At 73.3% G+C, this 115,343-nt stretch carries 89 protein-coding genes and 4 pseudogenes (1 of these 93 running past the window's edge); 56 read left to right on the forward strand and 37 right to left on the reverse strand.

Translation table 11 applies throughout. From position 1 onward, the window contains the following. Nucleotides 1–402: 402 nt before the first annotated feature. The 6 genes from ABZT03_RS09740 (at nt 403) to ABZT03_RS09765 (ending at nt 6,928) form a co-directional block, all read left to right on the forward strand. The gene (locus ABZT03_RS09740; RefSeq protein ID WP_356035980.1) at nt 403–1,410 is read left to right on the forward strand and encodes a substrate-binding domain-containing protein; all 1,008 of its coding nucleotides are present in this window, start codon (nt 403–405) and stop codon (nt 1,408–1,410) included. Between the two features lie 186 nt (nt 1,411–1,596). Continuing rightward, entirely contained in the window at nt 1,597–3,918 is a 2,322-nt protein-coding gene (locus tag ABZT03_RS09745) for a nitrate- and nitrite sensing domain-containing protein (RefSeq protein ID WP_356035982.1), read from the forward strand. A gap of 11 nt (nt 3,919–3,929) precedes the next feature. Next, nucleotides 3,930–4,361, forward strand: a complete 432-nt coding sequence (locus ABZT03_RS09750) for a roadblock/LC7 domain-containing protein (RefSeq protein ID WP_356035985.1) — start codon at nt 3,930–3,932, stop codon at nt 4,359–4,361. A gap of 1 nt (nt 4,362) precedes the next feature. Further along, entirely contained in the window at nt 4,363–4,725 is a 363-nt protein-coding gene (locus tag ABZT03_RS09755) for a DUF742 domain-containing protein (RefSeq protein WP_356035987.1), read from the forward strand. Beyond that, complete coding sequence (locus ABZT03_RS09760) at nt 4,712–5,329, forward strand: ATP/GTP-binding protein (RefSeq protein ID WP_356035989.1); 618 nt, start codon at nt 4,712–4,714, stop codon at nt 5,327–5,329. The genes ABZT03_RS09755 and ABZT03_RS09760 overlap by 14 nt, the downstream gene beginning before the upstream one ends. A gap of 198 nt (nt 5,330–5,527) precedes the next feature. Beyond that, nucleotides 5,528–6,928 carry a glycoside hydrolase family 43 protein gene (locus tag ABZT03_RS09765; RefSeq protein ID WP_356035992.1) on the forward strand — a complete coding sequence of 467 codons (1,401 nt, stop codon included), beginning with the start codon at nt 5,528–5,530 and terminating at the stop codon, nt 6,926–6,928. Nucleotides 6,929–6,956: 28 nt separating this feature from the next. On the opposite strand, the gene ABZT03_RS09770 is transcribed toward ABZT03_RS09765, so the two are convergent. Together ABZT03_RS09770 and ABZT03_RS09775 are read right to left on the reverse strand one after the other, a co-directional pair. After that, nucleotides 6,957–8,438: an aromatic amino acid ammonia-lyase gene (locus tag ABZT03_RS09770; RefSeq protein WP_356035995.1), complete on the reverse strand. Its 1,482-nt coding sequence runs from the start codon at nt 8,436–8,438 to the stop codon at nt 6,957–6,959. Nucleotides 8,439–8,483: 45 nt separating this feature from the next. Continuing rightward, on the reverse strand, nt 8,484–9,443 hold the full coding sequence (locus ABZT03_RS09775) for an ABC transporter substrate-binding protein (RefSeq protein WP_356035998.1): 960 nt from the start codon (nt 9,441–9,443) through the stop codon (nt 8,484–8,486). Between the two features lie 360 nt (nt 9,444–9,803). Here ABZT03_RS09775 and ABZT03_RS09780 point away from each other — a divergent pair, with 360 nt between their 5' ends. The 4 genes from ABZT03_RS09780 to ABZT03_RS09795 are packed head-to-tail and all read left to right on the forward strand — an operon-like array spanning nt 9,804 to nt 13,921. Continuing rightward, a complete protein-coding gene (locus ABZT03_RS09780; RefSeq protein WP_356036001.1) occupies nt 9,804–12,407 on the forward strand; it encodes an ATP-binding protein in 2,604 nt (867 codons plus the stop codon). Next, entirely contained in the window at nt 12,404–12,880 is a 477-nt protein-coding gene (locus ABZT03_RS09785) for a roadblock/LC7 domain-containing protein (protein WP_356036004.1), read from the forward strand. Before ABZT03_RS09780 ends, ABZT03_RS09785 begins: the two co-directional genes overlap by 4 nt. Before the next feature lie 32 nt (nt 12,881–12,912). Beyond that, nucleotides 12,913–13,329: a DUF742 domain-containing protein gene (locus tag ABZT03_RS09790; RefSeq protein ID WP_356036007.1), complete on the forward strand. Its 417-nt coding sequence runs from the start codon at nt 12,913–12,915 to the stop codon at nt 13,327–13,329. Continuing rightward, entirely contained in the window at nt 13,277–13,921 is a 645-nt protein-coding gene (locus tag ABZT03_RS09795; RefSeq protein ID WP_356036009.1) for an ATP/GTP-binding protein, read from the forward strand. The genes ABZT03_RS09790 and ABZT03_RS09795 overlap by 53 nt, the downstream gene beginning before the upstream one ends. Nucleotides 13,922–14,224: 303 nt before the next feature. Here the strand turns inward: ABZT03_RS09795 and ABZT03_RS09800 are convergent, their stop codons facing one another. Genes ABZT03_RS09800 through ABZT03_RS09810 form a run of 3 tightly spaced genes read right to left on the reverse strand, consistent with a single transcriptional unit; the run spans nt 14,225 to nt 16,733 of the window. Continuing rightward, nucleotides 14,225–14,893 carry an ABC transporter permease gene (locus ABZT03_RS09800; protein ID WP_356036012.1) on the reverse strand — a complete coding sequence of 223 codons (669 nt, stop codon included), beginning with the start codon at nt 14,891–14,893 and terminating at the stop codon, nt 14,225–14,227. Continuing rightward, nucleotides 14,890–15,606: an ABC transporter permease subunit gene (locus tag ABZT03_RS09805; RefSeq protein ID WP_356036014.1), complete on the reverse strand. Its 717-nt coding sequence runs from the start codon at nt 15,604–15,606 to the stop codon at nt 14,890–14,892. The genes ABZT03_RS09800 and ABZT03_RS09805 overlap by 4 nt, the downstream gene beginning before the upstream one ends. Continuing rightward, entirely contained in the window at nt 15,603–16,733 is a 1,131-nt protein-coding gene (locus tag ABZT03_RS09810; RefSeq protein ID WP_356036017.1) for an ABC transporter ATP-binding protein, read from the reverse strand. The genes ABZT03_RS09805 and ABZT03_RS09810 overlap by 4 nt, the downstream gene beginning before the upstream one ends. Before the next feature lie 272 nt (nt 16,734–17,005). Here ABZT03_RS09810 and ABZT03_RS09815 point away from each other — a divergent pair, with 272 nt between their 5' ends. After that, on the forward strand, nt 17,006–19,126 hold the full coding sequence (locus ABZT03_RS09815) for a glycosyltransferase family 39 protein (protein WP_356036020.1): 2,121 nt from the start codon (nt 17,006–17,008) through the stop codon (nt 19,124–19,126). An 84-nt stretch (nt 19,127–19,210) separates the two neighbouring features. Here ABZT03_RS09815 and ABZT03_RS09820 read toward each other — a convergent pair whose 3' ends face one another. The 3 genes from ABZT03_RS09820 to ABZT03_RS09830 are packed head-to-tail and all read right to left on the reverse strand — an operon-like array spanning nt 19,211 to nt 21,749. Then, the gene (locus tag ABZT03_RS09820; RefSeq protein ID WP_356036023.1) at nt 19,211–19,948 is read right to left on the reverse strand and encodes an FAD:protein FMN transferase; all 738 of its coding nucleotides are present in this window, start codon (nt 19,946–19,948) and stop codon (nt 19,211–19,213) included. A 1-nt stretch (nt 19,949) separates the two neighbouring features. Next, the gene (locus ABZT03_RS09825) at nt 19,950–20,393 is read right to left on the reverse strand and encodes an FMN-binding protein (RefSeq protein ID WP_356036026.1); all 444 of its coding nucleotides are present in this window, start codon (nt 20,391–20,393) and stop codon (nt 19,950–19,952) included. An 18-nt stretch (nt 20,394–20,411) separates the two neighbouring features. Further along, nucleotides 20,412–21,749, reverse strand: coding sequence for a ferredoxin reductase family protein (locus ABZT03_RS09830; protein WP_356036029.1), 1,338 nt, complete (start codon nt 21,747–21,749; stop codon nt 20,412–20,414). 90 nt (nt 21,750–21,839) lie between these two features. On the opposite strand from ABZT03_RS09830, the gene ABZT03_RS09835 reads away from it, so the two are divergent. The 3 genes from ABZT03_RS09835 to ABZT03_RS09845 all read left to right on the forward strand — a co-directional run bounded on the left by ABZT03_RS09835 (nt 21,840) and on the right by ABZT03_RS09845 (nt 25,141). Next, a complete protein-coding gene (locus ABZT03_RS09835) occupies nt 21,840–22,598 on the forward strand; it encodes a response regulator transcription factor (protein WP_356036032.1) in 759 nt (252 codons plus the stop codon). Then, complete coding sequence (locus ABZT03_RS09840) at nt 22,595–24,034, forward strand: HAMP domain-containing sensor histidine kinase (RefSeq protein WP_356036035.1); 1,440 nt, start codon at nt 22,595–22,597, stop codon at nt 24,032–24,034. The genes ABZT03_RS09835 and ABZT03_RS09840 overlap by 4 nt, the downstream gene beginning before the upstream one ends. Before the next feature lie 105 nt (nt 24,035–24,139). Further along, nucleotides 24,140–25,141 carry an NAD-dependent epimerase/dehydratase family protein gene (locus tag ABZT03_RS09845; protein WP_356036037.1) on the forward strand — a complete coding sequence of 334 codons (1,002 nt, stop codon included), beginning with the start codon at nt 24,140–24,142 and terminating at the stop codon, nt 25,139–25,141. 494 nt (nt 25,142–25,635) lie between these two features. Here ABZT03_RS09845 and ABZT03_RS09850 read toward each other — a convergent pair whose 3' ends face one another. Both ABZT03_RS09850 and ABZT03_RS09855 read right to left on the reverse strand, forming a co-directional pair. Then, nucleotides 25,636–26,763, reverse strand: a complete 1,128-nt coding sequence (locus tag ABZT03_RS09850; RefSeq protein WP_356036040.1) for a HAMP domain-containing sensor histidine kinase — start codon at nt 26,761–26,763, stop codon at nt 25,636–25,638. 3 nt (nt 26,764–26,766) lie between these two features. Further along, nucleotides 26,767–27,504, reverse strand: a complete 738-nt coding sequence (locus ABZT03_RS09855; RefSeq protein ID WP_356036043.1) for a response regulator transcription factor — start codon at nt 27,502–27,504, stop codon at nt 26,767–26,769. A gap of 112 nt (nt 27,505–27,616) precedes the next feature. On the opposite strand from ABZT03_RS09855, the pseudogene ABZT03_RS09860 reads away from it, so the two are divergent. The 3 genes and pseudogenes from ABZT03_RS09860 to ABZT03_RS09870 form a co-directional block, all read left to right on the forward strand. Next, nucleotides 27,617–28,303: pseudogene (locus ABZT03_RS09860) on the forward strand (glycosyltransferase family 2 protein); the annotation flags it as partial. A 542-nt stretch (nt 28,304–28,845) separates the two neighbouring features. Then, nucleotides 28,846–29,457: a DUF2064 domain-containing protein gene (locus tag ABZT03_RS09865; protein ID WP_356036045.1), complete on the forward strand. Its 612-nt coding sequence runs from the start codon at nt 28,846–28,848 to the stop codon at nt 29,455–29,457. Further along, entirely contained in the window at nt 29,454–30,377 is a 924-nt protein-coding gene (locus ABZT03_RS09870) for a class I SAM-dependent methyltransferase (RefSeq protein WP_356036047.1), read from the forward strand. Before ABZT03_RS09865 ends, ABZT03_RS09870 begins: the two co-directional genes overlap by 4 nt. A 307-nt stretch (nt 30,378–30,684) precedes the next feature. On the opposite strand, the gene ABZT03_RS09875 is transcribed toward ABZT03_RS09870, so the two are convergent. After that, nucleotides 30,685–31,905 (reverse strand): molybdopterin-dependent oxidoreductase, encoded by a 1,221-nt coding sequence (locus tag ABZT03_RS09875; RefSeq protein WP_356036049.1) that lies wholly within the window; start codon nt 31,903–31,905, stop codon nt 30,685–30,687. A 113-nt stretch (nt 31,906–32,018) separates the two neighbouring features. Between ABZT03_RS09875 and ABZT03_RS09880 the strand changes: the two genes are divergently transcribed. From ABZT03_RS09880 to ABZT03_RS09910, 7 genes are all read left to right on the forward strand, one after another. Beyond that, entirely contained in the window at nt 32,019–33,392 is a 1,374-nt protein-coding gene (locus ABZT03_RS09880; RefSeq protein WP_356036051.1) for a hypothetical protein, read from the forward strand. Nucleotides 33,393–33,859: 467 nt separating this feature from the next. Continuing rightward, nucleotides 33,860–40,867, forward strand: coding sequence for an SDR family oxidoreductase (locus tag ABZT03_RS09885; protein ID WP_356036053.1), 7,008 nt, complete (start codon nt 33,860–33,862; stop codon nt 40,865–40,867). Nucleotide 40,868: 1 nt separating this feature from the next. Beyond that, on the forward strand, nt 40,869–45,749 hold the full coding sequence (locus ABZT03_RS09890; RefSeq protein ID WP_356036055.1) for a beta-ketoacyl synthase N-terminal-like domain-containing protein: 4,881 nt from the start codon (nt 40,869–40,871) through the stop codon (nt 45,747–45,749). Next, entirely contained in the window at nt 45,746–46,084 is a 339-nt protein-coding gene (locus ABZT03_RS09895) for an acyl carrier protein (RefSeq protein WP_356036057.1), read from the forward strand. Before ABZT03_RS09890 ends, ABZT03_RS09895 begins: the two co-directional genes overlap by 4 nt. 9 nt (nt 46,085–46,093) lie before the next feature. Next, on the forward strand, nt 46,094–46,930 hold the full coding sequence (locus ABZT03_RS09900; protein WP_356036297.1) for an alpha/beta hydrolase: 837 nt from the start codon (nt 46,094–46,096) through the stop codon (nt 46,928–46,930). After that, nucleotides 46,927–48,150: a glycosyltransferase gene (locus ABZT03_RS09905; protein ID WP_356036059.1), complete on the forward strand. Its 1,224-nt coding sequence runs from the start codon at nt 46,927–46,929 to the stop codon at nt 48,148–48,150. The genes ABZT03_RS09900 and ABZT03_RS09905 overlap by 4 nt, the downstream gene beginning before the upstream one ends. Beyond that, nucleotides 48,147–49,235, forward strand: a complete 1,089-nt coding sequence (locus ABZT03_RS09910; RefSeq protein ID WP_356036061.1) for a class I SAM-dependent methyltransferase — start codon at nt 48,147–48,149, stop codon at nt 49,233–49,235. Before ABZT03_RS09905 ends, ABZT03_RS09910 begins: the two co-directional genes overlap by 4 nt. 119 nt (nt 49,236–49,354) lie before the next feature. On the opposite strand, the gene ABZT03_RS09915 is transcribed toward ABZT03_RS09910, so the two are convergent. From ABZT03_RS09915 to ABZT03_RS09930, 4 genes are all read right to left on the reverse strand, one after another. Beyond that, nucleotides 49,355–50,626 carry a hypothetical protein gene (locus ABZT03_RS09915; protein WP_356036063.1) on the reverse strand — a complete coding sequence of 424 codons (1,272 nt, stop codon included), beginning with the start codon at nt 50,624–50,626 and terminating at the stop codon, nt 49,355–49,357. Beyond that, on the reverse strand, nt 50,623–51,843 hold the full coding sequence (locus ABZT03_RS09920) for a bifunctional glycosyltransferase family 2/GtrA family protein (protein WP_356036065.1): 1,221 nt from the start codon (nt 51,841–51,843) through the stop codon (nt 50,623–50,625). The genes ABZT03_RS09915 and ABZT03_RS09920 overlap by 4 nt, the downstream gene beginning before the upstream one ends. Before the next feature lie 123 nt (nt 51,844–51,966). Continuing rightward, entirely contained in the window at nt 51,967–52,461 is a 495-nt protein-coding gene (locus ABZT03_RS09925; protein ID WP_356036067.1) for a hypothetical protein, read from the reverse strand. Nucleotides 52,462–52,471: 10 nt separating this feature from the next. Continuing rightward, nucleotides 52,472–52,978, reverse strand: coding sequence for a SigE family RNA polymerase sigma factor (locus ABZT03_RS09930; protein WP_356036069.1), 507 nt, complete (start codon nt 52,976–52,978; stop codon nt 52,472–52,474). Between the two features lie 204 nt (nt 52,979–53,182). Between ABZT03_RS09930 and ABZT03_RS09935 the strand changes: the two genes are divergently transcribed. Genes ABZT03_RS09935 through ABZT03_RS09950 form a run of 4 tightly spaced genes read left to right on the forward strand, consistent with a single transcriptional unit; the run spans nt 53,183 to nt 58,333 of the window. Beyond that, nucleotides 53,183–55,483, forward strand: a complete 2,301-nt coding sequence (locus ABZT03_RS09935; RefSeq protein ID WP_356036071.1) for a tetratricopeptide repeat protein — start codon at nt 53,183–53,185, stop codon at nt 55,481–55,483. Then, nucleotides 55,480–56,835 carry a hypothetical protein gene (locus tag ABZT03_RS09940; protein ID WP_356036073.1) on the forward strand — a complete coding sequence of 452 codons (1,356 nt, stop codon included), beginning with the start codon at nt 55,480–55,482 and terminating at the stop codon, nt 56,833–56,835. The genes ABZT03_RS09935 and ABZT03_RS09940 overlap by 4 nt, the downstream gene beginning before the upstream one ends. After that, a complete protein-coding gene (locus tag ABZT03_RS09945) occupies nt 56,832–57,032 on the forward strand; it encodes a hypothetical protein (RefSeq protein ID WP_356036076.1) in 201 nt (66 codons plus the stop codon). The genes ABZT03_RS09940 and ABZT03_RS09945 overlap by 4 nt, the downstream gene beginning before the upstream one ends. After that, nucleotides 57,029–58,333 (forward strand): alpha-glucoside ABC transporter substrate-binding protein, encoded by a 1,305-nt coding sequence (locus ABZT03_RS09950; protein ID WP_356036079.1) that lies wholly within the window; start codon nt 57,029–57,031, stop codon nt 58,331–58,333. The genes ABZT03_RS09945 and ABZT03_RS09950 overlap by 4 nt, the downstream gene beginning before the upstream one ends. Nucleotides 58,334–58,342: 9 nt before the next feature. On the opposite strand, the gene msrB is transcribed toward ABZT03_RS09950, so the two are convergent. The 4 genes from msrB to ABZT03_RS09970 all read right to left on the reverse strand — a co-directional run bounded on the left by msrB (nt 58,343) and on the right by ABZT03_RS09970 (nt 61,986). Then, the gene (gene msrB, locus ABZT03_RS09955) at nt 58,343–58,750 is read right to left on the reverse strand and encodes a peptide-methionine (R)-S-oxide reductase MsrB (RefSeq protein ID WP_356036082.1); all 408 of its coding nucleotides are present in this window, start codon (nt 58,748–58,750) and stop codon (nt 58,343–58,345) included. A 13-nt stretch (nt 58,751–58,763) separates the two neighbouring features. Further along, the gene (gene murC / locus ABZT03_RS09960) at nt 58,764–60,155 is read right to left on the reverse strand and encodes a UDP-N-acetylmuramate--L-alanine ligase (protein ID WP_356036085.1); all 1,392 of its coding nucleotides are present in this window, start codon (nt 60,153–60,155) and stop codon (nt 58,764–58,766) included. A gap of 348 nt (nt 60,156–60,503) precedes the next feature. Further along, complete coding sequence (locus ABZT03_RS09965; RefSeq protein ID WP_356036088.1) at nt 60,504–60,977, reverse strand: indole-3-glycerol phosphate synthase; 474 nt, start codon at nt 60,975–60,977, stop codon at nt 60,504–60,506. A gap of 193 nt (nt 60,978–61,170) precedes the next feature. Further along, nucleotides 61,171–61,986, reverse strand: coding sequence for a pyrimidine reductase family protein (locus tag ABZT03_RS09970; RefSeq protein ID WP_356036091.1), 816 nt, complete (start codon nt 61,984–61,986; stop codon nt 61,171–61,173). Between the two features lie 37 nt (nt 61,987–62,023). Here ABZT03_RS09970 and zapE point away from each other — a divergent pair, with 37 nt between their 5' ends. The 16 genes and pseudogenes from zapE (at nt 62,024) to ABZT03_RS10050 (ending at nt 77,875) form a co-directional block, all read left to right on the forward strand. Beyond that, nucleotides 62,024–63,142: a cell division protein ZapE gene (gene zapE / locus ABZT03_RS09975; protein WP_356036094.1), complete on the forward strand. Its 1,119-nt coding sequence runs from the start codon at nt 62,024–62,026 to the stop codon at nt 63,140–63,142. Nucleotides 63,143–63,335: 193 nt separating this feature from the next. Beyond that, nucleotides 63,336–63,728 (forward strand): hypothetical protein, encoded by a 393-nt coding sequence (locus tag ABZT03_RS09980; RefSeq protein WP_356036097.1) that lies wholly within the window; start codon nt 63,336–63,338, stop codon nt 63,726–63,728. Nucleotides 63,729–63,814: 86 nt separating this feature from the next. Further along, the gene (locus ABZT03_RS09985; protein WP_356036099.1) at nt 63,815–64,393 is read left to right on the forward strand and encodes a carbonic anhydrase; all 579 of its coding nucleotides are present in this window, start codon (nt 63,815–63,817) and stop codon (nt 64,391–64,393) included. An 8-nt stretch (nt 64,394–64,401) separates the two neighbouring features. After that, entirely contained in the window at nt 64,402–65,904 is a 1,503-nt protein-coding gene (locus tag ABZT03_RS09990) for a SulP family inorganic anion transporter (protein ID WP_356036102.1), read from the forward strand. Between the two features lie 111 nt (nt 65,905–66,015). Further along, nucleotides 66,016–66,792 carry a slipin family protein gene (locus tag ABZT03_RS09995; protein WP_356036105.1) on the forward strand — a complete coding sequence of 259 codons (777 nt, stop codon included), beginning with the start codon at nt 66,016–66,018 and terminating at the stop codon, nt 66,790–66,792. 113 nt (nt 66,793–66,905) lie between these two features. Further along, complete coding sequence (locus ABZT03_RS10000; protein ID WP_356036108.1) at nt 66,906–67,040, forward strand: hypothetical protein; 135 nt, start codon at nt 66,906–66,908, stop codon at nt 67,038–67,040. A gap of 199 nt (nt 67,041–67,239) precedes the next feature. Next, nucleotides 67,240–68,031 (forward strand): annotated as a pseudogene (locus tag ABZT03_RS10005) (polyphosphate kinase 2 family protein); the annotation flags it as partial. Beyond that, entirely contained in the window at nt 68,028–69,551 is a 1,524-nt protein-coding gene (locus ABZT03_RS10010) for an FAD-dependent oxidoreductase (RefSeq protein ID WP_356036110.1), read from the forward strand. The pseudogene ABZT03_RS10005 and the gene ABZT03_RS10010, both read left to right, overlap by 4 nt. A gap of 70 nt (nt 69,552–69,621) precedes the next feature. Next, a complete protein-coding gene (locus tag ABZT03_RS10015) occupies nt 69,622–70,461 on the forward strand; it encodes a polysaccharide deacetylase family protein (protein WP_356036113.1) in 840 nt (279 codons plus the stop codon). A gap of 18 nt (nt 70,462–70,479) precedes the next feature. Further along, nucleotides 70,480–70,668, forward strand: coding sequence for a hypothetical protein (locus ABZT03_RS10020; RefSeq protein ID WP_356036116.1), 189 nt, complete (start codon nt 70,480–70,482; stop codon nt 70,666–70,668). A gap of 47 nt (nt 70,669–70,715) precedes the next feature. After that, nucleotides 70,716–71,411, forward strand: coding sequence for a peptidyl-tRNA hydrolase (locus ABZT03_RS10025; protein WP_356036119.1), 696 nt, complete (start codon nt 70,716–70,718; stop codon nt 71,409–71,411). Nucleotides 71,412–71,619: 208 nt separating this feature from the next. After that, the gene (locus tag ABZT03_RS10030; protein WP_356036122.1) at nt 71,620–72,408 is read left to right on the forward strand and encodes a DUF4142 domain-containing protein; all 789 of its coding nucleotides are present in this window, start codon (nt 71,620–71,622) and stop codon (nt 72,406–72,408) included. A 216-nt stretch (nt 72,409–72,624) separates the two neighbouring features. After that, nucleotides 72,625–74,352 (forward strand): DUF692 family multinuclear iron-containing protein, encoded by a 1,728-nt coding sequence (locus ABZT03_RS10035; protein ID WP_356036125.1) that lies wholly within the window; start codon nt 72,625–72,627, stop codon nt 74,350–74,352. Between the two features lie 106 nt (nt 74,353–74,458). After that, nucleotides 74,459–75,211, forward strand: a complete 753-nt coding sequence (locus tag ABZT03_RS10040; protein WP_356036128.1) for a DUF4142 domain-containing protein — start codon at nt 74,459–74,461, stop codon at nt 75,209–75,211. A gap of 97 nt (nt 75,212–75,308) precedes the next feature. After that, nucleotides 75,309–76,097, forward strand: coding sequence for a TIGR04222 domain-containing membrane protein (locus ABZT03_RS10045; RefSeq protein ID WP_356036131.1), 789 nt, complete (start codon nt 75,309–75,311; stop codon nt 76,095–76,097). A gap of 113 nt (nt 76,098–76,210) precedes the next feature. Further along, entirely contained in the window at nt 76,211–77,875 is a 1,665-nt protein-coding gene (locus tag ABZT03_RS10050; RefSeq protein WP_356036134.1) for an alpha/beta hydrolase, read from the forward strand. On the opposite strand, the gene hemQ is transcribed toward ABZT03_RS10050, so the two are convergent. Both hemQ and hemG read right to left on the reverse strand, forming a co-directional pair. Further along, nucleotides 77,876–78,607: a hydrogen peroxide-dependent heme synthase gene (gene hemQ, locus ABZT03_RS10055; protein ID WP_356036137.1), complete on the reverse strand. Its 732-nt coding sequence runs from the start codon at nt 78,605–78,607 to the stop codon at nt 77,876–77,878. Between the two features lie 5 nt (nt 78,608–78,612). Further along, a complete protein-coding gene (gene hemG / locus ABZT03_RS10060; RefSeq protein ID WP_356036140.1) occupies nt 78,613–80,043 on the reverse strand; it encodes a protoporphyrinogen oxidase in 1,431 nt (476 codons plus the stop codon). A 172-nt stretch (nt 80,044–80,215) separates the two neighbouring features. Between hemG and ABZT03_RS10065 the strand changes: the two genes are divergently transcribed. Next, nucleotides 80,216–81,193: a DUF4349 domain-containing protein gene (locus ABZT03_RS10065; protein WP_356036143.1), complete on the forward strand. Its 978-nt coding sequence runs from the start codon at nt 80,216–80,218 to the stop codon at nt 81,191–81,193. 47 nt (nt 81,194–81,240) lie between these two features. After that, nucleotides 81,241–82,656 (forward strand): FAD-dependent oxidoreductase, encoded by a 1,416-nt coding sequence (locus ABZT03_RS10070; protein WP_356036146.1) that lies wholly within the window; start codon nt 81,241–81,243, stop codon nt 82,654–82,656. Here the strand turns inward: ABZT03_RS10070 and ABZT03_RS10075 are convergent. Then, nucleotides 82,653–82,994, reverse strand: a complete 342-nt coding sequence (locus ABZT03_RS10075; protein ID WP_356036149.1) for a hypothetical protein — start codon at nt 82,992–82,994, stop codon at nt 82,653–82,655. The two genes, ABZT03_RS10070 and ABZT03_RS10075, sit on opposite strands and share 4 nt — an antisense overlap. 125 nt (nt 82,995–83,119) lie before the next feature. On the opposite strand from ABZT03_RS10075, the gene ABZT03_RS10080 reads away from it, so the two are divergent. Beyond that, complete coding sequence (locus tag ABZT03_RS10080) at nt 83,120–83,947, forward strand: rhomboid family intramembrane serine protease (protein ID WP_356036151.1); 828 nt, start codon at nt 83,120–83,122, stop codon at nt 83,945–83,947. Nucleotides 83,948–83,959: 12 nt separating this feature from the next. Here the strand turns inward: ABZT03_RS10080 and hemE are convergent, their stop codons facing one another. After that, complete coding sequence (hemE, locus tag ABZT03_RS10085) at nt 83,960–85,027, reverse strand: uroporphyrinogen decarboxylase (protein WP_356036154.1); 1,068 nt, start codon at nt 85,025–85,027, stop codon at nt 83,960–83,962. A gap of 145 nt (nt 85,028–85,172) precedes the next feature. Here hemE and ABZT03_RS10090 point away from each other — a divergent pair, with 145 nt between their 5' ends. The 3 genes from ABZT03_RS10090 (at nt 85,173) to ABZT03_RS10100 (ending at nt 88,606) form a co-directional block, all read left to right on the forward strand. Next, entirely contained in the window at nt 85,173–85,838 is a 666-nt protein-coding gene (locus tag ABZT03_RS10090) for a DUF3000 domain-containing protein (protein WP_356036157.1), read from the forward strand. Nucleotides 85,839–86,416: 578 nt separating this feature from the next. Beyond that, complete coding sequence (locus ABZT03_RS10095) at nt 86,417–87,079, forward strand: response regulator transcription factor (protein WP_054234007.1); 663 nt, start codon at nt 86,417–86,419, stop codon at nt 87,077–87,079. Between the two features lie 201 nt (nt 87,080–87,280). After that, on the forward strand, nt 87,281–88,606 hold the full coding sequence (locus ABZT03_RS10100; protein WP_356036160.1) for a ribonuclease D: 1,326 nt from the start codon (nt 87,281–87,283) through the stop codon (nt 88,604–88,606). A gap of 50 nt (nt 88,607–88,656) precedes the next feature. Here the strand turns inward: ABZT03_RS10100 and ABZT03_RS10105 are convergent. After that, a pseudogene (locus tag ABZT03_RS10105) lies at nt 88,657–88,743 on the reverse strand (carbohydrate ABC transporter permease); the annotation flags it as partial. 5 nt (nt 88,744–88,748) lie between these two features. Between ABZT03_RS10105 and ABZT03_RS10110 the strand changes: the two are divergent. The 3 genes and pseudogenes from ABZT03_RS10110 to ABZT03_RS10120 all read left to right on the forward strand — a co-directional run. Then, a pseudogene (locus ABZT03_RS10110) lies at nt 88,749–88,894 on the forward strand (LacI family transcriptional regulator); the annotation flags it as partial. 170 nt (nt 88,895–89,064) lie between these two features. Continuing rightward, nucleotides 89,065–90,291 carry an acetyl-CoA C-acyltransferase gene (locus ABZT03_RS10115; protein ID WP_356036163.1) on the forward strand — a complete coding sequence of 409 codons (1,227 nt, stop codon included), beginning with the start codon at nt 89,065–89,067 and terminating at the stop codon, nt 90,289–90,291. Next, nucleotides 90,288–92,414 carry a 3-hydroxyacyl-CoA dehydrogenase NAD-binding domain-containing protein gene (locus tag ABZT03_RS10120; protein WP_356036165.1) on the forward strand — a complete coding sequence of 709 codons (2,127 nt, stop codon included), beginning with the start codon at nt 90,288–90,290 and terminating at the stop codon, nt 92,412–92,414. Before ABZT03_RS10115 ends, ABZT03_RS10120 begins: the two co-directional genes overlap by 4 nt. Nucleotides 92,415–92,492: 78 nt before the next feature. Here ABZT03_RS10120 and ABZT03_RS10125 read toward each other — a convergent pair whose 3' ends face one another. Next, entirely contained in the window at nt 92,493–93,998 is a 1,506-nt protein-coding gene (locus ABZT03_RS10125) for a hypothetical protein (RefSeq protein WP_356036168.1), read from the reverse strand. A 193-nt stretch (nt 93,999–94,191) separates the two neighbouring features. Between ABZT03_RS10125 and ABZT03_RS10130 the strand changes: the two genes are divergently transcribed. Further along, nucleotides 94,192–95,103 carry an endonuclease/exonuclease/phosphatase family protein gene (locus ABZT03_RS10130; RefSeq protein WP_356036171.1) on the forward strand — a complete coding sequence of 304 codons (912 nt, stop codon included), beginning with the start codon at nt 94,192–94,194 and terminating at the stop codon, nt 95,101–95,103. Nucleotides 95,104–95,245: 142 nt separating this feature from the next. On the opposite strand, the gene ABZT03_RS10135 is transcribed toward ABZT03_RS10130, so the two are convergent. Further along, on the reverse strand, nt 95,246–99,283 hold the full coding sequence (locus tag ABZT03_RS10135; RefSeq protein WP_356036174.1) for a bifunctional glycosyltransferase family 2 protein/CDP-glycerol:glycerophosphate glycerophosphotransferase: 4,038 nt from the start codon (nt 99,281–99,283) through the stop codon (nt 95,246–95,248). Between the two features lie 310 nt (nt 99,284–99,593). Beyond that, nucleotides 99,594–100,652, reverse strand: a complete 1,059-nt coding sequence (locus tag ABZT03_RS10140) for a hypothetical protein (protein WP_356036177.1) — start codon at nt 100,650–100,652, stop codon at nt 99,594–99,596. 399 nt (nt 100,653–101,051) lie between these two features. On the opposite strand from ABZT03_RS10140, the gene ABZT03_RS10145 reads away from it, so the two are divergent. Then, a complete protein-coding gene (locus tag ABZT03_RS10145; RefSeq protein ID WP_356036180.1) occupies nt 101,052–102,158 on the forward strand; it encodes an LCP family protein in 1,107 nt (368 codons plus the stop codon). A gap of 139 nt (nt 102,159–102,297) precedes the next feature. Here the strand turns inward: ABZT03_RS10145 and ABZT03_RS10150 are convergent, their stop codons facing one another. Then, entirely contained in the window at nt 102,298–103,314 is a 1,017-nt protein-coding gene (locus ABZT03_RS10150) for a hypothetical protein (protein WP_356036183.1), read from the reverse strand. 66 nt (nt 103,315–103,380) lie between these two features. On the opposite strand from ABZT03_RS10150, the gene ABZT03_RS10155 reads away from it, so the two are divergent. Continuing rightward, the gene (locus ABZT03_RS10155) at nt 103,381–103,764 is read left to right on the forward strand and encodes an NTP pyrophosphohydrolase (protein ID WP_356036186.1); all 384 of its coding nucleotides are present in this window, start codon (nt 103,381–103,383) and stop codon (nt 103,762–103,764) included. Nucleotides 103,765–103,945: 181 nt separating this feature from the next. Here the strand turns inward: ABZT03_RS10155 and ABZT03_RS10160 are convergent, their stop codons facing one another. From ABZT03_RS10160 to ngcE, 9 genes are all read right to left on the reverse strand, one after another. After that, nucleotides 103,946–105,448: an amino acid permease gene (locus ABZT03_RS10160; protein WP_356036190.1), complete on the reverse strand. Its 1,503-nt coding sequence runs from the start codon at nt 105,446–105,448 to the stop codon at nt 103,946–103,948. Nucleotides 105,449–105,596: 148 nt separating this feature from the next. Continuing rightward, entirely contained in the window at nt 105,597–107,525 is a 1,929-nt protein-coding gene (gene dxs / locus ABZT03_RS10165) for a 1-deoxy-D-xylulose-5-phosphate synthase (protein ID WP_356036193.1), read from the reverse strand. A gap of 273 nt (nt 107,526–107,798) precedes the next feature. Beyond that, nucleotides 107,799–109,115 (reverse strand): sugar ABC transporter permease, encoded by a 1,317-nt coding sequence (locus ABZT03_RS10170; protein WP_356036196.1) that lies wholly within the window; start codon nt 109,113–109,115, stop codon nt 107,799–107,801. Further along, complete coding sequence (locus tag ABZT03_RS10175) at nt 109,112–109,903, reverse strand: ATP-binding cassette domain-containing protein (RefSeq protein WP_356036199.1); 792 nt, start codon at nt 109,901–109,903, stop codon at nt 109,112–109,114. Before ABZT03_RS10175 ends, ABZT03_RS10170 begins: the two co-directional genes overlap by 4 nt. A 257-nt stretch (nt 109,904–110,160) precedes the next feature. Next, nucleotides 110,161–111,252, reverse strand: coding sequence for a substrate-binding domain-containing protein (locus ABZT03_RS10180; RefSeq protein ID WP_356036202.1), 1,092 nt, complete (start codon nt 111,250–111,252; stop codon nt 110,161–110,163). Between the two features lie 133 nt (nt 111,253–111,385). Beyond that, the gene (locus tag ABZT03_RS10185; protein ID WP_356036205.1) at nt 111,386–112,585 is read right to left on the reverse strand and encodes an ROK family transcriptional regulator; all 1,200 of its coding nucleotides are present in this window, start codon (nt 112,583–112,585) and stop codon (nt 111,386–111,388) included. A gap of 187 nt (nt 112,586–112,772) precedes the next feature. Further along, complete coding sequence (locus ABZT03_RS10190; protein ID WP_356036208.1) at nt 112,773–113,696, reverse strand: carbohydrate ABC transporter permease; 924 nt, start codon at nt 113,694–113,696, stop codon at nt 112,773–112,775. A gap of 18 nt (nt 113,697–113,714) precedes the next feature. Beyond that, complete coding sequence (locus tag ABZT03_RS10195; RefSeq protein ID WP_356036212.1) at nt 113,715–114,650, reverse strand: sugar ABC transporter permease; 936 nt, start codon at nt 114,648–114,650, stop codon at nt 113,715–113,717. Between the two features lie 75 nt (nt 114,651–114,725). Then, nucleotides 114,726–115,343: the final stretch of an N-acetylglucosamine/diacetylchitobiose ABC transporter substrate-binding protein gene (gene ngcE / locus ABZT03_RS10200; protein WP_356036215.1), read on the reverse strand. The gene runs 843 nt beyond the window's last position; the window shows 618 of its 1,461 coding nt (coding positions 844–1,461); its start codon lies off the right edge, out of view; it ends in the stop codon at nt 114,726–114,728.

Here is a 115,343-nt window from a genome sequence, read left to right on the forward strand (position 1 = left end):
AGGTCACCATGCTCGGCCACGACCGGCCACTGACGTGGACCGTGCGCAACGGGGCCCTGGTCATCGACGTACCCGAGGCGGCGCGGAAGGCGGGCGGCCGTACGCAGGGCGGCGCGCCCGTACGCCGTCGGGATCGGGGCCGGGGAGGACCCCGGGGCGCGCTCAGGTGGCGCTCCCAACCCGGCGAGCAGCGCGTAGGCCAGCCCTTCTCCCTCCCCCGTAGATCATCACAATGCGGCAGCGACGACTCACTCCAGGTGGCCGCTCACTTGACTACCAGCGGTCACACACGATTGGCTCCCAGCCATCGAGAGTCAACCGGTCGGCCCACATGCTCCCAGGGTTCGGCCGTGCCCTCCCCGTTCCTCCCGGCTCGGCCGCACAGCGAGGTGCCGCACCCTCATGAACACTCCTCCCCCACCTCACGCATCCCCCGGCCTCGCGCGCCTCGCCGCCCTCGCGGTCGCCTGCCTGCTGGTGACCGGCTGCTCCCTGTCGGTCGGTTCCTCCGGTTCCGACGCCGGCGCGGCGGGCAAGGCGGGCACCACCCGGATGAAGGTCGCCCTGGTCACGCACGGCGGGCGCGGCGACGCCTTCTGGGACCTGGTGCGCAAGGGCGCCGAGGCGGCGGCCGCCAAGGACGGCGTCGACCTGACCTACGCCAACGACTCCGACCCGGCCGGGCAGGCCGAACTGGTGCGGGACGCGGTCCGTGACAAGGTCGACGGCATCGCGGTGACCCTGGCCAAGCCGGAGGCGATGCGCGGCGCGGTCGCCGGGGCGAAGGCGGCGGGCATCCCGGTGGTCGGCCTCAACTCCGGTATCGACGCCTGGCAGTCCGCGGGACTCCTCGAGTACTTCGGCCAGGACGAGAGCGTCGCGGGCCGGGCCGTCGGCGACAAGCTGGACGACCTCAAGGCACGGCACGCCCTGTGCGTCATCCACGAGCGGGGCAACGTCGCCCTGGAGGCGCGCTGCGCCGGGGTGAAGAAGGCGTTCGGCGGCCAGACCGAGATGCTGTACGTGGAGGGCACCGACACCGACGCGGTGAACACCGCCCTCACGGCGAAACTGCGGCAGGACACGAGCATCGACGAAGTGGTCACGATGGGCGCCCAGTTCGCGCTCGGCGCCGTCGCGTCGGTGAAGGAGGCGGGCAGCAGGGCCCAGGTCGCCACCTTCGACCTCAACAAGGACCTGGTGAAGGCCGTGCGGAACGGCACCGTGCAGTTCGCGGTGGACCAGCAGCCGTACCTCCAGGGGTATCTCGCCGTGGACTCGCTGTGGCTGTACCGGACCAACGGCAACATCAGCGGCGGCGGTGTGGCCCCGGTACTCACCGGTCCCGCGTTCGTGACCAGGACCAACGTCGCCGCGGTGGCCCGGTTCGCGGCCGCCGGGACGCGCTGACCGGCCGCGGCGGCCTCGCCAACGATTCGGTCACTCGTCGCACGTACGGCCACTTGTACGGATAACATCCTGCGCACCCCTCGCGCCGTACCGCCGTACCGACGGGCAGTCACCCAGCGCCCGTCCGCCACGCCCCGCTCCCCCGCCGGGCCTCCCCCGCCCGCCGCTCCCCGCACTAGGACGACGATGTCTCCACGGACAGGCGCCCGCCGCCGTCTCGGCTCCATACGTCTCTCCCTGATCCTCCTCGCCCTCGTCCCCAGCGTCACCCTCGCCGCCATGTGGGGTGTGACGACGACACAGATGTTCGCGGAGGGACTGCGGCTGCGCGAGCAGACGGACCTGAGCCGGGCGACCGGGGCCATGGGCACCGACGCGACGCTCGCGCTGCAGCGGGAACGCAGCCTGTCGGCCGCGTGGCTGGCCTCCTCGCCGCGCGGCTCCCGGGCCGCGCTGGACGCCCAGCGGACGAGGACCGACGCGGCGGTCGCCAAGGTGGTGCGCCGCTCCGACGCGATCCAGCGGGCCCCCGGCCGCGTCGCCGACCGGCTGTACTCGGTCCTCGGGTCGGTGGGCAGCCTGGAGTACTACCGGGGCCAGGTGGACTCCCCCACCGACATCACCGCCCAGCAGGCACTGGACCAGTACACGTCGATCATCGACGACCAGATCCACGCCTTCCAGGGGCTGTCGCAGGTCGACGACGGCGACCTCACCTCGCAGGCCGGCCCGCTGGTCGCCCTGGAGCACGCGGCGGAGCTGGTCTCGCAGGAGGACGCGCAGCTCACCCTGGCCTGGCCGACGGGCCGGCTTGACGAGAAGTCCTGGACGCGGTTCACGCAACTGGTCGACACGCGGCGCTGGTTGGTGCAGGACCAGATCCTGCCGCAGTTGCGCGGCGGCGCGAAGACGCAGACCGAGCGCATCCTGCAGAGCCCGCAGTGGCAGACGATCCAGGAAGTGGAGGACCAGGTGCTGGCGGCCCGGGCGGCCGGCGACACGAAGGCGGTGATCCTGCCGGACCTGCGGCAGCGGTGGAACGCCGCGCTGGCGACGGTGTCCGCCCAGTACACGCGGCTGATCCAGGACCAGACCTCGCGACTGCTGACGGACAGCTCGGACCGGGCCCACAGCCTGCTGGTGACGGCCGGTTCCCTGAGCGCCGGCGGACTGGCCGCCCTGCTGCTGTGCGTGGGCATGTCCTGGCGGATCACCCGGTCCCTGTCCCGGCGGCTGCACGGGCTGCGGATGGCGACCCTCGGCCTCGCCCAGGAGCGGCTGCCCGACGTGGTGGCCCGCCTGGACCGGGGGGAGACGGTCGACGTGGAGGAGGCCACCCCGCCGCTGGACTACGGCCGGGACGAACTGGGCCAGGTGGCCCAGGCGTTCAACACCGCGCAGCGCACGGCGGTGCACACCGCGGTGGAACTCGCCGACACCCGGCGCGGGTTCCAGAAGGTGATCCTGGGCATCGCCCGGCAGAGCCAGAACCTGGTCAACCTCCAGCTCACCAAGCTCGACGCGCTGGAACGCGAGCACCAGGACCCCGACGTCCTCAAGGGGCTGTACGAACTGGACTCCACGGCAAGCCAGTTGCGCCGCTACGAGGAGAACCTCGTCATCATCAGCGGTGAGCAGCCGCGCCGCAGCTGGACCCAGCCGGTCGCGCTGATCGACATCCTGCGCAGCGCGGTCGGGGAGGTCGCCGAGTACCGGCGGGTGGAGGTGCAGACGGGCGAGGACCTGTATCTCGCCCCGCCGGCGGTGGCGGACGTGATCCATCTGCTGGCCGAGCTCATCGACAACGCGACCGTGTACTCCCCGGCGCCCAGCCCGGTCGGAGTGCGGGCCGCGGCGGTCGCCAGGGGTCTGGCCGTCGAGGTCGAGGACCGGGGCCTCGGGATGTCCGAGGAGGACTACGCGTCGCTCAACGCGCAGCTGGCCCAGCCGCCGCAGTTCGACGTGGTGGCGCTGGCCGACGACCTGCGGCTCGGCATGTTCGTGATCGCCCGGCTCGCGACCCGGCACGGCATCGACGTCACGCTGCGCCCGTCGCCGTACGGCGGGACCACCGCGATCGTGCTGCTCCCGCACGACATCGTGGTGCGCGAGGTGCCCGGAGGACCGGCCCCCGAGGCCGAACCCGCGCCGGAGGCCCGGCCGGCCGTGCCCGCGCGGACCTCCGACACCGCGGCCCCCGCGCCCGCCGCCGGGGACGAAGGCCCCGCTCCGCTCCCCCGCCGGGTGCCGCAGACCAGCCTGGCCGCCGAGCTGCGCGAGGAGGCCGCGCCGCCCGAACAGGACGACACCCTGGAGGACTTCACCGCGGAACGCGCCGCCTCCTCGCTCGCCGGGTTCCAGCGCGGCACGCTGCGGGCGCGTGACGACGACGCCCCGGAGCGCTACGACCTGGAGGAAACCACCGCGCCGCCGGACGACGGCGCGGTGGTCCCCGCCGACTCCGCCCCCACCGCAGTCCCCTCGACCCCGCCCGCCGACCGCTCGTGAAGGACACCGCCATGACACCTCCCGCCCCCGCCACGCACACCCAGCTCGACCAGTTGCTCACCGGCCTCGTCGAGCGGGTCGCCGACGTGAACCAGGCCGTCGTGCTCTCCGAGGACGGGCTGGTCGTCAGCAAGTCGACGGGGTTCCTGCGCGACGACGCCGAGCGGCTGGCGGCGACCGCGTCCGGGCTGATGAGCCTCAGCAAGGGCGTCAGCATGGACTTCCGCGGTGGTCCGGTGCGGCAGGCGCTCATCGAGATGGCGAACAGCTACCTGATCCTGACCTCGGCCGGGGCCGGCTCGCACCTGGTGGTGCTGACCGGGCCGGGCGCGGACGTCGGTGTGGTGGCGTACCAGATGAACATGCTGGTGAAGAAGATCGGCGAGCACCTCGCCGCGGCGCCGCGGGCGGGCATCGGCCCCGCGGCCGGTTCCGGCGCGTGAGGTGAGCGGAGGCGACCCGTCGGGCCGGCTGGTACGGCCGTTCACCCTGACCGGTGGCCGGACCCGGCCCAGCCGCGCCGACTTCACGCTCATCGCGACGGTGACCGCGGTGGATCCGCCGCCGCAGTGGGCCGTGCGGGCGCAGCCCGAGCACGCGCGCATCCTCCGGCAGTGCGCGCGGCCGGTGGCCGTCGCGGAGCTGGCCGCCCACCTCGACCTGCCGGTGAGCGTGGTCGTGATCATGCTGTGCGATCTGCTGGAGGCGGGCCGGATCACGGTGACCCCGCCGCATCCGGTGCACCGCGACCCCGAACGGGACCTGAACCTGCTGCAGAAAGTGAGGGACGGCCTTGACCGGCTCTGACCCCACCGCCGAGGCGGTCACGGCACCCGCCACGGTCAAGATCCTGATCGCCGGGGGCTTCGGTGTCGGCAAGACCACGATGGTCGGGTCGGTCAGCGAGATCGCCCCGCTGCGCACCGAGGAGTCGCTGACCGTCGCGAGCCTGGGCGTCGACGACCTCGACGGCATTGAGGGGAAGCGCTCCACCACCGTGGCCCTGGACTTCGGCCGGATCACCATCGCCGACGACCTGGTGCTGTACGTGTTCGGTACGCCCGGACAGCAGCGGTTCTGGTTCATGTGGAACGACCTGGCGATCGGGGCGCTGGGGGCGGTGGTCCTCATCGACGTCCGGCGGCCGGAGACCAGCTTCGCCGCGGTCGACTTCTTCGAACGCCGGGGCATCCCCTTCGTCGTCGCGGTGAACGGCTTCTTCGGACGCCACCCCTACCCGCCCGAGCAGATCCGGGACGCGCTGGCGCTGCCGGAGCACGTGCAGGTGCTGCTGTGCGACGCGCGGGAACGCGGGTCCTGCCGTGACGTACTGATCGCGCTGGTCGACCAGTTGATCGTGGCCGCGGGCCGGGCGGGCTCGGGCGACGACCTCACCCGCCGGCCCGGCTGATCCACACAGGGAACGCACGGTAAGCACCTCAGTGAACGGTGGATTCCGGCCAAGGCCGCCCGTGCGATTGACCCCTGTGCGACTCCTCCCTAGCTTCTGACCGACTTGTCGAACCCTGTTCGACATATCGACATCATCGGCGATCCCCGCCCGCCGCATCCCTCAAGAAGCGTGTCACCCGCACCCGTTGGAGAGCACATGAGCGCAACACCGCAGCCCGGCCCGCAGCCCTCGCGCCGTCTGTTCCTCGGTATGACCGCGACCGCGCCGCTGGCCCTGACGGGCGCGCTGGGTCTCGGCGCCACCCCCGCTCAGGCGGCCGACTCGGCTTACGTCATGGGCTACTTCACCGAATCCCCGAACGGACTGGGCGCCGACTACGGCCTGCACCTGGCCGTCAGCGCCGACGGTCTGCGGTGGACACCGCTGAACCAGAACAACCCGGTGGTGACCCCCACGCTCGGCGCCAAGGGGCTGCGGGACCCGTTCATCCTGCGCAGACAGGACGGCACCTTCGTGGTACTGGCGACCGACCTCAACGGCACCGACTGGACGTACGACAGCGTCTACGTCCACGTGTGGGACTCCGCCGACCTGCGTACCTTCACCGGCTACCGCCTGCTGAAACTGCACGACATGACCGGCACCCACAGCTGGGCCCCGGAGGCGTTCTGGGACGCCTCGCGCGGCCAGTACGGCATTCTCTACTCGTCGGTGAACAGCAGCGGGCACAACGTGATCATGGTCAGCTACACCACCGACTTCCGTACGGCGGTGAGTCCGCAGGTGTTCTTCGACCCGGGCTACGACGTCATCGACGGCGACCTGGCCGTCGGAGTGAACGGCGTCAACTACCTGTACTTCAAGAAGGACCAGACCCTGGTGGGCGCCCGGTCCAGCTCGCTGACCCCGGGCAGCTTCACCGTCTTCAGCACACCCGCCGCGCACGGCGGCACCGAGGCACCGACGCTGGTCAAGTCCGCGGCGGCGGGCACCTGGTACCTGTGGGGCGACACCTACACGCCCAACGGTGTCTTCTACGCCTGGCAGAGCGGCGACCTGGCGTCCGGCACCTGGACCGCGCTCGACCAGCGCCTCTACACCCAGCCGCTGAACTCCAAGCACTGCACGATCCAGCCGATCACCTCGGCCGAGTACACCGCCCTGGTCGCCAAGTGGGGCGCCCCGGCCTGGAACCGGCTCAAGTCCTACAACCACCCGGCCCGTTACATCCGCCACGCGGACTTCGCCGGACGCATCGACGAGTACCCCTTCGACCCCTACACCGACTCGCAGTGGAAACTCGTGCCGGGCCTCGCGGACTCCGCCGGCGTGTCCTTCCAGTCGGTCAACTACCCGACCCGCCACCTGCGGCACTACAGCTACAACCTGCGGCTGGACGAGAACGACGGCACGTCCGCCTTCGCCGGGGACGCCACGTTCTACCGGACCGCCGGGCTGGCCGACGCCTCCTGGTCGTCGTTCCGCTCGTACAACTTCCCGACCCGCTACATCCGGCACCTGAACTACGCCCTGCGCATCGACCCCGTCTCCACCGCCACCGAACAGCAGGACGCGACCTTCCAGATCGGGTACTAGCTAGGGCCTCTCGCTGGGAGCAGGCCGGCTACAACTGCGCCAGCACCGGCAGCAGTTCGGCCGCCGTCTGGACGTCCGCCGTCAGCGGGCGGTCCTCGGTACCGGCCGGCAGGGCCGCGGCCGCCGTCGTGAACGACGGCGTCCTCGGCGGTGTCGGCACCATGCGCAACGCCCGTACGGCGGTGACGAGTTCGCAGGCCAGGACGGTGCCGTAGGCGTCCACCGCGCGCAGCGCCTGCCGGGCGGCCTGCGAGGCGAAGCTGGCGGCCTCCTCCAGACCGTGCGACAGGACGGTGTGGCCGGCGGACGCGGGCTGGGCGCAGGAACGCAGCTCGGCGAGCGCGGAGGCGGCGGTGTACTCCAGGATCATCGCGCCCGAACTGCTCGCGGGGCCCACGGCGAGGAACGCGGGCAGGCCCGTGAGGTCGGACCGGCCGAGCGCGGTCAGGCGGGCGGCGGACAACTGGGCGCTCTGGAGCACGGCGAGGTCCAGACCGTCCAGGGCGAGGCCGAGGGGGGCGGCGAAGAAGCCGCCGTGATGGAAGGCCGCGCTGCCGTCGGGGGCCATGAGCGGGTTCTCCGAGGGGCAGTTGATCTCGACCTCGACGATCCGGCGCAGCCCCTCGGCGGCGTCCAGGGCGCAGCCGTGGACCTGCGGGAAGGCGCGGAAGCCGTACGGGTCCTGGAGCCGGCGGCCGGGCTCCGGGACGGGCCCGGCCAGCGGGCCCGGGTCGGACGCGCCCAGCAGCCGCCGGACCTCCGCCGCCGCGCGGGCCGCGCCCGGGTAGGGGCGCAGGGCGTGGACGGGCGCCGCGTACGCCTCCAGGGAGCCGGAGACGGCGGTCAGGGACAGGGCGGTGACGGCGTGCGAGGCCCGCAGCAGGGTGTCGAGGGCGTGGCCGGCGAGCGCGGCCTGGCCGAGGGCGAGGGCGTTGCTGCTGAGCAGGGCGAGCGCGTCGCCGGGCTCCAGGGCGACGGGGGCGGGCAGGCCGCTCGCGGGGTCGCCGAGCCACGGGCGTTCCCCGATGAGGGTCAGGCCGGTCTGGGCCAGGGCCGTCAGGTCGCCGGTGCCGACCGCGCCGTACTCGTTGACGGCGGGGTGCACACCGAGGCGCAGGGCGTCGGCGAGGGCGTCGACGAAGGCGGGCCGGACGCCGGATCCACCGGCCAGCAACTGGTTGGCACGCACGGCGAGCATGGCCCGTGCCTGGCGGGCCGGGAGCAGGGCGCCCGCACCACCCGCGTGACTGCGCAGGATCCTGAGGCCGTGTCCGGCCTCGTCCTGGGTGTCGACCGCCACCGAGCGGTGGGCGCCGACGCCGGTACCGCGCCCGTACAGGCGGCCGGCTGCGGCGAGCCGCTGGGCGGTGCGCCAGGAACGCTGCGCCCGTTCACGTGCCTCCGGGGCCACCTCGGGCTCGGCGGCGCCGTCGGCGAGCGCCACGAGGGCGCCGATCCCAAGAGTCGTGCCGTCCAGGACGACGCGGGTGCCCCCGGTGCGTGGGGGCACCCGCGTCGATCCGTCGGCGTCCGTCTCCACCGAGGTCGGTGGACGTCAGCCGAGGCCGACCGACTTCAGCCAGGCCTTGGCGACGTCGAGCGGGTCCTTGTTGTCGATCTGCACCTGGGAGTCCAGGTCCAGCAGGGCCTTCGTGTCGAGCTTGGCGGAGACCGCGTTGAGGGCGGTCACGCCGTCCTGGGAGAGACCGCTCTTGTAGACCAGCGGCTGCACGTTCTCGAATCCGAAGAGGTTCTCCGGGTCCTGGAGGACGACGTGCTTCTCCTTGACGATGGTCGGGTCGGTGGTGAAGAGGTCCGCGGCCTGCACGGTGTTCTTCTTCAGCGCCGTCTGGGTCAGCGCGCCGCCCGCGTCCAGCGCCTTGAAGGACTTGAACTCCAGGCCGTATACGTCCTTGAGGCCCACCAGACCCTGCTGCCGGGTCTGGAACTCCGGCGAGGCGCCGATGGACAGGTCCTTCGCGATGTTCTTGAGGTCCGCGATGCTGGACTGGGCCGTCAGGTTGTACTTCTTCGCGGTGGCCGCGTTGACGGTGACGGAGTCCTTGTCCTGCGCGGACGCCGGCTCCAGCAGGGTGAGCTTGGAGTCGAGCTTGGCCTCGATGGCGGCCGTCGTGGCGGCGACCGTCTTCGGGGTGGCCTTGGCGTCGAGGTAGGCCAGCAGCGCGCCGTTGTACTCGGGCAGCACGGTGATGGAGCCGTTCTTGAGCAGACCGTAGGTCGTCTCGCGGCTGCCGATGTTCGGCTTGTAGGTGACCTTGACACCCTTGGCCTTCAGGGCCTCGCCGTAGATGTCGGCGATGAGGGTGCTCTCGGCGAAGTTGTTGGAGCCGACGACGACGGTGTCACCGCTCGCCTTGTCGTTCGCGAGGGGGTCGTCGGAGTTGCCGTCGGAGGAGGAACATCCCGCCAGCAGGGCCGCCGTGGCGGCGAGCGCGAAGGCGGCCGCGCCGGGATGTTGCCTGATGTACCTGCTGCGAGGGCTGTTGGAAGTCACGATTCCCGTTCCGGGCTCGAGGGGGGGTTGACAAGCTCTTGCACTGATCCAATCCAGCCGGTTCCCGGGCAGTCAAGAGCAGCCTGGTCACCAATTGGCTTCAATGTGTGATCACATGTGAAGGAAGTGCGGACAAGCCGACACGCCGTGCAAGCGCCTTGTAACGGATTCTTGACGTAGGGCGACGCGCTTGATCGTTCGAAGAAGCGGTAGTCTCACCGCAGTTGGCGTCGGTCACAGCGGTGTGCGGGGGCCGCTCGGGTGCCATTGCGCACCATTGCGGACTTGATGCGAACTTCGATCAGAACCAGTCACGGTGGCCCGTTCGAGCGCCGTGCGGCACCTCATGAAGGAGGCCCGGTGTCCACGAACGGAGTGGACGCGTCCGCCCAGTCGGCCCCCACGCCACGCCGGGGCGGTCTGCGCGGCTTCGCCGACCGATGGCCCTTCCGCCGCAAGCTCAACCTATTGGTCGGCATTCCGCTGGCCGTGGTCGCCGCGCTGCTCGGCTATCTCATCGCGGACCAGGTCGGCCAGTCGGCCACCGCGGACGACGCGGCCCGGCTCGTCCGCGACAGCGCCCAGGTCGCGGAACTCGTCGACCGGGTGGAGGCCGAGCACCAGCAGGCCATCCTGCTGTCCGTGCGGTACGAGGCCACCCAGGACGGCGGCACCCCCTCGCAGGCCGCCTACCGCGCCGCGCAACTGTCCACCGACGCGCAGGTGCTCAAGGTGCGCGAGACCTTCGGCGGACGGCTGCCGGCCACCGAGGCGCAGGCCCTGAAGGAAGTCAGCGGCCTGGACAGCCTGCGGGACACGATCGAACAGGGCTATCTGCCCGCCGACAACATCGACCCGGCCTACACCAACGCCTCCGAGGGGCTGATCGACGGTCTGGGGCTCGACCGCAACTCCTCCCTCGCGGCCACCTTCACCGGCAACCTGCTGGACTCCCTGCTGCGCGCCGACGCGGCCCACAGCTCCTTCGAGACCAGCGTGTTCTCGGCGCGCACCGGCGACACCAACGCGCTGATCGAATACAACAACGCGGTCGCGTCGTACGAGCTGTACACCCACCAGGCCACCCGGTTCGGCCGGTTCGCCACCGAGGCCCAGACGGACCGGCTCGGCGGCATCGAGCACAACCTCGCGCAGGCGGCCATCGCCCAGCACTACGCGGAGCTCCAGCTCGACCCCAGCGGACTGCAGGCCACCTCGCCCGAGCAGGTCCGGCGGGCGTTCACCGAGGCCCTGGACGCCTACCCCACCTACCAGAAGCAGTCCGACACCCGGCTGACGATCACCACGTCGCTGATCGGCGCGATCGCCGACCGGGCCGACGACGCCTCCGAGGACGCCTCCTGGCGCGCGGGGCTGCTGCTGGCGGTCTCCCTGTTCGGCTTCGCCGTCTGGATCGCCTTCTCCGTGCTGGTGCGCCGCTCGGTGGTACGCCCCGTGCAGGCGCTCACCGGCGCCGCCCGGCAGGTCGCCGAGGTCGCCGGACGCGAGCTGGCGAGGGTGGCCGAGGAGGACGGCGAGGACGAGGGGCCGCCCAGGCTGCGCGAGGTCCCGGTCACCGCCGAGGACGAGATCGGCGACCTGGCCACGGCCTTCAACCACGTGCAGACCACCGCGGCCGCCCTGCTGGAACGCCAGGTGCTCAGCCGCCGCAACGTGGCCGAGATGTTCGGCAACGTGGGCCGCCGGGTCAGCAACCTCACTACCCGGCAGCTGGCGCTGATCGACGCGGTCGAGCGCGGGGAGACGGACCCGGCGCTGCTGGAACGCCTCTACTCCATCGACCACATCGCCGTCCGGCTGCGCCGCAACGCCGACAGTCTGATGCTGCTGGCCGGCATCCACGAGACGGTGCTCGACTCCGGTCCCACCGAACTCGCCAACGTGGTCCGGGCGGCGCTCGGCCAGATCGAGGGCTTCCAGCGGGTTCGGCTGCACGCCGCCACCGAGGTCATGGTGGAGCCCGACATCATCGGCGACCTCACCCTGATGGTGGCCGAACTCCTGGAGAACGCCGTGTCGTTCTCCCCGGCCGGCAGCCCCGTCGAGGTCACCGTCAAGGACAGTGCCGAGGGCGCGCTGATCCTGGTCTCCGACCACGGCCTGGGCATGAGCGCCGAGCGGCTGACCGAGGAGAACGCCCGGCTGGTGCGCCGCGAGCGCCTCGACCTGGTGCCGACGAAGGTGCTCGGTCTGTTCGTGGTGGGCACCCTGGCGCGCCGCTGGGAGGTCGAGGTCGTCCTCTCCCGCACCCCGGGCGGCGGTGTGACGGCCGAGGTGACCATCCCGTCCTCCCTGCTGCTGACGATGAGCCCGGTGGGCGTGTCCGCCGCGCCGGACAGCCGCAGGGCCGTACAGCCCGACCCGGCGGAGGTCTCCCCACCCGCCCGGCCGGTCCCCACCGGCGGACGTGTCCCGTCCTGGGCCACCGCCGACGACGACCCCGCGCCCGTCCACCACACCGAGGGGGGACCCGCGCCCGCCCTGCCGGCGAGCACGCCCGCCGCGGACGGGGACGACGTCCGGCCGCTCCCCCGCCGCGTCCCGCGCCGCGAGGAGGCCCCGTTCATCCCGCAGGCCCGCGCCGCCGAGCCGCCCACCACCGCCGCCGTCACGGCGTCCGCGACAGTGGACGCCGGGGCACCCGGTGACGGCGGCGAGGCACCCGGCTCGTCCCGGCCGCTGCGCCGGCGCGTCCGTGGCGCCACCCTCCGGACGGCCGCCGACGCGCCCGCCCAGCAGGTGGCCCGTCAGGCGCCGCGGCCCGCCGACGCGGACGCCGTCCGCGCCTCGCTCGACGAGTTCGAGGCGGCCGTCGAGCGCGCGCACCGCGACACCGGCACGAACGCCGTCCCGCCGCTCGGCGCCGGCGCCGCCGCACCCGCCCCCCGCACCATCCCCGAAGCGCACGACCAGAACCACCTCCCGGAAGGAGCGGAGCAGTGAGTACGTCGACAGGTGACACTCCCGAGGGAGGCACCACGCCGGCCGAACTCCAGGCCGCGGCAGCCGACTTCACCTGGCTGTTGAATCGTTTCGCCACCGAGACCGCAGGCGTCGTGGACGCCATCGCGGTGTCCTCCGACGGACTGCTCATCGCCGTCTCGGAGTTGCGCGAGCACGCCGATTCCGAGCGTCTGGCAGCGATCGTCTCCGGTATCACCAGCCTGGCCGCCGGAGCCTCCGGCAACTACGGCCTGGGCGGCCTCAACAAGGTCATCATCGATCTGGAGGGCGGCCATGTGCTGGTCTCCGCGATCGGCAGCGGCGCCGTGCTCGGCGTGGTCACCGACAAGGAGGCCAAACTGGGCAACATCGCCTACGAGATGACGCTGTTCGCCAACCGGGCCGGCAGCGCGCTCAACCCTCAGCTCGTGCTCCAGCTGAAGAACAGCGTCGGCGCCACGTCCGCGCGCTGAGCGCGCGGCAGGGTCGAGGAGGAAGACAACTCATGGCGGACGGCTCCCCACCACCGGGCCCCGACCCGGTGGGCCCCGCTTCCGCCGTACGGCCGTTCCTGGTCACCGCCGGCCGGGTGGCGCCCAGCGCGGCGGGCCGGCCGGTGCCCGTGGAGACCCAGGTGGTGGCCACCGCCGAGGGGCTCCTCGTGCTCGACCGGCTCTCCTTCGAACAGCACGACATCGTGGCCGCCTGCCGGCAGCCGCAGTCCATCGCGGAACTCGCGGCCCGGCTGCGGCTGCACCTGAACGTCGTGCGGGTCCTCGCCGAGGACCTGCGCGCGGCGGGACAGCTGACGGTGCACGTGCCCGACTCCGGCGTCACCCATGACGCGTCCGTCCTGCGCAGGGTCATCGATGGCCTCCGCGCCATCCCAGACTCCCGGGGGGTACTCCGTGACACCGATTGAACCGGCCCTCCTCCCCACCGCGGCCGCGCCCGTCTCCGCCGTACGACCGCCGCTGCCGGTCAAGATGGTGATCGCGGGCGGCTTCGGCGTGGGCAAGACCACCGCCGTCGGCTCGATCTCCGAGATCGAGCCGCTGACCACCGAGGCGGCCATCACCGAGGTCGCGGCGGGCGTCGACGACCTCAGCCACACGCCGACGAAGACGACGACGACGGTCGCGATGGACTTCGGCTGCATCACCATCGACCCGACCCTGAAGCTGTACCTGTTCGGCACGCCGGGCCAGGAGCGGTTCGGGTTCATGTGGGACGACATCGTCGAGGGCGCGGTGGGCGGCCTCGTCATCGTCGACACGCGGCGGCTGGACGACTGCTACGCGGCCGTGGACTACTTCGAGCACAAGCAGATCCCGTTCGCCGTGGCCGTCAACGCCTTCGACGGCCATGTCGAGCACGACCTGGACGAGGTCCGCTGGGCCCTCGACGTCGCCGACCGCGTCCCCCTCGTCGTCTTCGACGCCCGCGAGCGCGGGTCGGTACGCGACGCCCTCCTCGTCGTCCTGGAACAGGCCCTGGCCCGCACAGGCGCCTGACCCGACCGACCCCGGCCCGAAAGGGACGCGGGGAACCGCGCGACAAGCCAGGCCGCAAAGGGACGCGGGGAACTGCGCGACAAGCCACGACGGAGCCGCAGACAACACGCAGCGACCCCCGACGCCCTGAAGGGGCGCGGGGAACTGCGCACCCGGCCACGACGGCGCGGCACACGACTCACGGCTTGAAGGGGCGCGGGGAACTGCGCGACCAGCCACGACGGCGCGGCACACGACGACAGGCCCACAGGGGCGCGGGGAACTGCGCAACCCACCACGACAGCCCCGCGGACGCCCGCCCGCCTACCCGCTCCGCCGCACCCCCGGCGACACCGCGACCCGCGCAACGGCCCAGAAGAGCCCGAGCGTGGCCAGCGCCATCACGGCGACCAGCGTCGCGCCGCCCACGACCTTCTCGTAGTTGTGCTGGTAGAGACCGTCGACGATGTAGCGGCCGAGCCCGCCGAGACTGACGTACGCGGCGATGGTGGCCGTCGACACGATCTGGATGGCGGCGGACCGCACCCCGCTCAGGATCAGCGGCAGCGCGACCGGCAGTTCGACCTGGAAGAGGACCTTCGCCTCGTGCATGCCCATGCCGCGGGCCGCGTCCACCGGGGACGGGTCGACGGAGCGCATCGCCTCGTAGGTCGTCACCAGGATCGGCGGGACGGCGAGGACGACCAGCGGGATCATCACCGGCGTCATGCCGAACCCGAGCCAGATGAACATCAGCACCAGCAGACCGAAGCTGGGCAGCGCCCGCCCGGCGGTGGAGATCAGCGCGAGGGTGTTGCCGCCGCGCCCGTAGTGGCCGGTGACCAGGCCGATCGGCAGCCCGATCGCGGTGGCGATGGCCAGGGCCTCCAGGGTGTACTGGACGTGCTCCCACACCCGCGTGGGGATGCCGTCGTAGCCGTGCCAGTGGGCGCTGTCGCTGAAGAAGGCGTGGACGAAGTTGAGTACGTTCACCGGACGGCGTCCTCCAGGGCGGGCACGGCCGGTTCGGGCCGGGCCTGGGCGTCCTTGGCCTTCGGGCGGCGGACGCCGCTCGGCATCCAGGGGGTCAGCACGACACGGACGAGGACCAGCACCGCGTCCGCGAGCATCGCCAGGGCCGCCGTCGTGATGACGGAGTTCCAGGCGAGTTCGGGCCGGTGGTAGATCTGCGCGTCGTTGAGCAGGTTGCCGAGCGCGCCCTGGTTGCCGATCAGCATGCCGACGCTGACGAGGCTGATGCTGGACACGGTCGCCACCCGCAGGCCGGCGACGATCGCGGGCACGGCGATCGGCAACTGCACCTGGACGTACCGGCGTACGGGGCCGAAGCCCATCGCGGTGGCCGCGGCCAGCGTCTCCTGCGGCACCGAGCGGACACCGTCCACGATCGCCGGGACGAGCACCACCAGGCTGTACACGGCCAGCGGGATCATCACGGTGAGCTCGGTCTGGCCGGTGTAGTCGATGAGGACCACGAAGAAGGCGAGCGAGGGGATGGCGTAGAGCACGGTCGTCACCCACAGCACGGGCGGGTACAGCCAGCGGAACCGCACGCACAGCTGGGCGAGCGGCAGCGCCAGCACCAGCCCGGCCAGCACCGGCAGCAGCGCCTCGCGCAGATGCAGGCCGATCAGGCCGAACCAGCTGTGCTGGAGGTCGCTGGGGATGTCGAAGAAGCGGTTCATTTCAGGACCTTGGCCTCGCTGCGGCCCTCGGCGTGGGCGCCGCGGATCGCCTCGGCGATGGTCTGCTGGGAGACGACTCCGGCGACCCGGCCCTCGCCGTCCACGGCGACGGCCCAGCCGGTGGGCGAGAGGACGGCGCAGTCGAGCGCGGCCCGCAGGGAGTCCGTGCCGGCCACGAACGGGCGGCCGTACGGCAGCAGTCGCTCCGGCGCGATCCGTCCGGCGGTCAGGTCGCGCGGCTCGCTCCAGCCGAGCGGCTTGCCGTCGAGGCCGGTGACCAGCAGGTAGGGGGCGTCGGCCGTGCCCCGCGCGGCGATCTGCTCGGCGGTGGAGTCGATCGCGACGACCGGGGTGGTCAGCAGCTCCAGGCCGGCGGAGGGGAAGAAGGACAGCCGCCGGATGCCGCGGTCCGCGCCGAGGAAGTCCTCGACGAAGGCGTCCGCGGGGTTCGACAGCAGCTCCGAGGGCGGCGCGAACTGGGCGAGTTTGCCGCCGGTGCGCATCACGGCGACCATCGTGCCGATCTTGACGGCCTCGTCGATGTCGTGCGTGACGAAGACGATCGTCTTGCCCAACTCTTCCTGGATCCGCAGGAGTTCGTCCTGGAGACCCTTGCGGACGACGGGGTCGACGGCGGAGAACGGCTCGTCCATGAGCAGAACCGGCGGGTCCGCCGCGAGCGCGCGGGCCACGCCGACGCGCTGCTGCTGTCCGCCGGACAGCTGGTAGGGGTAGCGCCTGGCGAGCGCGGAGTCGAGGCCGACCCGCTCCATGAGTTCCGCGGCGCGGGCACGGGCCTTGTCCTTGCCCCAGCCGAGCATGCGGGGCACGGTCGCGATGTTGTCGACGATCGTGCGGTGCTGGAATAGGCCGGCGTTCTGGATGACGTATCCCATGGACCGGCGCAGCGTGTTGACGGGCTGCTGGAGGATGTCCTTGCCGTCGAGGAGGATCGTGCCCTCGCTCGGCTCGACCATCCGGTTGATCATCCGCAGGGTCGTCGTCTTGCCGCAGCCCGACGGCCCCACGAGGACGGTGATCGAACGGTCCGGTATCTCCAGGGAGAGCCGGTCGACCGCCACCGTGCCGTCCGGGTACCGCTTGGTGACTGAATCTATCCGTATCAAAACGCCGAATACCCTTCGGGTCTGGCAGAAGCTGCCCGCTCTTGGCCACGGTCACGCCGTTGCCGGGAGAGTCTAGACCGCTCGTGTTGCGGGGTTTGTTGCGGGAACTTGGCGGGCGGTCGCGCGGGGTCCACGCCGGTCGCGGCTGTGGGCGGCCTGTGAGTCCGCTGATTCTCATCCGGCCCTCAGTGAAGGCTCAGGGACCGCCCAGACGCGGCGCCCATCGTCTGGGCGCAGCCCTCTTCCCGTCCGGAGCACCTGGAGTACGCGTCATGACGACCCTCGCCCCGCCGCCCGCGCCCGCCCGGGACGGCTCCCGGCACCGCGCCGCGTCCTCCGCGGGCGGCGGCCTCGCCGCCCGCTCCCGGCGCCTGTTCACCGGCGCCCCCGAGGACCCGCGCTGGGCCCGCCCCGTCCTGTGGGCGGTGCTCGTCCTGGCCACCGCCCTGTACGCCTGGAACCTGACCTCCATCACCGGCAACTCCTTCTACGACGCCGCCGTGTACAGCGGCACCAGGAGCTGGAAGGCGTTCTTCTACGGCGCCCTGGACTCCGGCAGCTTCATCACGGTCGACAAACCGCCGTTCGCCCTGTGGGTGATGGGCCTGTCGGCACGCGTTCTCGGTTACGGCACCTGGCAGTTGGCGCTGCCGATGGTCGCGCTGGGCACGGGCTCGGTCGCCCTGCTGTACCGCATGGTGAAGCGGGACTTCGGGGCCGTCGCCGGCACGATCGCCGCGCTCGTGCTCACGCTCACCCCGATCACGGTCGCCATCAACCGCGACACGAACCCCGACCCCGTCCTCGTCTTCCTGATGCTGCTGGGCGCGGCGGCGCTGCTGAAGGCCGTGCGCACCGGCCGGCTGACGCCGCTGGTGTGGTCGGCGGTCGCGATCGGCTGCGCGTTCAACACGAAGATGATGCAGGCGTACGTCGTCCTGCCCGCGTTCTTCCTGGTGTACCTGTGGGCCGCCCCCGGCGGCCTGGGGCGGCGGCTTCGCCACCTCGCCGTCGGCACGGTCGCGCTGGTCGTCTCCAGCGCCTGGTGGATGGTGGTCGTCGACCTCGTCCCCGCCTCCTCCCGGCCCTACATCGGCGGCTCGACCGACAACACGGTGTGGGACCTGGTCATCGGCTACAACGGCTTCGGCCGCATCTTCGGCGCGAGTTCGCCGGTGGGCTCGCAGGGCAACGGGGCGAGCTTCGGCGGCTCGTCGGGCCTGTACCGGATGTTCAACGAGATCATGGGCGGCCAGATCTCCTGGCTGATCCCGTTCGCGGTGATCGCCCTGGTCGCCGGCCTGGTGCTGCGCGGCCGGGCGCCGCGCACCGACGGCAGGCGGGCGGCGCTGCTGCTGTGGGGCGGCTGGTTCGTCCTGCACTACCTGACCTTCGCCCTCGCCGAGGGCACCTTCCACCCGTACTACGTCACCGCCATGGCACCCGGCATCGCGGCCCTGGCCGGCGCGGGCGGGGTCATGCTGTACCGGGCCTTCCAGGAGGGTTCGGCGCTCAGGTGGGGGTGGGCGCTGCCTGTCGCGGTCGCGGCGAGCACGGTGTGGGCGGTCGTACTGCTCCAGCGGGTCGCCGGCTCGGGAACGCTGTACACGGTCGCCGAGACCGTGGTCGCCGTGGCCGGTGCGGTCGCCGTACCGGGGCTGCTGGCCGGGCGGTTCACGGGGCGGCGGCGGCTGACGGGCTTCGCCGCGCTGGTGGCGGTCGTCGCCCTGCTGGCCGGGCCCGCCGCGTACGCGGTGTCGGCGGCCACGTCGAGCACCGACGGCACCAACCCGACGGCCGGTCCGAGCACCGGTGGCGGAATGGGCGGTGGCATGGGCGGCGGTGAGCGGCCGAGCGGGGCGGCGGGCGGACCGGGCACCTCCGGCGGCACCGGCACCGGCACCGGGCGGAAGACGGGGACGCCCCCGTCCGGCGGCGGCTCTTCCTCCTCGTCGGACGCGGGGGACGCGACGGGCGGCGGCGGCGGAATGGGTGGTGACTCCCAGGTCTCCTCCGCGATGATCACGTATCTGAAGAAGCACCAGGACGGCGCCACCTGGCTGCTGGCGGTGGCCACCGACCAGACCGCGTCCTCGGTCATCCTGGAGTCCGGTGAGCCGGTCATCTCGATGGGCGGCTGGTCGGGCTCCGACAACGCCATGACCCTCGCGAAGCTCAAGAGCCTGGTGAAGTCCGGCTCGTTGCACTACGTCATGGCCGGCGACGGCGGGCAGGGCACGAACTCCGCGATCTCCACCTGGGTGAAGAAGCACGGCACGGAGGTCAAGTCCTCGGCGTACGAGTCGAGTTCCTCCACCTCGGGGTCCTCCGCCTCGGGGTCCTCGACGAGCAGTGGCGGCCTGTACCGCCTGGACGCCTCCGACGTCGGCTGAGCGGTCCGGCACGGCGGCGGCGGGCCGCCGGAGGCAGGTCTCCGGCGGCCCGCCGCCGCTCTCCGTGCCCGGCACGCCCGCGTCTCAGGCCGCCGTCCGCTCCGCGGCGACGGGCAGGCCCGGGGTGCGCCGCACGCGCCGGCCGGCGTCCACGGCGAACACCTCGCAGCCGTCGAGGCCGGCGGCCCAGGCGACGCCCTCGGCGCCCATCGCGAAGGCCGCCGTCGCGACCGCGTCCGCCTCGGTCAGGGTCGGTGCCACCACCGTCGGGCTGAGCAGCGCGGTCGCCGGGCGCCCGGTGCGGCCGTCGAGGATGTGGTCGCCGCGCTCGTAGCGGGCGGAGGTGGCGACCGCCCCGTCGGTGAGCGCCAGGACCGTGCACAGCCGGTCGGCGTGCTCGGGGTGCCGTACGCCCACCCGCCAGGGCCCGCCGGACGCGACCACGTCACCGCCGGCGTTGAGGCAGAACCTGCGCGCCCCGGCCGCCGTGAGCAGCTCCGCCGCCCGCTGCACCGACCAGCCCTTGACCACCGCGCAGGGGTCGAGGCCGCGCCCGGGCAGGCGCGCGTCGAAGGCGCCGCCGGTCGCGGCCCGGTAGTGCTCGCACAGGCCGAGGACCTCGGCGAGGTCCTCGCCGACGGCGTCGGCCGGCAGCTCGCCCCGGTCCAGCCGGGACACCTCGCTGTCGGCCCTGAACGGGCTGAACCGGGTGTCGGTCTCCCGCAGCCAGGCGAAGACCGCGTCGGCCGCCTCGCCGAACTCGCCCTCGTCGTCGATCCGGAGCGAGACCGGGAAGCCCATCACGTGCTCGACCCGCCGCATGTCAGCCGCTCCTGGCGTCGAGGGCGGCCTGGAGGGACTCGCGGTAGCCGTCGCTGGTGACGGTCGCGCCGGACACCGTGTCGATGTCGGCGCTCTGCGCCCGGAGCGTCTCCTCGACCAACTGCGGCACGGCCGCCGTCGTCTGCGGATGGTCGGGTTGCTGAAGCGTCCGTACGGCGGTGATCCTGTCGCCCTCGAAGGTCACCTCGACCTGCACGGGCCCCTTCTCGGTGTTGACCGTGGACCCCGCGACGACCTTCTTGGACGTGGCCGGGGAACCCGCGGAGGACGACGGCGAGGCGGAGCCGGACGCGGGCGACGAGGCCGCCGCGGAGGGGGCCGGGGTGGCGGCCTGGGTGGTGGAGGTCTGTGTGGACGGCTCGTAGCGCCACAGCGGGACCAGGCCGGCGACGCTCAGGACAAGGACGGGCAGTGCTCGCTTCACGGTGTGTTCCCGTCTCCCTCAGCCGGCCAGGCTGAAGCGTTCGAAGTGGATCTGCGGCTTGGGCACGCCCAGTTCGCGGAGACTGCCCAGCACGGCGTTCATCATCGGGGGCGGCCCGCACAGGAAGACGTCCCGGTCGGTGATGTCCGGTACTAGCCGCCCGAGTTCGGCGGGCGCCAGTTTGTCGGGGCTGACCGGCCCGGTCACCAGATGGAGTTCGGCGCCCTTGGCGTGGGCGAGTTCGCGGAGCTCGTCGTAGAGGACGGCGTCCCGGTCGGTGGCGACGCGGTAGAGGACCACCGCGTGGCCCTCCAGTTCCTCCAGCAGCGCGCGGATGGGGGTGACGCCGACGCCGCCGGCGATGAGCACGGCCTCCGGGCGGGTGCGGTGCAGGGCGGTGAAGGCGCCGTAGGGCCCCTCGGCGAAGACGCGGGTGCCGACCTTCACGTGCCGCAGGGCCGCGGTGCCCTCGCCGGCCGTCTTGGCGGTGAGCCGCAGTGTGCGGCCGTCGGGGGCGGCCGACAGGGAGAACGGGTTGGCCTGCCACCAGCGGTCCCGGGTCAGGAAGCGCCAGAGGAAGAACTGGCCGGCCCGGGCGGGCAGCCGGTCGAGGTCGCGGCCGGTCATGTGGATGGAGACGACGGTGTCGGACTCGGGGACGACGGCCGTGACGCGCAGCTGGTGGCGCCAGTTGCGCCACAGCGGCAGGGCGAGCCGGCCGAGGACCACCGAGCCGAGGGCGACGCCCCACACGGCGTACCAGTAGGTGGTGGCCGCGGAGGAGGAGGTGAAGGTCGTACCGACGGCGACCTGGTGGGTGAAGGCGAGGACCACCGCGGCGTAGGTGTACAGGTGGATGAAGTGCCAGGTCTCGTAGGCGAGACGGCGCCGGGCGTAGCGTCCGGAGACGGCGCCCACAACGAGGATGACGGCCAGCGCGACGACGGCGCGGAGCACGCCCTCGACGGTCTCGGCGAGGTCGACCAGCTGGTTCACCGGGTCCAGGGAGGAGGACTCGGCGTAGCCGAAGGTGATGAACACGGCGTGCGTGAGCAGCGTCCACAGGATGCCGAAGCCGGTCCAGCGGTGCCAGGAGGTCAGCCGGTCCATGCCGATGCGGCGGTCGAGCCAGGGCAGCCGGGCCACCAGCAGCAGCTGGAAGGCCATCAGGAGGGCGCCGTACAGGCCGGCCAGGCGGCCCAGCACGATAAGGGTGTTCGACGCGAATCCGGCCTGGGTGAAGAAGAAGGTCACCACTGCGGCGTTGGCGGCCAGCACGGCGTACAGGCCCGTGCGGGCCACCACCCTGGGCCGTATCGCCGTGGGGGGCGCGGAGGGCGACTGGACGGTCGTCACGGGACGGCAGCTCCTTGATCGGGTCCGGGGTACGAGCTTGGCTCGCCGAAGCTGTCGTTCCGCTGTCATTTATCTTTCAAGTGGTTATCGATGTGGGCGTGCCCGGTCAGCGGGCCTGGTGCCGGGAGGCTTGTGCAGCACTATGAGCGGGTGGACAAAGTACGCCTCCTCGTCGTGGACGACGACCCGCCGATCGCCGACCTCGTCGCCACGGTCGCCCGCTACGAGGGCTGGGAGGCGGCCACCGCGAACTCCGGCGAGGAGGCGCTGCGGCTGGCCGCCGAGTTCCGCCCGGACATCGTGGTGCTGGACCTGATGCTGCCGGACGTGGACGGCTTCGGCGTCCTCGACCGGCTGCGCGCCCTCGGCACGATGGTGCCCGTGGTGTTCCTCACCGCCCGGGACACGGTCGCCGACCGGGTCGCGGGCCTGACCCGCGGCGGCGACGACTACCTGGTCAAGCCGTTCGCGGTGGAGGAGCTCATGGCCCGGCTGCGGACCGTGCTGCGGCGCAGTGCCGGACCCGGCTTCCCGCGCTCCGTGCTGCGGGTCGCGGACCTGACGATGGACGAGGACACCCGCCAGGTGCGGCGCGGCGAGCGGCTGCTCACGCTCACCCCGACCGAGTACGAGGTGCTGCGCTACCTGATGCGCAGGTCCCCCACCGTGCTGACCAAGGCGCAGATCCTCGACCACGTGTGGGAGTACGGCTTCGGGGGCCGCTCCAACGTCGTCGAGCTGGTCGTCAGCCGGCTGCGCCGCAAGCTCGACGAGCCCGCCGAGGGCCGGACACCCCTGATCCACACCGTCCGGGGCTTCGGGTACGTGGTCAGGGAGGCGGCCGGGTGACCGGGCGGCCGGCCCGGCTGTGGCGGAGGTACCGGGGGCTGCGGCTGGGCACCCGGCTGGCCTTCGGCCTCGGCGTGCTGTCCCTCGCGGTGTTCGCCGTGGTCGGCACCGCGCTGACCATGTACATGCGCGACTACCTGGACCACCAGCTCGGGCAGCAGCTGAAGCTCGTCCAGGTCGTGCAGTCCAAGGACGCCGAGGCGCACGGCACCGTCCGACGGCAGCCCTACTACGGCTGGTACACCGCGGTCTACGACGTACGGGGCACCGCGGCCGCCCTCCGCACCCCCGCCGAAGTCCCCGCCGACACGGGCGCGTTCACGGCCCTCGCCGAGACGATGGCGCGCTCGGGCACCGAGCTCACCCGCGTGGCGACGATCGACGGGGAGGGCACCTACCGGCTGCGGGCCTGCGAGGTCGAACCCGGCGTGGTGCTGGTCAGCGCCGCGCCCACCGCGAACATCGACGCGACGGTGCGGCAGCTGATCACCGTGCAGGTCGTCGCGTTCGGTCTCGCGCTGCTGGTGCTCGTCGTACTCGGCCGGCGGATGCTGCGGCGCGGCCTCAAACCGCTCAGCGACATGGCGCACACCGCCCACGGCATCGCCTCCCACGACCTGTCCGAGTCCGCGGCCCGGCTCCCGCTGCGCGCCGACGGTCCCGGCGGCGGCCCGGAGGTGGAGGAGCTGCGCACCGCCTTCAACACCATGCTGGAGCACATCGACGACTCCCTCGCGGTCCGCGCCGCGGCCGAACAGCGGCTGCGCCGCTTCGTCGCCGACGCCTCGCACGAGCTGCGGACGCCGTTGATGTCCGTACGGGGGTACGCCGACCTCTTCCAGTACGCCGCCGCCAACGCCCCCGGGGAACGGGACCGGCACCTGGCCCGGCTGCGTGCCGAGGCCGCGCGGATGGGCGTCCTGCTGGACGACCTGCTGCTGCTCGCCCGCCTGGACGCCGCCGAGGTGGAGACCCCGCTGCGGCCGGAGGAGGCGGACCTGACGGACCTCGTCGAGCAGGCGGCCGACGCGTTCCGCGCGAGCCATCCGGAGCATCCGCTGACGGTCGCGGACGGCCCCGGCGCGCTGCGGCTGCGCCTCGACCCGCAGCGCGTCCGGCAGGTCCTGGACAACCTGCTGACCAACGCCGCCGTGCACACCCCGCCCGGCACGGCGGTGTCCGTGGCCGTCACGGCCGGGCCGGGCGCGGCCCTGGTGCGGGTCGCCGACGCGGGCCCCGGCATCCCGCCCGCCGAACGGGAGCGGGTCTTCGACCGCTTCTACCGCGTCGACAAGGCCCGCAGCCGCGACCGCGGGGGCAGCGGCCTGGGTCTCGCGGTCGCGACCGCCCTGGTCCGCGCGCACGGCGGCACGATAGCGCTGTCCGACGCCCCGGGCAGCACCGTGTTCACGGTGACCCTCCCCCTCACCGGCTGACCCGCCGACCGGGTGCCGGTGGGCGGGCGGGCCAGGTCTTACGGACCGGTGACGTGCCGGGCGCGGCCCGGGGTCCCCGGCCCCGTCCGGCCCTAGCGTGAGCGCATGCGTGTACTGGTCACCGGCGGTGCCGGGTTCATCGGAAGTCACATCGTCAGGGCCCTGGAGGCACACGGGCACGAGCCCGTCGTCTACGACGTCCGGGCCCGCCCCGGGTCCGACGTGCGCGACCCGGGCGCCGTCGGACGTGCCCTGGCCGGCGTGGACGCCGTCTGCCACCAGGCGGCGATGGTCGGCCTGGGCGCCGGCTTCGCCGACGCGGCGGAGTACGTGTCCCGCAACGACCTCGGCACCGCGGTCCTGCTCACCGCCATGGCCGGGACGGGCGTACGGCGGCTGGTGCTGGCCGGATCGATGGTGGTGTACGGCGAGGGGCGGTACACGTGCGGGCGGCACGGGGTGGTGCGGCCCGGGCCGCGGGCCGTGGCCGACCTGGACGCCGGACGCTTCGAGCCGACCTGCCCGCACTGCGGCGCCGACCTGTCCCCCGGGCTCGTGGCCGAGGACGCCCCGGTCGATCCGCGCAACGTGTACGCCACCACCAAGCTCGCCCAGGAGCACCTGGCGGCCGCGTGGGCGCGGGCCACGGGCGGCACGGCGGTGTCGCTGCGCTACCACAACGTGTACGGGCCCGGCATGCCGCGCGACACCCCGTACGCGGGCGTCGCCTCCTTCTTCCGCTCGGCGCTGGCCCGCGGGGAGGCCCCGCAGGTCTACGAGGACGGCGGCCAGCGGCGGGACTTCGTGCACGTCAGGGATGTGGCCGCCGCCAACGTGGCGGCGCTGGAGGCCGGTTCGCCCGACGGCACGCTCACCGCGTACAACACCGGCAGCGGCGAGCCGCACACGGTCGGCGAGATGGCCCGCGCGCTGGCCGCGGCGTACGGCGGCCCCGAGCCCGTCGTCACCGGCGGGTACCGCCTCGGGGACGTCCGGCACATCACGGCGGACTCGGCCCGCCTGCGGGCCGACCTCGGCTGGAAGGCGGGCATCGCGTTCGAGGAGGGAATGCGCGAGTTCGCCCACGCCTCGCTGGCCTCGAACTGACACGGGGGCCAGGGGAGTTGGGCCGGCGGCGCCACACGGGACGGGCGCCGGCGCCGACTGGGCGCGGCCTTCCGGCCGAAGCCGACGGCCCCACGGTCGGCGGGGCGCGACCCGTCCGGCCGAGCCGGCCGCACCGCGGTCGCCGGCCCCGGAACCGCTCACCCGGCGAACGCCGGCCCGCACCCCGACCGGCCGCGCACCGGCCCTCGGCCGGGCATCCGCACGCGGCCGGACAGGCACCCCTGCCCGGCTCCGGCAGGCAACGCCGACCGGCGAGCGCGCGCTCCGGGCCGGCGAGGGCGATCACGCCCCTCCCCCCGCGCGAGCCGGCGGCGCCACCCCCGGCGGTCGCCGACCGCACGCCCGACCCGGCGGCTTCGGGGTGTCCTACTCACGGCTGTGGCGCCCGGGCCGCATGGGCGGTGCGTGTCAACCGGCCGGGGTCGACGGGCTGGAGGACGGCCGCGGCGCCCGGGCCGTCGGGGCGGTGGGTGTCAACCGGCCGGGGTCGACGGGCTGGGGGTCGGGAGGGTCACCTCGAAGCGGCAGCCGCCCAGGACGTTGCGTACGGTGGCGCGGCCCTGGTGGGCCTCGACGATGCCGCGGACGATGGCGAGGCCGAGTCCCGCGCCGGCCGGCGGGGTCCGGGCGTGGGTGCCGCGCCAGCCGGTGTCGAAGACGCGGGGCAGGTCCTCCTCGGGGATGCCGCCGCAGCCGTCCGTCACGGACAGGACCACGCCCTCGGGCGAGCGCTCGGCGGCGATCGCGACCGTGCCGTCGGCCGGGGTGCGGCGGATGGCGTTGACGAGGAGGTTGCCGAGGACGCGGCTCATCTCCCGGCCGTCCACCTCGACCGGCACCGGTTCGACGCGTGCCCCGACCAGCCGTACCCCGTTCTGGCGGGCGAGCGCGTCCGCCCCCGAGAGGGCGTCGCCGACGAGGTCGTAGGACGACATCCGGGACAGGGTGAGGGTGAGGCTGCCCGCGTGGATGCGGGACAGTTCGAAGAGGTCGCCGACCATGCCGTTGAGGCGTTCGACCTCGGTGCGGATCTGCCGCAGGTAGCGGCCGGGGTCGCTGGCGACGCCGTCCTCCAGCGCCTCGGACATCGCGCGCAGCCCGGCCAGCGGCGTGCGCAGGTCGTGCGAGATCCAGGCGACGAGTTCACGCCGTGAGGACTCCAGGGCGCGCTCCCGTTGCCGGGAGGCGGCGAGCTTGGCGCTGGTCGCCTCCAACTCCCGGCTCAGCGCGTCGAGTTCCGCGGTCGCGGGACCCACGGGCGAGGTGAAGTCGCCGCCGTCGCCGAAGGAACGGGCGGCGAGCGCGAGGGCGCGGCTGCGGCCGACGACCCAGCGGCCGAGCAGCAACGCGCTGGCCAGGGAGACCACGGCGGCCATCGCGACGACCGTGGTGACGACCTTCAGGTCGTGCGCGGACAGGAACATGGCGTCCGCGACCACCAGCGTCCCGGCGAGCATGGCGGTGACGGCGACGGCGGCGACCACCGTGAGGTGCGCGATCAGCGAGCGCCGCCGGATCAGCATCAGCACGCACGCCCCCAGCAGGCCGGCCGCGGCGGCGCCGAGGAAGGCGTAGACGGCGATGAGCAGGGTGTCGTTCACCGTCTACGCCTCCTGGTCGCGGCCGGCGTCGAAGCGGTAGCCGACACCCCACACCGTCTGGACCAGGCGCGGGCGCGCCGGGTCGTCCTCGACCTTGCCGCGCAGCCGGCGGACATGGACGGTGACGGTCGACAGGTCGCCGAAGTCCCAGCCCCACACCTCCCGCATGAGGTCCTCCCGGCTGAAGACCCGCCCGGGATGCCGCAGGAAGAAAGCGAGGAGGTCGAACTCGCGGATGGTGAGGGCGAGTTCGGTCTCGCCCTTGACGGCTCGCCGGGCCGCGGGATCCAGCGCCAGCCCGGCGGCGCGCAGCAGCGCCGGCGGTTGCGCCGCGCGGCCCGCCGCCCGCGCCGGCCGGCTGCGGCGCAGCACCGACTCGACGCGCAGGACGAGTTCGCGGGGGCTGAAGGGCTTGGTGACGTAGTCGTCGGCGCCCACCTCGAGGCCGAGGATGCGGTCGTCCTCGTCGCCGCGCGCGGTGAGCATGATGACCGGCACGGGCCCGTGGCCGCGCATGCGCCGGCAGACCTCCAGGCCGTCCATGCCGGGCAGCATCAGGTCCAGCACGACCAGGTCGGGCCAGTGCGCGGCCGCCCGGGCGAGCGCGTCGGGTCCGTCACCGGCCCGGTCCACCACGTATCCGGCCCGGTCGAGGTACCCGGAGACGACCTCGGCCACGGTCGGGTCGTCGTCGACGACGAGGACCCGGGCGCCGCCGGGTGCGTAAGGCTGCTGCTCCATGCCGCCAGCCTCGCACCACGGAACCGCTCACGCCGCCCACGGCGGCCGACGTCCTGGTTTCGTAAGGAGCTGAAGTCCGGTATGCCCGTTTCGCGCTCGTAGGGTGAATGCCGTGACGACCTCTTTCCCCACGGATTCCCCGACGGCCTTCGAGACGGCGTCCGTCGACGTCGTGCTCCCCTGTCTCGACGAGGCCGAGGCCCTGCCCCGGGTGCTGGAGCGCATCCCGCCCGGCTGGCGCGCGCTCGTCGTGGACAACGGCTCCACGGACGGCTCGGCCCGCGTCGCGAGCGACCTCGGCGCGACGGTCGTACGGGAGGAACGGCGCGGCTTCGGCGCCGCCTGCCATGCCGGTCTGACCGCCGCCACGGCCGACATCGTCTGCTTCTGCGACTGCGACGCCTCCCTCGATCCGGCCGACCTGGTGGCGTTCGTCCGCCGGATCCGGGCCGGTGAGGCGGACCTGGTGCTCGGCCGGCGCCGCCCGCAGGGCGCGGGCGCCTGGCCCGCGCACGCCCGGGCCGGCAACCTCGCCCTCTCCCGGCTCCTGCGCCGCCGCACCGGACTGCGCCTGCGCGACCTCGGCCCGCTGCGCGCCGCCCGCCGGGAGCCGCTGCTGTCCCTCGGACTGACCGACCGGCGCAGCGGCTATCCGCTCCAGATGGTGGTGCGCGCCGCCGACGCGGGCTGGCGCATCGCCGAGTACGACGTCCCGTACCGCCCGCGCACCGGTACGTCCAAGGTGACGGGGACCTGGCGCGGCACCTGGCAGGCGGTACGGGACATGAGCCGCGTACTGGCCGAGGAACCCACGCCCGGCAACCCGCCCGGCGCGAACGACCCGACCGCCACCGCGACCGCCATCCGTACCGGCACGGGCACCCGCACCGCCACTGCCACCCGTACCGGCACCGCCACCGGCACCGGCACCGGCACCGGCACCGGCACCGAGGAACCCACGGCCGGTCACGGCCCGGCCTCCGGTGGCAGGGGCCGGCCCCTCGTCGCCGAAGCGCTCACCGGCTCCGGTGCCGCCGCCGGCGACGGCGACGGCCCGCCCTCCCCCGGCACGGGGCGGCCCGACAGCGGCCGGCCCCTCGCCGGCTCCGGTGGCCGGACCACCACCGGCGTCGAGGAGTCCGCCGCCGGTCGCGGTCCGGCCGCCGCCCGCGGGGGACTGCCCCACAGCGCCGAACCGCCCGTCGCCGGCGGCGACGGGCCCGCCGGCCACGGTGGGCCGGACTCCGTCGGCACCGAGTCGCCCGGCGGCCCCGGGAAACTCCCCGCCGCCGGCCGTCCGGCCGTTCACGCATCCCTCGCCCTTCAGGAAGGAACCCGCCGGTGACCACGCTCCTCGTCATCGCCAAGGAGCCGCGACCGGGGCGGGTGAAGACCCGGCTGACGCCGCCGTTCAGTCCGCGGGAGGCGGCCGGGCTCGCCGCGGCCGCCCTCGCCGACACCCTGGACGTCGTGGCGCGGACGCCCGCGCGGCGCCGGATCCTGGTCCTGGAGGGCGAGCCCGGCCCCTGGCTGCCGACCGGGTTCGAGGTCGTACGGCAGTGCGCGGGCGGTCTGGACGAGCGGCTGGCGTCGGCCTTCGCGGGCTGTACCGGCCCGGCGCTGCTCATCGGCATGGACACCCCGCAGGTGACGCCGGAACTGCTGACCGTCGACTTCGCGGACTGCGACGCGTACTTCGGCCCCGCCGAGGACGGCGGCTTCTGGGCGCTGGGCCTGGCGGAACCGGACCCCGCGCTGCTGCGCGGGGTCCCGATGTCGACGCCCGGCACGGGTGCCGCGCAGCGCGCCCGGCTCGCGGGCCTGCGGGTGCGGGACCTGCCGCGGCTGCGGGACGTGGACACGGCGTACGACGCCGACCTGGTCGCCAAGGAGGCGCCCGGCGGACGGTTCGCGGCCGAGCTGGCCCGGCTCGGCGCGGCGGGTGACCGATGACCACGGCACGGGCGACCCGCCCGGCGCGCACCGCACGGACCCCGCAGGCGGGCCCCCCGGCAACGACGACGGCGGCGACAGTGCCGGGACCGCAGACCGCGGCGACGGTGACGGCGACCGGCACCGTGCCGGCCGTCGCCGCGCACCTCGTGCGGCAGTCGTCGCGCGCCGGGGAGCGTTCCTGGTCGGCCGATCCCTACTCCGACGCCCTGCGGGCCGGCCGGGGCCCGCTGTTCCTCAGCCGGGCCGACGGCTGGCTGCTGCCCCTGGAGGTGGAGCGCTGGTGCGCGGCCGCCGACACGGCCGACCTGGAGGTGCTGCGCCGCTGCGAGGGCACCGTCCTCGACGTGGGCTGCGGGCCGGGCCGCCTGGTCGCCGCCCTCGGCACCGGGGGCCGCCGGGCGCTGGGCATCGACGTCAGCGAGGCGGCCGTCGCGCGCACGGTCCGCTCGGGCGGACAGGCGCTGCGGCGCTCTGTCTTCGAGCCGCTCCCGGGCGAGGGCCGCTGGGGCACCGCCCTGCTGGTCGACGGCAATGTCGGCATCGGCGGCGACCCTCGGGCCCTGCTCGCCCGCATGTCCCAACTCCTCGTGGCCGAGGGCCTGTTGATCGTGGAGACGGTGCCGGTGCCGGACCTCGACGAACGCGTCGTGGTCCATGTCACCGACGCCCGGGGGGCCGCGAGCACCCCCTTCCCGTGGGCCCGGCTCGGCACGCCGGCCCTGCTGCGGCACGCGGACCGCGCGGGCTGGCGTGCCGTCGATCAGTGGACGGCCGGGGGCCGCTGCTTCGCCGCCCTGCGCAACCGGGGCCGCGACCGCAGCAGGAACAGCAGCGCCGAGCCACCGAACAGCGCGGCCGTCAGCAGCAGCCAGCGGGCGGTGAAGCCGGTCGCGGACAGCGCGGTGGCCGAGGCGTAGCGCTTCGACACCTGCCCGCTGATCAGCGGGAACCACACCAGCAGGAGCAGCCCGGACAGGGCGGCGGGCACCCGGACGTACATCACGACCTCCGGGCGGCGGCCCGCCGCCCGGACGAGCGCGCGGTCGGCCACCGCGTACAGCGGCAGCAACACCAGGTCGTGGAGCAGAGCCGCCCCCACGACCCACAGCGCGACCCCGAACCAGTCCCCCGCGAGCAGCCGTACGCCCGCATAGCCGGCGAGCGCGAACGAGCAGGCCAGCAGCAGCAGTTGGAACGGGCTGCCGACCGGAAACGGCTTGCGCATCACAGGTCTCCGAACGTCATCCGGGCCACCCACTTGGTGTTGAGCACACCGGGTGCCGCGGGCACGATGATCCGCGCCGGGTGGCCGTGGTCGGGGGTCAGGTCCTCGCCGTTGACGAACAGGGCGAGCAGGGAGCGCGGGTCACCGGTCTGGTTGGCGCGCAGGGCGGCGTGGCGGAAGGCGCCGTGCCGTTGCAGGGACTCCACGAGGACGTCCGGCGGATCGTCGTACCCGACGAGGGCCGCCAGGTCCCGTAGCCGTACGCCGCGCCACCACTGGTCGGAGGTCGACCAGCCCTCGACGCAGGCGATGGGCAACGCCGAGCTGTGCAGGGGCAGGCGCAGCAGGTCCGCCCGGCTCAGCCGGACCGTGCCGGTGCGGCCGGTCAGCACCAGCCGCCAGGCGTCCTCGCTCGTCTCCGCCGCGCGGATCCCCGCGTACGCGGCCGTCTTGTTGATCTGGAAGCCGCCCGGTCCGCCGCCCGGCTCGGAGCCGCCGTGCGGGGCGAGGACGGCGGTCCTCCGCAGCGGCCCGTCGAAGCCGCGTCCGACGGACGTGGCGAACAGCAGCAGGGAGCCGCCGCCGACCAGCCAGAGCGCGCCACGCCGGGACACGGTCGGCGCGGCCGGCTCGGGGGACACCAACTCGCTGTCCTCCTCGTGCAGTCGGCGCAGGTTGCGCAGCGCCAGGGGCAGCTTCAGCACGGCGTGCGCGAGGAACGCGGCGAAGAACACCCAGGCGCCGTAGAAGTGCAGCGGGTAGAAGGAGCCGGGGAAGACGTAGTCGAGCTGGACGTTGAGCACGCCGGTGACGAACTCGAACAGGCCGCCCCCGACCAGCAGGAGCAGGGAGACCCGCTCCAGGGCGTGGGCGAGGGACCGGGCCGGGGGCAGCGCGAACAGCCGCGGCACCACGGACCACAGCTTGGCCAGCAGGACGGGGATCAGGGTGAGCCCGAGGGTGACGTGCACGCCCTGGGTGAGCCGGTACAGCCATACCGGGTGGGTCGGCCAGGCGAAGAGGTAGAAGCCGAGGACGCCCTTGTCGGGGGTCTTGTCGTTGACCGGCGACAGGCCCGGGTTGTAGGCGGCGTACGAGAGCAGCCCCGTCACGAAGAGCACCGTGATCCCGCCGAGCAGCACCACCCCGAGCACCGAGGTGAACCAGGGGCCGCGCAGTGGACTGCGCCAGAACGCGGGCGATGTGGGAGAGCGTCGCATGCCCCGACCGTAGGCCCGCGCCACCCCCTGAAAGGGGCCGCGAACCATGACGAAACTCTGACGTCCGCGCCTGTCAGCCGTCCGGTGCAGGCCCCGCGGCCTAGCGTTCGGGCGTGAACCGCGATCTCCTGCGTGACCTGTACGCGGCGGTGGCCGCCGCCCTGCTCGTCGTGACGGCCGCCGTCGTCGGTGGCGCCGTCCAGCACCGGGACGGCAGCCTGCGGGTCAACTGGCCGCCGCTGCTCGCGGACTGGGACCCGCACGTCGGCCCCGGCACCCCGGCCGCGATCGCCGTCGCGGCGGCGGTCGTGGCGTACGGCCCGTCGCTGGCCGCCCGGCTGTCCTGGCGCCGCCTGCTGCTCGCCGGCTGGGCGGCCGGCCTGGCCTGGACGTGGTCGCTGGCCCTGGTCGACGGCTGGTACCGGGGCATCGCCGAGCAGCTGACGACCCGGAGCGAGTACCTCCCGGTCGTCGGCCGGTTCCGGGACATCCCGGCCACGCTGCGGGACTTCACCGGGCACATCCTCATCGACTCCCCGGACAACTGGCCCGCGCATGTCGCCGGGCATCCGCCGGGCGCGACGCTCACCTTCGTCCTGCTCGACCGGATCGGCCTGGGCGGCGGGGGCTGGGCGGGCACCTGGTGCATCACGGCCGGCACGACCGCGGCGGTCGCGGTCCTCGTCGCCCTGCGGGCCCTCGCCGGGGAGGCGCTCGCCCGCCGCGCGGCGCCGTTCCTGGTCCTGGCGCCGGCCGCGGTGTGGGTCGGCACGTCCGCCGACGGCTACTTCGCGGCGGTCGCCGCCTGGGCGCTGGCCCTCCTCGCCCTCGCGGTGACCGGCCACCGCCCCGCCCTGACCGGCGCCGCCTCCGGTCTCCTCCTGGGCCTGACGGCGTACCTCTCCTACGGCCTCACCCTCATCGCCGTGATCGCCGCCGCCGTGCTCGTCCTCGGCACCCACCGCACCCGGCCCCTGCTGTTCGCGGCCGCCGGCTGCGTCGTGGTGCCGGCCGCGTTCACGCTGGTGGGCTTCGACTGGTGGGAGGCGTACCGCCTGCTGGTCCGCCGCTACCACCAGGGGGCGGGCGGCGTCCGGCCGTACGGCTACTGGGTGTGGGCGAACCTGGCCTGCGCGGCCGTGATCACGGGACCGGCGACGGCGGCGGGACTGCGCCGGACCGGCATCGCCCTCGCCGGCGCGCGCGGCGGGCGCGATTTCGCCGGCCCGCGCGGTGGGCCCGCCCTCGCCGGCCCGCGCGGTGGGCGGCCGGAGTTCCGGCTCGCCCTGCTGGTGGGGGCCGCCCTGGTCGCGCTGCTGGCCGCCGATCTGTCGGGCATGAGCAAGGCGGAGACGGAACGCATCTGGCTGCCGTTCGCGATGTGGCTGCTGCCGGCCTGCGCGTTCCTGACCCGGCCCCGGGCCTGGCTCCTCGCGCAGGCGGTCCTCGCCCTGCTCGTCAACCATGTGCTGCGCACGGGATGGTGACGGCGGCGGGGCCGGCGGAAGTCTGAATTCCGTCCGTGATCGGGCCGCATTGCCACTGCGGGTCGAATGGCACCAAGTCGGATTCTTCGTTCACTTCCGTGGACACGGGGAGTTCACCGGGCCCACTTCGCGCACCGTTCACGTTTCCGGGGTGTGAGCCGGGAGTGAATAGGCCGGTGGCTTTGATGGGCTTACGACGCTGTGGTCCGCCCGACGGAGCCTCTGAAGGAGATTGGCAGTATTTCTCGCCGTTTGTGACAACCGGTCCGCACTGGCCGGATCGATTCGGTCACCCAACGCACCGGGAAGGCACTGTTGACCCACGGGTAACTACGGGTCTAGCTTTCAAGCACCTTTTCACGCGAGTTTCTCGTGGCGCGCCACGGAAAAGACGCGCCGTGCGAGCCAATTCGTCTTCTGCAGGCCGTAACCCCCACCATGCAGTCTCACCGTTTATGCGGAGAATCATGACGTCTGCTGTGCGCGCCGAAGACCTGATCATTGGAATCACCCCTTTTCGCGAACCGGACGCCAGGCTCGCCGCCGCCGTCAGCCGGGCCGGCGGACTCGGGGTGCTCGACCTCGGAACCGGCGACCGAAGATCCAGGGAGGCGCTGGCCCGCCTCGGACGCTGGGCACCCGGCCCGTTCGGGGTGCGGATCGCGGGCGACTGCCTGCTGGAGCCCGCGGACCTGCCGGGGACACCGGCCGGCGGCGGCCCCCACACCGTGGTCCTCGGTGCCGACTCGCCCTGGTCGATCTCCCACGTTCCCTCTGGTTCACGGGTGTTGGTCGAGGTCACCGCACTGGACGAGGCCCTGGCCGCGGTCCGCTCCGGCGCGCACGGGCTGATCGCCCGGGGCCGGGAGAGCGGCGGCCGGGTCGGTGAACTGAGCACCTTCGTCCTGCTGCAGCACCTCCTCGCCGAGGACGGCGTCACCCTCCCGGTCTGGGCCTGCGGTGGTGTCGGGCCACGGACGGCGGCGGCCGCCCTGGCCGGCGGCGCGGCCGGGGTCGTGATCGACAGCCAGCTCGCACTGCTCGCCGAGTCGGGGCTCGCGGAGGCGGCGGCCGCCGCGCTGCGGTCCATGGACGGCTCCGAGACCACGGTCGTCGCAGGTCACCGCGTCCTGCGCCGCCGCGGCCCGGACGCCCCCGCTGCCGCGGCCGACGACCCGGCGGCGGTGGCGCGGCTGCTCGGCGCGCGCGATCCGCGTACCCAGTTGCTCCCGGTGGGCGAGGACGGCTTCCTCGCCGCCCGGTTCGCCGAGCACTGGAAGGACGCGGCCGGGGTGGTCCGCGCCCTGACGGCCGCCGTCCGGGACGCGGTACGGGACGAGGGGCCGGCCGGCGCGCTGCGCCCCGGTTCGCCGATGAGCAGGGCGCTCGGTACCGAACTGCCCGTCGCGCAGGGGCCGATGACCAGGGTGAGCGATCAAGCGCGGTTCGCCGCCGCCGTCGCCGGGGGCGGCGCGCTGCCGTTCGTCGCGCTGGCCCTCTCCGGCGGCGAACAGTCACGCGAGGTGCTGGCACGGACGCGGGACGCCGTGGCGGGGCGGCCCTGGGGGGTGGGAGTCCTCGGTTTCGCGCCCGAGGAGACCAGGAACGCCCAGCTCGAAGCCGTACGGGAGCTGCGGCCGAGCCACGCGATCATCGCGGGCGGACGGCCCTCCCAGGCCGAGGCGCTGGAACGGGCCGGCATCAGCACCTTCCTGCACGTGCCCTCGCCCGGTCTGCTGCGGCAGTTCCTGGAGTCGGGCGCGCGCCGGTTCGTCTTCGAGGGCTCCGAGTGCGGCGGGCATGTCGGACCGCGCGGCAGCTTCCCGCTGTGGGAGGCGCAACTCGGGGTGCTGGACGACTACTTGGACAGCGTCGGGCCCGAGGTGGCGGCGCGGGTCGAGGTGTTCTTCGCGGGCGGTGTGCACGACGAGCGGTCGGCCGCGATGGTCGCCGCGCTCGCCGCTCCGCTCACCGCGCGCGGTGCCGCCGTCGGCGTCCTGATGGGCACCGCCTACCTGTTCACGGAGGAAGCCGTCACCTCCGGGGCGATCCGGCCCCTGTTCCAGGAACAGGTCGTGCGGGCGACCCGGACCACCCTGCTGGAGACGGCCCCCGGACACGCCACCCGCTGCGTCCCGAGCCCCTTCAGCGACGGATACCGGCAGTTCGAGGCCGGGTTGCGGGACCGGGGCGTCCCCGACCGGCGGATCTGGGAGGAACTGGAGCGGCTCAACGTGGGCCGGCTGCGGATCGCCAGCAAGGGCGTCGAACGGGACGCCACCGGCGCGCTCATCCCGGTCGACGCCGAACGCGGGCTCGCCGAGGGCATGTTCATGGCCGGCGAGGTGTCGGTGCTGCGTTCGGCGACCACCACGATCGACGCCCTGCACCGCTCGGTGACCGAGGCCGCCGCCACCTTCCTCACCGGGCGGTCCGCCGTCCTGCGCCCACGTCTGGGCGGCGGCGAGGCCCCGGCCCAGGAGGCTCCCGCACCGCTCGACGTCGCCGTGATCGGCATGGCCTGCATGTTCCCCGACGCCCCCGACCTCGCCGCGTTCTGGGCGAACGTCCTCGGTGGCCACGACGCCGTCGGCGAGGTCCCGCCGGACCGCTGGGACCCGGCCGTGCACTACGCCCCGCCGTCCGCGGACACCCCGGGCGCCACCCCGTCGAAGTGGGGCGGCTTCCTGCCGCGCATCCCCTTCGACCCGCTGCGCTACGGCATCCCGCCCACCTCACTCGGCAGCATCGAGCCCGTCCAGCTGCTGGCTCTCGAAGCCGCCCGGCGGGCCCTCGACGACGCCGGATACGGCGAGCGGGGACGGGAGTTCGACCGGGCCCGCGCCTCCGTGGTGTTCGGGGCGGAGGCGGGCAGCGACCTGTCCAACGCCACCACCCTGCGGGCCGTACTGCCCTCGTACTTCGGCACCGTCCCCGAGGGCGTGGCCGAGCAGCTCCCGCGGCTGACCGAGGACTCCTTCCCCGGCATGCTCGCCAACGTCGTCTCGGGCCGGATCGCCAACCGCCTGGACCTCGGCGGCGCCAACTACACCGTCGACGCGGCCTGCGCGTCCTCGCTCGCCGCCGTCGACGTGGCCTGCAAGGAACTCGTAGGCGGCACCAGTGACCTCGTGCTCTGCGGGGGCGCCGACCTGCACAACGGCATCAACGACTACGTCCTCTTCTCCTCCGTCCACGCCCTCTCCCCCACCGGCCGGTCCCGCGCCTTCGACAGCTCCGCCGACGGCATCGCCCTCGGTGAGGGCGTCGCCTGCGTCGTCCTGAAACGGCTCGCGGACGCCGAACGCGACGGCGACCGGATCTACGGCGTGATCAGGGGCGTCGGCAGCTCCAGCGACGGCCGCTCGCTGGGCCTGACGGCGCCCCGCACCGAGGGACAGCGGGCCGCGCTCACCCGGGCGTACCGCAACGCGGGCGTCTCCCCCGCCGAGGTCGGCCTGGTGGAGGCGCACGGCACCGGCACGGTGGTCGGCGACCGCACCGAACTCACCGTCCTGAGCGAGGTGTTCACCGAGGCCGGCGCCACGGCGGGCGGGTGCGCCCTCGGGTCGGTGAAGTCGCAGATCGGGCACACCAAGTGCGCCGCCGGCCTGGCCGGCCTGATCAAGACCGTGCTGTCCCTCCACACCGGCGTGAAGCCGCCCACGCTGCACGTGGAGCGGCCCAACGCTGCCTGGGAGGAGGGCGGCAGCCCGTTCGTCTTCCACCGGCGGGCACTGCCCTGGGCGGCACCGGCCGGCGAACGCATCGCCGGGGTCAGCGCGTTCGGCTTCGGCGGCACCAACTTCCACCTCGTGGTGGGTGCCCACGCGGACGCCGTGCCGCCGGCCCAGGGCCTGGACGCCTGGCCCGCCGAACTGTTCACCTTCCGGGGCGTGGACCGTGCGGCGGCCGGACGGGCCGCCGGGGAACTCCTGCGGACGGCGGAGGCGGTCGAGGCGGGCGACCTGCCTTGGCGCCTGCGTGACCTCGCGCTCGCCGCCTCCCGCCGCGCGGACACCCGGCACGAGCCGGTCCGCATCGCCGTCGTCGCCACGACCGTCCCCGAACTGGCCGCCCACCTGCGCCGCGCGCTCGCCGGCGAACACGACCCGCGAGCGGGCGTCCACCTGTCGGCCGACGAACCGGCCCGGGCACGGGAGCCCGACGCGGACCGGGCGGAACCCGCCGCCGCGGCCGACGGGGTCCCCCGCTCCGCCGGGACCGGCAAGGTCGCCTTCCTTTTCCCCGGGCAGGGGAGTCAGCGGCCCGGGATGCTCGCCGACGTGTTCGTGGCGTTTCCCGAGTTGCAGCACTACCTGCTGCTGGGCCGGGCGCACGCCGGGGTGCTGTATCCGCCGGCGGCCTTCGACGAGACCGGGCGGGAGCGCCAGTCGGCCGCTCTCACCGACACCCGGGTGGCCCAGCCGGCCCTGGGCATCGCCGGGCTCGCCGCGCACGCCCTGCTCACCGAGGCGGGGGTGCGGCCCGACATGGCGGCCGGACACAGTTACGGCGAACTCGTCGCCCTGTGCGCGGCCGGCGCCATCGGGCCGCGGGACCTGCTGGAGCTGAGTGCCGAGCGGGCCTCGGCGATCCTCGCGGCCACCGGCGGAGGCGACCCCGGCGCGATGGCGGCGGTGGCGGCCGGCGCCGAGGACCTCGCCGGGGCCCTGCGCGCGGCGGACGCCCCCGGGTCCGTCGTCGTCGCCAACCACAACTCGCCCCGCCAGACGGTCGTCTCCGGCCCGACCGAGGCGGTCGAGACCACCGTCCGGCTGCTGCGCGAGGCCGGGATGGGGGCCCGGCGCATCCCCGTGGCCTGCGCCTTCCACAGCCCGCTGGTGGCCGGCGGCGCCGACCGCTTCGCCGGGGCCCTGCGCGGCCGTCCCGTGCGGGCACCCGAGTTCCCCGTGTGGTCCAACCGCACCGCCGCCCCCTACGGCGAGGACGCCGACGCGGTCCGCGCGGAGCTCGCCGCGCAGATCGGCGCGCCGGTCCGCTTCGTCGCGCAGATCGAGGCGATGTACGAGGCCGGGGCGAGGATCTTCGTCGAGGCCGGGCCCGGTTCCGTGCTCACCCGGCTGGTCGGGCAGATCCTGGGCGACCGCCCGCACCGCGCCGTCGCGTGCGAGCCGCGTCCCGACAGCGGTCTGCGCGGCTGGCTCGACGCCCTCGCCCAACTGGCCGTCGCGGGGCTCCCGGTGCGCACCGGCCGGCTGTTCCAGGGCCGCGACGCCGTCGACGCGAGCAAGGCCCCCGCGCCCGCACGGCCCGGCTGGACGGTCGACGGGCAGCTGGTCCGTACCGCCGCCGGAGCCCTCCTCCCCGGTGCCCTCGCACCGGCCCGACGCGTTGTGGAGACGACTGTGACGACGAACCACCCCGACGGCGTCCCAACCGGCCAGGACGCGCTGATCGCCGAGTTCCTGCGCACCAGCCGGGAGATGGTGGCCGCCCAGCGCGACGTGCTGCTGACCTACTTCGGCTCGTCGCCACAGGCGCGGACACCGGCCCCCGAGCCGGTCTCCGCCCCGGTCGCCGCCCTCCCCCAGGTCCCGCAGCCCGTGCCGGTCGTGGAACCCGTGGCCGCCCAACCAGTGCCCGCCGAGACCGAGTCGCCGCCCGCGGTGGTGACGGAGGCGGACGTGCTCCAGGTGGTGCTGGAGATCATCAGCGAGCGCACCGGCTACCCCGTCGACATGATCGAACCGGACCTCGATCTGGAGGCCGACCTCAGCATCGACTCCATCAAGCGGGCCGAGATCGCCGGTGAGCTGGCCAGGCGCCTGGGCACCGGGGGCGATGCGGACGCCGCCGCGCTCGACGACGCGGAGCTGGAGGAGCTGGCGAAGGCGCGTACGGCCGCGTCGGTGACCGGCTGGCTCGCGGCCCGCCTCAGCCCCCCGGAGGAACGGACGGCACCGCCCGCGTCACCGGTCGCGCCCGAACCGGGCCTGGCCGCGGCGGAGTCGGAGCGGCCGCTGCCCGCCGCCGTCACCGGTGAGGCGCCGAAACGGCTCCTGCTCCGGCCGGTGCTCCTGGCGCACCAGGACGCGGACGGCCCGGCCAACCCGGCTGTCCTGACCGGTGGCCGGTTCGTCCTGCTGGGTGGCGGCGCACACGCGGAGGCCGTCGCGGCCCGGCTGACGTCGTACGGCGCCGAGCCCTTGTCCCGGCCGGCCGGTCACCTGCTCACCGAGGCGGACGGCCGGGTGGACGGGGTGCTGCACCTGGAGTCCCTCACCGCCGGCCCGCCCGTGCTGCCCGACGCGTTCCCCGTGTTCCAGGCCGCCCTGCGGCGCGGCCCGCGCCGGCTGCTCGCCGCCCAGCCGGCGGACGCCAACCCGGCGGGCCTGCACGGCCTGTTCCGCACCGTCGCCCGCGAGTACCCCGGGACCGTCGCACGGGTCGTCGACCTGGCGGACACCGCGCCCGCCGCCGTGGCCGACGCGCTGCTCGCCGAACTGCTCGCCCCCGAGGCGGCGGAGGCCGTACCGGTCGTGGTGCGCACCGCCACCGGTCGGCACGGCCTCGAACTGGTCGAAACGCCGCTCGGCGCCCTCGCCACCGGCGGTGCGGGACCGGCCGGCGCCGGAGCCGCCGAGGCCGCCGCCATCGGGCTCGACCGGGACTCCGTGGTGCTGCTGGTCGGCGGCGCCCGGGGCATCACCGCACAGGTCGCCCTCGCGCTCGCCTCCGCGTCCCGGTGCCGTCTCGAACTGCTCGGCCGGACACCCGCGCCGGCCGGCCCCGAGGACCCGGCGACCGCCGCCGCGTACACCCCGGCCGCACTCCGGGCGGCACTCGCCGCCCGCGCGGACGGCAGCACTCCCGCGGAACTCAACCGCGCCGCCGAACTCCTGCTGGCCCAGCGGGAGATCACCGCCACCTTGGGCGAACTCGCGGCGCTCGGCAGCCCGGCCCGCTACCACCAGGTCGACGTCCGCGAGGGCGACGCGGTGCTCCAGGCGGTGAAGGAGATCCACGCCGAGCACGGCCGTCTCGACGGCGTCGTCCACGCGGCCGGGGTCATCGAGGACCGGCTGATCGCCGAGAAGACCGCCGAGTCCTTCCAGCGGGTCTACGGCACCAAGACCGACGGCGCCCACGCCCTGCTGACGGCGCTGGAGGACCTGCCGAGCGGGCCCGCGTTCACCGTGCTGTTCGGCAGCGTCTCCGCCGTGCTCGGCAACCGCGGACAGGTGGACTACGCCGCCGCCAACGACGCGCTGCAGAGCCTCGGTTCGGCCTGGCGGGCCCGCACCGGCCGCCGCGTGCTGACCGTGCACTGGGGACCGTGGGCGCCCACCGGCACGCACACCGGCATGGTGAGCCCCGAGCTGGGGCGCGAGTACGCGCGGCGCGGGATCCGGCTGATCGACCCGGAGGAGGGCACCGCGGCGCTGCTGCGCGAACTCGCCTGGGGCGAGGAGTCGGTCACGGCCGTAGTCCACACCGCTTCGGGCTGGTGACATGACGGACCGTCACAGTCCGGTCGCGATCGTGGGGATGGCGGTGCTGCTGCCGGGCGCCGCCGACCTCGACGCGTACTGGCGCAACCTCCTCGACGGCAGGGACGCCATCACCGACGTACCGGAGGGGCGCTGGGACGGCGACTACTACCGCCCCGGGTCCGCGACCGGCCCGGCCGCGGCGGACCGGGTGTACTGCCGGCGCGGCGGGTTCGTCGACGCCCTGGCCGAGGTGGAGGTCACCCGGTTCGGGATCATGCCGAGCTCGGTGGCGGGCACCGAACCCGACCAGCTCATCGCCCTGAACGTGGCCGCCGCCGCCCTCGCCGACGCGGGCGGCACCGACCGCCTGCCCGACCGGCACCGCGTCGGGGTCGTCCTCGGCCGGGGCGGCTACCTCACCCCCGGACTGGTACGGCTCGACCAGCGGGTCCGTACGGCAGGACAACTCGTGCGCACCCTGGGCGAGTTGCTGCCCGACCTCACGTCCGCCCAACTCGGCCGGGTGCGGGCGGCGTTCACCGAGCGGCTCGGCCCCGAGAGCCCCGAGTCGGCGATCGGGCTCGTCCCCAACCTCGCGGCCTCCCGCGTCGCCAACCGGCTCGACCTGCGCGGCCCCGCCTACACCGTGGACGCCGCCTGCGCCTCCTCCCTGGTCGCGGTCGACCAGGCGGTGACCGAACTCGCCGCCGGGCGCTGCGACCTGATGCTCGCCGGAGGGGTGCACCACTGCCACGACATCACCCTGTGGAGCGTCTTCTCCCAGTTGCGCGCCCTCTCCCCCAGCCAGCGCATCCGCCCCTTCCACCGCGACGCCGACGGCATCCTGATCGGTGAGGGCACGGGCGTGGTCGTCCTCAAGCGGCTGGCCGACGCGGAGCGCGACGGCGACCGGGTCTACGCCGTCGTCCGCGGCACCGGTGTCGCCAGCGACGGACGCGCCGCCTCCCTCGTCAACCCCGACTCCGCCGGCCAGTCGTACGCCGTACGGCAGGCCTGGCGGGCGGCCGGCCTCGACCCGGCGGCACCCGGCTCGATCGGCCTGCTGGAGGCGCACGGCACTGCCACTCCGGCCGGTGACGCCGCCGAACTGGCCACACTGGCGACGGTGTTCGGCCCCGGGGACGGGACGGATCGTGGGCGGGCGGTGATCGGGTCCGTGAAGTCTATGATCGGTCACACCATGCCGGCCGCCGGAGTGGCGGGACTGGTCAAGGCCGCGCTCGCCGTCCACCACGGGGTGCTCCTGCCGACGCTGCACTGCGACGACCCGCACCCCGCCCTCGCCGCCACCCGCTTCCGTCCCCTGGACCGGGCGACCGCCTGGGAGGAGGCACCCGGGCAGCCGGTGCGCCGGGCCGCCGTCAACGCGTTCGGCTTCGGCGGGATCAACGCCCACGTCGTCCTGGAGCAGGCACCCGGCGCACGGGCAGCACGCCGAGCGGACGGCGGCAACCCGGCCGCCGGCACCACCGCCCCGGCGGGCACCACCCCCACCGCCCCCGCCGGCAGCACCGCCTTCACCGCGAAGGGCGCGGCCCCCGCCGCTTCCTCGGACACGGCCACCACGAACCGCGCGCCCGTCACCGTCACCGAGCCCGAGCGCGTCCTGATGCTCGCCGCCGACAGCCCCGAGGGCCTCGCCGCTCTGCTTCAGGGGGACGACTCCGCGGTACGGGCCGCCGGTCTCGACCCCGCGGGCACGCATCCCTCGGCCGGCCGGTCCCGGCTCGCCGTCGTCGACCCCACCGCCAAGCGGCTCACGCTGGCCCGACGGGTGGTCGCCAAGGGGCGTGCCTGGACGGGCCGCAACGACGTCTGGTGCACGCCGGCCCCGCTGCTGTCCGGCGGGGAGGCCGGGGGCGAGGGCCCCGGAAAGCTGGCGTTCGTCTTCCCCGGTCTCGAAGGCGACTTCGACCCCAGGGTCGACGACGTCGCCGCCCACTTCGGCCTGCCCCCGCTGACGTCCGGCACCGCCGCGCGCGTCGGGGACGTGGGCCGGCACGGCTTCGGGGTCGTCGGCGTGGGCCGGCTCCTGGACGCGGCGCTGCGCCGCATGGGGCTCGTCCCGGACGCGGTCGCCGGGCACAGCGTGGGCGAGTGGACGGCGATGGCCGCGGCCGGGGTGTACTCCGCGGACGAGGTGAGCGGCTTCATGGAGTCGTTCGACCCCGACACGGTGACCGTCCCGGGGCTGGCCTTCGCGGCCGTCGGGGCGTCCGCCGAGCGGGTGCTGGCCACGCTGGAGGACGACGGCTGGGCCAGGGCCGGAGTGGTGCTCTCGCACGACAACGCGCCCGGCCAGTCGATGGTGTGCGGGCCGGACGCGGCCGTGCGGCAGGTCGTACGGTCCTTCCGCGCCGAGGGAGTGCTGAGTCAGGTCCTGCCGTTCCGCTCCGGGTTCCACACCCCGATGCTGAAGCCCTACCTGGCGCCCATCGAGGCCGCCGCCAACCGCTTCCGGCTGCACCCGCCGACGGTGCCCCTGTGGTCGGGGACGACCGCGCTGCCGTACCCCGAACGGGACGCCGACGTCCGCGCGTTGTTCGTCCGGCACCTGCTGGAACCGGTCCGTTTCCGGCAGCTCGTGGAGGGACTGTACGCGGCGGGCCACCGCGTGTTCGTGCAGGTCGGCACCGGACAGCTCGGCTCGCTCGTCGGTGACACCCTGCACGGCCGGGACCACCTGGTGGTGGCCGCCAACTCGCCGCACCGGGGCGGCCTCGCGCAGCTGCGGCGGGTGGCCGCGGCCCTGTGGACCGCGGGTGCCGCCGTCGCGCCCGCGTTGCCGCGCGGCACGGACGCCGGGCGGCGCGGCCGGTCACCGGTACGGCTCGACCTGGGCGGCGCGCTCGTGTCCCTGCCCGCCCGGGCGTTGGCGGAACTGCGCACCGAACTGCGCGCCGGAGCGGGCGCCGCGGCCGTCGCGGGGGTGCCACAGGCGGTCGTGGAGGCGCCACAGGCGGTCGCCGGGGCGCCGCGGGCCGCCGTGGCGGCGGACGCGTTCGCGTCGACGTCACTGGACGCGCTGGCCGCCGGTTCCCCGGCCGCCGCCGAACTGTCCGCCCTGCTGCGTGAGACGGCCGACACGGCCGCCGCGCTGATCACAGCGGCACACGGGCGCGAGACCACACCGACGGCGCCCGCACCCCTGACGCCCGCGCGGGGCGCCACCGCCGCATCCAGCCCGACCGGCACCCGCCGTTTCACCCCGCCGCCCCCACCGCCGGCCGCGCCCCCGTCCGCGGGCGTCTCCTCGCCGCGATCCCCGGCTCCCGCTCCCACCCCCCGGCGGGACTGGCGCACCACGGTTCACGTCTCCCCCGACTCGATGCCGTATCTCCTGGACCACTGCTTCTTCCCGCAGCGCCCCGGCTGGCCGGACGTGGCCGATCGCTGGCCGGTCGTGCCGGCGACGACGATCGTGCACCACATGATCGAGGCGGCCCGGCGGGCGGCACCGGGTCTGCGGGCGGTCGCCGTGCACGGGGCGCGGTTCGACCAGTGGCTGACGGCGACGCCGCCCGTCGACGTGCCGGTCACCGTGAGCGCCGACGGCCCGGGACGGTTCGCGGTCGCCTTCGGCCCGCGCGCCCGCGCGGTGGTCGAACTCGCCGCCCACCACGCCGTGCCGCCTCCCGCGCGCTGGGTCACCGACCCCGCCGCCGAGCGCGTCCCCGAGCACACCGCCGCCCAGTTGTACGCGGAGCGGTGGATGTTCCACGGCCCCGCCTTCCAGGGCGTCACGGAACTCACGGCGATCGGCGAGCACCACGTGCGCGGGGTGATCACCACGCCTCCCGCGCCCGGGGCGCTGCTCGACAACGTGGGGCAGGTCCTCGGCTACTGGATCATGGCGACCCGCACCGAACGGACCGTGGTGTTCCCGGTGCAGATACGGGAGATGCGCTTCCACGGGCCGCACCCGGACCCCGGCACCGAGGTGGAGTGCCTGGTGCGGATCACCTCCCTCACCGACACCGTTCTGGAGGCCGACGTCCAACTCGCCGTCGGGGGCGCGGTGTGGGCGGAGCTCACCGGCTGGCAGGACCGCCGTTTCGACAACGACCCGCAGACCAGGCCCGTCGAACGGTTCCCCGACCGCAACACCCTGTCCGAGGCCCGGCCGGGTGGCTGGTCGCTGCTGCACGAGCGGTGGCCCGACCTCGCCTCGCGCGACCTGATCATGCGCAACTCGCTGAGCGGTGCTGAGCGTTCGGCCTACGCCGAGCACGCCCCGCGGGGCCGGAGGCAGTGGCTGCTCGGCCGGATCGCGGTCAAGGACGCCGTACGGCACCTGCTCTGGGACGACGGCGAGGGGCCGGTCTTCCCGGCGGAGATCCTGGTGCGCAACGACGAGGCCGGACGCCCCTACGTCACCGGGCTGCACGGACGGGAACTGCCCGCCCTGGACGTCTCGCTGGCCCATCGGGCGGAGACCGCGGTGGCGATCGTACGGCCGCACACGCCCGGTCCCGGCCCGGGCATCGACATCGAGGAGGTCGTGGAGCGCCCCGCGGCGACCCTCGCGACCGCGCTCGCGGCGGACGAACTGCGCCTGCTGCGGGAGCGGTGCGCGGCCACCGGGGAGCCGGAGGCGCTGTGGTTCACCCGGTTCTGGGCCGCGAAGGAGGCCGTCGCCAAGGCCGAGGGCAGCGGCTTCGGCGGGCGCCCGCGGGACTTCGCGGTGCTCCAAGCGGACGGCGGCGGGCGGCTGTTGGTGGCCGGGCGGCTGGAGCGCGCGTACACCGTTCACCACGAGCGGGCCGTCAATCCCCCGAACCTGCCGGAGCGCACCTACGTCGTGGCCTGGACGACGGGCCCGGCGCACGACGTCCTCGGCGGCCGGGCCGACCTGGAGAAGGAGACGTACGACCGATGAACCCCACCCCCCACAGAGACCACTCGGACCACACGGACCGCACGTCCGAGCGGGCGGTCCTCGCCGACATCGCGGGCATGCTCGCGACGCTCCTCGAGGACGAGTACGGCCTCGACCTGGTCGAGATCGGCATGACGACCACCTTCAACCGCGACCTGGAGCTGGAGAGCATCGACCTGGTGACCCTGGCGGGCCTGTTGCAGGAGCGGTTCGGCAGCCAGGTCAACTTCGCCGAGTTCCTGGCCGGCATGGAGTTCGAGGAGATCATCGAGCTCACCGTCGGCCGGCTCGTCGAGTACGTCGTGCAGAGCCTCAAGGCAGCCGAGGCGGGCTGAGCCGTGGTGATGGTCGACACCGGACGACTCCGGATGCATGTCCAGCGGCTGGGCCCGGGCGACGGGCGCCCGGCCACCGCCACCGTGGTGCTCGTGCACGGCCTGCTCACCGACAGCCTGGCCAGCTACTACTTCACGATCGCCCCGCCGTTCGCCGCCGCCGGCCTCGACGTGGTCATGTACGACCTGCGCGGTCACGGCCGCAGCGACCGCCCGGCCGGCGGCTACACCCTCGACGACGGCATCGACGACCTGGAGGCCCTGCTCGACCGGCTCGCGGTGCGGGGCCCGGTCCACCTCGTGGGCAACTCCTACGGCGGGACGGTCGCCTTCGGCTACGCGGCCCGCCGACCGGAGCGGGCGGCGAGCGTCTGCCTGATCGAGTCGGAGCCGGCGACCGCGGCCTGGGCGGTGAAACTCGCCGGCATCCTCGACCGGGTGACACACGAGTTGGCGCACAACGAGGCCGACGCCCTCGCCTGGATCACCGCGCACCGGGGCCACAACACCGCCCGGCTGGCGAAGGGCGCGGCGCGTCTCGCCCGGGAGACCAGCCTCGCCCGGGACATCCCGGCCGGGCGGGTACTGACGGAGGACCACGTCCGGTCCGTGCGCTGCCCGGTACTGGGCGTCTACGGCGGCGACTCCGACCTCGCCCTGCTGGCGCCGTGGCTGGAAGCGCTGTTGCCGGACTGCCGCACAGTCGTGGTCCCGGGCCACGAGCACTCCGTCCTGGTCGAGGCGGCGGGGGTGGTCGGCGGACACGTGCTGTCGCTGATCCGGGAAGCGAGCACCCCGGGGGCGGCGGCTTCCGGGTCCGCGCGGGCGGGGGCGGTCGCCCGGTGAGCAGGTTCCTGTTCGTCGTCCCGCCGCTGGTGGGCCACATCAACCCGGCGGCCGGGGTCGCGGCCGAACTGGCCGCGCGGGGCCACGAACCGGCGTGGGCCTGCGCCGACCCCGGACTGGTCCGGCGGCTGGCCGGCGCGGACGCGGTGGTGTTCCCGTGCGCCGGGCCCGTCCCCGGCGAGGGCGAGGGCGTACGCCCGCCGGACCTGCGGGGCCCGGAGGCGCTGAAGTTCCTCTGGGAGCGGTTCCTGGTCCCGCTCGCCGAGGACATGGCCCCCGGCGTCAGGACGGCCGTCGACGAGTTCCGTCCGGACGCCGTCGTCGCCGACCAACAGGCCCTGGCCGGAGGGCTGGTGGCCGAACTGCTGGGCGTGCCGTGGGCCACCTCCGCCACCACCTCGGCGGAGTTCACCGACGTGCTGGCGGGCATGCCGAAGGTCGCGGACTGGCTGGCGGGGCTCCTGCGCACGCTCCGCACCCGGGTCGGTGACCCGTCCGGCACCGCCGACCCCCGGTTCTCCCCGCATCTCGTGCTGGCGTTCAGCACCCCGGAACTGGTGGGCCCCGGCGCCCGGACGGGCCGGCAGATCCACTGGGTCGGCCCGGCGGTCCCCCCGCGCCCCGCGCCGCCCGGCTTCCCCTGGGACTGGCTGGACCCCGGCCGGTCGGCGGTCCTGGTCACCCTCGGCACCGCCAACACCGATGTGGGCGCCCGTTTCCTCACCGAGTGCCTGACCGCGCTGCGCGCCCGCGCGGACCGGGTGCAGGCGGTGATCGCCGACCCGGGAGGCGTCCTGGGCGCCGACGGCCGTACGGCGGGAGATCCCGCCCCCGGCGACGACAAGGACGTGCTCGTCCTTCCCTCTGTCCCCCAGCTCCCGCTCCTGGAAAGGGTGGACGCGGTGGTGTGTCACGCCGGGCACAACACCGTCTGCGAGGCCCTGTGGCACGGCGTCCCCCTCGTCGTGGCACCCATCCGCGACGACCAGCCGGTGGTGGCCGGACAGGTGACCGGGGCCGGGGCGGGTGTCCGGGTCCGCTTCGGGCGGGTGACGGCCGCCGGGCTGGGCGCGGCGATCGACACCGTCCTGCACGAGCCCGGCCCCCGCGCGGCGGCCGGACGCATCCGTACGGCGTTCCGTGCGGCCGGCGGCACCCGGGCCGCCGCCACGCGGCTCGAACTGCTGGCCGGCGGCGCGACCACGAAGGAGGCCCCATGAGCGAGGAGCACGACCACGAGCCCGCGTCCCCCGGCCGTACCGAGCGGGTCGCCGCGCTGCGACCCGGCTACCGGGCCGACCTCGCGGACGGCACCGGGCGGTTCTTCGAACCGCGCCGCACCACCTGCCCCTGGTGCGGCTCGGACCGGCTGACGACCCGCCTGCGCACCACGGACCTGCTGCAGCACAAGCCGGGCCGCTTCGTCCTGGACCGCTGCGGCGAGTGCCGGCACACCTTCCAGAACCCACGACTGAGCGTGGCGGGGCTGGAGTTCTACTACCGCGACTTCTACGACGGCCTGGGCGAGAAGCAGCTCGGCAACACCTTCGCGAGCCGCGGCCGTATGTACGAGCAACGGGCCGCCGCACTGCTGCCGTTCGCGTCCGGTCCGAAGAACTGGCTCGATGTCGGCACCGGACACGGGCACTTCTGCGCGTCGGCCGCCACCGTCCATCCCGGCACGGTGTTCGACGGGCTCGACTTCACCGACGGCGCCGAACTCGCCGAGCGGGCGGGGCGGGTGGAGCGCGGCTACCGCGGCAGCTTCCCCGAACTGGCCGGGGAACTCGCCGGGCACTACGACGTCGTCAGCATGTTCCACTACCTGGAGCACAGCACGGAGCCGCTGCGTGAACTGGAGGCGGCCCACCGGGTGATCCGTCCCGGCGGTCACCTGCTGATCGAGGTCCCCGACCCCGACAGCCGCTACGCCCGGCTGCTCGGCCGCTGGTGGCTGCCGTGGCTCCAGCCGCAGCACCTGCACTTCGTGCCGGCCGGCAACCTGCGCCGCGGACTGACGGAGCTCGGCTTCACGGTCCTGGCGGAACAGCACGCCGAGCCGCACGACCCCGTCGACCTGCTGGCCGCCGTCTGGCTCGCCCTCGACGCGGCCGCGCCCCGCGACGACCTGCCCTGGCTGCCCGCCCGGCCGAACGCCCTGCTCCGCACCCTGCGGGCCGCGACGTTGATCGCCGGGGTTCCGGCGCTGCTGCTCGGCACGCTCCTGGACCGGTTCGCCGTCCGGCCTCTGTCACACCGGCTGGGGCTGTCCAACGCCTACCGACTGGTGGTGCGACGGGACTGAGCGGGAGCCCGGACCACCAGGGTGTGACGGCGGGACACCGCTCGCCCGGCCCGGCGGAGGGCCGCTCGCCCGGCCCGGCGGAGGGCCGCTCGCCCGGCCCGGCGGCAGGCCGTTCGGTTCTAGGGAACGCCGAGTTCGAAGAGCGCGTACCCCGCGTAGGAACCCGAGGCGATGGCCGCGACGCCGAGCACGGTGCACAGCATCGGCAGCCGCAGGCGCCGGAGTTGGAGGGCGACCGGGATGAACAGGGGGAAGGCCGGGAGCAGATAGCGGGAGACGTTGCAGAAGATCTGCTGGCTGCCGAGGACCAGCGCGAGCGTGAGGAGGGTGTAGACGGTCAGGACGGCCGGCGGGCGCAGCCCCAGGAGCAGCGGGACCAGGAGCGCGGCCAGCAGGACCACGGCGACACCGATCGTGTCCGCGAAGGGGAACGCGAAGAGGTAGTCGAAGCGTCCCACCGCGACGGAGGTGAGGACGTCGCCGGTCTGGTCGCCGTAGTCGAACGTGTGGGCCCACGCGCCGTCCTGGAGGACGAAGTAGCCGCGGAGGTCGCCCATCCGGTTGCCGACCCACAGCAGGTAGCCGAAGAGGCCGAGCGGGGCGACGAGGATCGCGGTGAGCGGGCGGGCGACGCCGTCCTGGCGCCGGTACAGGGCGAGCAGCGCGGCGACGGTGAGCCCGGCGATGAGCGCCCCGGCGGTGGGCCGGTTGAGGCCGGCGGCGAAGGTGAGGGTGCCCGCGGTGAGCCAGCGGTGGTTCATGACGGCGTGGCAGGCCCAGACGGCCAGGGCGACGTAGAGGGACTCCGAGTAGTTCGCCCACTCCGTGCCGGAGCCGGGCCAGACCGCCCACAGTCCGGCCGCGGCGAGCCCGGCCCGCGGACCGCCGAAGTGCGCGGTGACGGCGTAGATGCCGAGGGCGGCGACGAAGGAGGCGACGATCGACACCAGCATCCCGGCGCCGTAGACGCCGAGACCGGTGCAGGCGGAGACCAGCCGCATCGCGGCCGGGTAGAGCGGGAAGAACGCCGCCGAGTTGCCTTCGAGGGTGATCAGTCCGGTGGCGCCGGGGACCGGGACGAGCGCGGGGTGGTAGCCGTGTTCGGCGATCTGCTGGTACCACCAGCCGTCCCAGCTGGCCAGTACGTCCCAGGCGTGGGCGCCGCCGCCGAAGCGCGGGTTCTTCTTCCGGAAGTCCCCGGCGGAGTCGAGCAGGTACATGAAGACGGCGAAGCCGGTGAGCTTGAGCACGCCGTACAGCGCGAGGACGGGCAGGTGCTCCCGGGCCGCACGGCGCAGCCGCGGGCCGGGGTGCTGCCGGGCGCCGGGGAGAGCGGCGTCGTCGTCGGGGTCGGTGCCGAAGGCGGCGGTCTGCGTGGCGACGTGGTTCATGCGGCCGTCGATCCCGTCCCCCGGCGCCGGACGGGGAACACCCAGGCGCGGAAGAGCAGGAAGCGCACGAGGGTGGCCGCGAGGTTGGCGGCGACCAGCACGCCGACCTCCGTGGGGCGCCCGACGCCGGGTGCCGCGCGGTGCAGCGCGGCGAGTGATCCGCTGGTGAGGGCCAGGCCGACCAGGAAGACCAGCAGGCCCTTGGCCTGGTGGCGCAGCGCGCCACCGCCCCGCAGCCCGAAGGTGAGCCGCCGGTTGGCGGCGGTGTTGGCGATCGCGCACACCAGCAGCGCGAGGGCGTTGGCCGCCTGCGCGCCGGTGACCGGGCGGAGCGCGGCGTACAGCAGCACGTATCCGACGGTGCTGACCGCTCCCACGGCGCCGAAGCGCAGCAGTTGTCCGGCCAGGCCGCCGCGCGCGGTGTCGTCGGCGTCGGCGCGGCTCAGCCCGGCCATCGGGAGGGTGCCGCGGGACAGGGCGCGGCCGATCCTGGCGATGCCGCGCAGGTCGGCGAGGGCGGTGGAGAGGATGTCGACGCGGCTGTCGGGGTCGTCCGTCCAGTCGACCGGCACCTCGTGTATGCGCAGTCCGGCCCGCTCCGCGATCACCAGCAGCTCGGTGTCGAAGAACCACTGCGAGTCCTTCACCAGGGGCAGCAGCCGTTCGGCGACATCGCGCCGGACCGCTTTGAAGCCGCACTGGGCGTCGGAGAAGCCGACGGCGAGGGTGGAGCGCAGCAGGACGTTGTAGCAGCGCGAGATGACCTCCCGCTTGGGGCCGCGCACGACTCGGGAGCCGCGGGCCAGGCGGGTGCCGATGGCGATGTCGGAGTGCCCGGAGATGAGCGGGGCGACCAGCGGCAGCAGTGCCGTCAGGTCGGTCGACAGATCCACGTCGAGATAGGCGAGCACCGGTGCCCGGGAAGCCGACCAGGCGGCGTGCAGCGCCCGGCCGCGCCCCTTCTCGGCCAGCCGCAGCCACTGCGTCCCGGGCAGTTCGGCGGCCAGCCGGGCGGCTATGCGCGGGGTCGCGTCGGTGCTGGCGTTGTCCGCGACGGTGATCCGGAACGGGTACGGGAAGGTCTCGCTCAGGTGCGCGTGGAGCCGCCGGACGCTCGGTTCCAGGTCGGCCTCCTCGTTGAACACCGGGACGACGATGTCCAGGACGGGTTCGCGGTGGTGCGCCGGCACGGGTGTGCGGAGCGGCAGTCGGTCCATCGGATCGTCCGTCGGTGAGGAGGGGGCCGGCACTGCGGCGGCCAAGCCTGTCTTTGTCACGTTCCATCCATGGTCGTGGTCGGTCGCGGGGCGTCCCGAAGCCGCCGGTGGCGGCGGGGGCGCTCAGGAAGGCGTGGTCGTCGGTGTCGGTGGCGCGCTCGGCGTCGCCGTGTCGGAGGGCGCCGAGGTGAGTGTCCGGCTCGGTTCGGCGTCCACGGTGACCGAACTCCCGTTCGCGGTGGGCGCCGTGGGCTCTCCGGAGTCGCTCTCGGCGCCGGACGGGGGCACGTCGGTGGTGCCGGACGAGGGGGCGCCGGTCGTCCTGGAGGGTGAGGCGTCCGGGGTCGGCAGGGTCGTCGGACTGGGAGACGCCGGGCTCGTCACGGGCCGGGGCAGGGGGGCCTGCGGCCGGTTCTCGACCCGGTCGTGCGGCAGCATGAGGAAGCCGATGCCCAGTCCCGCGACGGCGAGGACGGAGCCGACGGCCTTCTGGGCCGCGCGGGCACGGCGGCGGGCCCGCACGTCCGCCCGCAGTCGCAGCTGGTGCCGCGGCTCGAAGGCGGTGTGCTCCCGGGAGTCGCGCATCATGCGCGTCAACTCGCGCTCGAAGTGGTCCATGGACTCCCCTTCACCCCACCGGCTCGATGACGTCGGCCAGGATCAGGCGCAGCCGTGCCACGCCGCGTGACGCGTGGGACCGGGCGGTGCCCACCGGGCACCCCAGCATCTCCGCGACCTGTTTCTCGGGCAGGTCCTGGTAGTAGCGCAGCACCACCGCCGCCCGCTGTCGCGGTGGCAGTTGGGCCAGCGCCGCCTCCAGCCGGGAGCGTTCGGCGACCGCGGTGGACACGTCGTCCGCCTCCGCGAGGTCGGGCAGCTGCTCGACCGGGCGCTCACCCCACCAGCGCCGTCGCGCCGAGCGGGCCGCCGCGCGCACCAGGACCTTGCGGACGTACGCCTCCGGGGCCTCCTCGGCGATCCTGGGCCAGACGAACCAGAGCTTGACCAGGGCCTCCTGGAGGAGGTCCTCGGCCCGGTGCCGGTCGCCGCCCACGAGCAGCCGCGCGAGGTGGAACAACGCCGACCAGCGGGCCGCCACGAACGTGTCGAACCCGTCGGCTCGTTCCTGCTCCATCCGCACCGCCCCCGCTTCGGCATCCCCTTACACCTGGGAAAAGACGTTGAGCCCACCGCCACGATGCGCGCGACGCCCGTGATCCGGGTCACACCCGCCTGCGGACGGGAGGCGGCCGGGCGCCCTGACGCTGCTGCTCGGGCCGGGCAGCCCGCGCTGCGGCACGGGGGTCATTCGCGGCGCGCGCGTCTACCCTGGGGTGCCATGGAAGGGGCTGCTGCGGACACAGGCACGTCCGGTGAACGGCCGGACTCCGACGGGTCGTTCGGCCCGCTCGTGGTGGCGGCGCAGCCGCCGGTGCTGCGGGCGGCGCACGTGGAACTCCCGGCGGAGAGCCCCGACCCGGCGCTGCTGCCCACCATCACGCTGCTGGAGCGGGCGGTGACCCGCGGCGCCGAACCGGGCGGGCCGCCGCTGCCGCCGGGTGAACTCCTCGCCGGGCAGTACCGGTTGATCCGGCCGCTGGGCTACGGCGGGATGGGCGAGGTCCATCTGGCCCTGGACACGCGGGTCGACCACCGCGAGGTGGCGATCAAGTTCCTGCACCCCCGGCAGGCGGCGGCCGGCGCCGGCGCCCTGGCCCGGGAGCGGCGGGCCCTGGTCGACCTCCGCCACGACGACCTCATCCGGGTCTACAACTACGGCCACCATCCCGAGGTCGGGGACTTCCTGGTCCTGGAGTACGTCGACGGGCTCACCCTGGAGGAGGTGCGGGCGCGGGCCCGGGTGAACCCGGACGAGTTCGGCGGCGGCCGCTTCCACGAGTTCGTGCTCGCCTACGGCGTGCGTCTGCTGGCCGCGCTGGGGCATCTGCACGCCGACCGGCCCGCGAAGGTGTACGGCGACCTGAAGCCGGACAACGTCATGCACGACGGCACCGCCACGAAGATCATCGATGTGGGCAGTGTCCGCCCGGCCGGCCTCCCCGGCCACACCACGGCCGGGTTCCGGGCGCCGACCGTCGGCCGGGACGGCGAATCCACCGGCCGGGACGACCTGTTCAGCCTGGGCGAGACACTGCGGCGGCTGAGCGGCCTCGGGCGGTCGGCCGCCGACCTGGCGGAACTGGGCTCCCTGGACACGCTCGCCCGGCCGAAGGCGCCGGGCACCCCCGCGCACCCGGCGGGCGACGCCATGACGGCGCCCCCGCCCCGGGGACTCGGCCTGGTCTCCCTCGCCCGCGTGCTGCACCGCGCGACCCGGGCGAAGGAGGCCGAGCGGTTCGCCACCGCGCAGGAGATGGAGGAACAACTGCGGGGTGTCTTCCGCGAGTTACGGTCGCTGCGGACAGGGGCGGAGACCTTCGAGCCGTCACCGTTGTTCGTCCAGTCGCCGTACGCCCTCGACGGCACCCTCGGCTCGGCGCCGCCCCTCGCCCGATGGGCCCTGCCCGAGGTCCCCGCCGTGTACGCGCCACCGTCGCCCGTCGAGGTCGCCCGCCGCCTGCCGGTCCCGCGGCCCGACCCCTACGACGACCACCACCTGGAGCTCAGCAGGCTGGCCGACGCCGCTCCGGAGGCGCTGTTGCAGCACACCGGGGACTGGCAGGACTCGCCGGAGGTCCATCTGCTGCGCTGCCGCCTGCGGTTGCGGGTGCCCGGCGGCGACACGGACACGGCCGAGCGCGAACTGCGGTCGGCGGAGGCGCTGATCGGGCCCGGGCGGGCCCCGTACGACTGGCGGCTCTCCTGGCACCGCGGGCTGCTCGCGCTCGCCCGCGACCGGGTGGATACGGCACGGCTCCACTTCGACCGGGTGTTCGCGGCCATCCCCGGCGAGTACGCGCCGAAGCTCGCCCTCGGTCACTGCGCCGAGCGTTTGGGCCGCTGGCACGAGGCGTTGACGTTCCACGAGGCGGTGCGGCTGCGCAACCCGTCGCTGGGCAGCGCGGCGTTCGGCGCCGTGCGCGCCCGCCTCGCCCTCGGCGGCGAACGGGCCTGGGAGGACGCCGTACGGGCGCTCGACGCGGTGCCGCAGCACTCCCGGCACCGCACCGCGGCGCGGACCGCCGCGGTGCGCATCGGGGTCGGGCACGTGCGGACCGCCGGAGCCGCCGACGGGGTGACCGAGCGGCTGCGGGCCGTACTGGAGCGGCTGGCCCGGCTCTTCCACGCGCACGGTCTGACCGACGAGCAGGCCAGGGTCCGGATGACGACGGAGGTGTGGGAGGTCCTGCGGGAGACGCTCGCGCGCGGGGCGCTCGACGCACCGGGCCTGGCGGCGCTGGCCGCGGGCGCGGACGTACGGCTCGGTCTGCCCGCCGACGAACAGGGCCTGCGCGCGGACCTCTCCCGCCTGTACCTCGCGCTCGCCCACCAGGCCGCCCGATCCACCGCGCCCGAGGACGCGGCCGTCGCCGAGACGCTGCTGGACCGGGCCTACGAGGTCCGCCCGCTCGCCTTCCGGCACCGCAGGGACGGTCCGTGGCCCGGCAGAAGACTCGCCGACCGACTGCGCGCGCTCGCCTCCGCACCGGGCCGTGACACCCCGGCGGCCGGCGAGTGAGCGGGGCCATCCGGCCGGAGGGGGCCGCGACGGGTGTGGGGGCCGGCAGCACGGAGGTCGAGGGCTTCGAGGGCGGCGGCGCGGAGACCGGCGGCGCGGAGACGGGCGGCGCGGAGACCGGCGGCGCGGAGACCGGCGGCGCGGAGACCGGCGGCGACCGGCGCGCCCGCCCGCCGCACCCCGACCGCACCGCCCGTGCCGTCGCCGCGCTCCGTGCCGTCGCCGTCGAACTGGCCCGCCGGGTGGGGCGTTACGCGTGGCCGTCGGCCTCGGGCCGCCGCAACCGGGGGTACCTGCGGGACCGGCTGGTCGCGCTGCCGCTGCTCGCCGTGGTGGGGTTCGGGGCGTTCGGCTGGGCGTACGCGGACGTGCGGGCCGACTCGGCGTACGTGCGGGACCGGCTGGCGCCGGCGCTGGTGGACCTGGCCGACGTGCGGGCCTCGCTGTTCATCGCCCAGGGCGAAGCGGAGGCGCGGCTCGCCTCGGGCGGTTCGGCGGAACTCGGCGGGCTCGGCGAGCGGTACCGGACCCGGGTGGCGCGGGCCACGCAGAGCCTGAACCAGGTCACCCGGGGCGGGGCGCTGACCGTGGCCGAGGAGCAGGAGCTGCGGGTGGTGTCCGCGCTGGTCGTGGACTACACGGGGTGGATCGGCCGGGCCCAGGGCCACGCGGGCGACCCGGTGCTGCGGAACGCCGAACTGACGTACGCGCGCAGCATGTTGTGCTCGACCCCGGTGCCCGCGGCGCACCGGCGGGACCGCTACCCGGCGTGTCCGCCGGCGGCCGGTCCGGCCGTGGACGCGACCTCGATCGTGGTCCGGGTGTCCGGCCTGGAGCGGCGCCTGCGGGACCGGCTCGCGCAGCGGGCCGCCTGGGGTGGGCGCGTCCTCGCGGCGGCCGTGGTCTCCGGGCTCGCCCTGGTGCTGCTCGCCGCCGGTCTGTGGCGCACCCTGGCCTTCCTCCGGCGCCGCTTCCGCATCCGGCTCAGCCTCCCGCTCGCGGCGGCCGCGCTGCCGCTGCTGGCCGTGCCGGCCCTGACGGCCGACGCGCTGCTCGCGCAGCACGCGCAGACCGCGGCGGGTCCGGTGGCCGACGCGCTGGCCCGCAGGACCTCGCCCGGGACGGAGACGGCCGCCGAGGAGCGCCCGTTCGCCGGCCCGGACCCCTGGTCCGTGGAGGTGCTGGGCCGGCGCCTCGACGACACGCTCGCCGACGGCCGGCTGGGCCTCCTCGACGGGACCGCCCCCTGGGTGTTCCCGGCGGGCCTGGCCGCCGCCGCCCTGATCGCCGGCGCCCTGCACGGCTACCGCCGCGAATACCTCACCGTGACCCGCCCCGGAGCCGTCTCATGAGGCCCCGACCGCACCACGGCGTCCACCGCGCCCTGCGGGCGCCGGGCCGGCACCTGGACGACACGCTCGCCGACGACCGGCCGGCCCTCCTCGACGGGACCGCCCCCTGGGTGTTCCCGGCGGGCCTTGCCGCCGCCGCCCTGCACGGCTACCGCCGCGAATACCTCACCGTGACCCGCCCCGGAGCCGTCTCATGAACACCCGACCGCGCCACGGCGTCCACCGCGCCCTGCGGGCGCTGGTCGCGGCCTGTCTGCTCGCGCTCGTGCCGGGCTGCGCCTCGCGCGCGCCGGCCCCGCTGGTGGTCCTGGGCCCGTGGACCGGCGCGGAGGGTGACGCGTTCGAAGCCGCCCTGGCGGGGCTCGACGACGGGACCGGCCGGACGTACACCTACGAGGGCACCCGTTCGCTGCGCGAGACGCTCGTCTCACAGCTGGAGGCCGACGACCCGCCCGACGTGGCGATCCTCAACAGCGTCGGGGAACTCACCGAGTACGCCCGCCGCGGCCGGCTGAAGCCCCTCGCCGAGGAGACCGCCTCGCGCGCCTACCCGCCGTGGGCGCCGACGCTGCTGGTCGACGGCGGCCGGCGCACCTACTGGGTTCCGCTGAAGGTCGACCTGAAGAGCCTGGTGTGGAGCAAGAAGGCCACCCCGGACGGCCCGGACGACGTCCCGGTGTGGTGCGTGGGGCTCGCCTCGCAGGCCACCTCGGGCTGGCCCGGCACCGACTGGATCGAGGACATCCTGCTCCACCAGGCCGGTCCCGCCCGGTACGCGCAGTGGGCCACCGGCCGGCTCGGCTGGCGCACCCCGGCCGTCGAGCGGGCCTGGACGACCTGGGCGCGGCTGCTCGGCACCCGCTCGGCGGCCTCGGTGGAGCGCTCGCTCACCACCTCGTTCGAGGGCACGTCCGCCGCCGGCCGGCCGAGCGGGCTGCTCGACTCCGGTCTCGACTGCACGCACGAGCACCAGAGCGCCTTCATCCGGTACGTGTACGCGGGCGACGACGTCCGGGTGGAGCCGTCGGCCCGGTTCCTCGACGGGAAGGCCGAGTACCGCGACTCGTTCGAGGTCGCGGGCGACATGGCGGCCGTCTTCAGCGCCGACCCGGCGGCCCAGGAACTGGTGGAACGGCTGTCCAGCCCGGCCGGTCGGGAGCGCTGGCGGGCCAAGGCCGACCCGGCGGTCCGCCCCCTGTTCCCCGGCACGACCGGCCTCGCGCCGCCCGCGCCCGCGAACCCGGCCGAGCGGGAGATCGACTCGCTGCTGCACTCCCGGGCCCGCACCCTCTGCTTCGACGCCTCGGACGTGATGCCGCCGGAGCTGCGGGACGCCTTCCACCGCGCGGTCCTGGAGTTCTTCCGGGACCGCACCCCGCACCGACTGGCTTCCCTGCTGCGCGAGTTGGACGCCGTACGGGTGCGGGCCGAGGCCGACTGGGCCGACGACCGCACGTTCCGGCCACCCGAGGACATCTGCGCGAGTCCCGGCGGGTGACCGTCCCGCTCAGCTCTCGTCAGGCGTCAGCCGCAGCGAGACGGAGTTGATGCAGTACCGCTGGTCCGTCGGCGTCGCATACCCCTCACCCTCGAACACGTGCCCGAGGTGTGAGCCGCAGCGCGCGCAGCGCACCTCGGTCCGCACCATTCCGTGAGTCCGGTCCTGGATGAGCTCGACGGCGTCGGTGTCCTTCGGGTCGTAGAAGGACGGCCAGCCGCAGTGCGAGTCGAACTTCGTGGTGGAGGTGAACAGTTCGGCGCCGCAGGCCCGGCAGGAGTAGACGCCGGTCGCCTTGGTGTCGGTGTACTCGCCGGTGAAGGCGGGTTCCGTGGCCGCCTGCCGCAGGACGGCGTACTCCGCCGGCGTCAGCTCCTCGCGCCACTGCTCGTCCGGCTTTTCGACGTCGTACGACATGAACCTCAGCCCCTCACTCAGACAGCTGGTCAAGAATCCGCGGGCCGAGGTCGGTGACGTCGCCCGCTCCCATGGTGAGAACGAGATCACCGGCCTTCGCCATTCCCGCGACGACCGCCGGCACGCCCGCCTTGTCGTGGACCGGTGTCACGTCGGCGCCGGCGGCCCGCGCCGCGTCGACGATCAGGGCGCTGGTGACGCGGGGCAGCGGGTCCTCGCGGGCCGGGTAGATGTCGAGGACCACCGAGGCGTCGGCGAGCGCCAGGGCCTCGCCCATCTCCTTGCCGAGCTCCTGCGTCCGGGAGAACAGGTGCGGCTGGAAGACGACGAGGATCCGGGCGTCGCCCGCCGCCGCGCGCATCGCCTCCAGGTCCGCGGTCATCTCCGTGGGGTGGTGGGCGTAGGAGTCGATGACCTGGACGCCTGCCGCCTCGCCCTTCAGCTGGAGGCGACGCTTCACGCCGGTGTACGCGGCCAGCGCGGGGGCCAGTTCCGCGGCGGGGACGCCCAGCGCCACGCCGGCCGCCAGCGCGGCCACCGCGTTGTGCGCGTAGTGGCGGCCGGGGACGGAGACGGTGAAGGTGAGCTCGGTGCCGTCGAGGACGACGGTGACCTGGCTCTTCAGCCCCTGCGCGACCACCGACAGGATGCGGACCTCGGCGTCCTCGGACTCGCCGTAGGTCACCACCCGCACGTCGCGTGCCGTGACGCGGCGGGTCAGTTCGCGCGCGCCCTGCTGGTCGGCGGCGATCACCAGCGTGCCGCCGTCGGTGATGCGGTCCACGAAGGTCTCGAAGGACTCGTAGATCTCGTCCATCGAGGCGTAGTTGGCGTGGTGGTCGAGTTCCACGTTGAGCACGATCGCCACCTCGGGCGTGTACTTGTGGAAGCTGCGGTCCGATTCGTCCGCCTCGGCCACGAAGATCTCGCCCTCGCCGTGCAGGGCGTTGGAGCCGGGCGCGTCGAGGTCGCCGCCGATGGCGTACGACGGCTCGAGGCCCAGTGCGCCGAGCGACACCGCCAGCATCGAGGTGGTCGTGGTCTTGCCGTGGGTGCCGGCGACCGCGATCGGCCGCAGACCGTCCATCAGGGCGGCGAGCGCGTCCGAGCGGTGGACGACCGGGATGCCCAGCTCGGCGGCCCGGGCCAGCTCCGGGTTGTCCTTGCGGATCGCCGACGACACGACGACGCAGCTGGCGTCGCCGGCGAGGTGCTCCGGGGCATGCCCGACGTGCACCGTCGCGCCCAGCGCGCGCAGGGCGCCGGCGGTCTCGGAGTCCTTCGCGTCACTGCCCGCGACCTGCGCCCCGCGCTGCGCGAGGATCTTGGCGATGCCCGACATCCCGGCCCCGCCGATGCCGATGAAGTGCGGTCGGTCCATGGCGGCAGGAAGGCCGGGTGCCATGCGTTGTCTCCCCAAGATCCGGTACGACGATGAGCAGCGCCCTCTCACAGGAACGCCACCCCCAGCCTAGGGCCTGCCCCCACCCCCCACCCCCGGCCCCCTCAGGAGCCCGACACCCGGCACACCGAGCGACAGGGACGCGAGCAACGGAGACGGCCCCCACCCCCGCAGGGGCGCGGGGAACTGCGCGCCAAGCCACGACCAACCGCCACCCACCCGACAGGCCGCACCCCCACCCCCTCAGGGGCGCGGGGAACTGCGCATCAGGGGCGCGGGGAACTGCGCAAGACGCCCCCACCAACCCGCACCCACCGGACAGTCAGCAGCCACAGGCGCACCCCCCACCCCCTACTCCTTGCTGTGCGAGAACAGCTTCAACACCGGCACCCCCACCTTGTGCCGAGCCCGAGAAGCCCAGTCACGATGGAAGAACTCCTCCACATAGTGGGGATCCGTCAGGACGATCACCTCGTCCGCCCCCGACTCCTCCACAAGAGACTTCAGCGCGTCGAGCGGATGATCCTCGATCAGCCGCCCCCGCGCCTCGCTGCCGGAGGCGTGCAGCGCCATCAGCGACACGTCAAGCGCCTGCTGCGCCGGCTTCTTCGCCTCGTCCCCCTCCGGCGTCTCGCCCTCCCGGGCGGCCTCGTCGATCTCGCCCAGCGCGACGTCGTCGATGGCGCGCAGCAGGCGGTCGGCCTGGTCGCCGCGCGGCTGGAGCAGCACCTGGAAGGCGACCGGCTCGTCGCCGTGCAAGGTGGTGACGAACTCCACGTCCGCGGACGTCAGGGCCTTCTCGATCATCAAAACGCTTGTGAACACCAGCGCCCCTTCTTCTGCGAGGGCCGTGGCCCTCTGTCCTGCGTGGGCCGTACCGCGTCAGCCCCTGCGGAAACCATCCTTCCCCGTGATCCCACGGGGTCTGCGTGATTCAGTGTGCCTGTCGGAGAGGAAGCGGAACGGCACATTCCGCCGACTTCGGGATCATTGCCGCCCTTCGAACCGCTGTCCGGCCTCACGACCGCCGGTACCTGCTGAACAGGAAACCCTCCTCCTCCAGCAGGGACGCCAGTACGAACCGCCGCGGGACCGCGACCGAGGGCCCGCCCGCGATCCGCTGCGCGTCGCCCGCGGTGAGCATCGGGGCGAGGGTCAGGCACAGCTCGTCGAGGACCCCGGCGGCCACCCACTGCCCGAGCAGCCGCGGGCCGCCCTCGGTCAGCAGCCGGGTGTGCCCGAGCCCCGCGAGCGCCCGTACGGCACGGACCGGGTCCACGCCGGCGCCGTCCCCGGCGATCACCACCCCGGCACCGGCCTTCTCGGCGGCGGCGATCCGGTCGGGGGGTGCCGCGGCGCCCGTGAGGACCAGGGTGGGCACGAGCGGCGAGGTGAACAGCGGGAGCGAGAAGTCCAGGTCGAGACGCGCGCTGACCACCGCGATCACCGGTGCGGGCCCCTGCCCGGCGGCCTCCCGCGACGCCGCGAACTCGGCCCGCGCGCGGGCCGGACGGTACCCCTCCTGCCGTACCGTCTCCGCGCCGACGACCACGACGTCCGCGAGCGCCCGCAGCGTGCCGAAGATCCGCATGTCGGTCGGGGTGGAGATGGGCTGCGAGCGGCCGTCGTGCTGGGCGGCGCCGTCGAGGGTGGCGACCATGTTGGCCCGCAGCCAGGCTCCCGGGCCGTCCTCGGAGGGCTCCGGATAGGCGTAGGCGGCGGCGAGTTCGGCCAGGCTCCACTCGTGCCCCGCCGCAGCGGATTCGCCCTCCCCCGGGCCCCCGCCGGAGACCTGGGCTGCTGTTTCGTCGGTCACAGGGAACAGGCGTCGCATGCCGTGCAGTCTGGCACGACCCTTAGCATGGTGAACCGTGTCGTCCTCCTCGTCCTCCGCCGCCTCCGGGACCAGCCCCATAGCTGACGCGGCCCCGCTGTCCCTGTGCGCCCGCGCGCCGCACGTCCCCGCGGAGCGGCTGGTCGCCGAGATGGTGCCGCCGCCGCGGTTCGACGCGGTGCGCTTCGACACCTACGTCCCCGACCCGAACCAGCCGAGCCAGACCGAGGCGGTCCGGGTCCTGGAGGGGTTCGCCGCCGGGCTCGGCGGAGCGCACGCGAGCGGTGCCGGTTCGGTACGGCGCGGGCTGTTCGGTTTCGGCAGGAGCAAGGCCCCGAAGACCCCGGCCGGCCCCCGGGGCGTCTACCTCGACGGCGGCTACGGCGTCGGCAAGACCCATCTGCTGGCGTCCCTGTGGCACGCCACCCCGGCCGAGCCCGCACTGAAGGCGTTCGGCACCTTCGTGGAGCTCACCAACCTCGTCGGCGCCCTCGGTTTCCAGCAGACGGTCCGCACCCTGTCGGGCCACCGCCTGCTGTGCATCGACGAGTTCGAGCTGGACGACCCCGGGGACACGGTCCTGGTGTCGACCCTGCTGGGCCGGCTCGTCGAGGCGGGTGTGGCGCTCGCGGCCACCTCCAACACGCTGCCCGGCAAGCTCGGTGAGGGCCGGTTCGCGTCCGCCGACTTCCTGCGGGAGATCCAGGGCCTGTCCGCGCACTTCCGCGCGCTGCGCATCGACGGCGAGGACTACCGCCACCGCGGCCTGCCCGAGGCGCCGGCGCCGTACTCCGACGCCGAGGTGACGAAGGCGGCGCACGCCACCGCGGGCGCCTCGCTCGACGACTTCCCGCGGCTGATCGAGCACCTCGCCAAGGTCCACCCCAGCCGTTACGGCGCCCTGACCGACGGTCTGACGGCCGTCTGCCTGACCGACGTCCAGCCGGTGCCGGACCAGTCGACGGCCCTGCGGCTCGTCGTCCTCGCGGACCGTCTCTACGACCGTGAAGTCCCCGTGCTGGCCTCGGGACAGCCCTTCGACCGGCTGTTCAGCGAGGAGATGCTGAACGGCGGCTACCGCAAGAAGTACTTCAGGGCGATCTCCCGGCTCACCGCGCTGGCCCGCGACGCCAGGGGACTCGTCGAGGGCGTCTGAGCGCCACCGCGACCGCCGGGGCGACCTGAGAGGCGTCGGGTTCGCGCCACCGGGCGGGCAGATTCGGGCGCACTTCCATCGGAAACGTTGCGTTAACCCTGCAAACAACTTCGCGGGGTTACCGTGTTTCTTGACCATTCATTGACCAGGTGTTGGTCTGGACAAGAGGTGTGAACGGCCGGGAAGGGGGCGCATGTTCCGAGGTACGACGGTCCGGACCGTGCTGGCGGTCCTCTCCGCCGTCCTGCTCGCGCTCCCCCTCTTCACTCCCACCCCTTCCTTCGCAACCGCGCACACGACGCGTCAGGCAGAGGCCAAGGCCCTGCCCGGAACCGCGCTCCCGGACACCGCGCCGCGCACCGAGACGGTCACGCACCGCCACTGCGACCACACCGGCGGCCCGGCCGGTCCCCTGCGCACCCGCGACCGGCACCGAGCCGCAGACCTCGCGCCCGAGGTGCCCGAGCGCGCGTTCCCCGCGCGGGACCCGGCCGCCCCGCGCGAACCGCTCACCTCCGCCGCGCGCAGCGCCCCGAGATCCGTGCCGGACCGCTCCCCGGCCGTTCTCCAGGTCTTCCGCTGCTGACGGCGAGCACTGCCGACACCCCCGCGGTTCCCCCCACTTCGTCGTGCAAGCCCGACGCGCCCCGTGCGCGCCAGGAGGAGTTCCCCATGCAGCCCCTCATCGACAACGCCCGCACCTTCGGACAGCGCCCTGAGGAGTTCGCCCGGCTGGCCGAAGGCCAGTCCCCCCAGGCCCTGTTCATCACCTGCTCCGACTCCCGGGTCGTCCCGGCCCTGATCACGGGCGCCCGCCCCGGCGAGCTCTTCGAGCTGCGCACCGCGGGCAACATCGTCCCGCCGTACGCCTCCACGCACCCCACCGGCGAGGCCGCCACCATCGAGTACGCCGTGGAGGTGCTGGGCGTCCGCGACATCGTCGTCTGCGGGCACTCGCACTGCGGAGCGGTCGGCGCCCTGGTCCGCGGCGACGACCTGACCGCCGTTCCCGCCGTGCGGGACTGGCTCACCCACGCCGGTCCCCGGCCGGCCGGCGCGGCCGAGGACCCGGCCGTCGCCGAGGGCGTGCAGAGCCACGTCCTGGCACAGTTGCTGCGGCTGCGCTCCTACCCGTTCGTCGACAAGAGGGTGACGGAGGGGCGACTGACCCTGCACGGCTGGTACTACGAGGTACACACGGGGTCCGTCCTGACGCACGACGTGGCCTGCGACACCTTCCGCGCGCTGTGAGCGCCGCCATGGACATACGCACCCGCTTCCCTCATCTGCGGCAGGACTTCGCCGCCTCCCTCGTCGTCTTCCTGGTCGCGCTGCCCCTGTGCGTCGGCGTGGCCGTCGCCTCCGGGGTGCCGGCCGAACTCGGCCTGGTCACCGGCATCGTGGGCGGTGTCGTCACCGGGCTCATGCGGGGCAGCAGCCTCCAGGTGTCGGGGCCGGCGGCCGGGCTGACCGTGCTGGTCTTCGAGGCCGTCCGGGAGTACGGCCTGCCCGCGCTCGGGGTGATCGTGCTGTCGACGGGCGCCCTGCAGATCCTGATGGGCGCCCTGAAGCTCGGCCGCTGGTTCCGGGCCATCTCGGTCTCCGTCGTCGAGGGCATGCTGGCCGGCATCGGGCTCGTGCTCATCGCCGGGCAGCTCTACTCGATGGCGGACGCGAAGGCGCCCGCATCCGGCCCGGCGAAGATAGCCGGGCTGCCCGCAGCGCTCGCCGACGCGGCCGGGGACCCGGGCGCCCTGGCCTCGCTCGGGCTCGGCGCGGGCACCATCGCCGTGCTCGTGCTGTGGAAGCGCGCGCCGAAGCGGTTGCGCACCCTGCCCGGACCGCTCGCGGCGGTCGCCCTCGCGACGCTCGCGACCCTGGCGTTCTCCCTGCCGGTGGCCACCGTGGAGGTGAAGGGCCTGCTGGCGTCGGTGCAGCCGCCGTCCCTGGACGCGTTCGGCGGGCTCGCGGAGATCGGCCTGCTCGGCACGATCGTCGCGTTCACCCTCATCGCGTCGGCCGAGTCGCTGTTCAGCGCGGCCGCGGTGGACCGGCTGCACGACGGCCCGCGCACCCGCTACGACCGTGAGCTGGTCGCGCAGGGCACGGGCAACGCGCTCTGCGGTCTGCTCGGCGCGCTGCCGATGACCGCGGTGATCGTGCGCAGCGCGGCCAACGTCCAGGCGGGCGCCCGCACGAAGGCCTCCCGGGTGCTGCACGGCCTGTGGCTGCTGCTGTTCGCGGCCCTGCTGCCGGAGGTCCTCGGGCTCATCCCGGTGCCGGCCCTGGCGGGCATCCTGGTGTACTCCGGCGCCAAGCTCGTCCCCCTGCGACAGATCGTGTCACTGTGGCGCGAGCACCGCGGTGAGGCGCTGATCCTGGTCGTCACAGCCGTGTCGATCGTGGCGGTCAGCATGTTCGAGGGTGTGCTCATCGGACTCGCGCTGGCGGTCGCCAAGACCGCCTGGGATGCCTCGCACGTCCGGCTGGAGGTCGTGGACAAGGGCGCGGGTCCCGTCCAGGCGTACCTGTCGGGCAACGCGACCTTCCTGCGGCTGCCGAAGATCCTCGACGCTCTGGAGGCGCTGCCCCAGGACCGTCCCGTCGAGCTGGACCTGTCGGGTCTGCACCATCTCGACCACGCCTGCCGTACGGCGCTGGAGAGCTGGTCCGAGCGGCTCCCGCACGTGTCGGCCTCGCTCGAGGCGGGAGGGGTCCGCTCGGCGGCCGGCCCGGAGGCGGTGCGGGTCACCGCCGGATAGCGCACGGGGTGGCCGGTCCCGGGCCGGACGTGGCCCGGGACCGGCCGCCGGGCATATCGTTGAAAAAGCAGACATACGACACAGAACGGTCCTCTCGCAGAGGGGGGCGACATGCTCCAGGAGCTGGTGGTGGCGGCCGTGGCGGTGGGTTCCGCGGGCGTGGTGTACGCCGCGGCGGCGGCGCGGGTCGTGAAGCAGTACGAGCGCGGGGTGGTGTTCCGGCTCGGGCGGGTCGTCGGTGAGGCGCGCTCGCCGGGCCTGACCACGGTGATCCCGGGGGTCGAGCGGCTGCGCAAGGTGAACATGCAGATCGTCACGCTGCCCATCCCCGCCCAGGAGGGCATCACCCGCGACAACGTCACGGTGCGGGTGGACGCGGTCGTCTACTTCAAGGTCGTCGATCCGACGAACGCGATCGTCCGGGTCGAGGACTACCGGTTCGCGGTCTCGCAGATGGCGCAGACCTCGCTGCGGTCCATCATCGGCAAGAGCGACCTGGACGACCTGCTGTCCAACCGGGAGAAACTCAACCAGGGCCTGGAGCTGATGATCGACAGTCCAGCGATCGGCTGGGGGGTGCAGATCGACCGGGTGGAGATCAAGGACGTGTCGCTGCCGGAGTCGATGAAGCGGTCCATGGCCCGGCAGGCGGAGGCCGACCGGGAGCGGCGGGCCCGGATCATCAACGCGGACGCCGAACTCCAGGCGTCCAAGAAGCTCGCCGAGGCCGCCGCGCAGATGTCGGAACAGCCGGCCGCGCTGCAACTGCGGCTGCTGCAGACGGTGGTGGCGGTCGCCGCCGAGAAGAACTCCACCCTCGTGCTGCCCTTCCCGGTGGAACTCCTGCGTTTCCTGGAGCGGGCCCAGGAGCACCCGCACGAGCGGTGACCGTCCCACGGGTGCACGGCCGGGCCGCCCGACGCGGGGCGGTCCGGCCGTGCACTCCGGCGACACGGCTCGTCCGGAGCGCGTGCGAGGGGCCGGCCCACAAGGAGCGCCGCATGGCCGGGAAGGCGTCGAAGAAGCAGGCCGGGGACCTGCGGGAGCTGCTGCGGGTGCCGGGGGGCGAGCGGCCCGACCCGGGCGCGTACGACCCAGCGGCCACTCCGGGCGCGCCGGGCGGCAAGGCCGTCTAGTGCCGTGACCGGAAAGGTTCACCGGCTCGCGACGCCCGGCACGGCTCCCCCAGCCTTCGGCCGGGGGTACCCCCACGCCGCGTTGTCGCATCACCCGAGTACATCCAGCACGCGGGCGATGCTCCGCCTTGCGATGCACCGCACCGGACGCCGCGAGCTTCCCGGCAAACCCTTCCAGTCACGGCACTAGCTCGCCGGCACCGCCCGGATCGGGGAGGCGCTGGCCGGGCCGCAGGGACGTCTGTTCGCGGCGAGCACCGCGGGGGACCGGCGGCGGGTCCTGCTGATCCTCCAGGGCATGGACAGCGGCTAGGGCGGCACGGTCAGGCACGTCGTCGGCCGGCTCGACCCGTCCGGCTGCCGCGTGAGGGCGTTCCGGGCCCTCACACCCGAGGAGCGGGCGCACCCGTTCCTGCGGCGGGTGCGCTAGTGGCTTCCGGAGCCCGGTGAGACCGGCGTCTTCGACCGCTCCCCCTACGAGGACGTGCTCGCCGCCCGGGTACAGCCTCGCCCCGCGCCACGAGATCAACTGCCGCCACGACGAGATCAACGACTTCGAGCAGTCCCTCGGCGACGACGGCGTCACCCTGGTCAAGTGCTTCCCGCACCTCTCCTACGAGGAGCAGCGGCGCCGCTGCTCAAGCGCCTCGACAAGCCGCGCAAGCGGTGGAAATTCAGCCCCGGCGACGCGGCGGACCGCTCACTGTGGCCCGCCCACCAGGAGGCGTACACGCCGGCCCTGGAGCTGTGCTCCACGCCGTCCGCCCGCTGGTACCTGATCCCCGCCGACCACAAGTGGTACCGGAACCAGGCGGTCGGCAGGCTCCTCCTCGACCATCTGACCGCGCCGGACCCGAGGTGTCCGAAAACCGACCTCGACGTGGCCCGGTACCGCGCGCTGCTGCTCGGGGACCGAGGTCTCCGTCCCTGCGGGCCCGGGGATCACACGGGGACACTGAACCCCGCGGGGCGGGGTACCCGGCGGCCATGACCGAGAACGCGCACGTCAACGGCTCGTACTGGCTGGAGACCGCTCCCGGCGGCGACCCGCACCCCGCGCTGGACGAGGACCTGGACGTCGACGTGGCCGTGATCGGCGCCGGCATCGCCGGACTGAGCACGGCCCGGGAGCTGGCCCGCGCCGGGCGGAGCGTCGCGGTGCTGGAGGCCGGACGCGTCGCGGCCGGCGTCACCGGCCACACCACCGCCAAGCTCACCGCGCTGCACACGCTCGTCTACGACCGGCTGCGCCGCACCCGCGGCCCGGAGGGAGCGCGGCTGTACGCCCGCTCGCAGAACGAGGCCGTCGAGCACGCGGCCGCGCTCGTCGACGAACTCGGCATCGACTGCGACTGGGAGCGCAGGAGCGCCTACACCTACGTCCGCGACGCGTCCCGGCTGGACGAGGTCAAGGCGGAGGCCAGGGCGGCCCGGGCGGCGGGACTGGCGGCGACCTTCACCACGGACACCGGGCTGCCGTTCCCCGTGGCGGGCGCGGTCAGGGTCACCGGGCAGGCCCAGTTCCACCCCCGCAAGTACCTGCTGGCCCTCACCGCCGACCTCCTCGCGCACGGCGGGCGGGTGTTCGAGAACACCACGGTGCTGGGCCTGGAGGAGGGCGAGCCGTGCCGGCTGTCGACCGCGACGGGCGCGACGGTGACCGCCCGGGACGTCGTGGTCGCCACGCACTACCCCGTCTTCGACCGCGCCCTGCTGTTCACCCGCCTGTCCCCGCGCCGGGAGCTGGTGGTGGCCGGGACGGTCGCCGCCGACCAGGACCCGGACGGCATGTACATCACGCCGGAGGAGGGCACCCGCTCGGTGCGGACCGCACCGTACGGCACCGACGGGCAGCGGCTCCTCGTCGTCACCGGGGAGCACTTCACGCCCGGCACGGGCGACACCCCGGCCCGCTTCGACCGCCTCCGCGCCTGGGCCACCGAGCACTTCCCGGGCGTCGACCTGACGTACGCCTGGGCCACCCAGGACAACGACCCCACCGACACCGTGCCGCTGGTCGGCCCGCTGCATCCGGGTGCCCGTCACGCCTTCGTCGCCACCGGGTTCGGCGGCTGGGGCATGAGCGGCGGCATCATGGCGGGCCGGCTGCTCACCGCCCTGATCACCGGCGAGCAGTGCGCGTGGAGCGAGCTGTACGACCCGCGCCGGCTGCGGTCGGCCGTGCGCGAGGCGCCGTCGTTCCTGATGAACCAGGCGAAGGTGGCCCGCCACTTCGTCGGCGACCGGCTGCGGCCCGCCGAGCCGGTGGAGGGGATCGAGCCGGGCTGCGGGGCCGTCGTCCGCGCGGGCGCCGACCGGCTCGCGGTGTACCGGGACGACGAGGGTGAACTGCACGCCCTGTCCGCGCGCTGCACCCACCTGGGCTGCCTCGTGGCGTTCAACGCCGCCGAACGGGCCTGGGAGTGCCCCTGCCACGGCTCCCGTTTCGACACCGACGGCAAGGTTGTGCAGGGACCGGCCACCCGGCCGCTGGACCGGCGGGACATCTGAGCGGGTGACTCCGGCGCGCACTCCCGCCACGTTCACCCTCATATAGGACAAATCACCCTACGTTTTTCGGGTGATCCCTCTTGTACGACGTGTCGCCGCCGTCTGCGCCCTGAGCGCCGCCCTCACCGCCTGCGGCACCGCCCGCGCCCCGCACCCCGCCCCTCCGGCCCCCTCCGTCCCCGCCCCCGCCTCCCGGCCCCCCACCCTGGCCCCCGGACCGGCGGGGCTCACCCCCGTCTTCACGAACGGCCGCCGGACGCCGGGCAGAACGGTCGCCCTCACCTTCGACGCCGACATGACCGCCGCCGAGGGCCCCCGGGCCGCGAAGGGCGAACGCTTCGACAACCCGCAGCTGATCGCGACCCTGCGGGCGCTGAAGGTACCGGCCACGGTGTTCATGACGGGACGCTGGGCCGAGCAGTACCCGATCCAGGCGCGTTCCATCGGCCGGGACCCTCTTTTCGAGGTCGCCAACCACTCCTACAGCCACTACGCCTTCACCGGTGACTGCTACGGCCTGCCGACGGTGTCCGAGGGCCGGATGCGCGAGGACGTCGAGCGCGCGTACGCCGCCTTCCGCAGGGCCGGGGTGCCCGACGCGATGCCGTACTTCCGCTTCCCCGGCGGTTGCTACGACCGGCGGGCCCTGAAGGCGCTGACCTCGACCGGCGTGACCGCGGTGCAGTGGGACGTGGTGAGCGGGGACGCGTTCGCGACGGACGCGGGTGCCGTGGCCCGGCAGGTGCTGGACGGCGTACGGCCGGGCTCGGTGGTGGTCATGCACTGCACCCGCAGCGCCGCCCCGGTGACCGAGCGGGCGGTGCGGACCGTCGTGCCCGCACTGCGCGCGCGGGGCTTCCGGTTCGTCAGGGTGTCCCAGCTGATCGGGGCCGCGGGCGGGCGGCACTGACCGGCCTACCCTGGGGGGATGAGCGAGAACGGCGAGGACACCCCCGGCCCGGCCGGCGCGAGCGGGCAGCCCGCGGCGGACGGGCCGCCGTACGCGGAATGCGTGCTGTGCCGGAAGCCGACGGAGTACCCGGAGTCCCACCGGGGGATCACCCTGTGCCCCGTCTGCGCGTGGCAGGAGGCCCAGCGCACGGCCTGCTCGGGGTGAGCCACCGGCCCGCCGTGGCCCCCCCGCGGGTCAAGTAGCCTGCGTCCGTGAGTGAGAGCCCCTTCCAGTCGGAGTCCGGCGCCCGCGACGAGGCGCCGCAGTTCGTCCTGCCCCTGGTCGTACGCATCGAACGCGACGCGCCGCCCGCCCGTACCGACGCCCTGGAGACCGCCGCGCGTGCCGTGCTGGCCGTACTCAGCGACGAACGGTCGGCCGGTGAGGGCGAGTGGGCGCAGGTCGTGCGGGACTGGCAGGACGCGCGGATCCGCAAGGTCGTACGGCGGGCCCGGGGCGCCGAGTGGCGGCGGGCCGAGGCGCTGCCCGGGATCACGGTGACGGGCAAGGCGGCGGAGGTGCGGGTCTTCCCGCCCGTGCCGCTGGACGGCTGGCCGAAGGACCTGGCCCGGCTCCAGGTCTCCGGCACCGAGCTCGACGACCCGGAGCCGCAGGCCGGAACGGACGGGTCCTCGCCGGTGCTGTGGCTGAACCCCGGCCTCGACATGTCCGCGGGCAAGGCGATGGCACAGGCCGGCCACGGCGCCCAACTGGCCTGGTGGGAACTGTCGGACGAGGAGCGGACCGCCTGGCGCGACGCCGGTTTCCCGCTCGCCGTCCGCACCGCCGACCCGGCCCGCTGGCCCGAACTGACCGCCGCCGGGCTGCCGTTGGTGCGCGACGCGGGCTTCACGGAGATCGCCCCGGGCTCCTGCACGGTCGTCGCCGACCACCCGGCCCTGCGGTAGGGCTGTGCTCCGCGGCAGGCCGGGCACGGGTGAGCGCGTGTCAGGTCGCGATCGGCGGCTCGGACGTCCGGCTCGGTCAACACCCGCGACTTTGCTTGCCGTTTAGGTTTTTTTCCGTCGCTTGAACATCCCGGGCGCTCACCTCGTACCTCCTGACACCGGCCGAGTACGTCGCGCCGAGGACCAGTCGGTACTCCGGGAGGCCCCCTTGCAGCGGATCAACGCCACGTCCCTCGTCATCGCGGGTCTCGTCGCCACCGTGGGCGCGCTCGCCTTCCCCGTGTGGTCGTACGCCGACCGTTCCGGCACCGGCGAGGCGAACCTCGCCGCCGGCACCGTCAGCACCCCCTGGGGGCCGCTGTCCGCCTCGGACCGCGACCTCATCGTGCGGGTGCGACTGGCCGGCCTGTGGGAACTGCCGGCCGGGCAGCAGGCACTCGAACGCGCCCCCAGCGAGGCGATCAAGGAGGCGGCCGACCATCTGATCGTCGGCCACACCGACCTCGACAAGCGGGTACGGATCATCGCCGCGCAGCTCAACGTCGAGCTGCCCAACGTGCCGACCGACCAACAGCGGGGCTGGCTCCAGGAGATGACCGAGGCGAGCGGCACCGCGTACGAGTACAAGTTCGCCAACCTGCTGCGGGCCGCCCACGGCAAGATCTTCCCCGCCATCGGCACCGTCCGGAACTCCACGCGCAACACCCTGGTGCGACAGCTCGCCTCGGACGCCAACCAGACCGTCCTCGACCACATCACGGTGCTGGAGAAGACCGGCCGGGTCGACTTCGACGCCATCGCCAACGACCTGGTCGCGGGTTCCACCGCCAGCCCGACGGGCCCTGAGGCGCCGCTGCCCGGCCAGGTCGCGCCCTCGGTGCCGGCGGCCGAGGCGAGCGGAGGGGTGCGGACCACCTCGCGGCCGTCCCCCGCCCCGCCCGGCACGGTCGAGACCAGGCGGCCCGAGCCGGCGGACTCCGACAACGTGCTCGGCTGACCACCCGCCGCGCACCGGCCGCCCGAACCTCAAATGTTGCTCTGAACGTGCGTGGCGAGGGGTTCGGGCCCCGCCGGCGGGGCCATACCCCGGTCACGCCACGGCGCGCGGCGCGGCACGGCGGGCAGCGAGAACGTCGAGAGTCCTGAGACGCCCCGACCGCCGACAACGCCGACAACGCCGAGAGCGCCGAGGACACCGAGGAGGGGGACGGGTATGGAGCGACTGGGGACGGGCATCGGATGGCGGCCGGAGATCGCGGACGCCGTGGAGCGGATGCCGGGCGTCGACTGGGTCGAGGCGGTGGCCGAGAACCTCTGCCCCGGGCACCTCCCCGAGTCGCTGCGGCGGCTGCGCGAGCGCGGGGTCACCGTGGTGCCGCACGGCGTCTCCCTGGGCCTCGGCGGCGCCGACCGGCCGGACGCGGACCGCCTTACGGCCCTCGCCGAACGCGCCGGGGCGCTGGGCTCGCCGCTGGTCACCGAGCACATCGCGTTCGTCCGGGCGGGCGGCGCGCTGACCGCCTCCCCGCGGCTGGAGGCGGGCCATCTGCTGCCCGTCCCGCGCACCCGGGACGCCCTGGACGTCCTGTGCGAGAACGTCCGTGTCGCGCAGGACGCCCTGCCGGTGCCGCTCGCCGTCGAGAACATCGCGGCCCTCATCGCCTGGCCCGGCGAGGAGATGACCGAGGGACAGTTCCTGTACGAGCTGGCCGACCGCACCGGGGTGCGGCTCCTCATCGACGTGGCCAACCTGCACACCAACCACGTCAACCGCGGCGAGGACCCGGCCAAGGCCCTCGCGGAGCTGCCGCTCGAAGCCATCGCCTACGTCCATGTCGCGGGCGGCTTCGTCCGGGACGGCGTCTGGCACGACAGCCACGCCCACCCGGTTCCGCGGGAGGTCCTCGACATCCTGACCGACCTCGCCTCGCGCGTCCGCCCGCCCGGGGTGCTCCTGGAACGCGACGACAACTTCCCCGAACCCGGTGAGCTGGAGCGGGAGTTGACGGCGATCGGGTCCGCGGTGTCGGCGGGCCGCAGGGAAGCGGACCGGGCGGGGGCCGCCCCGGCCCCGACGAACACGGACCGTGCGGAGGCCGACTCGACGCGCACGGATCGTACGGAGGCCGGCTCTTCGCGCACAGATCGCACGGAGGCGGATCGCGAGGAGGCCGGCCCCGCGGACACGGACCATGCCGAGACCGCCCCGACGCGCACGCGTCGTGCGGGAGTCGGACCGGCCGGCGCGGACCCGGTCGGCACGGGTCGCCGTACAGAGGGCGGCGCCCCTCGCCCGCCCGCCCGGCCCGCGACCGGTCCGGACCCCGACCCCTCCCCCGCCCGTCAGCGCCTCGCTCTCGCGCAGGCCGCGCTGCTGTCCTCGCTGGTCGCCGGGACGCCCGTGCCCGAGGGGTTCGACCGGGTGCGGCTGGGCGTCCAGGCGCGGGCGCTGGCCGCGAAGCGGGCGGACGTCGTGGCCAAGGTCGCGCCCGAACTCCCGGACATCCTCGGGCCCGCCTACCGGCCCGCCTTCCTGGCGTACGCCCACGGCTCCCCGATGACCGGCGGCTACCGCCGCGACGCGCTGGACTTCGCCGGGCGGCTGCTGCTCGCCGGGCGCCCCGAGGACGCGCGCGCCCGCCGGGAGCTGCGCGCGTGGTGGCTGGAGCGGTCGGGCCCCGCGCCGCGCGCGCACCGGCCGACGGTGCGGCTGGCGCGCGCGACCCGCCGGGTCCTGCTGCGCCGGCGACCCCGGCGCCCCCGCCCGTCCACCTGCCGGCCACCTGAGTGTGCCGGGTTTAACACCGGGACCGGTTCCGCGTGCCAGAACCATGATCCCCACACACTTCCTCCATTTTTACCCCCGTACGCCCCCGCCTCACACCCTTCGATTCGTCCGAAATGTCCGCTGAGCAACCTTTCGCCCCTGTACGGCAGTTGACTGCGACTCCGCAGTAATATGCCAATCCCGCACCCCGAGCGCACTCGCGTGCGGTGTCGCGACAGGAGGCACCTTGCGACCGCGACCACCCGTCCATGGCAAAGGCATGTTCAGCGGCACCGGGCTCATCGTCGTGGGCCTGACGGCGACCCTGGCCGCGCTGATCTTCCCGATCTGGTCCTACAGCGACCGTTCGGGTACCGACGTGCGCGTCCTGAGCGACGCCCAGACCGTGGCGACGCAGTACGGGCCGCTGTCCGCGCTGGACCGTGACTTCGTCACGAAGGTCCGGCTGGCGGGCCTGTGGGAACTGCCCGCCGGCCGACTGGCCGAGGAGAAGGGCACCACGGAGGCCGTCCGTACGGCGGGCCGGCACCTCGTGGAGGGCCACACCTTCCTGGACGAGCGGGTGCGGGACGTGGCGTCGAAGCTCGTGCTCCCCCTGCCGAACGAGCCGAACGACCAGCAGAAGCAGTGGCTCGCCACCCTGAACGCGGCCCGGGGCGTGGACTTCGACCGGCAGTTCGCGAACATCCTGCGGCTGGCGCACGGCAGGGTGTTCTCGGTCGTCGCCCAGGTGCGGGCCGGCACCGGCAACGTCCTGGTGCGCGCCCTCGCCGACGACGCGAACACCACCGTGCTGGACCACATCAAGATCCTGGAGGCCACCGGGTACGTCGACTTCGACGCCCTGGCCCGGGACCTGGCGGCGCCCGCCTCCGCCCCGCCGGGCGGCGCCTCCCCCGTGCCCGGGCCCGCCGTTCCGGCCTCGGCCCTGCCGGGGGTCCCGGCTCCGGGCCCCAGCTACACCCTGCCGCCGGCCGCCTCCACTCCGCTCCCGTCGCCGTCGGCCCCCTGACCCGGCGGCCGAGCGGAACGTCACGTACCGACGACGCTCGGTCCGGATCGTGAACAGGGCATGGCCATCTCCGGACCCGGTCGCATAGAAATCCCCCATGCTCTGGGTCCTTCTTCTCCTGCTCGCCTGGGCCGCCGCCGGCACCGCCTGCACCCGGCTGTGCCTGGCCGCCGTCCGCACGGCGGCCGACGAGGGCGGCACGGACACCCCGGTGGACGTCCGGCAGCACGAGCTGACGCTGTACGAGGCCGCGTTCCTCTCCGGCGGCCCCCGCCGGGTCGCCGACCTCACGCTCGTCTCCATGGCACAGCAGCGGCGGCTGCTGCTGGCCCACACCGGCTGGGCGACCGTCGTCGACCCCCGCGGGCGGGACGACCTGGAGCGCGCGGTGATCGGGGCCATCGGACCGGAGGGCCAGTCCCGCATCGCCCCGCTGCGGGCCGCCGCGGCGGCCGGTGACCCCGTGCGCGGCATCGGTGACCGGCTGGTCAGCGCCGGGCTCGCCGTGCCCGAGGGCGCCCGGACGAGTGTGGCGGCCGGGATGCGACAGGTGCGGTTCGCCGCGGTGGCCGTTCTCGCGCTGGGCGTCACCGCGCTGCTGGCGCCGGCCCGGTCGGACCTGCCTTCCGTTCTGGTCGCCCTGTGGTTCGCGCTGCCGCTCACGCTCACCCTGAGCTGCCTGGCGATCGCGCGCGTCGAGGTCCACCCGTACTCGCGCTGGGCGTCCCCGGCCGGGCAGCGCCTGCTCGGCACGCTGAGCAGGCGCACCGCGGGCGGCGACGACCGGAACTTCCTCGCCTCCGTGGCCGTCCGCGGGATCCGTGCGGTGGGTGAACCCGAGCTGCGCGCGGCCTTCGCGCACCGCGAGCCGTCCCGGCGCGACTGACGCACCGGGGGCGTACGGGGGCACTGGCGGCGACACCGGCCGACGGTGCTTGCCTTCCCCCGGGCGCGAACCAAGCATCCTTCTGTCGCCGCCGCGCACCGAAGGGACACCCGATGAGAGCTCCCGCCCTCTACACGGCCGCAGGGTCCTTGCTGCTGACCGCCCTCGCCGCCGCCCCGGCCGGCGGCACCCCGAACGCGCCGGGACCGCCCGCCCCCGCCGACTTCTCCCGGGCCTCGCTGGAAGCGCGCGGCGCCGCGCTCGCCGCCGCGCGGGCCCGGGCCACCGGGATCACCTTCGGAACCTGCCCCGACGCCGAGGACCTGCCGGGCGAGATGAAGTGCGGCACGGTGTCCGTCCCGCTCGACTACGCGCGCCCCGACGGCACGCGGATCCGGCTGACCGTCAGCCGGGCGCCGGCCACCCACAAGGACCCGCACAACAGCAAGCACCGGGTGCCGGGGCAGGGCGCCCTGGTCTTCAACCCGGGCGGTCCGGGCGGCTCCGGCATGTACTTCCCGCTGGTCGGCATGATCCCCGAGTGGAAGCGGATCGCGGCGGCGTACGACCTCGTCGGCTATGCCCCCCGCGGGGTCGAGCGTTCCGCGCCGCTGTCCTGCGAGGACCCGAAGCAGTTCTTCAAGGGGCCCGCACAGTCACCCACGTATCCCTCGGAGGCGTACAAGCGCGAACGCATCGCCCGGGCCAGGGCGTACGCCAGCGGATGCGCCGAGCGGGCGGGCGCCGCGCTGCGGCACTACACCTCCCTCAACAACGCCCGTGACCTGGACGTCCTGCGGGCCGCGCTCGGCGAGCCGAAGCTGACCTTCATGGGCGCCTCCTACGGCACCTACTTCGGGGCCGTGTACGCGACGCTGTTCCCCTCGCACGTGAGGCGGATGGTGTTCGACTCGGCGGTGAACCCCGCCCCCGGCCAGGTCTGGTACCGCAACAACCTCGACCAGTCGGCCGCGTTCGAGGAGCGCTGGGCGGACTTCAGGGCGTGGGTCGCCCGGCACGACGACGTGTACGGCCTGGGCACCACCGCGGAGCAGGTGCTGCGCGGCTACGAGAAGGCCCGCGACCGGCTCGCCGCGAAGCCCGCGGGCGGCACGGTCGGACCGGGCCAGCTGCAGAGCGCGTTCCTGACGGCCGGGTACTACGACGACTACTGGCCGCACCGCGCGCACGCGCTGTCGGCGTATCTGAAGGGCGACCCGCGGCCCCTGATCGAGCAGGCCGGTCCGCATCCGGAGGCGGCGAAGGAGGCCGAGAACAGCAACGCGGTCTACACGGCGGTCGAGTGCAACGACGCCGCCTGGCCGACGGACTGGCACGTGTGGGACCGGGACAACACCCGGCTCGCGCGGGTCGCGCCCTTCGAGACCTGGGACAACGTGTGGGCGAACCTGCCGTGCGCCTACTGGCGGGCGCCGCGCCAGGAGCCGCTCGACGTGCGCACCGGGCCGGGTGAGCTGCCGGCGACGCTGATCCTGGCCGCCGAGCGGGACGCGGCGACCCCCTACGACGGCGCCCTGGAGATGCACCGGCGGCTGTCGGGTTCGGTGCTGGTGACCGAGCGGGACTCCGGCACGCACGGCATCGCGGGCGGCCGGAACGCCTGCGTCAACGGCTACCTGGACGCGTATCTGCTGGAGGGCCGGCTCCCGGAGCGGCGCGCCGCCTGCGCCCCGCACCGGGAGCCCGAGCCGACGCGGACCCAGAGGGCGCGGACCGAGCGGGCGCGGACGGTGCCGGCCGCGCCCCCGGCGCGCTGATCAGGCGAGCCCGGCCACCAGCTCGGCCACGGACTTGCGGCGCCCGGTGTAGAACGGCACCTCCTCGCGGACGTGCATCCGGGCCTCGGAGGCGCGCAGGTGACGCATGAGGTCGACGATGCGGTACAGCTCGTCGGCCTCGAAGGCGAGGATCCACTCGTAGTCGCCGAGGGAGAAGGAGGCGACGGTGTTGGCGCGGACGTCCGGGTAGCCGCGGGCCATCTTGCCGTGGTCGGCGAGCATGCGGCGGCGGTCCTCGTCGGGCAGCAGGTACCAGTCGTAGGAGCGCACGAAGGGGTAGACGCTGACGTAGTCGCGGGCCGTCTCGTCGGCGAGGAACGCCGGGATGTGCGAGCGGTTGAACTCGGCGGGGCGGTGCAGCGCCATGTTCGACCAGACCGGCTCCAGGGCGCGGCCCAGCCTCGTGCGCCGGAAGAGGTTGTACGCCTCCTGCAGCTGGTCGCTGGTCTCCGCGTGCCACCAGATCATGAGGTCGGCGTCGGCGCGCAGACCGGACACGTCGTAGGTGCCGCGGACCGTCACGTCCTTCGCGGCGAGCTGGTCGAACAGCTCCTGGACCTCGTCGGCGTAGCCCGTGCGGTCCTCGGGCAGCACGTCCCGCAGCCGGAAGACGGACCAGAGGGTGTAGCGGATGGTCTCGTTGAGGTCCTTGGCCAGCTTGCCCTTGTTCGGGACCCTGCCGGACTCGGTGGTGGGGGCGTCGTCACTCATGGTCCTCATTCTCCCGCGCCCGCGGACCGGCTCCGCACCGGGTCGGCGGTGAGCTGCTCCACGGCGGTGTACGCGCTCGCGATGCAGGCCGGGATGCCGACACCGTCGTAGACCGCGCCGCACACCGCGAGGCCGGGGAGCTTGCCGAGGTGCTCGCGGACGCGGGCCACGCGCGCGTGGTGGCCGACCGGGTACTGCGGCAGGCCGTCGTCCCAGCGGGTGACGCGGGTCTCGACGGGCGTGGCGGCCAGGCCGGTCGCCTGCTCCAGGTCGTGCCGCGAGACGTCCACCAGCTCGGCGTCCTCGCGCCGGAGGATCTCCGACTCGCCGTGCCGTCCGACCGAGGTGCGCAGGACGACCAGGTCCGGGGCGGACTCGGCGATCCAGCCCCACTTCTGGGAGGCGAAGGTGGACGCCTTGATGGTCCGCCCGTCGACCGGAGGCACCAGGAAGCCGCTGCCCTCGGGCAGCGCGGTGTCGCCCCGGCGGTAGGCGAGGGTGACCAGGGCCATCGAGGCGTACGCGACGGCGTCGAGCTCGGCGGCGGCCGCGGGGGCCTCGGCACGCAGCAGACGGGCGGCGGCCGGCGCGGGCACGGACACCACGACCGCGTCGGCGTGCAGCACCCGGTCGCCGGCGACGACGCGCCATCCGCCGGACGCCTCGCGGCGCAGCTCCGTCACCGGTGCGCGGGTGACGATCTCGCCGCCCCGCGCGCGCACCGACTCCGCCACCGCGAGCGGCAGAGCGCCCACCCCGCCGTCGATGCCCATGAACACGGGGCCGGGCTGCGGGGCCTCGGCCGCCTTCGCCTGGATGTCGCGGACCGCCTGGGTGAGCGAGAGGTGACTTCGGGCGGCCAGGAAGAGCTGGGGGACGGCCGAGCGCATCGAGATGCGGTACGCGTCGCCCGCGTAGACCCCGCCGAGCAGCGGTTCCACCAGCCGGTCGACGACCTCGCGACCGACGCGCGCCGCCACGTACGCGCCGACGGCCACGTCCTCGCCGACCTCCGTGCGGGGCAGGTCGGCGTCCCGCTCGACGCGGCGCAGTCCCTCGGCGGACAGCACGCCGGTGAGGGCGCCGGCGGTGCCGGGGACGCCCATGACGTGGCCCTTGGGCATGGGGCGCAGGGCTCCGCGGGTCCAGAGGGAGGCGGTCGTGGTGGCCGGGGCGCGGAGCCGGTCGGCGAGGCCCACCTCGCGGGCCAGGGCGACCGCCTCGGGCCGGCGCGCCAGCATCGACTCGGCGCCGAGGTCGACGCGCGCGCCCGCGATGTCACCGGGCAGCAGCTTGCCGCCGACCCGGTCGGACGCCTCCAGGACGGTCACCCGCACCCCGCGCTGCACCAACCGGTGGGCCGCGGCCAGTCCGGCGATGCCCGCTCCGACGACGACGACCTGTTCCGGGCCCGTACGAGTGTCCGCATCACGCATGCCCCCACCCTCTCAGACCCCACTGACAGCCCGTCGGCGCCCCGGCGTGCCGGCCGTGGTGTCCGGCGCGAGTCCGGACCGTGACCTCTTCGGGACCGGCACACGCCAACGTCCCGCACCGCCCGGGCGTCGAAGGAGCGTCAGTCGTCACCACCCCGGGGGGTACGCCCACATGCGCGCACGAACTCACACTCGACCCGTCCACGCCCTCGCCGGGCTGCTGCTGGTGTCGGCGCTCGCTTTGGCCGGCTGCGGCGGCGCCGACAGCTCCGACTCCGGCTCCCGCGGCGACGGGGCCGCCCTGTCGCGGAGCGACGCCGAGGAAGGCGCTCAGGGCGCGGCCGCCGCCGACAGCGCGGGGAAGTCGGGCGGCCGCGGGGCCACCGCGCCGGCGAAGCTGCCCACGAGCCGGATCATCCGCACCGCCTCCCTGACCGTGCAGGTCAAGGACGTGCCGAAGGCCCTCGACGAGGCACGCACCACCACCGAGACCGCGGGCGGTTACGTCGGCCGGGAGTCGACGTCCCGGGACGAGAGGGGCGACGAGGAGACGCGCGTGGTGCTGCGCGTGCCCGTCGACCGGTACGACGAGGTCCTCACCGACCTGGAGGGCGCGGGCAGGCTCCTCGCCCGCGACGCGAAGGCCCGCGACGTCACCGACCAGGTGGTCGACGTCGACAGCCGCATCGCGTCGCAGCGCGCCAGCGTCGTCAGGGTCCGCGAGCTCATGGACCGGGCGACCAAGCTCAGTGACGTGGTGACGCTGGAGGGCGAGCTGAGCACCCGCGAGGCGAACCTGGAGTCGCTGCTCGCCGAGCAGGCGTCCCTGAAGGACCGCACCAGCCTGGCCACGATCACCCTGTCGCTGTCCGAACGACCGGTGCACAGGGCCGCCGCGGACGACGACCCGGGGATCGCCGACGCGCTGTCAGGCGGCTGGAGCGCCTTCGTGACCATGCTGCGCTGGATCGTGGTGGCGCTGGCGGCGGTCCTGCCGTTCGCCGCGGTGGCGGCGGTGCTCGTCCTGGGGTGGCTGCGGTTCGCCCGCTCCCGCTCCCGCTCCCCCCGTACCGCGCCCGCCACGGCCGTCCCGGGCCCCCTGCCGGCCCCGCGCCCCGAGCCCGCGCGGGAGGGCGGCGACACGGACTGAGCGGGCCCGACGAGAGGCGAAATGCCCTCCGGCCGTAGCGTGTTCGCATGAGCATGAGCGCGACGGGCCGTGGGACAGAACGACTGGTGGTGATCGGCGGCGACGCCGCGGGGATGTCCGCGGCGTCGCAGGCACGCCGGCTGAAGGGCCCCGGGGAACTGGAGATCGTGGCCTTCGAACGGGGGCACTTCACCTCCTACTCGGCCTGCGGCATCCCGTACTGGGTCGGCGGGGACGTGACCGAGCGGGACCACCTGATCGCCCGCACCCCCGAGGAGCACCGGGCGCGCGACATCGACCTGCGGCTGCGCACCGAGGTCACGGAGATCGACGTCGCCGGGCAGCGGGTACGCGCGCGGGACGTCGACTCCGGCGCCGAGTCGTGGACGTCGTACGACAAACTGGTGATCGCGACCGGGGCCCGGCCGATCCGCCCCGCCATGCCGGGCGGCGACGCGCGCGGGGTGCACGGCGTGCAGACCCTCGACGACGGCCAGGCGCTGCTCGACACCCTGGCCCGCACGGACGGCCGGCGCGCGGTGGTCGTCGGCGCCGGCTACATCGGCGTGGAGATGGCCGAGGCGCTCATCAACCGCGACTACGCGGTGACGGTCGTCAACCGGGGCAGCGAACCCATGTCGACGCTCGACCCCGACATGGGGCGGCTGGTGCACACGGCGATGGAGGGCATGGGGATCACCATGGTCGACGACGCCGAGGTCACCGAGGTGCTCACCGGGGACGACGGGCGGGTGCGGGCGGTGCTCACCCGGGACGCCGAGTACCCGGCGGACGTCGTGGTGCTCGGCATCGGCGTGCGCCCCGAGACGGCCCTCGCGCGGGCGGCGGGGCTGCCGCTCGGCGCCCACGGCGGGCTGCTGACCGACCTGGCGATGCGGGTGCGCGGGCACGAGAACATCTGGGCCGGCGGGGACTGCGTCGAGGTGCTCGACCTGGTCTCGGGCCAGGAGCGGCACATCGCGCTGGGCACCCACGCCAACAAGCACGGCCAGGTCGTCGGCACCAACGTGGGCGGCGGCTACGCCACCTTCCCGGGCGTCGTCGGCACCGCGGTGAGCAAGGTCTGCGAACTGGAGATCGCCCGCACGGGACTGCGGGAGAAGGACGCCCGCCGGGTGGGCCTCCAGTTCGAGACGGTCACCGTCGAGTCCACGAGCCGCGCCGGCTACTACCCCGGCGCCTCGCCCATGACGGTGAAGATGCTCGCCGAGCGCCGCACGGGACGGCTGCTCGGAGTGCAGATCGTGGGCCGGGAAGGCGCCGGCAAGCGTGTCGACGTCGCCGCCGTGGCCCTCACCGCGGGCATGACGGTGGAGCAGATGACGAGCCTGGACCTGGGCTACGCGCCACCGTTCTCCCCCGTCTGGGACCCGGTACTGGTGGCGGCCCGCAAAGCCGTGTCGAAGGTACGGGCCTCCGCGGGCCGGCCCGAAACCCCTTAGGCCGTCGTGCCGTTGATCCGCTCGATGGCCTGCCGCGCCTGGTCGGCGGGCTGCTGGCGGGGCGGCAGCGCGGACACCGAGGCACTGGAGGTCATGGCGCCGGTGGCCATCGGCGCCGGCTGCTCACCGGCCGGCTTCGCGTGCGCCGCGGAACGGGCGGAGCGCAGCCGGTGGCTCACCGCCTCGTCGAGGGTCACCGGGCGCTGCATCTGGGTGGCCAGCCGGCCGGCCTCCTGGCCGAGCCTGGCCACGTCCTCCCAGGGCAGGCGGACCACCAGGGAGATCTCCGCCTCGCCGTCGGGCAGTGCCTGCATCGGAGGAGTAACTCGGTCGTTCATCGCCTGATCCTCACGTCGTCCCCGCGGCCCGCCTTTCCCGTGCCGCGGGCGGTTGAGAGGACATACGCACGCGCGGACACGGCCGTTCACCGGTTCGGCGGTCGCGATGAGGGCACTACTTCCTTGTGGTCATCCCCGTTCATGACGTGAATCCGGTGCGCCGCACCCCCTGGGTGACGTACGCCCTGATCGCCGCGAATGTGCTCGTCTTCCTGTTCACGCCCGGCCTCGCCGGTTCCGTGACGGGCGACAGTGACCTGTCCCAGCTGTGTCACCTCCAGGCGTTCCTGGACCACTACGCCGCCGTGCCCCAGGAGTTGATCCACCATCAGCTGCCGCGCTCGGTCCCCACCGGTCAGGTCGGGACCAGCCTGCAGGGGGCGCCCGGCTGCGTGGTGGGCCCGCCCGGCTACGACAAGTCCCCGCCGCTGAGCGTGCTGACGGCGATGTTCCTGCACGGCGGCTGGCTGCACCTGCTGGGCAACATGCTGTTCCTGCTGATCTTCGGCAACAACGTCGAGGACCGCATGGGGCACGTGCGCTTCGCGCTCTTCTACGTCGTCTGCGGCTACGCGGCCTCCTACGGCTTCGCGTTGCTCAACGCCGACTCGGGCGACCCGCTGATCGGCGCCTCGGGAGCCATCGCCGGGGTGCTGGGCGCGTATCTGGCGCTGTATCCCAGGGCCAGGGTCTGGGTCCTGGTGCCGTTCCTGGTGTTCCTGCCGCTCAGACTGCCGGCCTGGCTGGTGCTGGGCTTCTGGTTCGGGCTCCAGGCGGTCTACTCGTCCGGGGAGGGCGTGTCCGACGCCGGCACCGTGGCGTACGCGGCGCATGTGGTCGGTTTCCTCGCCGGTCTGCTGATCGCCTGGCCGCTGCGGCCCGGCACCCCGCCGCCGCCGGAACCGCGCGGCCTGCTGTTCGGCAGGAGGGCACGGCCCCGGCACACGTGGTGAACGGCCTTCGGCTCAGCGCGCGGTGTGCGTGTGGACGTGCTCCACGAGCCGGGTCAGCGCGTCCGGGTCGGTGGCCGGCATGACGCCGTGACCCAGGTTGAAGATGTGGCCCTCCAGGCCGGCCGCCGCGTCCAGCACGTCGCGGGTGGCGGCCTCGACCGCCGCGGTGGTGGAGAACAGCACGGTCGGGTCGAGGTTGCCCTGAAGCGCCTTGCCGGGGCCGACGCGGCGGGCCGCCTCGTCCAGCGGGACACGCCAGTCGACGCCCATGACGTCCGCCCCGGCCTCGCCCATCAGGCCGAGCAGTTCGCCGGTGCCGACGCCGAAGTGGATGCGCGGCACGCCGTAGCCCTCGATCGCCCGGAAGACCTTCGCCGAGGCGGGCATCACCGAGCGCCGGTAGTCGGCGGGGGCGAGCGCGCCGGCCCAGGAGTCGAAGAGCTGGACGGCGGAGGCACCCGCCTCGATCTGGACCTTCAGGAACGCGGCCGTGATGTCCGCGAGCCGGTCCAGCAGGTCCGCCCACAGCTGCGGGTCGCCGTACATGATCGCTTTGGCGTTCTCGTACGTGCGGGACGGGCCGCCCTCCACGAGGTAGCTGGCGAGGGTGAAGGGGGCGCCGGCGAAGCCGATCAGCGGGGTGGCGCCGAGCTCGCGGGTCAGCATGCCGATCGCCTCGGTGACGTAGCCGACGTCCTCGGGGGTGAGGTCGCGCAGCTGCGCGAGGTCCGCGCGGGTGCGGATCGGCTTCTCGACGACCGGGCCGACACCCGGCTTGATGTCGAGGTCGATCCCGATCGCCTTGAGCGGGACGACGATGTCGCTGAAGTAGATCGCCGCGTCCACGTTGTGCCGGCGCACCGGCTGGAGGGTGATCTCGGTGACCAGCTCGGGCAGCATGCAGGACTCGAGCATCGGGATGCCCTGGCGCACCTTGCGGTACTCCGGCAGTGAGCGCCCGGCCTGCCGCATGAACCACACCGGCGTGTGCGGCACGGGCTCGCGCCGGCACGCCTTCAGGAAGGCTGACTCGTACGTCGCTGAAGGCTGCTTGCCCGCGGGGTTCTGGTTGGCGCTCACGACGAAAAGTCTCGCACGCCGTACCGGCGGTGCCGGACCGCGGGGCGCACCGCCCGGCCCGTCCGGACGGCGTGATCCGGACAGGCGGCCCTCGCACGGGTGTCCCTCCCCGCACGGAGGCCCCGTTCCCCTTAATCTTCCCCGCATGGCTGCGGCTCAGGGACGACTGTCGGACGGCGCTGACGGAGACGACACCAAGGAGGGGGACAAGGATGCGAGCAGTGCGGCGCCGCCGCCCTTCCGGGCGGCCGTCGACGCGCTGAGGTCCGCGCGGCTGCGGCCGCAGATCGAGATCGAGCCGACCCGCGCACCGCAGCGGCTCGCCCCGCACGCGTACGCGCTGGAGGCCGCGGTCGTCGACGGCGACCAGGACCTGGCGGACGGCCGTCTCGTCCTGCTGCACGACCCGGACGGGCACGACGCCTGGCACGGCACGTTCCGTCTGGTGACGCTGGTGCGCGCCGAGCTGGAGCCGGAGATGGCGGCCGACCCGCTGCTGCCCGAGGTGTGCTGGTCGTGGCTGACCGGCGCGCTCCAGGCCCGCGGACTGACCTACGGCGAGCCGAGCGGCACGGTCACGCGCGCGAGTTCGCACTACTTCGGCGGTCTGTCGGAGCGTCCGGCGGCCTCGCAGATCGAGATCCGGGCGTCCTGGACCCCCCGCGAGGGCCTGGGCGGCGTTCCGGACACGGCAGCCCACCTGGCCGCCTGGTGCGACCTGCTGGCTCAGATCGCGGGCCTGCCGCCGGCCGGACCGGGTGACGCCTCGGTGGTGACGCTCCCGCAGCGACGGGGCCCGCAGTCCCGCTGAGGCCGCCCCTCGCCCGTCGCCCCTCCCGTTCGCCCACGCTCACCGCACCCGCCGGCACGGCCGGCCGCGGCCTCCACGGCGCGGCCGGCCGTCGGCGTGTACGGAACACGGCGGCACCGGAACGCTGCGGCGCCGGGCCGACCGCACGACGAAGACCACCGACCCACCCCGCCTCCGGGCCCGCGCGCCGCCGGGCCTGTGGAGCCGCCGGGCCTGTCGAGCCGCCGGGTTCCGCCGAGCTCGCCGCGCCACCGGAACCGTCGCGGGCCGCCCGCCCCCTCCCGTAGCCGCCCCCTCCCGTCGGCACACCCCCTCGTCCGAGCCCGTCATCCACACCGGCCGTTGGGCATCTCTTTGTCGATACGGCCACTTTCGGCCGCGTATCGACTCGTACCGAAACCGTCCGGTCTTCGAATGATCGACCGTGCGTCCGAATTGCACAGATTGTTACTCACCAGATCGTGATCATTCTCTAAAGGCCCATGGGTTTGGTGCCGAAGACGTCTGTGACCTTGAAAATACGGTTCCTCCCGGCTTCATCCCCACAAGCCGGCCCCGTCCCCCACCCAGGAGGCCTGGTGTCCGTTCTCCTCGAGCAGCCCGCAAGCCTGGTCGCCTACCGCCCGAACAAGCCGACCGCCATGGTGGTCGTGGCCGACCCGCGCGTCCGCTCCACCGTCACCCGCCACCTGTGGGCGCTCGGTGTACGCGACGTCATCGAGGCCTCGTCCGTCGCGGAGGCTCGTCCCCGCATCGGCAACCCCCGCGACATCTGTGTCGCCGACGTCCACCTGCCCGACGGCTCGGGCCTCACCCTGCTGTCCGAGACCCGTGCCGCGGGCTGGCCCAACGGCCTGGCCCTGTCCGCGGCCGACGACATCGGCGCCGTACGCAACGCCCTGGCCGGCGGCGTCAAGGGCTACGTCGTCACCGGCACCCGCACCAACGTCGGGCTTCCCACCCGGCCCGGTGTCGCCCCCATCGGCTCGGCCGCCGCCCGCATGCACCGCCGCCCCCCGGGCGCCCCGAGCCACCCGGGCGGCTACCGCGAGCTCTCCGGCCGTGAGGTCGAGGTGCTGAGACTGGTCGCGGAGGGCCAGTCGAACAAGGCGATCGGCGTCTCGATGGGCCTGTCCGCCCTGACCGTCAAGAGCCACCTCGCCCGCATCGCCCGCAAGCTGGGCACCGGCGACCGGGCCGGCATGGTCGCGGTGGCCCTGCGCACCGGCATCATCCACTGACCCCGACCTCATCCGCCCCCGCGACACCCCCGCACCCGCAGTTCACGGACGTGAATCAGGAGCGCCCGACGCTCCCCGTCCGTGCACCCCACCCGTCGTGAACCGGAAGTTTCACCGACCTGACTGGTTTACGACCCCCAGGCGCCCGCCGACGGAACGTTCCGTCGGCGGGCGCTGTCCATACACGGATACCCTTGACATGTGACCGACGCCCAAGACACCGCAGCAGACAGCACACTGCGCACCACCGGAGGCGCCCCTCCGGACGACAGCGGATCTGCTGCGGAGGCGCCGATCCCCTTGCTGGAACCGCGCGAGGGCATTCCGCCCGTGGTCACCGACGAGGACGCCCTCGCCCGGGTGATCGCCGCGTTCGCCGCGGGCTCCGGCCCCGTCGCCGTCGACGCCGAACGCGCGTCCGGCTACCGCTACGGCCAGCGCGCCTATCTGGTCCAGCTGCGCCGCGAGGGCGCCGGGACCGCGCTGATCGACCCCGTGGCCTGCCCCGACCTCTCCGGCCTCGGTGCGGCCCTCTCCGGCACGGAGTGGGTGCTGCACGCGGCCACCCAGGACCTGCCGTGTCTGCGCGAAATAGGCATGGTGCCCACCCGGCTGTTCGACACCGAGCTCGCCGGACGGCTGGCCGGGTTCCCTCGGGTCGGCCTCGGCGCGATGGTCGAGGGTGTGCTCGGCTTCGTCCTGGAGAAGGGGCACTCGGCCGTCGACTGGTCCACCCGCCCGCTGCCCGAGCCCTGGCTGCGCTACGCCGCCCTGGACGTGGAACTCCTGGTCGACCTGCGGGACGCCCTGGAGAAGGAGCTGGACCGGCAGGGCAAGCTGGAGTGGGCCCGGCAGGAGTTCGACGCCATCGCCGCGGCCCCGCCCGCCGAGCCCCGCAAGGACCCGTGGCGCCGCACCTCCGGCATGCACAAGGTGCGCCGGCGCCGGCAGCTGGCCGTGGTGCGCGAGCTGTGGGAGACCCGCGACCGCGTCGCGCAGCGGCGGGACGTGTCGCCGGGCAAGGTGCTCAGTGACGCGGCGATCGTGGAGGCGGCGCTCGCCGTCCCGGCCACCGTGCACGTCCTCGCCGGGCTGAACGGGTTCGGGCACCGCGTCGGCCGGCGTCAGCTGGAGCAGTGGCAGGCCGCCGTGGACCGGGCGAAGGCCCTGCCGGACGCCGCGCTGCCCCAGCCGGGCCAGCCGGTGGCCGGTCCGCCGCCGCCCCGCGCCTGGGCCGACAAGGACCCGGTCGCGGCGGCGCGTCTGTCGGCGGCCAGGGCGGCGGTCTCGGCGCTGGCCGAGCAGCTCGGCATGCCCCAGGAGAACCTCATGACGCCGGACACCGTGCGGCGGGTGTGCTGGGAGCCGCCGCGGGTGGTGGACGCCGAGTCGGTGAGCGCCGCGCTGACCGGGTACGGGGCCCGGCCCTGGCAGGTCGAGCAGGTCACCCCGGTGCTGGTGGCCGCGTTGACCGCACCCGCCCCGCCGGCCGCGCCCGCCCCACCCGAGCCCGAGCCCGAGGCGTAACGGGCGGCCCGGCCCCGGGCCGCCGCCCGGGTGCCGCGCCGCAGGAAGGCGAGGATCGCTCCGGCCGAGATCGTCTCCCAGTGCGCCCCGTAGGGGCCCCGCAGGCGGAACACGGACGTCGAGATCACGCCAAGATCCCCGTCCGGCCCTGCCGGCGATGAGCCACGACGTGCACGGCTTCGGCGCGGACGCGCCCCGGACACTGTTCGGCACGATTACCGGAAGCGACCGGGTACGCACCCGGTGCCGACTCCGGTCCTGACCCCGAGGAGCTCGACGGCTCCGCCGCATGACAGCTCCCGGCAGGACGGTTTCGGGGTGCGGGTGGGTGTGACGTTCGCCGCTCCCGGCGGGGGGACTGGGCAGTCTGGTTACCCACAAGTAGCATGGCGGTGAGCGCGCGCTCAGCGCATGCGTGTCTCAGCAGTGCAGATCCCGCACCCTGGAGGAGAGCCATCGTGCCTCGTACCGTCAGGGACGTCGTCTTCGTCGACGGCGTCCGCACCCCGTTCGGCAAGGCGGGCCCGAAGGGCATCTACCACGAGACCCGTGCCGACGACCTCGTCGTCAAGGCGATCCGGGAGCTGCTGCGCCGCAACCCCGGTCTCGACCCGAAGCAGATCGACGAGGTCGCCATCGCCGCGACCACGCAGATCGGCGACCAGGGCCTGACCCTCGGCCGCACCGCGGGCATCCTCGCCGGACTCCCCCAGTCGGTGCCCGGCTACTCCATCGACCGGATGTGCGCGGGCGCGCTGACCGCCGTCACCGCCACCGCGGGCTCCATCGCCTTCGGTGCCTACGACGCCGTCATCGCCGGTGGCGTGGAGCACATGGGCCGCCACCCCATGGGCGAGGGCGTGGACCCGAACCCGCGCTTCGTCAGCGAGAAGCTGGTCGACGAGTCCGCCCTGTTCATGGGCATGACCGCCGAGAACCTGCACGACCGCTACCCGACCATCACCAAGCAGCGCGCCGACGAGTACGCCGTGCGCTCGCAGGAGAAGGCCGCCAAGGCGTACGCCAACGGCAAGATCCAGGCCGACCTGGTCCCGGTCTCCGTGCGCCGCACCAACGCCGAGGCCGGTGAGACGGGCTGGGGCCTGGTCACCGCCGACGAGCCGATGCGCCCGGGCACCACCCTGGAGAACCTCTCCGGCCTCAAGACCCCGTTCCGCGTGCACGGCCGGGTCACCGCCGGCAACGCCGCCGGTCTCAACGACGGCGCCACCGCGTCGATCATCGCCAGCGAGGACTTCGCCCGCGAGAACGGCCTGCCGGTCAAGATGCGCCTGGTGTCGTACGCCTTCGCGGGCGTCGAGCCGGAGGTCATGGGCTACGGCCCGATCCCCGCGACCGAGAAGGCCCTCGCCAAGGCGGGCCTGTCGATCGAGGACATCAACCTCTTCGAGATCAACGAGGCGTTCGCGGTCCAGGTGCTCGCCTTCCTGGAGCACTACGGCATCGCGGACGACGACGCGCGCGTCAACCAGTACGGCGGCGCCATCGCCTACGGTCACCCGCTGGCCTCCTCCGGTGTCCGGCTGATGACGCAGCTGGCCCGGCAGTTCGAGGAGCAGCCCGAGGTCCGTTACGGCCTCACCACCATGTGCGTCGGCTTCGGCATGGGCGCCACGGTGATCTGGGAGAACCCGCACCACAAGGACGCCGGAGGCGACAAGTGAGCACCGCTGAACTCCTCAAGGGAGCGGCCGAGCTGTTCCCCGACGAGGTCGTGACGTCGGCGCACGTCCGCCACCTCGACCTGCCGTTCGACGCGGGCCGGTTCGCGCTCATCACGCTGGACAACGGCTTCGACCACACCAGGCCCACCACCTTCGGTCCGGCCTCGCTCGCGAACCTCAACACCGCGATCGACCAGGTCGAGAAGGAGGCCGCGGCCGGCGAGATCATCGGCGCCGGCATCACCGGCAAGCCGTTCATCTTCGCGGTCGGCGCCGACCTCAAGGGCGTCGAGCTGCTCAAGGAGCACCAGGACGCGCTGGCCATCGGCAAGGGCGGCCACGAGGTCTTCAAGCGCCTGTCGGCGCTGGCCGTGCCGACCTTCGCGTACTACAACGGCGCGGCCATGGGCGGCGGCGTCGAGGTCGGTCTGCACTGCACCTACCGCACGGTGTCCGCGGCCCTGCCCGCCTTCTCGCTCCCCGAGGTCTTCCTCGGTCTGGTCCCCGGCTGGGGCGGCTGCACCCTGCTGCCGAACCTGATCGGCGCGGACAAGGCCGTCTCGGTGATCATCGAGAACTCGCTCAACCAGAACAAGCAGCTCAAGGGTGTGCAGGTCTACGAACTGGGCATCGCCGACGCCCTGTTCGAGGGCGCGGACTTCCTGGAGCAGTCGCTGATCTGGACGGCGTCCGTCCTCAAGGGCGAGATCGTCGTGGACCGTCCGGTGATCGACCGCGGCGAGGCCTGGGACCAGGCCGTCGCGCGCGGCCGCTTCATCGCGGACAGCAAGGTGCACGGCGCGGCCCCGGCCGCCTACCGCGCCCTCGACATCATCTCCGCCGCCAGGAACGGCGACCTCCAGCAGGGCTACGACGCCGAGGACAAGGCGCTCGCCGACCTGATCATGGGGGGCGAACTGCGCGCCGGCATCTACGCGTTCAACCTGGTGCAGAAGCGCGGCAAGCGCCCGGCCGGCGCGCCGGACAAGTCGCTGGCGCGCCCGGTGACCAAGGTCGGCGTGGTGGGCGCGGGCCTCATGGCCTCGCAGCTCGCGCTGCTGTTCCTGCGCCGCCTGGAGGTGCCGGTCGTGCTGACCGACATCGACCAGGAGCGCGTCGACAAGGGTGTGGGCTACGTCCACAGCGAGATCGACAAGCTGCTCCTCAAGGGCCGCGTCAACCAGGACAAGGCCAACCGCCTGAAGGCCCTGGTCTCCGGTGTCCTCGACAAGGCCGAGGGCTTCTCCGACGCGGACTTCGTCATCGAGGCCGTGTTCGAGGAGATCGGCGTCAAGCAGCAGGTGTTCGCGGAGGTCGAGGCGGTCGCCCCGGCGCACGCGATCTTCGCCACCAACACCTCCTCGCTGTCGGTCTCCGAGATGGCGTCGAAGCTGAAGAACCCCGAGCGGGTCGTGGGCTTCCACTTCTTCAACCCGGTCGCGATCCTCCCGCTCCTCGAGATCGTGCGCGGCGAGCAGACCGACGACGCCTCGCTGGCCACGGCGTTCGCCGTCGCCAAGAAGCTGAAGAAGACCGCGGTGCTGGTCAAGGACGCCCCGGCGTTCGTCGTCAACCGCATCCTGACCCGCTTCATGGGCGAGATCCAGAACGTCATCGACGAGGGCACCCCGGTCGAGGTCGCCGAGAAGGCGGTCGAGCCGCTGGGCCTGCCGATGTCCCCGCTGGTGCTCCTGGAGCTGGTCGGCCCCGCGATCGGCCTGCACGTCTCGGAGACCCTCAACCGGGCCTTCCCGGACCGCTTCACGGTCTCCCCGAACCTCGCGGCCGTCGTCAAGGCGGGCAAGCGCGGCTTCTACGTGTACGACAGCGGCAAGCCCGAGCTGGACCCGGAGGTCGCCGCGCTGCTGAAGCAGGGCGACACCGTGCTCTCCGAGGAGCAGGTGCGGGACCGGGTGCTGGACGCGGTGGCGCAGGAGATCGGGCTGATGCTCGACGAGGGCGTCGTCGCCGAGGCCCAGGACATCGACCTGTGCCTGATCACCGGCGCCGGCTGGCCCTTCCACCTGGGCGGCATCACGCCGTACCTGGACCGTGAGGGCGTGTCGGAGCGGGTGACCGGAAGGAAGTTCCTGGCCCCGGGCACGGCGAGCGTCCCGGCGTGACAGCCTGACGGCTCACAGCGGTGAAGGGGGCTCCCGCCGGTCGGCGGGAGCCCCCTTCCGCGTTTCCCGGACGCCCGCTCAGTAGGTCCCGCCGTAGTACGAGCCGGTCATGGACCCGGCCGAGGCGTTCATGACGGTGAAGGGGACCTGGGTCACCGGCGACTCGACCCCGGAGACGGCCACGCCGAAGACGTCGACGACGTGCGTGCCCTCGCTCCAGGGCCGGCCCGCGTCCCACGACCAGCTGCCGTTCGCGGCGACCGGCGCCCCGCCCAGCAGTACGCCGTTCTCGCGGAAGCCGACCTGTACGGCGCCGCCGGCCGCGCCCGCGAACACCACCCGGGAGTCCAGCACCTGTTCGTGCGCCACGGGCTCCAGCACCATCGGCGCCGACGCGTCCGGGCCGACGGTCGACAGCACCGGCCCCCGGTCCATGACCGGCGCCCGGGGGCCGGCCGGTGCGGTGGCCGCGGCGCCGGCCGGGCCGTCGACCGCCGTGAACCGCACCTCGACCCGCTGCGACTGGTGGCCCGAGGCGTCCACCGCGTAGAGCTTCACCGGGTGGCTGCCCTTGCTCCAGACCCTGCCCAGCTCCCAGGACCAGCTCCCGTCGGGGGCGACGTCGGTCTGGCCGAGGTACTTGCCGTGCTCCCAGGCCACGACCCGGCGGGCGCCGCGCGCGTGACCGGTGAACCGTACGGCGTCCCGGCGCACCTCCGCACCGGACCCCGGCGCCGCCACCGCGGGCGGCGGGAACTCCGCCCCGCGCACCAGCGAGGTGGCGGACAGGTAGGAGGTGATGGCCGAGCGGTCGCGGTCGGGCTCCTCGTAGCCGTTGCGCACGAAGCCCAGGCGCGGGGCGATCCCGTCGATCAGGAAGTTGGCGATGCCCATGAGGACAGGCACGTTGCGTCCGGCGACCTGCGTGTGGTCGGCGATGTGCGGGGAGTCGCTGAAGACCAGGTTGAAGTTCTCGTACTGCTGGAAGAGCCCGAGGAAGGGCTCCACCTGGACCGGGTACTGGTCGTCCTGGGCCGCCGACACCAGATAGATGTTCGCCGCGCGGTTCGCGCCGGAGGCCGCCAGGTCGGGGAGGAGCGAGTCCACCACCCGCACGTTCTCCTCGGGCACCCCCTCGCCGAGCATGTAACGGGCCGTACGGGGATGGACGTTCTTGACGTACGTGCCGATCGAGAACTGCGGCGCGATGGCGACGATGTTCCGGAAGCCGTACTTCAGGCCGTAGTACAGCGCCGCGCTGCCGCCCTTGGAGCCGCCCCACAGGGTGACGGAGTCCGGGGTGAGGTCGAGGGCGCGCATCACGTTGGAGATGAGCGTGACGACGGACTGCTCCAGCGAGAAGTCCATCTCCTTGCACAGGTAGTAGCTGCGGTTGTCGTCGAACTTGTCACGGATCCAGAGGATGTTGGCCCGCAGCTTGTCGAACACGCCGTTGGACCAGCCGTAGTCGCCGGGCGCCGCGAAGTTGGCGAAGACGACCACCAGGTGCCGGTTGCCCTTCTGGGCGTGGGTGAAGCGGTACTCGACCGGGAAGGTCCCGGAGGCTTCGATGCCGTCGAGCAACTGCCGCCCGTTCGAGGGTGCCTGTGACCTGTACGGAATCCACTCTCTGGTTCTGTGACGTCGTGTCGCGAAGTCGGCCGGTCCCCGTGCCCCGCGGCGGCCGCGCCCGCTGGGCCGACCGGTGGGTGCGGGTGCTGCGCGGGGGTGGAAGGGTTGCGTGGCGTCCGGTGGGCGGGGCGGCCATGATGTCGGGATGCTCCCGACACCCGCCCGGCCCGCGCCCGGACCGCGTCCGCGGCGCGCCCGCCGGGCCGTCGCCGTGGCGGCGGTCCTGCTGGGGCTCGCGGCGGCGGTGACGGTCGCGCAGACCGGGGGCGGCGACCGGTCCTTCGCCGCGGCCCGGACGCTGACCGTGGCGACCTGGAACATGTGCGGCGTCCGGCAGTGGAACTGCGCGGACACCGGGAGCCGCGCCGTGAAGCAGCGGGAGCTGAGGCACCTCGCCACCCGGGCCGGTGCCCGGGCCGTCCTCCTCCAGGAGGCGTGCGCCGGTGGCGTGGCGGCGGTGCGCACCTCGCTCGGCCGACCCTGGCACAGCGCGTTCCGGGCCTACACCGAGCGGGACGGCTCGGGCCGCGTCACCACCGTGCGGTGCGCCGGCTCCGGGCAGGGCGCCGCGGGCTACGCGATCCTGGCCGCGTATCCCCTGTCCGACGTCACCGCGGTGCCCTCGCAGCAGCCGACCGTGGGCCTGCGGCGCGGCATCCTGTGCGCCACGGTCGCGGCGCACCACGTCCGGCTGTGCACCGCCCATCTGAGTCCGGCGGGCAGCGACCGGGCGCACCCCGACTGGGAGTTCCGCGACGACCAGCTCAAGGCCCTGGTGGCCGCCGTACCCCGGCGGCGCACGGTGTACGGCGGCGACCTGAACGTCAATCCGCCGGGCGGCGCCAACTCCGCGTCCCGGGTGTGGCCTTCGGCGCCGTACACGATCCACCGGGAGTGCGACCAGAGGTCTGCCTCCTCCCGTGCCGGCCGGGTCACCCATGCCTCCGGGCACAAGCTGGACTACCTGTTCACCGGCCTGCCCAGGCTGCGGTGCACGGTGCGTGACACCGGTGCCTCCGACCACTTCGCGCTGCTGGTGCGGGTGCGGACCGACTGAGCCGGCACCACCTGGGCGCCCGGTCCGCAGCCGCCGGGTGCGGGCGCCCGTGAGCGCCGGTGGTGTTCCGGGGTGGGGCGCACTCATGGGGCGCCGCGGTCGTTCGGCTCGTCCGGACACCGGCGGGGCGCGCGTGCCGCAGTCACACGATCACGTCCTCGACGGGCCTGCCCCCGGCCCCCTGGTTCCGCGGGGTCCGGCCCACGCCGTGCTGGAGCCGCACCGCCCCGAACTGCGCCTGCTGGTCCTGCTGTTCCTGGCCGACGGCAGCGGTCTGACCCGTCGCGGGCCGGGCGTGGGCCGGTGCCCGGGGGGAGCCCGCCGACGCGTACGGCTGCGTCCCGCTGGTGGCTCCGCGGGCCGGTGCCGTCCGGTCGGCGTGCGCGGCCTGGCCGGGGATCGCGCCGATCGTGGCGTCGGCCGGGGCCGGTGCCGGGCGCCACTGGGGAGCGAACCAGTGCTGGGCCTGCCAGCGGATCGGGGTGAGCGGCCGCCCGACGTGGCGGTGGGCGACCGTACCGACCGCGGGAGCCCGGGCGTCTTCCGAGGCGAGGTCGCCGCCGGCCACGAGCATCCGGTCGGCGAGCCGCGCCGAGGCGTAACCGTCGTCGAGGTCGCAGAACTCCTGCTGGAACCAGCGGTAGCGCTCGGCGTACGTCTCCTGGATCCGGTCGATGTCCCGGACCGCGCCGACCAGTTCCTCCGAGGTGGCGAGCAGGGGTCCGGGTGCGCTTTGCTGGAAGTCGAAGTAGAAGCCGCGCAGGGTGTCGCGGTAGTGGTCCAGGTCGTAGGTGAAGAACAGGATCGGCCGGCCGGTGTTCACGTAGTCGAACATCAGGGACGAGTAGTCCGTGATCATGATGTCGGTGATCAGGGACAGGTCGGCCATGTCCGGGTAGTCGGAGACGTCGAAGACGAAGCCGTCACCGGCTCCCGGGACCGGGTCGACCACGTTGGGGTGGCGGCGGACCATCAGGACGTGGTCGGGGCCCAGCCGGGCGCGGGCGTCGGCGAGGTCGATGCGGAAGTCGAGCTTGTACTTGCCGGGGGCGTAGAACTGGTCGTCGCGCCAGGTCGGGGCGTACATGACGACGCGTTTGCCCTCCGGCAGGCCGATCCGGCGGCGGATCTCCTGCTCGCGCCGCTCCATGCCGGGCAGGCGCAGGATGTCGTTGCGCGGGTAGCCGCTCTCCACCATCTCGCCGGGGAAACCGAAGGCCCGCTCGAGGATCGGGGTGGAGAAGCTGTTGGGCGAGACCAGCATGTCCCAGTTCCGCACCTCCTTCTCCACCCGTTCCAGGTAGCGCTGGTCGGCGAAGTGGATGGCCTCGATGTCGTGGCCGATCTTCTTCAGCGGGGTGCCGTGCCAGGTCTGCACGACGATCTGGCCCTCCCGCTTGTGGAACCAGTCGGGCAGGTGGTTGTTGGCGACGACGTACCGGCTGGTGGCCAGCGCCTCGTACCACTGCGGCGACCACATGCGGACGGCCTTCGCCGTGGGCGGCACCTCGACCTGGTCGTCGCGGACCACGAAGAGGTGCTCCAGGTCGACGCCGCGCCGCACCAGTTCCTCGTGCAGGGCGCGCGGGCTGTCGGAGTACTGGGTGCCCTTGAACGCGTCGAAGAGGATCGCCGGGCGCACCTTCGCGCGGCGGGCCGCCGGGTAGGCCTTGGTGCGCAGCAGCTTCTGGCGGTAGGGGCCGCGGGCGTGGTCGGGCATGGCCGAGTGGACGAGGAGGGACAGCCGGTCGTACGCCTCGGCCTGGAGCTCGTAACCGCGTTCGCCCTCCGTGCGGTCCTGCGGGAAGGACTCGACGAGGTCCTGCTCGATCTTCACCGTCAGGTCGTCGAGCCGGTCGTCGCGGGTGACCGCCGAGAGGTCCTGCCGGCGCAGGAAGAAGTCCCAGCGGCCGGCCGCGAGGGGGATGCCGCCGGCGAGGGTCCGCATGGCGGCGGGGGTCAGCACGCTGCGGAAGGTGTTGCCGTCCCACACGAGGGGGACGGCGCGTTCGGCTCCATGGGCGCGCGAGCGGACCACCAGGTGGGCGTCGCCGTACTCCTGGGCGGAGAGCCGGTCGGCGGCCAGGTAGCGGGCGCCTATCTCCAGGGAGCCGTCGTCGCGCCACGTGACGTCCGTCGCGGTGGGCAGGGTGGCGCGCTCGAACAGCACGAGGTAGCCCGAGCCGTTGCGGTGGACCACGACCTCCCGGTCGCCCTCGCGGGTCTGGAGCGAGGCGGGCATGCGGTAGTGCCCGTCCGGCGTCTCCTGGGCCATGACCGGATACATGGTCATCTTGCGGCCCTCGACGTGGAAGGTGGTCTTCCAGCCGTTGCTGCCCATGCTCCAGGACTTGGGGATCTCCGAGCCGGCCCGGGCGTCGGACCGGAAACCCGGCACCAGCAGGCGCAGCGGAATCCGGGCGCTGAAGGAGGACCACCCGTCGCCGCCGGGGGTGAAGTGCGCGCGGGCGTCGTGCTGTCCGGCCCCGCTCATGCTGGTGACCCTCAGCCGGCCCCACTCCGGGACCGTGGGGCCGAGGTAGACACCGCGCAGCTCCAGCTGGTCACCGGTGACACGGTGGCCGGTGATCCGGCAGCGCACGATCTCCACGCGTAGCTTGAGCTTGCCCTGCACGAACACCGGAAGGACACGGGTGTTCTTGTCGACATAGCGGTACGGCGGGTTGGCGGCCGATCCGGCGCCGCCGCGGTCGATGCCCCGGTAGCGGAACAGACCGCGGCTCAGGACCCCGGCCGCCACGTCCCAGGTCCCCTCGACCCACTGGCCCTTGCGCCTGAGCCGGGTGGTGTCGATGCGCGCCTCGAAGCCGGCCCAGTCGTAGCAGTAACGATTCTGCTTGGAGTGCTCGGTGGCCTGTGGCGCGTGGGTGGTCTTCGCCGTGGCGACCACCATCCGGCCCTGCTTCTTGTTCCGCAGGGCGATCGCCTTGACCGACATGTGTTTCTTGTGGACGTTGATGAAGCGGACGTAGGCGGCGCCGGTGAGGGTCAGCAGGTGGCCGTCGTCGCTCCAGCGGGCGCCGTTCAGCGTCCCGTGCAGCGAGAACTCCTTGTCGAGGCGGTAGGCCTTCTTGTCCAGGCCGACCTTGCGGTCCCCGAGGTAGGGGTACTTCAGGTAGCGGTGGAACCGCCGGTGGACGGGCATCGGCCCGCCCTTGCGCTCGAAGTGGACGACCTCCAGGAGCTCCGCCAGCCGCCGGTCGCGCACCAGGAGCCACTTGACCCGGGCGTCGGCGGGCAGTTCGTCGATGATGGTGAGGTCGGTCTCGTCGAGGAACTCGTTGGCCCACTCCATGAACGCCTGCTGGTACTCCTCGTCGGCGTCCGGCAGGACCTTCAGGTGGAGCATGAGGTCGGACTTCAGACAGGCGAGGTCGTACTTGCGCTTGCTGCCCTCGTACTGCTTCGAGCGCCGGTCGGCGAGGAACCGGCTCACCGACCGCACCGCGGCGACACGGTCCCGCAGGTTCGACAGCTCGGTGTGGCGCTGGGTGATCGAGGGGGCGGCGCCGCCGTCCCGCCGGCGCCAGAAGTAGACGACGTCGGTGAGGACGTCGACCTTGGCGGCGCGGAAGTGCGCGTACATGTTGACCCAGGAGTCCTCGTACAGGACGCCTTCGGGGAACGCGATGTGGTGGTGGTCCCAGAACTTCCGCCGGAAGACCTTGTTCCAGACGGTGCGGTCGTAGATCAGCGCGTCGAACTTCGTGATGTGGGTGCCGCGCCAGTTCTTCTGCATCGGGCCCTTGTGCAGCGGGGACTGCCACTTCTTCGTGGAGTTCATCATCTGCACGTTGCCCGAGACGAAGTCCGAGCCGGACTCCTCCAGGGTGCGGACCAGCAGCTCGTAGGCGTACTCGGGGATGACGTCGTCACCGTCGACGAAGGCGAGGAACTCACCGCGGGGGTGCAGGGAGCGCAGACCGGTGTTGCGGGCGTGGCCCGGACCGTGCGCGTGCTGCCGGATCAGCCGAAAGCGCTTGTCCGCAGCGCAGAAGTCGGCCGCGATCCGGACGGAGCCGTCGGTGGATCCGTCGTCGACCAGGATCACCTCGAAGTCACGGAACGACTGGCGTGCGATCGATTCCAGACATTCGGCGAGGTACACCTCGACGTCCTGAAAGGGCACGACAACACTCAGACGCGGATGTTCCGCCAACTCATACTCCTACCCAGACAATTCACCCCCGGGACACCGGCCGGTGACAGCTGGGCCCCCCTGAACGGCGCGCCCGTCCGGCCCCCTTGCCGTCTTGGGCATCACACGCCTCCCTGACCGCGGTCGAGCCCCCTCCACCTGCGGTCACAGGATTGCCACATCTTATGTCGCCTTGACGAATGGTCAAGGTCCGTTAATGACTCGTTCACCTTTTGGACGCACTAAGGCATGGCGCTGGCAAGGGAGATGGGCATGAGTGAGATCCACGTCATATGCCCCGGGCAACCAGTACGCGGCGACCCCGGAAGAATCAGAGCCGGTGCCAGCGGGTCAGGGTGAGGCCGGAACCGTTCTCCTGCCGGGCCACCTTCGGCACCCCGTCGGGACCGATCAGCGCCATCACGACTCGGCCCGCGCCGTCGAGCGCCAGCGCCGGTGCGCCCTGGCACGCCTCAGCAAGCGCGTACCACCAGAGGCCGTCGGACTCCCCCTCGGCGCCGCCCACGCCGAGCACGGCCGTGCCGTCGCCGTCCCGGCAGGCGAGGACCACGCAGTCGTAGCCGTCGACCGACGCGCGCAGCACCCCGTACGGCACCCGGGCCGGGGAGAAGCCCAGGGTGACGGGCCAGCCGCCGGCCCGCCAGGCGGCGGCACCGCCGCTCTCGGCGTCCGTCCAGAAGAACGTGGCCCGCTCGGGCCCGGTCTCCAGGGCGGCCAGCGTTCCCGGCGAGGGGTGCAGCGCGAAGCCGCGGGGACCCGAGAAGTCCCCGCCCGGCTCCAGCTGACGCCACACGAGCACACCGGTCTCGGCGGCGGCGCAGACCTCGACGCGGCCACCGGCGAGGGCGACCGGCGCGGGCAGCGCGTCGATGCCGCCGCCGCGCAGGTCCTCCCAGGCGCGCCACTTGCCGTTCGGGGCCTCGCGGCGCAGCATCAGGCCGCGGTGCGCCCCGCGGGCGAAGACGTGCACGGTGCCGTCCGGCGCGACCGCCCCGGTCGGCGGCCCCAGTTCGCGGCCCTGCTCGCCCTGGTGCGGGTTGCCGAGCGAGCGCCAGTCGGAGACGGCGAGCCCGGTCTGGTACTGGACGGCATGCACGACGTCCACGCTCCGGGAGCCGTCGGCGCCGTTGCGTTCCCGGCGCCCGAGGAAGTGCACGTAGGTGTCGGCGCCCTGCGCCACCGTCAGGTGGGTCAGTCCGGCCACGGCCACGAAGTGCGGGGCGCTCCATCCGGGGCCGCCGCGGGTGGTCTCGGTCCAGCGCAGCAGCCCGCCGTCGGTGGGGGCGTAGAGGCTGAGCCGGCCGTCCCGGCCGAGGGTGAGCCAGCCGCCGTGGGCGGCTCCAGAGGCGACGCGGCCCTGTTCCCGCACGGGGGGAGAGACCGGGCGGACGGCGCCCGCGGAGCCTGCCGACCTTCTCCGCATGGCCTGGTGCACCTTCCTGAAGCCCGCCGCGTCACGGCCGTGGAAACCCTGAAATTCCGCGCCATCATATGCCGCTCGTTCACCAGTTCCCCTGCTGAGCGGGTGGAGCGAACGCGGCCGGGCGGCCTTCCGGAGCCGACTCGTCCGGGATCGGCCGGCTTGTGACCGGATGCGGCTTGTTCGGCTTCTGTTCACGATTCGATCACGATCCGAACATGACCGGTCTGGGATCTGTTTATAGTTCTGGGTCGATCGAGCAGTACGGACCGGCCTCCCCCACCCGAGTCCTCACCACCGCACGCACCGCCGCCCTTTCGGGCACGAACAGCGAGGACCCGGACCAGGATGAGCCATGTCTCGACGCCCCAGGACACCGACGACGACACACCGTCCGGGCGGGCGGGCGGCCGCGGACGCAAGCGCGAGCGGACGGGCCGCCGCCGGGTCGGGAGATGGATCCTGCTGGGCCTGGTCGTGGTCCTCGTGGCCGCCGCCGGCACCGGCTACTGGCTCTACCGGGACCTCGACGGCAACATCAAGGGCGTAGACATCGACCGGGCCATCGGTGACGACCGGCCCGAGAAGCTGCCCACCTCGGGGCAGAACATCCTGATCCTGGGCTCCGACTCGCGCGCCGGCGCGAACGCGGCCCTGGACAAGGCCAGGGTCTCCGGGGCGCGTTCCGACACCGCGATGGTGATGCACATACCCGAGGGCCGCACGCGGGCCGTCGCCGTCAGCATCCCGCGCGACACCCTCGTGACCCGGCCCGAGTGCGAGAAGGCGGACGGCTCCACCGTGGCCTCCGCCAAGCGCGTGATGTTCAACTCCATCTACTCGCAGGTCGGTCCGGCCTGCGTGGTCAAGACCGTGGAGCAGATCTCCGGGGTCCGCATGGACCACTACGTCGAGATCGACTTCGCCGGCTTCAAGGGGCTGGTGGACGCCATCGGCGGGGTCACCGTCACCGTCGACCAGGACATCCACGACAGCTCCAGCGGCCTGAACCTGACCGCCGGGACACACCGGCTCGACGGCACCCAGGCCCTGCAGTTCGTCCGCACCCGGCACGGCATCGGCGACGGCAGCGACCTCGGACGCATCGGTCTCCAGCAGCAGTTCATGATCGCCCTGCTGGGCGAGATCAAGAAGCAGGACCTGCTGGGCAGCCCCACGAAGACCTACAAGATCGCCGACCAGCTCACCACGGCGCTCACCACCGACTCCGACCTCGCCTCGCTCACCAAGCTCGCGAAGTTCGGGCGCAGCCTGAACGGGGTCGACCCGTCGAGCATGGAGACGATCATGCTCCCGGTGGCGTACGACAAGATCGACCCGAACCGGGTGGTGGCCGCCGAGCCGCAGGCGTCGACCCTGTGGAAGGCGCTGCGCAACGACACGCAGATCCCGGAGTCGGCGAAGAAGTCCCCGGCCACGGGCGGGAGTTCCTGACCTCCGGGCCGCACCGGCGGGCACCGGTCCGTGCGGCCCGGCGGCTGGACGGAGCGCAGGCGACCCGCCCACCCGGCGGAGAACCGTCCGCCCGGGAAGGTGACCGGCCGTGCACCCCTCCGCCCTCCGTCCGGCCCCCTCAGATCTCCCGCCACGCCTCCAGCGCCAGCCCCGGCTCGTCCTTACGGCGGGTCAGGAGCAGGCGGCCGGTCGAGGGGGACAGCGTGGCCGCGACCACCCGGCCGTCCTCGTCGAGCGCCGTCGACACCTCGGCGTCCGCGGGGAGTTGTGGCCCGGACTCGGCCCACCAGGCGCCCGCCGACTCCTGCTCCGTGGGGTACGCGGCGAAGGCGACCCGGCCGCTCGCCGAGCGCTGGGCCAGCAACGTGCAGTCGTAGCCGTCCAGTTCACAGCGGACGGCGGAGACCGGGCCGGGTCCGGCGGCGGTGAGCAGGGGGACCGGGGCACCGCCCGGACGCCAGGCGCACAGCTCGCCGGAGTCGTCGGTGAAGAAGAGGGTGGTGCTCCGCTCGGAGGTGGCCAGCGCGCGGAGCGTGCCCGGGCGGACGGCCACCTCCATCGCCTCCTCCAGGACCGGCTGGCCGCCCGGCTTCTCCTGCCGCCAGTGCAGGACGGCGCCGGGGACGGCCGCGTACACCTCGACGCGCCCCGACTCACCGGTCACCGCCGCCGGCTCGTCATGGACGTCCCCTCCCTTGAGGTCGCGCCAGGGACCCCAACCGCCCTTCTCCTTCTGCGCGAGCATGCTCAGCCCACCGCCCTTGTTGCGGACGAAGACATGGGCGCGACCCTCGTCGTCCACGGCGACGGCCGGGGTACCGGTGCGCTCGCCCTTCTTGTCGGGATGGCCGACGGGGTTCCAGTCCAGGGCGGCGAGCCGCGGCCGGAAGTGCGTGGAGTGGACGAGGCCCGACTCGCCGGACACGGTGGGCCGCCAGGCGACCAGATGGGCGTAGCCGTCGCTGCCCTGCCCGAGCGCGAACCCGGCGTGCAGCCGCTGGTCACCGCCCACCCTCCGGGGCGGGGCCCACGGGCCGCCCGGGCCGCGCTCCGCCCGGCACAGGACGGCGTCGCCCGAGGGCAGATAGACACTGAGGCGGCCGTCTCGGCCGCGCGTGAGCCAGTCGCCGTTCACCGGATCACTGTATGCCGGGGCCCCGGCGCCGCCTTCGTGCGGGGCACCCCGTGCGACCCTTGCCCCATGGACGAGTCCCCGGCCGAGAACCCTCCGCTCCTCGTGGTCGTCGACGCCGCGAACGTCGTCGGATCGGTGCCCGACGGCTGGTGGCGGGACCGGCGCGGGGCGGCGGAACGGCTCCGGGACCGGCTGGCGGCCGACGGACTGCCCGAACACGAGGGTCCGGTGGAGATCGTCCTCGTGGTCGAGGGCGGCGCCCGCGGAGTGGAGTCCGTACCCGGCGTACGGGTCGAGTCCGCGCCCGGCAGCGGCGACGACCACATCGTCGCCCTGGTCGCCGGGGCCGCCGGGCGTCCGGTGCTCGCGGTCACCGCCGACCGCGAACTGCGTCGGCGGGTGGGCGAGTTGGGCGCACGGGTGACGGGACCGCGGACCGTCAGGCCGTAGCGGGCCGTCCACCGCGCGGTGTTCTACGGTCCGGTACCGGCCCGCCCGCCCCACGTGCCGCCCGTGACCCGTGCCGTGCCCCCGGGGTCCTACGGCTCGGGGCTCCTCCCCCGCCGGACACGGCGCGGCCCCACACGCTCCGCCGGGGCGGGGGTGCGGGGCCGGGTGCCGGGCGGCGCGGTTACTCGGTGGCCGAACCGGCCGGGGTCCTCTCCCCCCGGGCCAGCCGGCTGTGGGAGCGGCCGTAGAGGAAGTACACGGCGAAGCCGATGACCATCCAGATGCCGAACCGCAGCCAGGTCTCGGCCGGCAGGTTCAGCATCAGCCACAGCGAGGCGAGCACCGACACGATCGGCAGGAACGGCACCAGCGGGGTGTGGAAGGAGCGCGGCAGGTCGGGGCGGGTCCTGCGCAGGATGACCACACCGATGGCGACCACGATGAACGCGAACAGCGTGCCGATGTTGACCAGTTCGGCGAGCTCGCTGAGGCTGGTGAAGCCGGCGAGGATCGCGATGATCACACCGAGCAGGATCGTCGGCCGGTGCGGGGTCTTGAACCGCGGGTGGACCTGCGAGAAGAAGCGGGGCAGCAGGCCGTCGCGGCTCATCGCGAAGAACACCCGGGTCTGGCCGAGCAGCAGGATCATGCAGACCGTCGTCAGGCCGACGGCGGCGCCGAAGCTGATGAAGCCCGAGAACCAGGGATGCCCGGTGGCCTTGAAGGCGTCGGCGAGCGGGGCGTCCACGGACAGCTTGGTGTAGTGCTGCATGCCGGTCACGACGATCGACACGGCGACATAGAGCGTGGTGCAGATGAGGAGCGAGCCGATGATGCCGCGGGGCATGTCGCGCTGCGGGTTGTTGGTCTCCTCGGCCGCGGTGGCCACCACGTCGAAGCCGATGAAGGCGAAGAAGACGACGGAGGCGGCGGTGAAGATGCCCATCACGCCGAAGTTGGACGGCGCCCAGCCGAACATCAGCTGGATCAGTGGGGACTTGAGGCCGCCGCCCGCCGGCACGGGCTGGGCCTTGGGGATGAACGGGTGGTAGTTGTCGCCGACGACGAAGAAGGCGCCGGCGATGATCACGACCAGGACGACGGTCACCTTGATGGCGACCACCACGGCGGTGACGCGCGCGGAGAGCTTCGTGCCGACCACCAGGATGCCGGTGAGGACCAGGACGAGGGCGGCCGCGAGGATGTCGAAGCCGAAGCCGTTGGCCCCCTCCCGTCCGGTGAGCGCCGCCGGCAGGTGCCAGCCGGCGTTGTCCAGCAGCGAGGCGATGTAGCCGGACCAGCCGACCGCGACCACCGCGGTGCCGAGCGCGAACTCCAGCACCAGGTCCCAGCCGATGATCCAGGCGGGCAGTTCCCCGAGGGAGGCGTAGGAGAAGGTGTACGCGGAGCCGGCCACCGGGACGGTGGAGGCGAACTCGGCGTAGCAGAGCGCGGCGAGCGCGCAGACGACCCCGGCCACGACGAAGGCCAGGGCCACGGCGGGGCCGGCGTTGTTCTTGGCCACCGTGCCGGTGAGGACGAAGATGCCGGTGCCGATGATGACGCCGACGCCGAAGACGGTCAGGTCCAGCGCGGACAACGATTTCTTGAGCGCGTGCTCTGGCTCCTCGGTATCGAGGATGGACTGCTCGACCTTCTTCGTCCGGAAGAGGGTGCTGGTCACGGGCGTACCTCCCACGCTGTGTCGTCCTCGACATGATCGAGAGGGGGCGTAATCCGTATGCCCCGGCACGGCCGGATTCACGCAGACGGGCCGCTTCTACCACCCTTCGTGGGGGTAGAAGCGGCCCGTTCGGACGCGTCGCCCGGCGTCAGTCGCGCGCGGACTCCACCGAGTCGACCTCGGCCGCGGCGCTGCCGTACCGACCGTCCAGCCGGGAGACCAGGCCGGTGACCTGGCGGGCGATGTCGGGGGCGGTGAGCCCGATCTCGGCCATGACCTCGGCCCGGGAGGCGTGATCGAGGAAGCGCGGCGGGATACCGAAGTCACGCAGCGGGACGTCGACGCCCGCGTCCCGCAGGGCCTGGGCGATCGTCGAGCCGACGCCGCCGACGCGGGAGTTGTCCTCGACGGTGACGACCACGCGGTGCCGCTCGGCGAGCGGGGCCATGGCCTCGTCGACGGGCTTGACCCAGCGCGGGTCGACGACAGTGGTGGTGATGCCCTGCCGGTCGAGCAGGCCGGCGATCTCCAGGCACATCGGCGCGAGGGCGCCCACCGAGACCAGCAGCACGTCCGGGGTGTCGGTGCCCGGCTCGCGCAGCACGTCCATGCCGCCCACCCGGCCCACGGCGGGGACGGCGGGGCCGACGGCGCCCTTGGAGAAGCGGACCACGGTCGGCGCGTCGGTGACCTGCACGGCCTCGCGCAGCTGGGCGCGCACCTGGTCGGCGTCGCGCGGCGCGGCCAGTCTGAGGCCGGGGACGACCTGGAGGATCGACATGTCCCACATGCCGTTGTGGGAGGCGCCGTCGGTGCCGGTGACGCCGGCCCGGTCCAGCACGAACGTCACTCCGCACCGGTGCAGGGCGACGTCCATCAGGACCTGGTCGAAGGCGCGGTTGAGGAAGGTCGCGTACACCGCGAACACCGGGTGCAGACCGCCCGCGGCGAGGCCGGCCGCGGAGACGGCGGCGTGCTGCTCGGCGATGCCGACGTCGTACACCCGCTCCGGGAAGGCCTTGGCGAACTTGTCGAGGCCGACGGGCTGGAGCATGGCGGCCGTGATGGCGACGATGTCCTCGCGCTCCCGGCCCAGCTCGACCATCTCCTGGCCGAAGACGCTGGTCCAGTCGGCGCCGGAGGTGGCGATCGGCAGGCCCGTGTCCGGGTGGATCTTGCCGACGGCGTGGAAGCGGTCCGCCTCGTCCTGGAGGGCGGGCTGGTAGCCGCGGCCCTTCTCGGTGAGGCAGTGCACGATGACCGGGCCGCCGAAGCGCTTGGCGCGGGCCAGCGCGGACTCCAGGGCCTCGATGTCGTGGCCGTCGATGGGGCCGACGTACTTCAGGCCGAGGTCCTCGAACATGCCCTGCGGGGCGATGAAGTCCTTCAGGCCCTTCTTGGCGCCGTGCAGCGTCTCGTACAGGGGCCGGCCGACGACCGGGGTGCGTTCCAGGAGGTCCTTGCCGCGGGCCAGGAAGCGCTCGTAGCCGTCGGTGGTGCGCAGGGTCGCCAGATGGTTGGCGAGGCCGCCGATGGTCGGCGCGTAGGAGCGCTCGTTGTCGTTGACGACGATGACCAGCGGGCGGTCCCGGGCGTCGGCGATGTTGTTGAGCGCCTCCCAGGCCATCCCGCCGGTGAGGGCGCCGTCACCGATGACCGCGACGACGTGGTCGTCGCGTTTCAGCACCTGGTTGGCCTTGGCGAGGCCGTCGGCCCAGCCGAGGACCGTGGAGGCGTGCGAGTTCTCGATGACGTCGTGCTCGGACTCGGCCTGCGAGGGGTAGCCGGAGAGGCCGCCCTTCATCTTCAGCCGGGAGAAGTCCTGGCGGCCGGTGAGCAGCTTGTGGACGTAGGACTGGTGGCCGGTGTCCCACAGCACCTTGTCCCTCGGCGACTCGAACACCCGGTGCAGCGCGATGGTGAGCTCGACCACGCCGAGGTTCGGGCCGAGGTGGCCGCCGGTCTTGGAGACGGCGTCGACGAGGAAGGTCCGGATCTCCTCTGCCAGCTGGTCCAGCTGCTCCAGGCTGAGCCGGTCCAGATCGCGCGGTCCCCTGATGCGGGTCAGCAGCGGCACCCGTGCCTCCTTGCAGTAGAGCTGATCGAGCTGTTGCCGGGCCTGTCGAGTCTAATGTTCCGCCTTTGTGCCCTGCGCCCGGGCGGTGCGTCGTACGTCACGCGATCGGCTGTACCCACTATGCGCCTCACCTACGACATGACTGTTGCCCGGTACCGAAGAGGTACCGGGCAACAGTCATGTCCTTCCGGGGCGCGGCGACCCGCGCGACCGGCCACGACGGGCCGCCGTGCCACGGTTTCCCGCGGCCCCTCGGCGGCCCGACAAACCCGCTTACGCGCGGCCGGAGGCCTTCTGGCTGCGACGCGACACGGAGTCGATGACGACCGCGCCCAGCAGCACCGCGCCGGTGATCATGTACTGGATCGAGGTGTTCATGTTGAGCAGGTCGAGTCCGGTCTGGATGGACTGGATGACCAGCATGCCCAGCAGGGCGGACCAGACGGTACCGCGACCGCCGAACAGGCTCGTACCGCCGATGACCGCGGCGGCGATCGCCAGCATCAGCGTGTTGCCGCCACCGGCGTTCAGCGTGGCGCTCTGCGTCTGCCCGGCGAAGAACATGCCGCCGACCGCCGCGAATCCGCCGGAGATGGCGAAGACGGTGATGCGGATCATGGACACGTTGATACCGGCACGGCGCGCGGCCTCGATGCCGCCGCCGACCGCGAAGACCTTGCGGCCGTAGGTGGTACGGCGCAGCACGAAGTCCACGATCACCAGCGACGCCAGGAAGATCACCAGCGCGTTGGACACGCCGGCGGCCTGGTTCAGGACGTACGCCGAGACGAACGCGGCCACCGCGAGGGCGCCGACCCGCAGCGCGATCTCACTGCTGGGGCGGAACGGCACCCCGGCGGCCCTGCGGCGGCGCTGGTCGATGATCGAGCCGACCAGCATGGACGCGACACCGAGGCCGGCCAGCAGGTAGGCGCCGATGACGGCCTGGTCCATGAAGAACGAGCTCTGGCCGAGCAGGTGCACCGGACCCGTGTCCGGGATGTTGATGGTGCCGCTCGCGCCGAGCAGCCACAGCATCAGGCCGTTCCAGCCGAGGAAGCCGGCCAGGGTGACCACGAAGGCCGGGACGCCGATCCGGGCGAAGAACCAGCCCTGCAGGGCGCCGATCAGGATGCCCGTGACGATCGTCAGCAGCAGGGCGAGCCAGGCGTTCATCCCGTGGTTGACCACGTAGACGGCGAACAGCGTGGACGCCAGACCGCTGACGGAGCCGACCGACAGGTCGATCTCACCCAGCAGCAGCACGAACACCAGGCCGATGGCGAGCATGCCGGTGGCCGACAGGTAGTAGCTGATGTTGGAGAGGTTGTCGGCGCTGAGGAAGCGGTCGTTCTGCAGCTGGAAGATCGTCCAGATGACGATCAGTCCGACGACCACCGGCAGCGAGCCGAGCTCGCCGCCCTTGACCTTGCGCTTGAACTCCGTCAAGTAGCCCTTGAGGCCCTCTTCGCGGATCAGCAGACGAGGGTCGACGACCGTGACGGGCGCGGCCGTGGGGTCGTCGGCGGGAGCGACGGTCTCCTGGACCGCCTCCGGGTCCTTCTTCACGGTTTTGGACGTGTCGCTCACTTTGCCGCCTCCGTGGTGCGACGCCCCGCACGGCGGGTCACGGCGTTTTCCGTGGCACCGGTGATCGCGGCGATGATCTCTTCGTGGGTGGTGTCCTTCACCGGGAAGGAACCGTTGTTCTTGCCCAGGCGCAGGACGGCGACGGTGTCCGCGACCGCCTTGACGTCGGCCATGTTGTGGCTGATGAGGATGACGCCCAGGTTGCGCTCGCGCAGCCGCTCGACGAGGTCGAGGACCTGCGCGGTCTGCTCGACGCCGAGGGCGGCGGTGGGCTCGTCGAGGATGACGATCTTCGGGTCGCCGATCAGCGCGCGGGCGATGGCGACGACCTGCCGCTGACCGCCGGAGAGGCTCGCGATCGGGATCCGGACGCTGGGGATGCGGATGGAGAGGGTGCTCAGCAGTTCCCGGGCGTTCTTCTCCATGCTGACCTCGTCGATGACACCGCGGTGCAGCAGCTCACGACCGAGGTACAGGTTTCCGACGACGTCGAGGTTGTCGCACAGGGCGAGGTCCTGGTAGACCGTCGCGACGCCGAGTCCCTGGGCGTCGTGCGGCCTGTTGATGCTGACGGGCTTGCCGTCCCACTCGATGACGCCTTCGTCGATCGGGTGCACACCGGCGATCGTCTTGACGAGAGTGGACTTTCCGGCGCCGTTGTCGCCGACCAGTGCGACCACTTCTCCGGCGTGGACCTCCAGTTCGACATCGGTGAGTGCCTGTACCGCACCGAATCGCTTGGAGACTCCGCGCAACGCCAGCACGGGCGTAGCGGACACGTGAACCATCTCCTTCGCCGCCTGACCGGCGGGGATGCCGCGCTTGTTCGAAAGACGCGGAAAGTTGTGCCCGAGGGCACCGATTTACAAGATGAACATCGCGCGACCGGTGCCGTTTGGCAACGGCCGAGCGGCCCTTGGGGCCGCTCGGCGCCGGTCATGCTTCCGTCCGGCGCCCGCCCCGCAGCGGGGTTGAGGTGGGGCGGGCGCCGGACAGGCTCTGCCTGCCGCGGGGGCGGGTCCGGGGACCCGCCGGGAGCGGCTGGTTACTTCAGGCCCGCCGACTTGCAGGCCGCGGCGTACGCCGAGGTGCAGATGTCCTGGACGCTGTAGAGACCGTCCTTGACGACGGTGTCCTTGATGTTGGCCTTGGTGACCGAGACCGGGGTCAGCAGCTGCGAGGGCACCTTGTCGCCGGAGCCGCTGGTCAGCGTCTCGGTGGCGAGGCTGGAGATGCTCTTGCCCTGGAGCAGGTCGACCGCGAGCGTGGCGGCCGCCTCGGCCTCCGGCTTGAATGCCTTGTAGACGGTGCTGGACTGGGTGCCGGCGACGATGCGCTGGATACCGGCGAGTTCCGCGTCCTGACCCGTCAGCGGGATGCCGGCGATCTTGGCACCCTTCAGCGTGGTGGCGATACCGCCGGCCATGCCGTCGTTGGCCGCGTAGACGCCGGCGATGTTCTTGGCGCCGAGCTGCGTGATGGCCGCGGACATCTTCTGCGCGGCGACCGTGTCCTTCCAGAGGCCGGACTGCTCGTAGGCGATCTTCACCTTGCCGTCGAGGGCTTCGTGGGCGCCCTTCTTGAACTGCGCGGCGTTCGGGTCGGCGTCGTCACCGTTGATCATGACGACCTTGGACTTCGGGGTGGCCTTCGAGCCCAGCGCGTCGATCAGCGCCTGACCCTGGAGCTTGCCGACCTCGACGTTGTCGAAGGAGACGTACGCGGAGACCGGGCCCTGGGCGAGGCGGTCGTACGCGACGACCTTGATGCCCTTGTTGACCGCGGCCTGGATGGAGGACTTGATCGCGGCCGAGTCCTGGGCGCTGATCACGATGACCTTGACGCCCTTGGTGATCATGCTGCTGACCTGCTGGGCCTGCTTGGCCGAGTCGGCGTTGGCGTTGGCGTACTGCACGGTGCAGTCCGAGCAGAGCGCCTTGACCTTGTCCACGAAGTACGGCTTGTCGAACTTCTCGTACCGCGCCGTGACGCTGTCGGGCAGGAGCAGGCCGATCGACTTGTTGTCCGAGCCGCTGCTGCTGCCGCTGCCGGAGTCCTTGCTGTCGCCGGCCTTGCCACAGGCGGCGATCGAGACGGCCATCGCGGAGGCGATGACGGCAACGGCTGCACGACGCATATGCGTGTTCACTTCAGAAACCTCCCTGACGAGGCCGCGTCGTTGCGGCCGAGGTGGCTGGAAGTCTTCTCGGGCACGCGTGCGACGTCAAGAAGTAAATACTTAACGAGATGGCAACGGCGTCGTGCGTTCTCTAAGTGAAGGCAGGGGTCGCCATCGACAGCGTGCCGTCCAAAAGGGTCGAATCACCCATCTCGCTGAGCGCGAGAGCGAGCGCTCCGAGCACCTCCGCACGACCCCCAAGTGCCCCCGGGAGAACGGACAGTTGACGCGCCGCACTCGGGATCGCGTAGCGGCCGACAGACTCCCTGATCGGCCCGAGCACCAGCTCACCGGCCTCGGCGAGATCACCACCCAGGACCACTCGGCTCGGGTTCAACAGATTGCAGAGATTGGCGACTCCACTGCCGATGTGTCGGCCGACGTCGGCGATCACGCGACGGCAGCCCGGGTCCCCGTCCCGCGCCAGCCGCACGACGCCTTCCATCGTCAGGTCGGTGCCGTGACTGGACTGGAGGAGTGGCAGCACATAGCGTGCGGCCGCAAAGGTCTCCAGGCAGCCCCGGTTACCGCACCGGCAGACGGGACCGGATTCGTCAAGTGTAATATGTCCGATTTCTCCCGCAGTGCCGCCGGGCCCGCGATAGATCGTCCCGTTGATCACCAGACCTGCGCCGACACCGCTGGCGACCTTGATGTACGCCAGGTCGCGCACGCCCCTGCCACTGCCCCAGACCAGCTCTCCCAGGGCGCCGAGGTTGGCGTCGTTGTCCACGTGAACGGGCACGCCGAGGCGCCCTCGCAGCTCTTCGGCGGGTTTGGTGCCGATCCAGCCCGGCAGGATCGCGGAGGAGCCCAGCGACCCGGACTCGACGTCGATCGGGCCGGGCACGCCCAGGCCGATGCCGGCGATTTTCGACCGGTCCACCCCCGTTGCTGCGATCAGGCGATTGACCAGCTCCTCCGCCCGGTCGAAGCCCTGGGTCGAGGACGCGTCCACGTCCAGCGGCTCGGACTCCTCGGCCAGCACCTGGTGGGCGAGGTTCCCGATCGCGACGCGCAAATGCGTGTGGCCGAAATCGACACCTATGACGATGCCCGCGTCCCCGCTCAGGGAGACGCTCCTCGCCCGCCGGCCGCCCGCCGACGTGGGCGTGACCTCGACGGTTCCGCCGTCCTTGAGTTCGCGCACGATGTTGGAGACGGTCGCGGCGGACAGGCCCGTCGTCCGCGCGATCTCCGCCTGCGTGAGGGACCCGGCCAGCCGCACGGCTCGTACGACCCGCTCCAGGTTGGCTCGGTGCAGCGACGACTGCGACCCTGGAGTCTCCACGACGACCTCCTGCGCGCGGGACCGCTTCGATGAGGCCCCGTCTATGTCCAACAAGTGAACTCTAAGCTGAGCCGTTCGGGTTGCCTCCCGTCAAGAGGTTGAACCGGATCGGGGGCCCGGGACACGTCGGCGCACGCCGTCACCCGAGCCGGGAACGGCGTGCGCACGCGGGGTCGCTCAGAGCTTTCTACTTGAGGGTGGCCGAGGTGAGTCCCGCCTGCACCTGACGCTGGAAGGACAGGTAGACCACCAGCATCGGGATCATCGCGATGGTCACGCCCGCGAAGAGAACGGGCAGGTCGGAGGCGTAGCCCATCTGCTGCTGGAGCTGGATGAGGCCCTGGGTGAGGACGTAGCGCTCGGGGTCGTCGCCGCTCTGCGGCTGCATCAGGACCGTGGGCAGGATGAACTGGTTCCACTGCCCCAGCACGTTGAAGATCCCGACGCTGATCAGGCCCGGTTTCGCCATCGGCAGCATCACCTGGAAGAAGGTCCGGGTGTGCGAGGCGCCGTCGAGGACCGCCGCCTCGAAGACGGCCGACGGCAGGGTCCGGAAGAAGGCGTGCATGAAGAACACCGTGAACGGCAGCGAGTAGGCGACGTACACCAGGATCAGGCCCTGGTAGGTGTTCAGCATGTCCAGCCGCTTGACCATGAAGAACAGCGGGACCAGGGCCAGGAACACCGGGAACATCGCGCCCGCGACGAAGAAGTAGTAGAGGAAACGGTTGCCGGGGAAGCGGTAGCGGGCGATCACGTAGGCGGCCATCGAGCCGAAGAGCATCGTCAGCGGCACCGAGAACGCCAGCACGAGGACCGTGTTGAGGAAATAGTCGCCGATGCCCTTGCCCCAGGCCCGCGAGAACACGTCCAGCGACCAGTGCTGCGGCCAGCCGAAGGCCGAGCCGCCGATCTGCGCGTCGGTCTTGAAGGAGCTGAACACCAGCCACAGCAGCGGCAGCACGATCAGCAGGGCCCACAGGGCGAGGAAGCCGTGCGAGAAGGCGTTCAGTACGACGCCCTCGCCGCGCCGGGTGCCGGGCCGGGCCGGGCCCCCCTGCGCGGACGGCCGGACGGGGGCCTCGGTGGGCTCCTTGATGGGTGCACTCATCGTCGTCGTCTCTCCCGCTCAGAACTCGATGCGCTCACGGCGGGTGGCGCGCAGCGTGACCACGGACAGGACAAGGGTGAGCAGCAGCATGACCACGCCCATGGCGCAGGCGTAACCGCTCTTCCCGAAGTAGAGGAAGTTGCGCATCATCACGGTCGACATGACGTCGCTGTCGTGATCGGGTCCACCGCCGTAGGCGCCCATGCTCGCGGTCATGGAGGACACCAGCACGAACATGTCCATCGCCACGATGCCCAGGTACACCCAGGCGGTCTGCACGGTGTCCCACAGCAGCGGCAGGGTGATGCGGAAGAAGGACTGGGCGCGGCCGGCGCCGTCGATCAGGGCGGCCTCGTAGATGTCCCTGGGGATCGACTGGAGCGCCGCGGAGAACAGCACCAGGTAGAAGCCGACGCCGTGCCACACGACGACCAGGATGAGGGCCCAGCGGACGATTCCGGGTTCGTTGAGCCATTCCACCGGACTGCTGGGATCGACCAGCCCGAGTTTGATGAGCACGCCGTTGAGCATGCCGCCGCCGTCACTGCGGTACACGGCGTTGAACAGCACCGCGAGAATCGCCAGCGACAGCACCTGGGGGAAGAAGTAGACGATTTTGTAGAACCCGGAGCCGGCGACCCCGCTGACACCGCCGGCCCGGCTTCGACCTCCCGCGTTCACCATGAAGGCGAAGAAGAGGGCGAGCAGAATGGTGATCACCGGGATGAACACCAGGAACTGGATGTTGTGCCAGATGGCCTTCTGGAAGACGTCGTCGTGGTACAGCGCCCGGTAGTTGTCGAGTCCGACGAACTTGAAGGTCTGCGACTGCCCCTTCCAGTCGGTCAGCGAATAGCCGATCGTCTGGATGTACGGCCAGATGACGAAGACCAGGTAAAGCGCCACGGGGACGACGAGAAATCCCGCGACGAACCTGTACTGCCCTTTGCGCATGGCGTTCCTGCCCCTGGTGTCCACCTCCGGGCCGGACGCGGGTCCGGCCCGGAGTGCGTACGGCTGGTCGCGCGATCAGTCGCGGTGGTTCTTCTTGGACGCCGGGTCCTTGGCCGCCTTGTCCACCGCCGCCTGGGCCCGCTTCAGCCACTCCTTGGGCTGGATGCGCTTGGCCATGAGCTCGTTGGACGCGGCCTCGATCGAGGCGCCCATCTCGCTGTACCACTCCGTGTACAGGAAGCGGAAGGTGTTCTCGCCGGCCGCCTTGGACGCCTCGACCGTGGACTGGGTGCCGGGCCGCAGCTGGACGCCCGCGTCGACGCCGTCCTTGAGGATGGTCAGTGAGTTGGCCTCCTTGGCGAAGAGCGTCGACCACTCCTTGGACAGCATCCGCCGTGCGAACTCCTGGGCGGCGGGGAGGTTCTTGGCCTTCTTCGGGATGATGAACGGCTCACCGGAGCCGGCCCGGATCGCCTCGAACGGCATCGCGCTGCCCGGCAGCAGCGGCATCGGCATGAACTTCATGTCGAAGTCGTCCGGGGTCTGCTTGAGCTGTTCGTTCTCCAGCCACGAGCCGCAGGTGATGAAGGCGGCCTTGTACTGGTTCCAGCGCGTCTGGGACTCGGTGTGGGTCAGGCCGTTCGTGCCGGGCATCAGATAGCCCTTCTCGACGACCTCGTAGATCGCCTCGAC

Origin of the sequence: Streptomyces sp. NPDC005574 (assembly GCF_040605435.1) — a bacterium.
In the GTDB taxonomy this organism is placed as follows: domain Bacteria; phylum Actinomycetota; class Actinomycetes; order Streptomycetales; family Streptomycetaceae; genus Streptomyces.

Coding starts and splice junctions, on each gene's coding strand:
- ABZT03_RS09900 (WP_356036297.1), top strand. CDS start 46,094: ATGGTCGACACCGGACGACTCCGGATGCATGTCCAGCGGCTGGGCCCG.
- ABZT03_RS09985 (WP_356036099.1), top strand. CDS start 63,815: ATGCAGCCCCTCATCGACAACGCCCGCACCTTCGGACAGCGCCCTGAG.
- ABZT03_RS10010 (WP_356036110.1), top strand. CDS start 68,028: ATGACCGAGAACGCGCACGTCAACGGCTCGTACTGGCTGGAGACCGCT.
- ABZT03_RS10020 (WP_356036116.1), top strand. CDS start 70,480: ATGAGCGAGAACGGCGAGGACACCCCCGGCCCGGCCGGCGCGAGCGGG.
- ABZT03_RS10035 (WP_356036125.1), top strand. CDS start 72,625: ATGGAGCGACTGGGGACGGGCATCGGATGGCGGCCGGAGATCGCGGAC.
- ABZT03_RS09910 (WP_356036061.1), top strand. CDS start 48,147: ATGAGCGAGGAGCACGACCACGAGCCCGCGTCCCCCGGCCGTACCGAG.
- ABZT03_RS10180 (WP_356036202.1), bottom strand. CDS start 111,252: ATGCGTCGTGCAGCCGTTGCCGTCATCGCCTCCGCGATGGCCGTCTCG.
- ABZT03_RS10130 (WP_356036171.1), top strand. CDS start 94,192: ATGCTCCCGACACCCGCCCGGCCCGCGCCCGGACCGCGTCCGCGGCGC.
- ABZT03_RS09885 (WP_356036053.1), top strand. CDS start 33,860: ATGACGTCTGCTGTGCGCGCCGAAGACCTGATCATTGGAATCACCCCT.
- hemG (WP_356036140.1), bottom strand. CDS start 80,043: ATGCGTGATGCGGACACTCGTACGGGCCCGGAACAGGTCGTCGTCGTC.
- ABZT03_RS10000 (WP_356036108.1), top strand. CDS start 66,906: ATGGCCGGGAAGGCGTCGAAGAAGCAGGCCGGGGACCTGCGGGAGCTG.
- ABZT03_RS09920 (WP_356036065.1), bottom strand. CDS start 51,843: ATGGACCGACTGCCGCTCCGCACACCCGTGCCGGCGCACCACCGCGAA.
- ABZT03_RS10190 (WP_356036208.1), bottom strand. CDS start 113,696: ATGAGTGCACCCATCAAGGAGCCCACCGAGGCCCCCGTCCGGCCGTCC.
- ABZT03_RS09795 (WP_356036009.1), top strand. CDS start 13,277: ATGGCCTCCGCGCCATCCCAGACTCCCGGGGGGTACTCCGTGACACCG.
- msrB (WP_356036082.1), bottom strand. CDS start 58,750: ATGTCGTACGACGTCGAAAAGCCGGACGAGCAGTGGCGCGAGGAGCTG.
- ABZT03_RS09895 (WP_356036057.1), top strand. CDS start 45,746: ATGAACCCCACCCCCCACAGAGACCACTCGGACCACACGGACCGCACG.
- ABZT03_RS09995 (WP_356036105.1), top strand. CDS start 66,016: ATGCTCCAGGAGCTGGTGGTGGCGGCCGTGGCGGTGGGTTCCGCGGGC.
- ABZT03_RS09915 (WP_356036063.1), bottom strand. CDS start 50,626: ATGAACCACGTCGCCACGCAGACCGCCGCCTTCGGCACCGACCCCGAC.
- ABZT03_RS10155 (WP_356036186.1), top strand. CDS start 103,381: ATGGACGAGTCCCCGGCCGAGAACCCTCCGCTCCTCGTGGTCGTCGAC.
- ABZT03_RS10175 (WP_356036199.1), bottom strand. CDS start 109,903: ATGGTTCACGTGTCCGCTACGCCCGTGCTGGCGTTGCGCGGAGTCTCC.
- hemQ (WP_356036137.1), bottom strand. CDS start 78,607: ATGAGTGACGACGCCCCCACCACCGAGTCCGGCAGGGTCCCGAACAAG.
- ABZT03_RS09980 (WP_356036097.1), top strand. CDS start 63,336: ATGTTCCGAGGTACGACGGTCCGGACCGTGCTGGCGGTCCTCTCCGCC.
- ABZT03_RS09935 (WP_356036071.1), top strand. CDS start 53,183: ATGGAAGGGGCTGCTGCGGACACAGGCACGTCCGGTGAACGGCCGGAC.
- ABZT03_RS09740 (WP_356035980.1), top strand. CDS start 403: ATGAACACTCCTCCCCCACCTCACGCATCCCCCGGCCTCGCGCGCCTC.
- ABZT03_RS09925 (WP_356036067.1), bottom strand. CDS start 52,461: ATGGACCACTTCGAGCGCGAGTTGACGCGCATGATGCGCGACTCCCGG.
- ABZT03_RS09870 (WP_356036047.1), top strand. CDS start 29,454: ATGACCACGGCACGGGCGACCCGCCCGGCGCGCACCGCACGGACCCCG.
- ABZT03_RS09790 (WP_356036007.1), top strand. CDS start 12,913: ATGGCGGACGGCTCCCCACCACCGGGCCCCGACCCGGTGGGCCCCGCT.
- ABZT03_RS09820 (WP_356036023.1), bottom strand. CDS start 19,948: ATGCGGCGGGTCGAGCACGTGATGGGCTTCCCGGTCTCGCTCCGGATC.
- ABZT03_RS09750 (WP_356035985.1), top strand. CDS start 3,930: ATGACACCTCCCGCCCCCGCCACGCACACCCAGCTCGACCAGTTGCTC.
- ABZT03_RS09930 (WP_356036069.1), bottom strand. CDS start 52,978: ATGGAGCAGGAACGAGCCGACGGGTTCGACACGTTCGTGGCGGCCCGC.
- ABZT03_RS09970 (WP_356036091.1), bottom strand. CDS start 61,986: ATGCGACGCCTGTTCCCTGTGACCGACGAAACAGCAGCCCAGGTCTCC.
- ABZT03_RS10065 (WP_356036143.1), top strand. CDS start 80,216: ATGCGCGCACGAACTCACACTCGACCCGTCCACGCCCTCGCCGGGCTG.
- ABZT03_RS09990 (WP_356036102.1), top strand. CDS start 64,402: ATGGACATACGCACCCGCTTCCCTCATCTGCGGCAGGACTTCGCCGCC.
- ABZT03_RS09805 (WP_356036014.1), bottom strand. CDS start 15,606: ATGAACCGCTTCTTCGACATCCCCAGCGACCTCCAGCACAGCTGGTTC.
- ABZT03_RS10090 (WP_356036157.1), top strand. CDS start 85,173: ATGGCTGCGGCTCAGGGACGACTGTCGGACGGCGCTGACGGAGACGAC.
- ABZT03_RS09855 (WP_356036043.1), bottom strand. CDS start 27,504: ATGGAGCAGCAGCCTTACGCACCCGGCGGCGCCCGGGTCCTCGTCGTC.
- ABZT03_RS09765 (WP_356035992.1), top strand. CDS start 5,528: ATGAGCGCAACACCGCAGCCCGGCCCGCAGCCCTCGCGCCGTCTGTTC.
- ABZT03_RS10045 (WP_356036131.1), top strand. CDS start 75,309: ATGCTCTGGGTCCTTCTTCTCCTGCTCGCCTGGGCCGCCGCCGGCACC.
- ABZT03_RS10040 (WP_356036128.1), top strand. CDS start 74,459: ATGTTCAGCGGCACCGGGCTCATCGTCGTGGGCCTGACGGCGACCCTG.
- ABZT03_RS10050 (WP_356036134.1), top strand. CDS start 76,211: ATGAGAGCTCCCGCCCTCTACACGGCCGCAGGGTCCTTGCTGCTGACC.
- ABZT03_RS10070 (WP_356036146.1), top strand. CDS start 81,241: ATGAGCATGAGCGCGACGGGCCGTGGGACAGAACGACTGGTGGTGATC.
- ABZT03_RS10075 (WP_356036149.1), bottom strand. CDS start 82,994: ATGAACGACCGAGTTACTCCTCCGATGCAGGCACTGCCCGACGGCGAG.
- ABZT03_RS09890 (WP_356036055.1), top strand. CDS start 40,869: ATGACGGACCGTCACAGTCCGGTCGCGATCGTGGGGATGGCGGTGCTG.
- ABZT03_RS10145 (WP_356036180.1), top strand. CDS start 101,052: ATGAGCCATGTCTCGACGCCCCAGGACACCGACGACGACACACCGTCC.
- ABZT03_RS09875 (WP_356036049.1), bottom strand. CDS start 31,905: ATGCGACGCTCTCCCACATCGCCCGCGTTCTGGCGCAGTCCACTGCGC.
- ABZT03_RS09745 (WP_356035982.1), top strand. CDS start 1,597: ATGTCTCCACGGACAGGCGCCCGCCGCCGTCTCGGCTCCATACGTCTC.
- ABZT03_RS10195 (WP_356036212.1), bottom strand. CDS start 114,650: ATGCGCAAAGGGCAGTACAGGTTCGTCGCGGGATTTCTCGTCGTCCCC.
- ABZT03_RS09835 (WP_356036032.1), top strand. CDS start 21,840: ATGTGGGCGTGCCCGGTCAGCGGGCCTGGTGCCGGGAGGCTTGTGCAG.
- ABZT03_RS09945 (WP_356036076.1), top strand. CDS start 56,832: ATGAGGCCCCGACCGCACCACGGCGTCCACCGCGCCCTGCGGGCGCCG.
- ABZT03_RS09950 (WP_356036079.1), top strand. CDS start 57,029: ATGAACACCCGACCGCGCCACGGCGTCCACCGCGCCCTGCGGGCGCTG.
- ABZT03_RS09845 (WP_356036037.1), top strand. CDS start 24,140: ATGCGTGTACTGGTCACCGGCGGTGCCGGGTTCATCGGAAGTCACATC.
- murC (WP_356036085.1), bottom strand. CDS start 60,155: ATGGCACCCGGCCTTCCTGCCGCCATGGACCGACCGCACTTCATCGGC.
- ABZT03_RS09815 (WP_356036020.1), top strand. CDS start 17,006: ATGACGACCCTCGCCCCGCCGCCCGCGCCCGCCCGGGACGGCTCCCGG.